The 112,361-nt window shown below is 69.8% G+C and carries 112 protein-coding genes, 3 tRNA genes and 3 pseudogenes (1 of these 118 running past the window's edge); 49 read left to right on the forward strand and 69 right to left on the reverse strand.

Annotated features, from left to right (window positions below):
• From QSK30_RS06570 to QSK30_RS36770, 3 genes are all read right to left on the reverse strand, one after another.
• The coding region (locus tag QSK30_RS06570) for a hypothetical protein (RefSeq protein ID WP_285500428.1) at positions 1-299 on the reverse strand (299 nt) is incomplete at its 3' end.
• Positions 299-661, reverse strand: a complete 363-nt coding sequence (locus QSK30_RS06575; protein WP_285500430.1) for a WhiB family transcriptional regulator — start codon at positions 659-661, stop codon at positions 299-301. The genes QSK30_RS06575 and QSK30_RS06570, both read right to left, overlap by 1 nt.
• Positions 661-873 carry a helix-turn-helix domain-containing protein gene (locus QSK30_RS36770; RefSeq protein ID WP_352231548.1) on the reverse strand — a complete coding sequence of 71 codons (213 nt, stop codon included), beginning with the start codon at positions 871-873 and terminating at the stop codon, positions 661-663. Before QSK30_RS36770 ends, QSK30_RS06575 begins: the two co-directional genes overlap by 1 nt.
• 561 nt (positions 874-1,434) lie before the next feature.
• On the opposite strand from QSK30_RS36770, the gene QSK30_RS36775 reads away from it, so the two are divergent.
• The 7 genes and pseudogenes from QSK30_RS36775 (at position 1,435) to QSK30_RS06595 (ending at position 4,713) form a co-directional block, all read left to right on the forward strand.
• A complete protein-coding gene (locus QSK30_RS36775) occupies positions 1,435-1,839 on the forward strand; it encodes an Imm1 family immunity protein (protein WP_352231553.1) in 405 nt (134 codons plus the stop codon).
• A 51-nt stretch (positions 1,840-1,890) separates the two neighbouring features.
• Positions 1,891-2,088, forward strand: coding sequence for a hypothetical protein (locus QSK30_RS06580; RefSeq protein WP_285500432.1), 198 nt, complete (start codon positions 1,891-1,893; stop codon positions 2,086-2,088).
• Positions 2,089-2,120: 32 nt separating this feature from the next.
• The gene (locus tag QSK30_RS36780; RefSeq protein ID WP_352231549.1) at positions 2,121-2,471 is read left to right on the forward strand and encodes a recombinase family protein; all 351 of its coding nucleotides are present in this window, start codon (positions 2,121-2,123) and stop codon (positions 2,469-2,471) included.
• A gap of 259 nt (positions 2,472-2,730) precedes the next feature.
• A pseudogene (locus QSK30_RS36785) lies at positions 2,731-2,907 on the forward strand (helix-turn-helix domain-containing protein); the annotation flags it as partial.
• A gap of 51 nt (positions 2,908-2,958) precedes the next feature.
• Positions 2,959-3,531 carry a Scr1 family TA system antitoxin-like transcriptional regulator gene (locus QSK30_RS06585; protein WP_285500434.1) on the forward strand — a complete coding sequence of 191 codons (573 nt, stop codon included), beginning with the start codon at positions 2,959-2,961 and terminating at the stop codon, positions 3,529-3,531.
• 480 nt (positions 3,532-4,011) lie between these two features.
• On the forward strand, positions 4,012-4,263 hold the full coding sequence (locus QSK30_RS06590) for a hypothetical protein (RefSeq protein WP_285500435.1): 252 nt from the start codon (positions 4,012-4,014) through the stop codon (positions 4,261-4,263).
• Positions 4,264-4,299: 36 nt separating this feature from the next.
• Positions 4,300-4,713: a hypothetical protein gene (locus tag QSK30_RS06595; protein ID WP_285500437.1), complete on the forward strand. Its 414-nt coding sequence runs from the start codon at positions 4,300-4,302 to the stop codon at positions 4,711-4,713.
• Here QSK30_RS06595 and QSK30_RS06600 read toward each other — a convergent pair.
• The 6 genes and pseudogenes from QSK30_RS06600 to folC all read right to left on the reverse strand — a co-directional run bounded on the left by QSK30_RS06600 (position 4,710) and on the right by folC (position 10,034).
• Positions 4,710-5,318, reverse strand: a complete 609-nt coding sequence (locus QSK30_RS06600; protein WP_285500439.1) for a 2'-5' RNA ligase family protein — start codon at positions 5,316-5,318, stop codon at positions 4,710-4,712. The genes QSK30_RS06595 and QSK30_RS06600 overlap by 4 nt on opposite strands.
• A 14-nt stretch (positions 5,319-5,332) precedes the next feature.
• Positions 5,333-6,805, reverse strand: coding sequence for a helix-turn-helix domain-containing protein (locus QSK30_RS06605; protein WP_285500441.1), 1,473 nt, complete (start codon positions 6,803-6,805; stop codon positions 5,333-5,335).
• A gap of 223 nt (positions 6,806-7,028) precedes the next feature.
• A pseudogene (locus QSK30_RS06610) lies at positions 7,029-7,778 on the reverse strand (alkaline phosphatase D family protein); the annotation flags it as partial.
• 64 nt (positions 7,779-7,842) lie between these two features.
• Positions 7,843-8,238, reverse strand: a complete 396-nt coding sequence (locus QSK30_RS06615; RefSeq protein WP_285500443.1) for a PaaI family thioesterase — start codon at positions 8,236-8,238, stop codon at positions 7,843-7,845.
• Between the two features lie 63 nt (positions 8,239-8,301).
• On the reverse strand, positions 8,302-8,673 hold the full coding sequence (locus tag QSK30_RS06620; protein WP_285500445.1) for a DUF4233 domain-containing protein: 372 nt from the start codon (positions 8,671-8,673) through the stop codon (positions 8,302-8,304).
• Positions 8,670-10,034, reverse strand: a complete 1,365-nt coding sequence (folC, locus tag QSK30_RS06625; protein ID WP_285500446.1) for a bifunctional tetrahydrofolate synthase/dihydrofolate synthase — start codon at positions 10,032-10,034, stop codon at positions 8,670-8,672. Before folC ends, QSK30_RS06620 begins: the two co-directional genes overlap by 4 nt.
• A gap of 427 nt (positions 10,035-10,461) precedes the next feature.
• Here folC and QSK30_RS06630 point away from each other — a divergent pair, with 427 nt between their 5' ends.
• Complete coding sequence (locus QSK30_RS06630; protein WP_285500448.1) at positions 10,462-11,445, forward strand: hypothetical protein; 984 nt, start codon at positions 10,462-10,464, stop codon at positions 11,443-11,445.
• Here the strand turns inward: QSK30_RS06630 and QSK30_RS06635 are convergent.
• Positions 11,442-12,812, reverse strand: a complete 1,371-nt coding sequence (locus QSK30_RS06635; protein WP_285500449.1) for a hypothetical protein — start codon at positions 12,810-12,812, stop codon at positions 11,442-11,444. The two genes, QSK30_RS06630 and QSK30_RS06635, sit on opposite strands and share 4 nt — an antisense overlap.
• Positions 12,809-12,991 carry a hypothetical protein gene (locus QSK30_RS06640; RefSeq protein ID WP_285500451.1) on the reverse strand — a complete coding sequence of 61 codons (183 nt, stop codon included), beginning with the start codon at positions 12,989-12,991 and terminating at the stop codon, positions 12,809-12,811. Before QSK30_RS06640 ends, QSK30_RS06635 begins: the two co-directional genes overlap by 4 nt.
• A 65-nt stretch (positions 12,992-13,056) precedes the next feature.
• Between QSK30_RS06640 and QSK30_RS06645 the strand changes: the two genes are divergently transcribed.
• The gene (locus QSK30_RS06645; protein WP_285500453.1) at positions 13,057-15,381 is read left to right on the forward strand and encodes an FdhF/YdeP family oxidoreductase; all 2,325 of its coding nucleotides are present in this window, start codon (positions 13,057-13,059) and stop codon (positions 15,379-15,381) included.
• A 583-nt stretch (positions 15,382-15,964) separates the two neighbouring features.
• Here QSK30_RS06645 and QSK30_RS06650 read toward each other — a convergent pair.
• Positions 15,965-16,144 (reverse strand): hypothetical protein, encoded by a 180-nt coding sequence (locus QSK30_RS06650; RefSeq protein ID WP_285500455.1) that lies wholly within the window; start codon positions 16,142-16,144, stop codon positions 15,965-15,967.
• 38 nt (positions 16,145-16,182) lie between these two features.
• Positions 16,183-16,758 carry a helix-turn-helix domain-containing protein gene (locus QSK30_RS06655; protein WP_285500457.1) on the reverse strand — a complete coding sequence of 192 codons (576 nt, stop codon included), beginning with the start codon at positions 16,756-16,758 and terminating at the stop codon, positions 16,183-16,185.
• A 150-nt stretch (positions 16,759-16,908) separates the two neighbouring features.
• On the opposite strand from QSK30_RS06655, the gene QSK30_RS06660 reads away from it, so the two are divergent.
• Positions 16,909-17,157 (forward strand): mycoredoxin, encoded by a 249-nt coding sequence (locus tag QSK30_RS06660; RefSeq protein WP_285500459.1) that lies wholly within the window; start codon positions 16,909-16,911, stop codon positions 17,155-17,157.
• A gap of 105 nt (positions 17,158-17,262) precedes the next feature.
• On the opposite strand, the gene QSK30_RS06665 is transcribed toward QSK30_RS06660, so the two are convergent.
• From QSK30_RS06665 to QSK30_RS06675, 3 genes are all read right to left on the reverse strand, one after another.
• The gene (locus QSK30_RS06665) at positions 17,263-17,562 is read right to left on the reverse strand and encodes an SCO4225 family membrane protein (protein WP_285500461.1); all 300 of its coding nucleotides are present in this window, start codon (positions 17,560-17,562) and stop codon (positions 17,263-17,265) included.
• A gap of 176 nt (positions 17,563-17,738) precedes the next feature.
• Positions 17,739-19,262 (reverse strand): phytoene desaturase family protein, encoded by a 1,524-nt coding sequence (locus tag QSK30_RS06670; RefSeq protein WP_285500463.1) that lies wholly within the window; start codon positions 19,260-19,262, stop codon positions 17,739-17,741.
• Between the two features lie 21 nt (positions 19,263-19,283).
• Positions 19,284-19,871 carry a TetR/AcrR family transcriptional regulator gene (locus tag QSK30_RS06675; RefSeq protein ID WP_285500465.1) on the reverse strand — a complete coding sequence of 196 codons (588 nt, stop codon included), beginning with the start codon at positions 19,869-19,871 and terminating at the stop codon, positions 19,284-19,286.
• 45 nt (positions 19,872-19,916) lie between these two features.
• Here QSK30_RS06675 and QSK30_RS06680 point away from each other — a divergent pair, with 45 nt between their 5' ends.
• Positions 19,917-20,693, forward strand: a complete 777-nt coding sequence (locus tag QSK30_RS06680) for a class I SAM-dependent methyltransferase (RefSeq protein WP_285500467.1) — start codon at positions 19,917-19,919, stop codon at positions 20,691-20,693.
• On the opposite strand, the gene QSK30_RS06685 is transcribed toward QSK30_RS06680, so the two are convergent.
• Positions 20,690-21,475, reverse strand: a complete 786-nt coding sequence (locus QSK30_RS06685; protein WP_285500469.1) for an SDR family NAD(P)-dependent oxidoreductase — start codon at positions 21,473-21,475, stop codon at positions 20,690-20,692. The genes QSK30_RS06680 and QSK30_RS06685 overlap by 4 nt on opposite strands.
• Before the next feature lie 127 nt (positions 21,476-21,602).
• On the opposite strand from QSK30_RS06685, the gene QSK30_RS06690 reads away from it, so the two are divergent.
• The 4 genes from QSK30_RS06690 (at position 21,603) to QSK30_RS06705 (ending at position 26,121) form a co-directional block, all read left to right on the forward strand.
• Positions 21,603-22,949: an alpha-lytic protease prodomain-containing protein gene (locus QSK30_RS06690; protein ID WP_285500471.1), complete on the forward strand. Its 1,347-nt coding sequence runs from the start codon at positions 21,603-21,605 to the stop codon at positions 22,947-22,949.
• Positions 22,950-23,036: 87 nt separating this feature from the next.
• Positions 23,037-23,858, forward strand: a complete 822-nt coding sequence (gene fdhD, locus QSK30_RS06695; protein ID WP_285500472.1) for a formate dehydrogenase accessory sulfurtransferase FdhD — start codon at positions 23,037-23,039, stop codon at positions 23,856-23,858.
• Entirely contained in the window at positions 23,855-25,030 is a 1,176-nt protein-coding gene (locus QSK30_RS06700) for a CaiB/BaiF CoA transferase family protein (protein ID WP_285500473.1), read from the forward strand. Before fdhD ends, QSK30_RS06700 begins: the two co-directional genes overlap by 4 nt.
• 200 nt (positions 25,031-25,230) lie before the next feature.
• Positions 25,231-26,121, forward strand: a complete 891-nt coding sequence (locus QSK30_RS06705; protein WP_285500475.1) for an alpha/beta hydrolase — start codon at positions 25,231-25,233, stop codon at positions 26,119-26,121.
• Positions 26,122-26,134: 13 nt separating this feature from the next.
• Here the strand turns inward: QSK30_RS06705 and QSK30_RS06710 are convergent, their stop codons facing one another.
• Positions 26,135-26,347 carry a hypothetical protein gene (locus QSK30_RS06710; protein WP_285500476.1) on the reverse strand — a complete coding sequence of 71 codons (213 nt, stop codon included), beginning with the start codon at positions 26,345-26,347 and terminating at the stop codon, positions 26,135-26,137.
• Between the two features lie 135 nt (positions 26,348-26,482).
• On the opposite strand from QSK30_RS06710, the gene QSK30_RS06715 reads away from it, so the two are divergent.
• Genes QSK30_RS06715 through QSK30_RS06730 form a run of 4 tightly spaced genes read left to right on the forward strand, consistent with a single transcriptional unit; the run spans position 26,483 to position 28,004 of the window.
• Entirely contained in the window at positions 26,483-27,337 is an 855-nt protein-coding gene (locus QSK30_RS06715; RefSeq protein WP_285500477.1) for a helix-turn-helix domain-containing protein, read from the forward strand.
• A 13-nt stretch (positions 27,338-27,350) separates the two neighbouring features.
• Positions 27,351-27,554: a DUF397 domain-containing protein gene (locus tag QSK30_RS06720; RefSeq protein WP_285500478.1), complete on the forward strand. Its 204-nt coding sequence runs from the start codon at positions 27,351-27,353 to the stop codon at positions 27,552-27,554.
• A 21-nt stretch (positions 27,555-27,575) separates the two neighbouring features.
• Positions 27,576-27,779, forward strand: a complete 204-nt coding sequence (locus QSK30_RS06725) for a DUF397 domain-containing protein (RefSeq protein WP_285500479.1) — start codon at positions 27,576-27,578, stop codon at positions 27,777-27,779.
• A 21-nt stretch (positions 27,780-27,800) separates the two neighbouring features.
• Positions 27,801-28,004 carry a DUF397 domain-containing protein gene (locus QSK30_RS06730; protein ID WP_285500481.1) on the forward strand — a complete coding sequence of 68 codons (204 nt, stop codon included), beginning with the start codon at positions 27,801-27,803 and terminating at the stop codon, positions 28,002-28,004.
• An 86-nt stretch (positions 28,005-28,090) separates the two neighbouring features.
• On the opposite strand, the gene clpX is transcribed toward QSK30_RS06730, so the two are convergent.
• The 5 genes from clpX to QSK30_RS06755 all read right to left on the reverse strand — a co-directional run bounded on the left by clpX (position 28,091) and on the right by QSK30_RS06755 (position 33,636).
• Complete coding sequence (gene clpX, locus QSK30_RS06735; protein ID WP_285500482.1) at positions 28,091-29,383, reverse strand: ATP-dependent Clp protease ATP-binding subunit ClpX; 1,293 nt, start codon at positions 29,381-29,383, stop codon at positions 28,091-28,093.
• A gap of 322 nt (positions 29,384-29,705) precedes the next feature.
• Entirely contained in the window at positions 29,706-30,335 is a 630-nt protein-coding gene (locus QSK30_RS06740; RefSeq protein WP_285500484.1) for an ATP-dependent Clp protease proteolytic subunit, read from the reverse strand.
• Between the two features lie 31 nt (positions 30,336-30,366).
• Entirely contained in the window at positions 30,367-30,975 is a 609-nt protein-coding gene (locus QSK30_RS06745) for an ATP-dependent Clp protease proteolytic subunit (protein WP_285500486.1), read from the reverse strand.
• 129 nt (positions 30,976-31,104) lie between these two features.
• Complete coding sequence (tig, locus tag QSK30_RS06750) at positions 31,105-32,478, reverse strand: trigger factor (RefSeq protein ID WP_285500487.1); 1,374 nt, start codon at positions 32,476-32,478, stop codon at positions 31,105-31,107.
• An 84-nt stretch (positions 32,479-32,562) separates the two neighbouring features.
• Positions 32,563-33,636 (reverse strand): LLM class flavin-dependent oxidoreductase, encoded by a 1,074-nt coding sequence (locus QSK30_RS06755; protein ID WP_352231550.1) that lies wholly within the window; start codon positions 33,634-33,636, stop codon positions 32,563-32,565.
• 53 nt (positions 33,637-33,689) lie between these two features.
• Between QSK30_RS06755 and QSK30_RS06760 the strand changes: the two genes are divergently transcribed.
• Both QSK30_RS06760 and QSK30_RS06765 read left to right on the forward strand, forming a co-directional pair.
• On the forward strand, positions 33,690-34,076 hold the full coding sequence (locus QSK30_RS06760) for an SCO5389 family protein (protein WP_285500489.1): 387 nt from the start codon (positions 33,690-33,692) through the stop codon (positions 34,074-34,076).
• Positions 34,077-34,189: 113 nt separating this feature from the next.
• Positions 34,190-34,744, forward strand: a complete 555-nt coding sequence (locus QSK30_RS06765) for a hypothetical protein (RefSeq protein WP_285500491.1) — start codon at positions 34,190-34,192, stop codon at positions 34,742-34,744.
• A gap of 302 nt (positions 34,745-35,046) precedes the next feature.
• Here the strand turns inward: QSK30_RS06765 and QSK30_RS06770 are convergent.
• A tRNA-Pro gene (locus QSK30_RS06770) sits at positions 35,047-35,120 on the reverse strand.
• 57 nt (positions 35,121-35,177) lie between these two features.
• Between QSK30_RS06770 and QSK30_RS06775 the strand changes: the two genes are divergently transcribed.
• Together QSK30_RS06775 and QSK30_RS06780 are read left to right on the forward strand one after the other, a co-directional pair.
• Positions 35,178-35,248: transfer RNA gene (locus QSK30_RS06775), tRNA-Gly, on the forward strand.
• Between the two features lie 199 nt (positions 35,249-35,447).
• The gene (locus QSK30_RS06780; RefSeq protein WP_285500493.1) at positions 35,448-35,876 is read left to right on the forward strand and encodes an NUDIX hydrolase; all 429 of its coding nucleotides are present in this window, start codon (positions 35,448-35,450) and stop codon (positions 35,874-35,876) included.
• 438 nt (positions 35,877-36,314) lie between these two features.
• Here QSK30_RS06780 and QSK30_RS06785 read toward each other — a convergent pair whose 3' ends face one another.
• Entirely contained in the window at positions 36,315-36,830 is a 516-nt protein-coding gene (locus tag QSK30_RS06785; protein ID WP_285500494.1) for a GNAT family N-acetyltransferase, read from the reverse strand.
• A 109-nt stretch (positions 36,831-36,939) separates the two neighbouring features.
• On the opposite strand from QSK30_RS06785, the gene QSK30_RS06790 reads away from it, so the two are divergent.
• The gene (locus QSK30_RS06790) at positions 36,940-38,142 is read left to right on the forward strand and encodes a GNAT family N-acetyltransferase (RefSeq protein ID WP_285500495.1); all 1,203 of its coding nucleotides are present in this window, start codon (positions 36,940-36,942) and stop codon (positions 38,140-38,142) included.
• Positions 38,143-38,208: 66 nt separating this feature from the next.
• Positions 38,209-38,979, forward strand: coding sequence for a hypothetical protein (locus tag QSK30_RS06795; RefSeq protein WP_285500496.1), 771 nt, complete (start codon positions 38,209-38,211; stop codon positions 38,977-38,979).
• A 448-nt stretch (positions 38,980-39,427) separates the two neighbouring features.
• On the opposite strand, the gene QSK30_RS06800 is transcribed toward QSK30_RS06795, so the two are convergent.
• Together QSK30_RS06800 and QSK30_RS06805 are read right to left on the reverse strand one after the other, a co-directional pair.
• Positions 39,428-40,237, reverse strand: coding sequence for an Fpg/Nei family DNA glycosylase (locus QSK30_RS06800; protein WP_285500499.1), 810 nt, complete (start codon positions 40,235-40,237; stop codon positions 39,428-39,430).
• Complete coding sequence (locus QSK30_RS06805; RefSeq protein WP_285500502.1) at positions 40,230-40,703, reverse strand: ribose-5-phosphate isomerase; 474 nt, start codon at positions 40,701-40,703, stop codon at positions 40,230-40,232. Before QSK30_RS06805 ends, QSK30_RS06800 begins: the two co-directional genes overlap by 8 nt.
• Positions 40,704-40,792: 89 nt before the next feature.
• Here QSK30_RS06805 and QSK30_RS06810 point away from each other — a divergent pair, with 89 nt between their 5' ends.
• Positions 40,793-41,593 (forward strand): MBL fold metallo-hydrolase, encoded by an 801-nt coding sequence (locus QSK30_RS06810; protein ID WP_285500503.1) that lies wholly within the window; start codon positions 40,793-40,795, stop codon positions 41,591-41,593.
• Between the two features lie 253 nt (positions 41,594-41,846).
• Here the strand turns inward: QSK30_RS06810 and QSK30_RS06815 are convergent, their stop codons facing one another.
• Together QSK30_RS06815 and QSK30_RS06820 are read right to left on the reverse strand one after the other, a co-directional pair.
• A complete protein-coding gene (locus tag QSK30_RS06815) occupies positions 41,847-43,274 on the reverse strand; it encodes an aldehyde dehydrogenase family protein (protein WP_285500505.1) in 1,428 nt (475 codons plus the stop codon).
• 143 nt (positions 43,275-43,417) lie between these two features.
• On the reverse strand, positions 43,418-44,056 hold the full coding sequence (locus QSK30_RS06820) for a mycothiol-dependent nitroreductase Rv2466c family protein (RefSeq protein WP_285500506.1): 639 nt from the start codon (positions 44,054-44,056) through the stop codon (positions 43,418-43,420).
• Between the two features lie 196 nt (positions 44,057-44,252).
• Between QSK30_RS06820 and pepN the strand changes: the two genes are divergently transcribed.
• Positions 44,253-46,823 carry an aminopeptidase N gene (pepN, locus tag QSK30_RS06825; RefSeq protein WP_285500508.1) on the forward strand — a complete coding sequence of 857 codons (2,571 nt, stop codon included), beginning with the start codon at positions 44,253-44,255 and terminating at the stop codon, positions 46,821-46,823.
• Between the two features lie 256 nt (positions 46,824-47,079).
• On the opposite strand, the gene QSK30_RS06830 is transcribed toward pepN, so the two are convergent.
• The 3 genes from QSK30_RS06830 to QSK30_RS06840 all read right to left on the reverse strand — a co-directional run bounded on the left by QSK30_RS06830 (position 47,080) and on the right by QSK30_RS06840 (position 48,628).
• The gene (locus QSK30_RS06830) at positions 47,080-47,580 is read right to left on the reverse strand and encodes a DUF5130 family protein (RefSeq protein WP_502871800.1); all 501 of its coding nucleotides are present in this window, start codon (positions 47,578-47,580) and stop codon (positions 47,080-47,082) included.
• Positions 47,567-47,818: an aa3-type cytochrome oxidase subunit CtaJ gene (gene ctaJ / locus QSK30_RS06835; RefSeq protein WP_285500509.1), complete on the reverse strand. Its 252-nt coding sequence runs from the start codon at positions 47,816-47,818 to the stop codon at positions 47,567-47,569. The genes QSK30_RS06830 and ctaJ overlap by 14 nt, the downstream gene beginning before the upstream one ends.
• Positions 47,819-48,148: 330 nt before the next feature.
• Complete coding sequence (locus QSK30_RS06840; protein ID WP_285500511.1) at positions 48,149-48,628, reverse strand: hypothetical protein; 480 nt, start codon at positions 48,626-48,628, stop codon at positions 48,149-48,151.
• A 400-nt stretch (positions 48,629-49,028) separates the two neighbouring features.
• Between QSK30_RS06840 and QSK30_RS06845 the strand changes: the two genes are divergently transcribed.
• The gene (locus tag QSK30_RS06845) at positions 49,029-49,430 is read left to right on the forward strand and encodes a hypothetical protein (RefSeq protein ID WP_502871803.1); all 402 of its coding nucleotides are present in this window, start codon (positions 49,029-49,031) and stop codon (positions 49,428-49,430) included.
• 10 nt (positions 49,431-49,440) lie between these two features.
• Here the strand turns inward: QSK30_RS06845 and QSK30_RS06850 are convergent, their stop codons facing one another.
• Positions 49,441-50,115, reverse strand: coding sequence for an HNH endonuclease (locus tag QSK30_RS06850; RefSeq protein ID WP_502871801.1), 675 nt, complete (start codon positions 50,113-50,115; stop codon positions 49,441-49,443).
• A gap of 164 nt (positions 50,116-50,279) precedes the next feature.
• Here QSK30_RS06850 and QSK30_RS06855 point away from each other — a divergent pair, with 164 nt between their 5' ends.
• The 3 genes from QSK30_RS06855 to QSK30_RS06865 all read left to right on the forward strand — a co-directional run bounded on the left by QSK30_RS06855 (position 50,280) and on the right by QSK30_RS06865 (position 53,313).
• A complete protein-coding gene (locus tag QSK30_RS06855) occupies positions 50,280-51,254 on the forward strand; it encodes a mechanosensitive ion channel family protein (RefSeq protein WP_285500514.1) in 975 nt (324 codons plus the stop codon).
• A 24-nt stretch (positions 51,255-51,278) separates the two neighbouring features.
• Complete coding sequence (locus QSK30_RS06860; RefSeq protein ID WP_285500515.1) at positions 51,279-51,662, forward strand: globin; 384 nt, start codon at positions 51,279-51,281, stop codon at positions 51,660-51,662.
• Positions 51,663-51,735: 73 nt separating this feature from the next.
• A complete protein-coding gene (locus QSK30_RS06865; protein ID WP_285500516.1) occupies positions 51,736-53,313 on the forward strand; it encodes a glycoside hydrolase family 13 protein in 1,578 nt (525 codons plus the stop codon).
• 6 nt (positions 53,314-53,319) lie between these two features.
• On the opposite strand, the gene QSK30_RS06870 is transcribed toward QSK30_RS06865, so the two are convergent.
• From QSK30_RS06870 to QSK30_RS06910, 9 genes are all read right to left on the reverse strand, one after another.
• Positions 53,320-53,955, reverse strand: coding sequence for a DUF8010 domain-containing protein (locus QSK30_RS06870; protein ID WP_285500517.1), 636 nt, complete (start codon positions 53,953-53,955; stop codon positions 53,320-53,322).
• The gene (locus tag QSK30_RS06875; protein ID WP_285500795.1) at positions 53,948-54,379 is read right to left on the reverse strand and encodes an acyl-CoA thioesterase; all 432 of its coding nucleotides are present in this window, start codon (positions 54,377-54,379) and stop codon (positions 53,948-53,950) included. The genes QSK30_RS06870 and QSK30_RS06875 overlap by 8 nt, the downstream gene beginning before the upstream one ends.
• A gap of 40 nt (positions 54,380-54,419) precedes the next feature.
• On the reverse strand, positions 54,420-54,761 hold the full coding sequence (locus tag QSK30_RS06880) for a hypothetical protein (RefSeq protein ID WP_285500519.1): 342 nt from the start codon (positions 54,759-54,761) through the stop codon (positions 54,420-54,422).
• A 141-nt stretch (positions 54,762-54,902) separates the two neighbouring features.
• A complete protein-coding gene (locus QSK30_RS06885) occupies positions 54,903-59,879 on the reverse strand; it encodes an NAD-glutamate dehydrogenase (RefSeq protein WP_285500520.1) in 4,977 nt (1,658 codons plus the stop codon).
• Between the two features lie 265 nt (positions 59,880-60,144).
• Entirely contained in the window at positions 60,145-66,573 is a 6,429-nt protein-coding gene (locus QSK30_RS06890) for a hypothetical protein (protein WP_285500522.1), read from the reverse strand.
• 13 nt (positions 66,574-66,586) lie between these two features.
• Positions 66,587-68,263 carry an energy-dependent translational throttle protein EttA gene (gene ettA / locus QSK30_RS06895; protein WP_285500524.1) on the reverse strand — a complete coding sequence of 559 codons (1,677 nt, stop codon included), beginning with the start codon at positions 68,261-68,263 and terminating at the stop codon, positions 66,587-66,589.
• Between the two features lie 94 nt (positions 68,264-68,357).
• Complete coding sequence (locus QSK30_RS06900) at positions 68,358-68,615, reverse strand: DUF7218 family protein (RefSeq protein ID WP_285500526.1); 258 nt, start codon at positions 68,613-68,615, stop codon at positions 68,358-68,360.
• A gap of 62 nt (positions 68,616-68,677) precedes the next feature.
• Entirely contained in the window at positions 68,678-69,076 is a 399-nt protein-coding gene (locus QSK30_RS06905) for a single-stranded DNA-binding protein (protein WP_285500528.1), read from the reverse strand.
• Between the two features lie 285 nt (positions 69,077-69,361).
• On the reverse strand, positions 69,362-71,374 hold the full coding sequence (locus tag QSK30_RS06910) for a bifunctional copper resistance protein CopD/cytochrome c oxidase assembly protein (RefSeq protein ID WP_285500530.1): 2,013 nt from the start codon (positions 71,372-71,374) through the stop codon (positions 69,362-69,364).
• A 69-nt stretch (positions 71,375-71,443) separates the two neighbouring features.
• Between QSK30_RS06910 and QSK30_RS06915 the strand changes: the two genes are divergently transcribed.
• The 5 genes from QSK30_RS06915 to QSK30_RS06935 all read left to right on the forward strand — a co-directional run bounded on the left by QSK30_RS06915 (position 71,444) and on the right by QSK30_RS06935 (position 73,961).
• The gene (locus tag QSK30_RS06915; RefSeq protein ID WP_285500531.1) at positions 71,444-72,007 is read left to right on the forward strand and encodes a DUF3558 family protein; all 564 of its coding nucleotides are present in this window, start codon (positions 71,444-71,446) and stop codon (positions 72,005-72,007) included.
• A gap of 138 nt (positions 72,008-72,145) precedes the next feature.
• A tRNA-Arg gene (locus QSK30_RS06920) sits at positions 72,146-72,218 on the forward strand.
• Positions 72,219-72,582: 364 nt separating this feature from the next.
• Complete coding sequence (locus QSK30_RS06925) at positions 72,583-72,753, forward strand: hypothetical protein (RefSeq protein ID WP_285500532.1); 171 nt, start codon at positions 72,583-72,585, stop codon at positions 72,751-72,753.
• An 83-nt stretch (positions 72,754-72,836) separates the two neighbouring features.
• A complete protein-coding gene (locus QSK30_RS06930) occupies positions 72,837-73,151 on the forward strand; it encodes a type II toxin-antitoxin system death-on-curing family toxin (RefSeq protein WP_285500533.1) in 315 nt (104 codons plus the stop codon).
• A gap of 222 nt (positions 73,152-73,373) precedes the next feature.
• A complete protein-coding gene (locus QSK30_RS06935; protein ID WP_285500534.1) occupies positions 73,374-73,961 on the forward strand; it encodes a helix-turn-helix domain-containing protein in 588 nt (195 codons plus the stop codon).
• Here QSK30_RS06935 and QSK30_RS06940 read toward each other — a convergent pair.
• The 3 genes from QSK30_RS06940 to QSK30_RS06950 form a co-directional block, all read right to left on the reverse strand.
• Positions 73,914-74,567 carry a class I SAM-dependent methyltransferase gene (locus QSK30_RS06940; protein WP_285500535.1) on the reverse strand — a complete coding sequence of 218 codons (654 nt, stop codon included), beginning with the start codon at positions 74,565-74,567 and terminating at the stop codon, positions 73,914-73,916. The genes QSK30_RS06935 and QSK30_RS06940 overlap by 48 nt on opposite strands.
• Before the next feature lie 116 nt (positions 74,568-74,683).
• Entirely contained in the window at positions 74,684-75,364 is a 681-nt protein-coding gene (locus tag QSK30_RS06945; protein ID WP_285500536.1) for a class I SAM-dependent methyltransferase, read from the reverse strand.
• A complete protein-coding gene (locus tag QSK30_RS06950; RefSeq protein ID WP_285500537.1) occupies positions 75,361-75,639 on the reverse strand; it encodes an SRPBCC family protein in 279 nt (92 codons plus the stop codon). Before QSK30_RS06950 ends, QSK30_RS06945 begins: the two co-directional genes overlap by 4 nt.
• Positions 75,640-75,651: 12 nt before the next feature.
• Here QSK30_RS06950 and QSK30_RS06955 point away from each other — a divergent pair, with 12 nt between their 5' ends.
• Positions 75,652-75,993 (forward strand): BTAD domain-containing putative transcriptional regulator, encoded by a 342-nt coding sequence (locus QSK30_RS06955; RefSeq protein WP_285500539.1) that lies wholly within the window; start codon positions 75,652-75,654, stop codon positions 75,991-75,993.
• A gap of 73 nt (positions 75,994-76,066) precedes the next feature.
• On the opposite strand, the pseudogene QSK30_RS06960 reads toward QSK30_RS06955, so the two are convergent.
• The 4 genes and pseudogenes from QSK30_RS06960 to QSK30_RS06975 form a co-directional block, all read right to left on the reverse strand.
• Positions 76,067-76,662: pseudogene (locus QSK30_RS06960) on the reverse strand (beta-ketoacyl-[acyl-carrier-protein] synthase family protein); the annotation flags it as partial.
• 30 nt (positions 76,663-76,692) lie between these two features.
• Entirely contained in the window at positions 76,693-77,937 is a 1,245-nt protein-coding gene (locus tag QSK30_RS06965; RefSeq protein WP_285500541.1) for an MFS transporter, read from the reverse strand.
• Between the two features lie 183 nt (positions 77,938-78,120).
• The gene (locus QSK30_RS06970) at positions 78,121-78,477 is read right to left on the reverse strand and encodes an aminotransferase class I/II-fold pyridoxal phosphate-dependent enzyme (protein WP_285500542.1); all 357 of its coding nucleotides are present in this window, start codon (positions 78,475-78,477) and stop codon (positions 78,121-78,123) included.
• A gap of 48 nt (positions 78,478-78,525) precedes the next feature.
• Entirely contained in the window at positions 78,526-79,707 is a 1,182-nt protein-coding gene (locus QSK30_RS06975; RefSeq protein WP_285500544.1) for a glucose-1-phosphate thymidylyltransferase, read from the reverse strand.
• A 165-nt stretch (positions 79,708-79,872) separates the two neighbouring features.
• On the opposite strand from QSK30_RS06975, the gene rfbH reads away from it, so the two are divergent.
• The 8 genes from rfbH (at position 79,873) to QSK30_RS07015 (ending at position 88,148) form a co-directional block, all read left to right on the forward strand.
• Positions 79,873-81,006, forward strand: coding sequence for a lipopolysaccharide biosynthesis protein RfbH (gene rfbH / locus QSK30_RS06980; protein WP_285500546.1), 1,134 nt, complete (start codon positions 79,873-79,875; stop codon positions 81,004-81,006).
• Positions 80,913-81,173 (forward strand): DegT/DnrJ/EryC1/StrS family aminotransferase, encoded by a 261-nt coding sequence (locus tag QSK30_RS06985; RefSeq protein ID WP_285500548.1) that lies wholly within the window; start codon positions 80,913-80,915, stop codon positions 81,171-81,173. Before rfbH ends, QSK30_RS06985 begins: the two co-directional genes overlap by 94 nt.
• 35 nt (positions 81,174-81,208) lie before the next feature.
• Complete coding sequence (locus tag QSK30_RS06990; protein WP_285500550.1) at positions 81,209-82,438, forward strand: ketosynthase chain-length factor; 1,230 nt, start codon at positions 81,209-81,211, stop codon at positions 82,436-82,438.
• Between the two features lie 72 nt (positions 82,439-82,510).
• A complete protein-coding gene (locus tag QSK30_RS06995) occupies positions 82,511-83,836 on the forward strand; it encodes a cation:proton antiporter (protein ID WP_285500551.1) in 1,326 nt (441 codons plus the stop codon).
• Between the two features lie 278 nt (positions 83,837-84,114).
• Positions 84,115-84,306, forward strand: coding sequence for a hypothetical protein (locus tag QSK30_RS07000; protein ID WP_285500552.1), 192 nt, complete (start codon positions 84,115-84,117; stop codon positions 84,304-84,306).
• A gap of 60 nt (positions 84,307-84,366) precedes the next feature.
• Positions 84,367-84,900 (forward strand): DUF6879 family protein, encoded by a 534-nt coding sequence (locus QSK30_RS07005; protein ID WP_285500553.1) that lies wholly within the window; start codon positions 84,367-84,369, stop codon positions 84,898-84,900.
• 30 nt (positions 84,901-84,930) lie between these two features.
• Positions 84,931-85,767, forward strand: a complete 837-nt coding sequence (locus QSK30_RS07010; RefSeq protein WP_285500555.1) for a phytanoyl-CoA dioxygenase family protein — start codon at positions 84,931-84,933, stop codon at positions 85,765-85,767.
• Positions 85,764-88,148 carry an ATP-binding protein gene (locus QSK30_RS07015; RefSeq protein ID WP_285500556.1) on the forward strand — a complete coding sequence of 795 codons (2,385 nt, stop codon included), beginning with the start codon at positions 85,764-85,766 and terminating at the stop codon, positions 88,146-88,148. The genes QSK30_RS07010 and QSK30_RS07015 overlap by 4 nt, the downstream gene beginning before the upstream one ends.
• Here QSK30_RS07015 and QSK30_RS07020 read toward each other — a convergent pair.
• The 4 genes from QSK30_RS07020 to QSK30_RS07035 are packed head-to-tail and all read right to left on the reverse strand — an operon-like array spanning position 88,121 to position 93,451.
• Positions 88,121-89,344, reverse strand: a complete 1,224-nt coding sequence (locus QSK30_RS07020) for a CHAT domain-containing protein (RefSeq protein ID WP_285500557.1) — start codon at positions 89,342-89,344, stop codon at positions 88,121-88,123. The genes QSK30_RS07015 and QSK30_RS07020 overlap by 28 nt on opposite strands.
• Positions 89,338-91,182 (reverse strand): hypothetical protein, encoded by a 1,845-nt coding sequence (locus QSK30_RS07025; RefSeq protein WP_285500559.1) that lies wholly within the window; start codon positions 91,180-91,182, stop codon positions 89,338-89,340. The genes QSK30_RS07020 and QSK30_RS07025 overlap by 7 nt, the downstream gene beginning before the upstream one ends.
• Positions 91,179-92,201, reverse strand: a complete 1,023-nt coding sequence (locus tag QSK30_RS07030) for a hypothetical protein (protein ID WP_285500561.1) — start codon at positions 92,199-92,201, stop codon at positions 91,179-91,181. Before QSK30_RS07030 ends, QSK30_RS07025 begins: the two co-directional genes overlap by 4 nt.
• On the reverse strand, positions 92,198-93,451 hold the full coding sequence (locus tag QSK30_RS07035) for a hypothetical protein (RefSeq protein ID WP_285500562.1): 1,254 nt from the start codon (positions 93,449-93,451) through the stop codon (positions 92,198-92,200). The genes QSK30_RS07030 and QSK30_RS07035 overlap by 4 nt, the downstream gene beginning before the upstream one ends.
• 119 nt (positions 93,452-93,570) lie before the next feature.
• Here QSK30_RS07035 and QSK30_RS07040 point away from each other — a divergent pair, with 119 nt between their 5' ends.
• Positions 93,571-94,665, forward strand: coding sequence for a PA2928 family protein (locus QSK30_RS07040; RefSeq protein ID WP_285500563.1), 1,095 nt, complete (start codon positions 93,571-93,573; stop codon positions 94,663-94,665).
• 30 nt (positions 94,666-94,695) lie between these two features.
• A complete protein-coding gene (locus tag QSK30_RS07045) occupies positions 94,696-95,475 on the forward strand; it encodes a hypothetical protein (RefSeq protein WP_285500564.1) in 780 nt (259 codons plus the stop codon).
• 42 nt (positions 95,476-95,517) lie between these two features.
• Here the strand turns inward: QSK30_RS07045 and QSK30_RS07050 are convergent, their stop codons facing one another.
• The gene (locus QSK30_RS07050) at positions 95,518-96,720 is read right to left on the reverse strand and encodes a ParA family protein (protein WP_285500565.1); all 1,203 of its coding nucleotides are present in this window, start codon (positions 96,718-96,720) and stop codon (positions 95,518-95,520) included.
• Positions 96,717-97,292: a hypothetical protein gene (locus tag QSK30_RS07055; RefSeq protein WP_285500567.1), complete on the reverse strand. Its 576-nt coding sequence runs from the start codon at positions 97,290-97,292 to the stop codon at positions 96,717-96,719. The genes QSK30_RS07050 and QSK30_RS07055 overlap by 4 nt, the downstream gene beginning before the upstream one ends.
• A gap of 170 nt (positions 97,293-97,462) precedes the next feature.
• Here QSK30_RS07055 and QSK30_RS07060 point away from each other — a divergent pair, with 170 nt between their 5' ends.
• Positions 97,463-98,578: a DUF371 domain-containing protein gene (locus tag QSK30_RS07060; protein WP_285500569.1), complete on the forward strand. Its 1,116-nt coding sequence runs from the start codon at positions 97,463-97,465 to the stop codon at positions 98,576-98,578.
• Here the strand turns inward: QSK30_RS07060 and kamB are convergent.
• The 4 genes from kamB to QSK30_RS07080 all read right to left on the reverse strand — a co-directional run bounded on the left by kamB (position 98,562) and on the right by QSK30_RS07080 (position 102,127).
• The gene (kamB, locus tag QSK30_RS07065; RefSeq protein WP_285500571.1) at positions 98,562-99,218 is read right to left on the reverse strand and encodes a 16S rRNA (adenine(1408)-N(1))-methyltransferase KamB; all 657 of its coding nucleotides are present in this window, start codon (positions 99,216-99,218) and stop codon (positions 98,562-98,564) included. The two genes, QSK30_RS07060 and kamB, sit on opposite strands and share 17 nt — an antisense overlap.
• A gap of 219 nt (positions 99,219-99,437) precedes the next feature.
• Positions 99,438-100,319, reverse strand: a complete 882-nt coding sequence (locus tag QSK30_RS07070; protein WP_285500572.1) for a hypothetical protein — start codon at positions 100,317-100,319, stop codon at positions 99,438-99,440.
• A 346-nt stretch (positions 100,320-100,665) separates the two neighbouring features.
• On the reverse strand, positions 100,666-101,166 hold the full coding sequence (locus QSK30_RS36790) for an STAS domain-containing protein (protein WP_352231551.1): 501 nt from the start codon (positions 101,164-101,166) through the stop codon (positions 100,666-100,668).
• A gap of 760 nt (positions 101,167-101,926) precedes the next feature.
• A complete protein-coding gene (locus QSK30_RS07080) occupies positions 101,927-102,127 on the reverse strand; it encodes a hypothetical protein (protein WP_285500574.1) in 201 nt (66 codons plus the stop codon).
• 154 nt (positions 102,128-102,281) lie between these two features.
• Between QSK30_RS07080 and QSK30_RS07085 the strand changes: the two genes are divergently transcribed.
• Positions 102,282-102,920, forward strand: coding sequence for a Pr6Pr family membrane protein (locus QSK30_RS07085; protein ID WP_285500576.1), 639 nt, complete (start codon positions 102,282-102,284; stop codon positions 102,918-102,920).
• Here QSK30_RS07085 and QSK30_RS07090 read toward each other — a convergent pair.
• The 10 genes from QSK30_RS07090 to QSK30_RS07135 form a co-directional block, all read right to left on the reverse strand.
• On the reverse strand, positions 102,913-103,386 hold the full coding sequence (locus QSK30_RS07090) for a PPOX class F420-dependent oxidoreductase (RefSeq protein WP_285500578.1): 474 nt from the start codon (positions 103,384-103,386) through the stop codon (positions 102,913-102,915). The genes QSK30_RS07085 and QSK30_RS07090 overlap by 8 nt on opposite strands.
• Complete coding sequence (locus QSK30_RS07095) at positions 103,386-104,336, reverse strand: acyl-CoA desaturase (protein WP_285500580.1); 951 nt, start codon at positions 104,334-104,336, stop codon at positions 103,386-103,388. Before QSK30_RS07095 ends, QSK30_RS07090 begins: the two co-directional genes overlap by 1 nt.
• A gap of 203 nt (positions 104,337-104,539) precedes the next feature.
• Positions 104,540-105,325, reverse strand: coding sequence for a S1 family peptidase (locus QSK30_RS07100; protein WP_285500582.1), 786 nt, complete (start codon positions 105,323-105,325; stop codon positions 104,540-104,542).
• 121 nt (positions 105,326-105,446) lie between these two features.
• A complete protein-coding gene (locus tag QSK30_RS07105; RefSeq protein WP_285500583.1) occupies positions 105,447-106,433 on the reverse strand; it encodes an SMP-30/gluconolactonase/LRE family protein in 987 nt (328 codons plus the stop codon).
• 13 nt (positions 106,434-106,446) lie between these two features.
• Entirely contained in the window at positions 106,447-107,085 is a 639-nt protein-coding gene (locus QSK30_RS07110) for a histidine phosphatase family protein (protein ID WP_285500584.1), read from the reverse strand.
• Positions 107,082-108,134 carry a phosphotransferase family protein gene (locus QSK30_RS07115; protein WP_285500585.1) on the reverse strand — a complete coding sequence of 351 codons (1,053 nt, stop codon included), beginning with the start codon at positions 108,132-108,134 and terminating at the stop codon, positions 107,082-107,084. Before QSK30_RS07115 ends, QSK30_RS07110 begins: the two co-directional genes overlap by 4 nt.
• Complete coding sequence (locus QSK30_RS07120) at positions 108,131-108,880, reverse strand: SDR family oxidoreductase (RefSeq protein WP_285500586.1); 750 nt, start codon at positions 108,878-108,880, stop codon at positions 108,131-108,133. The genes QSK30_RS07115 and QSK30_RS07120 overlap by 4 nt, the downstream gene beginning before the upstream one ends.
• Positions 108,877-109,707, reverse strand: a complete 831-nt coding sequence (locus QSK30_RS07125; protein WP_285500587.1) for an SDR family NAD(P)-dependent oxidoreductase — start codon at positions 109,705-109,707, stop codon at positions 108,877-108,879. Before QSK30_RS07125 ends, QSK30_RS07120 begins: the two co-directional genes overlap by 4 nt.
• The gene (locus tag QSK30_RS07130; RefSeq protein ID WP_285500588.1) at positions 109,704-110,903 is read right to left on the reverse strand and encodes an acyl-CoA dehydrogenase family protein; all 1,200 of its coding nucleotides are present in this window, start codon (positions 110,901-110,903) and stop codon (positions 109,704-109,706) included. The genes QSK30_RS07125 and QSK30_RS07130 overlap by 4 nt, the downstream gene beginning before the upstream one ends.
• Positions 110,904-111,423: 520 nt before the next feature.
• A protein-coding gene (locus QSK30_RS07135; protein WP_285500589.1) for a S8 family peptidase crosses the window boundary here: on the reverse strand, positions 111,424-112,361 show its 3' portion. It continues 265 nt past the right edge of the window; 938 of the gene's 1,203 nt are visible here — the last part of the coding sequence; the start codon falls outside the window, past its right edge; it ends in the stop codon at positions 111,424-111,426.

The raw sequence follows: 112,361 nt of genomic DNA on the forward strand, positions 1-112,361 counted from the left end.
TCCACTGTGGTCACCGTCAGAGCCCGGGTGAGCGCGTAGGAGACGATCAACGCCGGCAGGCCCAGCACGGCGACCACGGCCCACCCGCTCACCGAGGGCCGGGTGAGCACCAACCACTGAACGCCCACGATCACTGCGGCGGTGAGCACCACCCGCCCGGCCAACGACACCAACCGCGCACCCGAGCGCGCCGAGTCCGCCGCCGCCCTCGCGCGGCGCGCGCTCGCACGCCACACCCACGCCGAGACCACCAGCACACCCACACCGGCCACCACCTGGACAGCGGTCAACTGCGGCATCACGCCCGACCACCACCCTCGGTGCCACGACGCGCGCGACGCTCACACCACACCGGATGCAAAGCCCGCACATCCTCAGCCGGCAGAGCACCCCACACCCCCAAGGTCTGCGCGCCCGAGGTACGCAGCTCGACCTCAAGACACTCCCGCCGCACCGGACACGACCCACAGATCACGGCCGCCGTCCCCCGGTCGGTCATCTCCCGCCCGGACCACTCCGGCTCCAGGCCCGACCGGTAGAGGGACATGCACGCCCCGTCCCGAGTGACCACCTCGAACAACACCCCGTCCGGCACCAGCTCGACCCCGTCGAGACCAACCGCCAGACCCTCATAGAAACCATCGGGATTCACCGCGCCCATCACGCCTCACCCCGCACGACCAGCGCACCGGCGTCCAAAGCCAGATGCGCCACCACATGCGCCGGAACCAACACCCGACGCCCCCGCCGAACCACCGGCAACACACCCAGCCGAATAGCACGACACACACGCGAACTATCGACACCGAGAAGCCACGCAACCTCAGCGATGGACAGCAGACAACGCGAATTGCTGAAAGCTTTATTCTTCATGAATATTTGATCCTGACCCTAGGCTGCGACTCACGGGCTGCGAACCGCTGCCTCAAGTAAGACCAAGACACGACGATGTCTCCATATCGACCAGGAATGCCCTCATTCCACCCCGGAATAAGCCCAGGTAAACGCCCCGCGGTGACTGATCAATATTCTGAGAACGAATATTTTGAGGCGAATATTCGCCCCTGGAATAATGATCTATAGAGCGGGCCTCTCGTGTTCCGCCACGGCCTGACCGCAGGCGCTAACTACTGCTCAGTACGCGGTAACCCATGCCCGCTCTGAAACGCGGCCGGACCACTTAACTAGCACCTCAAAGTGGCTCTGACCTGGCATTATTCAGGACCGGAATGAAACATTCCAAACTCGCATAGACGTCGACCACCCGCGCCATGACAGTGGTGCTGTCCCTCTCAGCAACCCACCGGGTCCAGCTTCAAGGCAGGTAGGCCCCTTACGATGACCCCGTACCGCGAGTCTCCCGAGCGTCCAGTTCTCACAGCACTACTGACTGGCGGAGTAGCCCGCGACGGCATAGCCCGCGTTGCGTGCGGGATGCCGGAGTCCACAAGGCTGATAGATGAAATCTTGACTCTTGACCACGTGGACTCCGAAACCACTCTCTCCGTAGGGGACGTGGAGTTTCACCAAACCAAAGACGGTCCGTTCCCTAACCATCAATTTCGCATTAGTGTTCGTCCACAGGCGGACTGCGCAGCCCTCAACTACATGGACGACTGCGACCCTGTAATGCCAATCGCGAACTCTCACAGTCCGACAGGGCATCTCTTTGGCGTCGACCTTGTATTCAACGGTCTGAGCGGATTGATGTTCCCGCGCTCCGCTGTCATTCCAATGACCAATGCACGCAGCGCCCTATTGGAATGGCTACGCACGCGCAAACGCCCCAACTGCATTGACTGGCGCCCGTACGACATTCACCTGCTACGCCCCGACTAGCACACGGAGACGTTCCGTACACGATTTAGTCTTGCGACCGGATGGGCCACGATGGGCAAGAAGAAGACAGCGAAAACAGTGGCGCTGACGGTGGAACTGACAACCACCGAGTTGGCTGCATTGAGCGTAGCTACCGTGCTGGTGACGTCTGCTGCTGAACAACCGATGGTCAATAGCGCTGACCGGGCACTTCGCAAGGTCCGCGCGGCTGCAAGACAACACCCGGACCTGCCGCCGGTTACGAAGTAGGCCCTACCCGCTACCAAACTTGGAGTCTGGTCATGCCCTATCCATTGGTGTACGGCTACGTCCGGAGCATTGCTGACGATTCCGAATTCGTCCACTCTTGCCGCGATCGACTGGCGGTCTGGTGTGTCCGAGAGGGCTGGAACCTCGGAGCTGTCTTCACCGATGTCGGTTCGCCATTGGACGTTGAGAACCGGGTGGGGTTTCGTGGCCTGCTCGACGCAGCGGCAATGCCGGCGGCTAGTGCCGTAGTGCTCTTGGACGAGGGGCACCTGTCATCCCGGGCGGACGTGGTTGACGACTTGAAGCGACAGCTTCGACGTACCGGCGTAGCCGTACGTGTCCAGAACGCTCGGGATGAGAGTTTGGACGGGGACAACGCATGAGCACCGAACCGACTACGGGAAAGCACCGGGGCGGGCGGGAGCGACCTGTGTGGGTAGCGGAATTGGTGGCGCGTCAAGTCCAAGACTGCCAGCCCCTACGGCTCAATTGGCGACCGGACGATCTAGACAGAAGCGGGATGGTGGTGGCCGCTCACCACGACGATACGCCCACCGGGGAACTACCCCGAATCACCCCCGACATGCTGCGCAAGACAGGGACCTGAGCGGTTGTGACGGCACGCTGTTGAGAAATGGAACGATGAGAGATCCAAGAGCAGTCCTTTTGGGCGCTGAACTTCGCCGTGTTCGAATCGCGAACAGTTTTTCTATCAGGCGGACTTGCGAGGTCACCCACGTTGACCCTGCGATGTTGTCGCGATGGGAATGCGGGGAACGGATGCCCAGTTCCGAGCATGTCGCTCGCCTCTTGATGGGATACAGAGCCGACAAGATAACGTACAACCAAATAATAGGGTATTCGCGCAATGTGAATGACAGGCTTTGGACGGCAAAGACCGACATTGAGCGCGAACAGCAGAATGCGGCCATGGGCGTGTTCGAGTGCGTGGCATCACAGATATCGATCATGGCGCCGATCTCGATTCCCTGCCTACTGCGCACTTCCGACTATTCCAATGCCGCAGACGGACCAGTTTTCAATAGATGGCCGCTCAAGAGTTCGGGTATGGACACAGACACCAAATTGTTTGTCGTGCTTGGGCAGGCGGTTATTCATCAGCAAGTGGGAAACTTGGCTGTGATGATCGAACAACTACGACGACTTGTCGCATTGTCCGAGCTTCCATCCGTCGACATTCGGATCATTCCTTTTACCTCGGGTTGGTATGCAGGAATGGAAGGCGCATTTGAGCTGGTTGAGTCGAGTCGGTTTGAGGCCGTGCTGATGGAGACCCGGACTTCGCTTTCATGGACTCACGACCGTGACGCTGTCGACATGGCACGAGAAGATTTCGACAACGCCAAGGCGATAGCGTTCAACGCCGCGACGTCTCGCAAGATTATCACTGAAGCCGTTGCCCACCTCGAAAGGCAAGGATGAACAAGGGCATTGGTTGGAGGAAGACAGACGTGAATCGAGCCCACGGCACCGACGCTGCCCTGACTCGACTATCGACGATGATCTCCGCAATGAAGCGGCACGTGGCTATGACCAACGTCCCAGACGTTCAACTTGCCACCGTAAATGCGAGCAACACAGATGCGATCAACGTCGTACTGACTCTGCCGACGGCCGTACTGTGGAAAACCTGCCTAGACATCTTGTCTTGGCGAGCGAGTCTGATTTCCCTACGGTTGTCTGTTCGCCCTTCTACAGCGAACAGCGTCGCGCGGCTACGCCTTGAGGGCCGATTGCCGGATGGCACAGCAGTAGTGTTGGAGAGTTATCCTCGCGAAAGCGAGATGATCGGTCTTCCCGCCGAACTCACCGGTAGATCAGCCCTCGACTGGCTTCTACACAATTCGCGAAGCGCCCTGTCTCACTAATTGGTATTCAGAGAAGAATCGGATATGTCAAGAAATGGCACTAGATGACTTTAAAGCAAAAATCAACAGCTTGACCCTGGCAATGCTCCCCGAGGCGCTTGCCGTCGCGCGACGCGAAATGAGCGAAGCAGTCAACCAGCTCCGCATAGAAGCCGAATCAAGCAATGACATCGGATTCATGCAAGCAGTATCGACAGCTTATGAGGCAATCCAAAGTATCGATGCCGCGATGAGGGCCGCAGGACACGCATCTGAGGAAATCTCAGCCTACTTGAACCGAGTCTAGATCGCGACGTTGACCCGGACAGAAGAAGCGAACCCCATGAATCAACCCGTTCCCGCTGCGTCCGACCAGATGTTCAACCTCACCACTCAGGTCGCCGATCGCATTCGTGAACACATTGCCGCTCATCCGACATTGGCCACCCCAACCTATGTCTCCATACATTCCACCGAACGGCGTGCCTGGGCAGCTCTGGTGCTGCCAGGCACGACAGGTGCTGAAGTGTGCGCCAACGTACTGGCTTGGGTCTCGACTCTGCGTGAGCCGTACGCCCGCGTCACAGCCTCCGGAGCACACGGCTGCCCACAGGCAGATGTCATGACCTACCTCGACCATGAGACCATTGTCTGCATCATCGGCGACGTATGGCGCCCGTCATCTGGCCAGACCATCAAGCGTAACTTGAATGGCACACAGGCCATGAAATGGATTCGGCTACAGGCAGCGAGTTAACGTCCAATGGAGACACTCGACAGTTCAACCCACTCGTAGCGTTTTCTGTCGCGGTTCAAGTTGATCAGGGATACCCGGTCGACACTCATTGTGACACTCAGGGGCGGGAACCCTGCCAGAGCGGAAGCCAGCGATTCACTTGACCATTCTGCGTTTGAATAGGCAAGGGTCACGTGAGGTTGAAATTTCTCCTCCCTTTCGGGTACGTTCGCATGTCCCCAAACTTCCGCGATAGCTTCGCGAAGGACCAATCGAACTTCGTTTAATGGTTCGGTTGGCGCAACGTGCATCTGTACCGTTTCCGGATCGATGTGCGCCGGACCGATTCGCACGGAAAACGGCTCCAGCAAGGCTAGGCGATGCCGGGATGCCACAGCAATCAGGTTGGCATCTTCAATGGAAACCTCGTCGGCAAAACCAAGGCCCTGCACCGTCAGATGCAACCCGGCAATACCCACCTGATCCAGTTGCCTAAAGTTATCAAGTAGTGGCGCGTAGTGGCGAACAAGACTTGAAGCACCCGCATTGCCTTCAAATGTGATGTGCCACGTGTAGAACGATCTGCCAACTGCCCAACCGGGGCGCCACCACCAATGATCCCGCATATCCGGAACGCTATTCACATGTCCTCCGAAGATCGCGCTTCAAGCGCCTCTATTCGTGATGACGTCTTAAACTCGCGAATCGCTTCTCCGAGCTCAACAACCCGCTTGTCTTTACCGATGGGCAAGGCGATAGCGAGTTCGGCTATCTCCGAAACTCGCCGGAGAAGCGGCCTCACCCGATTGTCCGGGTCCGTAAGCAGGATCGGTTTCAGCGCTTCTCGCGCACCGTCAAGCTCGCCGAGTGTCAGATGTGCTTTGACAACTTGGCACCGTGCCATTCGCTCAGAGCCAAGGTTGCGAGTGGCTGGCTCGGCACGTTCGAATAGCCGGACCGCTTCGATCGCTTGCGCTAGGGCTGGTTGCGCATTGCCCGTAGCAAGGTGAACGTCCGACCAAAAGCCCGCAGCCCGCGCTACAGAGCAGGTGAAGGGTCCGCCGAGGAAATCACTTCCAACCGCGAAGCTCTCTGCATTCCTTTGGGCAGTTGTCAGCGCACTGGTAGAAGACTCCACATTGCCGGTTCGGGCGATATCGAGCGCAAGTGCGCTTGACAAGAAAAGTTTCGAAGTTCCAGTTTGAGCATATTGAAGGCCATCTTGAGCATTCTTCGCTGCTTGCTCAAAGTCGCCATCCCAGAACGAGACTGTGTGTTGGCACGCGCGTACCCACGCTTTGAGCTCGTCAAGTTCGGCGTTGTCTGCGCACGCCCACGCTGCCCGTAAGTGGCTCTTGGCGGCATGAGCGGCGCCAATGTCCGTTGATATCCACCCGAGTAGTGAAAGACACCAACCAGCCGCCGCGTAGAGCTCAGCCATCCGCGATGGCCTTCTACATGTCGGAATCAGATCGAATATCCGGTTACGCAAAAGTCGAATCCGATTGAACAGAGGAGGAGTGGGCACCCGAAGATAGTTTCGCGAAGCCCACTGAATCTCTTCAACCATCTGCTCAATGGTCAGGTCGCCTATCGCGCCGGACTCCGTCCACGATAGCAGGCGAGCAGATTCGTTTGCGGCTTCCACGATCGCGTCCTCCACGATCTCGTCAGCTTGAGCCCTCATTCGATGGCCCGGCAGGGCAAACCACAGCTTGTTAGCTGGAAGGTGCAACGCTGCTGCGTAAGCAGTCAGAAACTCGATATTTTGCTCCGCCTTGCCGTTCTCTAATCTACTTACGTGACCTTGAGTGATATTAAGCCACCGCGCCAGCACCTCTTGACTTAGCGGCTTTCCGAACATCCTCAAATAGTGTGGATGGTTTCGATAAGCTTTGAAGACTTTTCCAATATGCCAGCTATCGAACGCGGCCGAAAATTCATCGGTCTCGAAGAAGCCGCTTTTGACATCGGCGGGCCTTAGCTGTTGGTCGCGCCGCTCCCTGTGGCAGCGTCCGCACATGCGCGCGCTGTTATCTGTGGCGAGGGGTGATCCACACCCGGTGCAGCGGCGGCCGGGCGCGGTCGAGCCTGCTTTCCCGACATCGCTCATAGGCCAGTCCTAACCGGTTGTCACAGCTTGCCGCGCGTGTGACCAGCGTACATTCGCCTAGCGTAGTCGTGCCATCGCTTACAACAACTGGCGCAGAGGTGATCACTATCGCCACCCGTCGCAACCAGGTGCAGCGCCAGCAGCGCAGCGGGTACTACGCAGCGTTGCGCCCCACCGCTCGGCTTTTGGCTGTTCGGGTGCGGTATAGTGTTGTTGGCTGACACACTTGGTGGTCGTCCCACTGGACGATGGAGGGGACGCGGGCCGCGAAGGCGCGCACGTTGTCGTCGAGCAGGTTGTAGGCGAACTGGCCGCGGTACTCGGCCAGGGTCTCGGCGACCTTGGACTTCTCCGGGGTGACGATGTTCCGCCAGACGCGGCCGTCGGGGAGGGTGACGCTGGCCTGCAGCGGGCCGTCGGAGTAGACGGTGTCGCCGCTGTGCAGGAAGAAGTCGGGGCGGCGGGCGGCCATCGCGGCGTAGGCGGTCATGCCGCCGGTGTCCGGGTTGATGCCCCAACCCTGGCCCGCGACGTCACCCGACCAGGTGAACCGCACGTCCGCCCGGCCCACCGGGGCGGTGCGGAACGAGCCGACCAGGGGCTCGCTGGCGGTGCGGCCGTCGAGGTCCTCGGCGCGCACCCGGTAGTGGACCTCCTGGCCGGGGGCGAGCCCGGTCAGCCGGAGCCGCCCGGTGCCGTCGGTGTCCGGGGTCAGCACGGGGCCGCGCAGGCAGCGGGCGTGCCGGAAGGACGGGTCCCGCGACACCTCCACCAGCATGCGGGAGGGCCGGTCGGCCCGGGTCCACACGATCGCGCCGTCACTGGTGACGTCGCCGGTCTGCACCCCGTGGGTCAGCACCGGCCGGGCCTTGGGCGTCGCGTAGGCGACACCGGGCAGCACGATCCCGGCGGCGACGGCACCGGCGCCGATCCCCCCGGCGCGCAGCAGGGTCCTGCGGTTCAGTTCGGTCATGGCCTGGTTTGTAATCCGCGGTCACAGCGCTCGGACCAACCGCAGTTGACCAGCGGATGACGCTTCAGCTCAGCACGCTCTGGGTCTGGGTGGTCCGCGCGACCCGCTTGCCCGCGGCGTCCCAAAGGTCCGTCTCGACGACGATCGTCGTGCGCCCGACGTGCAAGGGCGTGGACACGGCTTCGACCCGCCCTTCGCGTACCGCGCGGAACAGGTTGGTCTTGGTCTCGATGGTGGAGGTCCCGGTGGCGCCTTCGGGGAGGTTGAGGAAAGCGCAAACGGCACCCGCGCTGTCAGCCAGCGTGATCAGCGCACCGCCGTGCAAGACACCCCCGACGGTGCAACGGCTCTTGTCCCAGTCCATCACCGCGCGCACCTCTTCGGGCGCTGCGCTGGTGATCACGACGCCACAGGTCTCAGCGAACGGCATGGAGGCGGTCAACTGCTCGACAGTCAGCATGCCGTCCAGCCTCGCAGGGCGGGTTCAAGAACCACAGCGCGAGCAAACACCGGCCCGCATCGGTTACCCCTGCTGCTGGCTGCGCAGCGTCCCCTCGGCCATCCGCTTGAGCACGTCGTTGCGGGCCCAGAGCATCCACGCCCAGCCCAGCCCGAACAGCACGCCCACGATCCCCAGCGCCGGGAAGACGAAGAAGCCCGCGAGCATCACCACCTGCAGCCCCACCGCAGCGCCGATTCCCCACGGCTTGCCCACGACTCCGCACGCCAGGACCAGCAGGAGGGCCATCAGCCCGACCAGCCAGCCCTGCCAGGTGCCGACCCCGTCGCCGAGCTTGGCGACGACCAGCAGGGCGAGCAGGACGACGATGGCCTCCAGGACCAGCATCGCCGACATCACCCCGCGGAAGCCCTTCATCGGGTCCGGGGCGCTCACGCGGGCTCCTTGCCGAACAGCGTGCGGACCTCGCCCGCGGTGACGACCGAGCCGGTGGCGATGACGCCGCCGCCCGCCACCGGTTCGTCGGGGTTGTCGGTCTCCTCGGCGAGCTGGATGGCGGCTTCGAGGGCGTCGTCCAGGCGCGGGTACACCGAGACGCGGTCGTCGCCGAAGATGTCGGTGGCGATGTCGGCGAGGTGGTCGGGGTCCATCGCGCGCGGGGAGGAGTTGGTGGTGACCACCAGGTCCGAGAGCACCGGTTCGAGCGCGGACAGGATGCCCTTGGCGTCCTTGTCCGCCATGACCGCGACGACGCCGATCAGCCGGCGGAAGCCGAACTCCTCGTCGATGGCCTTGGCGAGGGCGACGGCGCCGTGCGGGTTGTGCGTGGCGTCGGCGAACACGCTCGGGGCCATCCGGACCCGCTCCAGGCGGCCGGGCGAGACGACGGAGGCGAAGGCCTGGCGGATGGCGCCGACGTCGAGCTGCCGGTCCGGCCCGGCACCGAAGAACGCCTCGACGGCGGCCAGCGCCAGGGCGGCGTTGTCGGCCTGGTGGGCGCCGTGCAGGGGCAGGAAGACCTCGTCGTAGACGCCGCCGAGGCCCTGGATCTTGAGCACCTGGCCGCCGATGGCCACCTCGCGCGAGAGCACGCCGAACTCCTGGCCCTGCCTGGCCACGGTCGCGTCGACCTCGGTGGCCCGCTCGATCAGCACCCGGGCGATCTCGGGGGTCTGCTCGGCCAGCAGCGCGATGGCGCCGGGCTTGATGATCCCGGCCTTCTCCCGGGCGATGCCGAGCACGTCGGACCCCAGGTACTCGACGTGGTCGAGGGCGATCGGGGTGAGCACGGCGATCCGGCCGTCGGCGACGTTGGTCGCGTCCCAGGCGCCGCCGAGGCCGGTCTCGACCACGGCGACGTCGACCGGGGCGTCGGCGAAGGCGGCGTAGGCCATCGCGGTGAGCACCTCGAACTTGCTCATCCGCACGTCCGAGCGGGAGTCGACGATGGTCAGGTAGGGCTCGACGTCGCGGTAGACCTCGATGTAGCGCTCGGGGTCGATCGGCGCGTTGTCCAGGCTGATCCGCTCGGTCACGACCTGCAGGTGCGGGCTGGTGTAGCGGCCGGTGCGCAGGCCGACCCGGGTGAACAGGGCGTCGACCATGCGCGTGGTGGAGGTCTTGCCGTTGGTGCCCGCCAGGTGCACGACGGGGTAAGCCCGCTGCGGCGACCCGAGCAGGTCCACCAGCGCGGCGACCCGGTCCAGCGTCGGCTCGATCTTGGTCTCCGGCCACCGGGTGTCCAGCTCGGACTCGACCTGCCGCAACTCGTCCAGGACCGCTGGCTCCACACTCACGGTTCGAGTCTAGGGACGCGGCCCGCACCGGGCCGAGCCGGGCGCGGGCTGCGCCGTCCGGACCAGCGCGTTCACCCCTTCGGGTGGAGAACTCTGCGCGCGAGCCGTCATTCTTTCGTCGGAATGGCAGCGGGGCGCGATTAGCCCGATCGAGCACTTCTGGTCACCTGGACGGACGCAGGCGCACGCGGAGTGTGTTCAAGCTCGCCCGAATGTACCTACTTGCGCCGATCGGGTGACATAGCGCGACGGGTTCCGTGGCCGCCGACCGTTGGTCTGGCTTCGAGTGCCGCTCACCGCAGCACGAACGGTCACGGTGATCGGGTTGTTAACACCGACCCCGGCCGCATCGATGACCTGTGCACCAGGCAGTCGACACCTCAACCAGGACCGGTCCAGCCGGACCTGGATCGCCCTTGGGGGGCCGGTGGACCAACGAGAGTACGGCGATCACGCGGCGTTACACGACGCCGAGTGGCGCAGCCGCGTGCAGGAGTCTGCGCGGGCCGACGTGAAGGCGATGCTGCGCGCCACCAGGCGCAGGCGGGTCGAGCGCTGGCTCGTGGCGTCCATGGTGCTCGTGGCGATAGTCGCTGTCCTGATGCTCTTGGCCGGGGTCGGTGTCTTCGACCGGGTGTTCGCCGAGTCCAAGGGCGGCACGGCGGTCGGCGAGTCCGGCAACGCCGAGTCGGTGCTGCCCGCGGTCGACGCGAACCGCCCGTTCGCGCGCACCCCGGCGGCGGACTGGGCCGACGGCGAGGCGGGCATCCAGGCGCCGCCGCCCATGCGGGTCGGCGAGTTCAGCGCCGAGGAGGTCGCCACCACCACCGCTCGGGTGCGCGAGGCGCTGATCGCCAGCAGGCTCGACCCGGCGCTGCTCACCGGGCACGACCCCAACCGCTACCTGGGCCTGCTCGCCAAGGACGCCGCGGGCCAGTTGGCGCCGCTGTTCGGCACCGGCCGCGAGCCGCAGGCCCAGGCGCTGGTCAGCCTGATCGACGGTGACAGCAAGCTGCTCCCGGCCACGCCCAAGGTCAGCGGCTCGATGAAGGTCGAGGCAGGCGGTCCGGGCGAGCTGGTCGTGCGCACGAACTACCTGTTCGCGTACGCGTTCGCGGGCGACCCGGACTCGCCGCCCAAGGACCCGATGAAGATCGTGGTGCTCGTCCGGGCGGACGTGGAGTACATCTTGCGCCAAGGGTCCCGGTGGACGGCCGGTAGCCAGGGCCTCTGGTACGGCGACGACGTGGACGGTTTCGGGTACTCGATCGCCTGCGACGCGTACAAGAGGGGCTACCTGGCCCCCGCGTACCGCGACCGTGGCGCAACCCACGTCCCGCCCAAGCAGGACCGCACCGCGTACTTCGACGCCACCGCGGCCATTCCCGCCGAAAGTGGCTGTCCTGCCTAAGAGGCCGGCTTGACCACCGCTTGGACGTGGTCGAACCCCAACTGGCCCTTGAGTTCGCCGGACAGGAACGCGCGCTCCGGTACCGCTACCGTGTCACCGCTCGTCGGTTCGTAGACCAAGACAACGCCGTCTTGGTGGCCCACCACGAGGACATAGTGTCGCGGGACTGGGCCGCCAACCAGCAGGGCCACGGGGTCACCACGGTCAACGGCGGTGACGATCTCGCGGAGGGTCGTCGAGATCGCGCGCCGGTCGGTGTCGTCAGCGAGGCTCCAGGTGTAGGAAGTGCCCGTATAACGCGTCAAGTAGGCCGCCATCCCCTTCGGGGAGGTCCCTATCGCCTGCGGGTAGACGACATTCGTCTCGTTGTGCACGCGGGCGCGCTCGGCGGTGAAGTTCGCGATGAAGTCGCCGGTTGTAAGAGCGAGCGCATAGAGCGGGTCGTGCTCAGCGCGAGCAACGACAAGAGACGTCGTACCGCACGTGGTGTCCTCGTACTGGCGGACGTCGACGCCCAGCCTGCGTTGCGCGGCTGCCGCGCCGCGGTCGATCAGGGAGAGGTGTTCGTCGAGCCAGTCGGTGCTCTTACCGCGAATGGCTTGGGCGAACTCACTCAGCGCTGCCAGGTCATGCCCCGCCGCCAGCGCTTTGAACAGCCACGCGCGCTCGAAGTCGGTAGTGGCGAGGCGGTCGAAGTGTTCACGGTCAACGGGGCCGAGGTTCGCGTAAGCGGAACCTGCGCGCCGGAGTTGGCGACGGGTCAGGACACCGTCGTCGTAGCCGTCGGCGAGCACCCCGACGCGTTGCTCAGCGAGCGTGATCGCGTCATACGGCGGGAGCCCGCTCGCCCCAGCCCTGGCCCGACCGCCGAGGTCGGTGAACCGGATGGCGGCGCGGTCGGCCGCGGCCAGGCTCTCGGTATAGACCTCGACACAGCCGGAGATCAGGCCTCCGACAATCCTGGTCAGCTTTACCGCGCCGACTGGGTCTGGGATCGGTAGACCAAAGGCGTGCGTTGCGTCGTACGAAGCGTCTTGCAGGCTCTTACGGAGTTCGGCGTGCCTGCGTTGGAGGTCGCGGATGGTGGTCGCCAACTCGGTCAGCGCGTCCGCAGCACCCGTGAATACCTGCGGCGTTCGCGCTAGCGGCCCGTCAGTGACGGATCCAACAGGCGGGAGGTCTGCGATAGCGCTAGCGGACACGCGGTAAGCAGCAGCGAGTGCCATCAACCGGTCTGGATCACCTGGCGGCGGGGTGGCGATCGCGGCGACGACCTCGGCCACGGCGTCGACGAGCCGCAACGGGTTCAGCAGGCTGAGTTGCTCTCGGAGTCGGTGCACGACGGCGGTGACCTGGCGTTCACTCATCGCGATTCCTGTTCCAGGCTAGCCGCGTAGACATCCAGCTCACGCAGCCAAGAAGTGCGCATGTCGTCGTGCGCTTGCCCGGCGAACGGCAGGCCGCACGCCGCGTCCGACTGCCCGGTCGCGGCCGCCAACACGGCCCGGACCTCACGCAGCGCGTCCGCCACCTCGTCCTGGCGCAACCCCTCGCCCCCTGCCTGTGGACAACTTTTTGCAGCCTGCTCGCCGGAGGACGACTATTGGTCCCATGGTCAGCAAACCACCCGAGCGCGACGTCGTCGAAGCCGAGCTGGACGTGACCGCGCCCAAGCACTGGGCCGCGGGCATACCCGGGGTCGCGGTGTCGCTCAAGCGCGGCGTCGAGCAGATGGGGGCGGCGCGCACGGCGGGCACGCTGCGCCTGCTCAACCAGCGCGAGGGGTTCGACTGCCCGGGCTGCGCGTGGCCGGAGCCGCAGGGGCACCGCAAGCTGGCCGAGTTCTGCGAGAACGGCGCCAAGGCGGTGGCCGAGGAGGCGACCAGGCGGCGGGTGGGGCCGGAGTTCTTCGCCGAGCACCCGATCGCCGAGCTGGCCGAGCGCACCGACTACTGGCTCGGCCAGCAGGGCCGGATCACCGAGCCGGTGGTGCTGCGCCCGGGCGCGACGCACTACGAGCCGGTGTCCTGGGCGGCGGCGTTCGAGCTGATCGCCGATCAGCTGCGCGCGCTGTCCACCCCGGACGAGGCGGTGTTCTACACCTCTGGGCGCACCAGCAACGAGGCCGCGTTCCTCTACCAGCTGATGGTCCGCTCGTTCGGCACGTCGAACCTGCCCGACTGCTCGAACATGTGCCACGAGTCCTCCGGCGCCGCGCTGGCCGAGACGACCGGGATCGGCAAGGGCTCGGTCACGCTGGCCGACATCACCGAGGCCGACCTGATCGTGGTGGTCGGGCAGAACCCGGGCACCAACCACCCGCGGATGCTCAGCGCGCTGGAGGAGGCCAAGGGGGCCGGGGCCAAGATCGTCGCGGTCAACCCGCTGCCGGAGGCGGGGCTGCTGCGGTTCAAGAACCCGCAGAACGTGCGCGGTGTGCTGGGCAAGGGCACGCAGCTGGCCGACGAGTTCCTGCAGATCCGGCTCGGCGGCGACCAGGCGCTGTTCCAGGCGATCGGGCACCTGCTGCTGCGCTGGGAGGCCGAGCGGCCGGGCACCGTGGTCGACCGCGACTTCGTGGACACGAGCACCGAGGGCTTCGAGGACTACGCCGAGCACGTGCGCGACCTCGACTGGTCGGCCGTCGACACCGCGACCGGGTTGTCCCGCGCCGAGATCGAGCAGGTCGCCCGGATGTTCGCCGAGTCGGAGCGCACCATCGTGTGCTGGGCGATGGGGCTGACGCAGCACCGCCACTCGGTGCCGACCATCCGTGAGATCGCCAACGTGGTGCTGCTGCGCGGGATGATCGGCAAGCCGGGGGCGGGGCTCTGCCCGGTGCGCGGCCACTCGAACGTCCAGGGCGACCGCACGATGGGCATCTGGGAGAAGATGCCGGAGAAGTTCTTGTCCGCGTTGGAGTCCGAGTTCGGCGTCACCGTCCCGCGCAAGCACGGGCACGACACCGTGGCCGCGATCCGCGCTATGCGCGACGGTCAGGCGAAGGTCTTCCTGGCCGTGGGCGGCAACTTCGTCTCCGCCGCACCGGACACCGAGGTCACCGAGGCCGCGCTGCGCTCGTGCGACCTGACGGTGCACGTGTCGACCAAGTTGAACCGCTCGCACGTGGTGCACGGCCGCACCGCACTGATCTTGCCGACGCGCGGCCGCACGGAACGCGACCTGCAAGAGGGCGGCGAGCAGTTCGTCACGGTCGAGGACTCGATGTCGGTGGTCCACCGATCGCGCGGCAGGCTCCAACCAGCGTCCGAGCACCTGTTGTCCGAGGTCGGCATCATCTGCGGTCTCGCACTCGCGCTGTTCGGCCCGGACCACCCGGTCCCCTGGGCGGACTTCGCGGGCGACTACGACCTGATCCGCGACCGCATCTCGCGCGTCGTCCCCGGCTGCGCCGACTACAACGAGAAGGTCCGCCGGCCCGACGGCTTCGTCCTGCCGCACGCTCCCCGCGACGCCCGCGAGTTCACCGGCACCCGTCACGACCGAGCAGTCTTCACCGCCAACGAGCTGACTGTCCTGAAGGTGCCGCCAGGACGGCTGCTGCTGCAGACCCTCCGCAGCCACGACCAGTACAACACCACCATCTACGGCCTGGACGACCGCTACCGGGGCATCAAGAACGCCCGCCGCGTCGTAATGCTGAACGCCGACGACATCACCGAGCTGGGCCTGGCCGACGGCCAACTCGTGGACCTCGTCAGCGAGTGGCCCGACGCAACATCCGGCACCACCGAAGAGCGCCGCGCCCCCAGCTTCCGCGTCGTCCCATACCCCACCCCACGCGGCTGCGCCGCCGCCTACTTCCCCGAGGCCAACACCCTGGTCCCCCTCAACTCCACCGCCGACGAGTCGAACACCCCCACCTCGAAGTCCATCGTCATCCGCGTGGAGGCACACGTTCACACCACCGAGTGAGCCCAGACGACACCGCAGGGGTTGAGGGCAAAACAGGGGATCCCTGACCGGTCCGAACCCGGTCGACCGGGCCGAGATCGGCTCCAAGATCCCTGTGCTCGACAACCGCACTGGGCCGCCTGTGGTGGCGTCTTGGGACCGATCTCAACGATCAACGGGCGCTGCCCACCTTCGTCGAGGCGATCCGTCTCGATTCGCACCGAGTCGGACACGGCGGTTCCGGCCGAACGAGCCCACGCGGACAATGCCTCCGACCTGCGCGAACTACGACGATGGCTGATTGAGCGGGAGTCATGGTCCGCCCGGGCGCAAGACCCTGCACCACCACCCGACTCGGCCGCCACCGATGTGTGGTGGAGCGCATCCCGGCCTGCCTCACCGGCCACTACCGCCGCGTCGGCGCCCGCCGACCGCCAAGTGCGCGGTGAACTCGTCCTCGTTTCAGCCCACCGACGCCGCAGACCGGGAACGCCGCGGCCACCTCGGCTTCCGCGCCCTCGCCGCGACCCGCGCCTGATCAAAGAAGCACACGAGATCAGCCCCGACGAGGGCCCGCGATCCCGCTTGTCCCCCGACGTTTCCGTCAGGCCAGTCGGTGGGCTCGCCTGGTGGGTTCGCGGTCTGGCAACGGTTCCCGGCTCACCGCGGGCTCGGTCGGTGCCACGGAGCGCTTGGCCAGCCGGGACAGGCGCCAGCGGGTGGCGGTTTGCTGGTCGTCGAGATGGCGGTGCTGCGCCACCTGGAAGGCCTGGTCGGGGTGCATGGTCTCCTCCGTGTGTCCACAACAGACAGATGGGGCGGTCAGGGGATCTCCGTGGTGCCCGGCACGACGTAGTTGCTGAGGGTGAACCGGACGGGCCGCGAGCCGCTCGGGCGCTTCGCGGCGTCGTAGGCGCGGTCTCGGTAGCGTTCGAACAGCGCGCGGATCTCGGCGGCCAGGTCGGCGGACTCGGTAGCGGTGAGGTAGCTGAGGAGAACCGTGATTCCGGTGGCCTGCTGCCACTCCGGCGGTTCGTGCCGCTGCTGACGCACCTGCTCCACCAGCCGCGCGGACTCGTTGGAGATGAAGGCCTCGGTTGCCGCCTCGGCTGCCAGTTGGCTCTCGCCCTCGAGTTCTTCCGGGTTGAGCGTCGTGCGCTTCACCTTGCGCCGCCACGGTTTTTCCCGACCCGGGACGTCCACCGGCTCCACGTAGCCGTACTTGGCCAGCATGTTCAGGTGGTAGGAGCAACTGGCCACGCTCTCCCCGATCGCCGCCGCGCACTGGGTGGCCGTGGCGGTCTCGGTGAAGAGCAGCAACTCCAGAAGTTGCCACCGCACGGGGTGGGCCAGCGCGCGCAGCGCCTTGGGGTCGGTGATCGGCGCCGGGTCGGTCATGTATATCAAGGTATCTTGCTCAAGACATCTTTAGCAAGACTTCTTGATATAGTCGGTGTGACGCGCACCTCACCTCGGGCGGGGCATGCGCGGACCGATCCGGGCGTTGAGCCCAGTGACCAGGCAACCCCGACGCCCAGGAGCCCAGCGATGTCCGCCCCCACCACGCTGACCATGTACTCCACCACCTGGTGCGGGTACTGCCGCAGGCTCAAGACCCTCCTCGACGCCGAGGGCATCGAGTACGTCGAGGTCGACATCGAGGAGACCCCCGGCGCCGCCGACTTCGTGATGAGCGTCAACGGCGGCAACCAGACGGTCCCGACGCTGCACTTCCCGGACGGGTCCGCGCTCACCAACCCGTCGGTCGCCCAGGTCAAGGCGCAGCTGAGCAACTAGCTGCCGCACCAGGAGCCGGAGCTGCCACCAAGGGCGCTCCGGCTCTTCGGCTTTCAGACACCCGACCGCGAGCTGACGGGGGCACGCGCCCGGCCGGGGCCGCGGTCAGGGACGGAGCCTGCGACCCCGGAACATCAGCCACAGCACCCAGGCTTGCAGGAGCGCGGCGCCCACGAGCACGACGCTGGCGACGACGCCGTTCCAGGGCAACGGGAACTGCGGCAACAGGATGATCACCAGGGACGCGGGCAACGTCACGACGACGGCCGCGACCGACGCGAACGACCCGTCGGCGGAACTGTCCCGCGTCGCCAGCACCACCGCGACCACGGCGAACACCACCACCACGGTGCCGATGTAACCGAGCACCACCTTGCGCGCCACGCGCTGATTGCTCCAGGCCACCGCCAGAGGATCACATGCCCGCGCCCCGCCTGCCCAATGACCCATCCCCCGGGCCTGCACGCGCCCCCGACTGCTGTGGGACAGCACCATGTGTCGGAGCACAACGGCGCCGGGCCAATCCTCACCGGCCGCGGGTCAAGGCTCCTCGTGGGGAATGTGGCCGAGCAGCAGGGCGCCTACCCGGTCCGGCCGAGCAGGGCCATGGCCGCGTTGTGGCCGCCGATCCCGCTCACCCCGCCACCTCGCCGGGCGCCCGCGCCGCAGACCAACACCGTCGAGACGTCGGTCTCCACGCCCCAGCCGCCGCCATCGGCGTAGGGCCAGGAAAGATCCGCGTGGAAGATGTTGCCGCCGGGCATCCTCAGTTCCGACTCCAAGTCCACCGGCGTTCGCGCCTCTACGCGCGGGGTGCCGAACGTGTCGCGCGCGAGGCACTCCTCCAACGGGTCCAGCAGGTACCGGTTCATGCCCGACAGGTAGCGCTCGACCACGTCCGCGCGCACCGCGTCGTTGTCCGCGAACAGCGAACCAGGCATGTGCAGGCCGAAGAGAGTCAGCGTGTGCGCCTCTGCACCATCCACAATGGACCTGTCAGTCAAGGTGTGGCAGTACGTCTCCCCCGGCAACCGCGCCGGGATCGAGCCCGCGGCGGTCAGGCGGTAGGCCGCTTCCAGCGCGGAGTACGACTCGTCCAGGTGGAAGGTGCCCGCGAAGGCCAGGGAGGCGGGGACGCCCGACCGCAGGCGTGGTAGCCGGTCCAACAAGATATTGATCTTGAACTGGGCGCCGACCGGTGGCACGGCGGGCCTGCCGCGCAGTCGATCGAGCTCCGCGGGCGCCACGCCGGCCAACACATGGGCAGCGTCGACGACCACCTCGGTGTCGCGGTGCGCGTACCGGACCTGGGCGGACTCATCATCGGCGTCGATCGCCAGCACGTCGGCGCCGGTCAGGATGGTGGCTCCCGCCGACCGCGCGACGCGCTCGAGTTCCCTGGTCACGCAGCCCATACCGCCTACCGGAACACGCCACTCGCCGGTACCGTTACCGATCAGGTGGTACAGGAAACAGCGATTTGCCAAGAGATCCGCAGACTCCAGTGATGTGTGCGTGCCGATCAGCCCGTCAGTCGCCACGACCCCGCGCACGGTGTCGTCGGTGAACGTCTGCAGAAGCGTTCGGCCAAGAGGCTGTTCGAAGACGTCTTGCCAGACATGTTCACCGACCGCGCGTACCACGACCTCGCGAATCTGCTCTCGGGTAGGAAGAGGCTCCAGCAGCGTCGGCGCCAATGCAGCTGCCATGCGCGAGAGGTCTGCGTAGAACCGGTTCCAGCGCTCGTACTCAGCGTCAGATCCCGTAAGAGCGCGGAAGGAGTCAGCGGTAGCCGCTCCGGGCGTGCGCTCTACCAGCAGGCCGGTGTGCACGCCGTCGCGCTCGATCGGCGTGTAAGAGGACACCGCACGCGAACGCAGCTGAATGCGAAGACCCAAGTCGGAGACGATGCGGTCCGGCAGCAGACTCACCAGGTAGGAGTACCGGGACAAACGCACACCCGGGAACGGGCTAGCGCTAACCGCGGCCCCACCAACATGTCCTAGCCGTTCCAGGACGAGCACCGACCGACCCGCACGCGCCAGGTAAGCAGCGGCGACGAGCGCGTTGTGACCGCCGCCGACCACGACCACGTCGTATCTCATCGCTCCGACCCTAACGGACCGCTAAGAGACCCCCGCAAGGATGGCGGCGACGATCTTGTGCACGGAGGCGAAGTCCGGCGGAGTGCCCTCTCGGTCCGAGAACGGGAGGTGCGCCGCCCCGATCAGCGTCGGCGCGAGCGTGTCGACATCGGCATCCGCCGCGATGCGCCCCAGGTCCCGCTCCGCCGTGAGGTAGGCGGCGATCATCTGAGCCGCCTCCGTGAGGACCGGGAGCCCACCCGCGGGCCGCGCCTGACGCAGCCGACGGCGCAGCTCGTCCCGGAAGGTGACCAGACCGACGATCGCCACCGCGACCGACTGGAACAGGGACAGCAGCGCGTCCGTGAGGTTGCCCGCCACGGTGCCCGTTCCAGCGGATTCGCACAGGGCAGCGGATTGACCATCGATGCGGGCGGCGCGATCCAGTACGAGCTCGGTGAGGAACCCGTCGAAATCGGGGAAGTACCTGTGCAGGACACCTTTCGCGCAGCCCGCCTCGGTGGTCACCGCACGGCTGGTCAGCGCGTTCGGCCCGGCGCGGAGCAGGACGCGCTCAGCGGCGTCGAACAGCTGCCCGCGCGCGTCACGAAGTTGGACCCCGGTCGGCACCGCGCCTCCATCGACGAGTGGGCACGCGCCCACTAGAGTGGGCACATGCCCACTCTACCGTCGGAGCAGCCGTCGCACCGCCGGCGCGGGATGGCCGAGTCGTTCGGGTCGAACCCGGAACGCTACGACCGGACCCGCCCGAGCTACCCCGACGAGCTGGTGGTGGCGGTCGTCGCCCGGGGTCGCGACATCCTCGACGTCGGCTGCGGCACCGGCATCGCCGCCCGGCAGTTCCAGGCCGCGAGCGCCCAGGTGCTCGGCGTGGACGTCGACCCGAGGATGGCCGAGTTCGCGCGCCGCACCGGGGTGGAGGTCGAGGTGTCGGCGTTCGAGGCGTGGGACCCGGCGGGCCGGACGTTCGACGTGGTCACCGCCGGGCAGACCTGGCACTGGGTGGGCCCGGTCGCGGGCGCCGCCCAGGCAGCGCGGGTGTTGCGCCCCGGCGGGCTGCTCGCCTTGTTCTGGAACGTTTTCCAGCCGGCGCCGGAGGTGGGCGAGGCGTTCGCGGAGGTGCACCGACGGGTCGCCCCCGACTCGCCGCTCAACCCGTGGACGGTCAGCGACGGGTACTCACGACTGCTGACCGCGGCGACCGACGGGATAAGCCAGGCAGGCGCGTTCAGCAGTCCCGAGCAGTGGCAGTTCGACTGGGAGCGGACCTACACCCGCGACGAGTGGCTGGACCAGATGGCCACCAGCGGCGGCGCGGGCGAGCTGCCGCTGGCAGACCTGCAAGCTGCCACCGGATCCGTCATCGACGGATTCGGTGGCAGCTTCACCATGGGCTATCGCACCCAGGCGATCACCGCGACCCGCGACTAGTGCAGATAAGAGGCGCCGTTCAGGTCCAGAACCGCGCCTGAGGCCCACAACGCCTCCCGGGACGCCAGGTAGATCACCGCCGAGGCGATCTCCGACGGCTCGGCCACCCGGTCGAACGGGCTCTGCGACCGGATCACCTGTCCCTGCGCGCCGGACAGCCGCCCGGACACCCGGTCGGTCTCCACGAACCCCGGCGCCACCGACGTGACCGCGATCCTGTGCGGCGCCAGCGCGACCGCGAGTGACTGCCCGAGCGAGTGCAGCCCCGCCTTGCTCGCGCCGTACGCGGGGTGTTCGGGCTCCCCGCGAAGAGCGCCGCGGGAACCTACGTTGACCACGCGACCACCGGTGCCCTGCGAGATCATCTGCGCTGCCACCTGATGGGTGAGGTTGGCTGCCCCCAACAGGTTCACCGCGAGCACGTCGCGCCACGCCGTTACCCAATCCGGGTACGCCGTGCCCACGGGCGGGTGCGCGGGCGTCAGCACAGCCGCGTTGTTGACCAGTACGTCGATCCCGCCCAGCGAGGCCACGACCGAGGCCACCAACGGCGGGATGGCGGCCGGGTCCGCCAGATCGGCACGCACGGTGACGTGCCCGTCCCCGGGTAGACCAACCCTCACCTGATCAGCGCGTTCCGGACTCGATGAGTAGTGCACCGCGACGCGGTCGCCGAGGGCCGCGAAGGCGTGCGCGATCGCGGCGCCGATACCGCCGGACGCGCCGGTCACCAGGACACGGCGGGTCGGCGGGGTGCCGCCGGGAGCGGGGATGTCATTCATGTTGCCACCTTCCCAGTAGTGCGGGAAAAGGGAGATATGACCTTATTGGTATGTACCAATACGGGCTATCAGCCTCCTACCGTCGGGGTTCCTACCCTGCACAACTCGCCCTCGTTTGGAGAGCGTGATGAATCGGAAGCTCACCGCTGCCGCCCTGGCAGCACTCACGGCGGGCGGTCTCGTGACCGCGATCGCCCTGACCCCCGCCGCGACAGCCGGGCAGTCCACCCCGGCCGCCGCCGCGGACACGGCCAACGCCGACATGCTGGCCGCGCTCGGCCGCGACCTCAAGCTCAGCCCCGACCAGGCCCGGCAGCGCCTGGACCGCGAGCACAAGGCCGCCCGCACCGAGAGCGCCCTGCGCGGCACCCTCGGCAACACCTTCGGCGGCGCCTGGCTGGACCAGGGCGCGAACACCCTGACCGTCGCGCTCACCGACCCGGCCAAGGCCGACCAGGTCCGCGCGCTCGGCGCCGTGCCGAAGACGGTGGGCCGCAGCCAGGCCCAGCTCGACGCCCTCAAGGGCAAGCTGGACAGCACCTCGGTCAAGGCGCCCAAGTCGGTCCCCGGCTGGTACGTCGACGTCAACACCAACGCGGTCGTGGTGCTGACCAAGCCGGGCAAGCAGGACGCGGCCAAGGCATGGGCCGCCGCCAGTGGTGTCGACGCGAGCGCCGTTCGGTACGAGAACTCGTCCGAGGAGCCCCGGCCGCTCATCGATGTCATCGGTGGCAACGCCTACAACTTCGGCGGCGGCAGCCGGTGCTCGATCGGCTTCTCGGTCAACGGCGGGTTCGTGACCGCGGGCCACTGCGGCACCACCGGCACCCAGACCTCCAACCCCAGCGGTTCGGTCGGCGGCTCGAGCTTCCCGGGCAACGACTACGGCTGGGTCCGCGTCGCGGCGGGCAACACCCCGCGCGCGCTGGTCAACCGCTACCCCGGCACCGTCCCGGTCGCCGGCTCCACCGAGGCCGCCGTCGGCGCGTCGGTCTGCCGCTCGGGCTCCACGACCGGGTGGCACTGCGGCACGATCCAGCAGAAGAACGCCTCCGTCACCTACCAGGAGGGCACCGTGTCCGGACTGACCCGGACCAACGCGTGCGCCGAGCCCGGTGACTCCGGTGGCTCGTGGCTCGCGGGCGACCAGGCCCAGGGCGTCACCTCCGGCGGTTCGGGCAACTGCACCTCCGGCGGCACGTTCTACTTCCAGCCGGTCAACGAGATCCTGCAGGCGTTCGGCCTGCAGCTGCTGACCTCGGGCACCACCCCGCCCACCAGCACCACCCGCCCGACCAACCCGACGACCACCACCACGGGCAACCCGGGTAACACCACCTGGGCGGCGAACACCAACTACGCCACCGGCGCGACCGTGACGTACGCGGGTGTCAGCTACCGCTGCCTGCAGGGGCACTACTCCCTCACCGGCTGGGAGCCGCCGAACGTTCCGTCGCTCTGGCAACGGAGCTAGGAACCGGCAGTTCCCCCAGGGGGCCGCTCTCGACGGACGCAGGCGTCGAGGGCGGCCCCCGTCCTTTTGCCCGCCTAGGCTGGGGGCATGGGACGGGTGACAGTGCGCAGGCCGGTGGTCAGGCTCGGCCCCGGCGGACGGCGGTCGCGGCTCGACTCGCTGGCCGCCGAGGAGCCGCTGGAGCTGCGCGTCGGCGGGAAGGCCCTGGCGGTGACCATGCGGACGCCGGGCCACGACGTCGAGCTGGCGCACGGGTTCTTGCTCACCGAGGGTGTGATCGGCGCACGGTCCGATGTGGCCGTCGCGCGCTACTGCGACGGCGTGGACGATTCTGGGCAGAACACGTACAACGTGCTCGACGTCGCGCTCGCCGATGGTGTTCCCCCGCCGGAAACCGGTGTTGAGCGGAACTTCTACACAACGTCCTCTTGCGGCGTTTGCGGGAAAGCGGCGTTGGACGCGGTGAAGCTGAAGACACGCTTCTCGCCCGCAGGAGACCCTGTCCGCGTTTCGTCGGCAGTGCTATCTGGCTTGCCAGATGTCTTACGGGAGAAGCAAAAAGTCTTCGCCAGCACAGGTGGTCTGCACGGCGCGGGGTTGTTCACCGCCGACGGCGCTGAACTTGTTGTGCGAGAAGATGTTGGTAGGCACAACGCGGTAGACAAGGTGCTCGGGTGGGCGCTCTTGCAAGACCGGGTGCCGTTGCGCGGGATGGTGCTCTTGGTGTCCGGTAGGGCGTCGTTCGAGTTGGTGCAGAAGGCCGCGATGGCAGGCGTACCGGTCCTCGCGGCGGTGTCGGCGCCGTCGTCGCTGGCGGTGTCGTTGGCGGACGAGCAAGGGATGACCCTGGTGGGTTTCCTGCGCGGCGACAGCATGAACCTCTACACGGGCGACGGACGGGTCGAGTGAGACCACTCGAAGGTGTGGTCGTGCTGAGCCTCGAACAGGCCGTCGCCGTGCCGTACGCGACCCGGCTGCTGGCCGACCTCGGTGCGCGGGTGATCAAAGTGGAGCGACCGGGGGCCGGGGACTTCGCCCGCGCCTACGACTCCTCGTGCGGCGAGGTGTCGAGCTACTTCGCGTGGACCAACGTCGGCAAGGAATCGCTGGCGGTCGATCTCAAGGCGCCCGAGGGCGCTGCCGTGATCGCGGCGCTGGTGGCCCGGGCGGATGTCGTGATGTGCAACCTCTCCCCCGGCGCGGCTCGCCGGTTGCGGCTGGACCCGGAGAGCCTGCGGGCCGCGCACCCGAAGTTGATCGCGGCCGAGCTGTCGTCGTACGGCGAGGGCGGCCCGTACAGCGACCGCAAGGCGTTCGACGCGTTGGTGCAGTCCGAGACGGGTCTGATCGCGGCGACAGGTGATGGTGAAGTCGTCGCCCGCGCTGGGATCTCCGTGGCGGACATCGCCGCCGGCGTGCAGCTGCACGCGGCGGTCTTGGCGGCGTTGGTGCGGCGCGGCCGGACGGGCGAAGGCGCGACGCTGCGGCTGACGTTGATGGAGGCGCTGGCCGAGTGGATGCACCAGCCCGCCCTGTACGCGTTCGGCACCGGTCAGGCGCCTGAGCGGCACGGTTCGCACCACCCCACAATCGCGCCGTACGGGGTCTTCACCTGTGCTGACGGCACGGTGCACCTCGCGGTGCAGAACGACGGCCAGTGGCGGCGGCTCTGTGCGGTGCTCGACCCGGCCCTGGCCGAGGACCCGCGGTTCGACACGGTGTCCGGTCGGGTCGACCACCGGGCCGAGCTGCACGCCCGGCTGCAGCCACGGCTCGACGCCCGGACGACGGACTTCCTGGTGGCCGCGCTCGACGCCGCCGACGTCCCGGTGGCCAGGACCCGGTCGGTCGCCGAACTGCGCGACCACCCGCAGTTGACCTCGCGGGGCCGCTGGGCCGAGGTGGCGGTGCCGGGCGGTTCGGTGCCGATGCTGCGCCCACCGGTCGACGCGGACGCCTGGACCTGGGACCCGGCGGCCGTACCAGCGCTCGGCGCGCACACCGAGGCCGTCCTGGACTGGCTGGGCTACCCGGCCGCCGCGATCGCCGATCTCCGGTCCCGAGGGGTCGTCGGCGCCTGAGCACGGGCGCGACCGGAGTGACTCCCGCCACGACGCGTGGGCTGGTTGGGGGAACTTCCCCTGGTTGTGGCCACGTTCAGTCACTGAACCGAGAAACGTATCGCGGTCTTCTCACGATGGGGTGGTCAGGGGGCGGCATCCGCCGCAACGCGAGCGTGCCTTGGTACGTCTTGTGGGTAGTCGGGGAGCGTGGAGGGGTCATGGCGGGTGCCGCGCGGATGCGGGTGACCAGGCGGTCGTTGATGATCGCCGGGGCCGCGGGGGCCGCCACCGCCGGGATCGCCCTGGGGGCGGCCAGCGGTCGCCTGCCGGTGCTCCAGACGTTGGCGCAGGTCTTCGACCCCGCGCCGGAGCCGGTGGTGCGCACCGAGCGGGTGCGGTCGGCGGCGCGCGGCGCGGACGTGGACCTGGTGACCATCCTGCCCAGCGAGCTGCCCGCGAAGAACCTGCCGGTGTGCCTCTTCCTGCACGGACTGCGCGGCGACGCCCGGCGGGCGGCGCCGACCGGGCTGGCGAAGTCGTTGGCCAGGGAGGTCGAGGCCGGGACGCTGCCACCGTTCGCGTTCGTCGCGATCGATGGCGGCGACAACTACTGGCACGAGAACCACGTCGGCGACAACCCGATGGCGATGCTGCTCGACGAGGTGCCCAAGTGGCTCCGCGAGCGCGGGCTCGGCGACGCCAACGGCACGCCGTTCGCCTGCGCGGGGGTGTCGATGGGCGGGTTCGGCGCGCTGCTCTACGCCCGCCGCAGGCAGGAGTTGAACCGCCCGGTCAGCGCGGTGGCGGCCATCTCGCCGGGGCTGCTGATGTCGTGGCGCGAGATGAGCAGCAGGCGGGCGTTCAAGAACAACCACGAGTGGGCCTCGCTGGACCCGCTGCGCAACGTGGACAAGCTCGGGCGCACCCCGGTCGGCATCTGGTGCGGGACCGAGGACCACTTCATCGAGGGTGCCCGCAAGTTCATCCGGCTGGCCACGCCCGAGGTCGCCTTCACCGGGCCCGGCGGGCACGGGGATGGTTTCTACCGGGGCGTGGTGCCGGACGTGCTGCGGTTCGTCGGCAGGCACGCGCCGCTGACGCGCGCCTGACGCCGCCTCTCCGTCAGTCCTCGTAGGGCTGCTCTCGCACAGATGCGAGCGCTTTCGTGGTCACCTCGATCAGGTTCTCCAGCCCCTCCTCGGTGGTGACGATCTGAATGTCGCCACCGTCGGGGCCGAGCGCGAACTCGATCTCACCTCCGATGACCGAATATTCAATCTGACAGTCTTTGCCCAGGTTGAACCACGTGCTGACCTTGAACCCGGTTACGGACATGTGCGGCCGCCTTCCAACGGTCGGTGTGCGAACGGTTACCCGATGTCGCTATGGTGTGGGCGATCGCCTCGCCCGGCTGACCCGCTCAGCATAGGATGCGATTAACCAAGTTAACGGCACCCGATGGAGTGAATCGTGGCAATCGGACAGCGACGCACCGCAGACCGGATCCAGGTCGGCGCGACCCTCAAGCGCATGCGCCTGGAGGCCGATATCAGCCGAGAGGAGGCGGCGGAGAAGCTGGACTGCACGATCACCACGATCTCGAACATCGAGCAGGGCCGGACCCGGGTCAGCCAGGGCAACCTCACGCTCCTGCTGGAGCTGTACCGCTCCCCCGACGACCAGGTGGCCGACCTGCTCGCGGTGAACCGCCAGGCGCACCGAGCGGTGGCCCGGATCTCGGGAGGCATGGACATCCAGCCCCACCAGCGCCGCGCAGGAGACCTGATCCGAGCCGCACGCCAGATGCGCTTCTACAGCCCAGAGGTGTTCCACGGAATCCTGCAGGCAGAGAGCTACGCCCGGGCGATCATGGCCCCAAGCGGGCATGTCACTCCGCTCGTGGAGACCAGATTGCGATACCGGCTCAGCTTGGCGGATGTCCTCACGCGAGAGACGGAGTCACCGCTTCAACTGTGGGCTGTAGTTGGTGAAGCCACGCTGCGGAAGAACATCGGTGGTCCGGTGGTGATGCGTCAGCAACTCCGCCACGTGGCTGAACTCTGCCGAACGAGGGAGAACGTCACCGTCCAGGTACTACCGCTCGGGGCCCGTGAGCATGAGCTGATCGGCGCCACGGTCACCATCTACAACTTCGACCGAACGATCCACGAGATCGCCAGCGTGGATACGACACTCGGCGACCTGTTCTTCGAGCGAGATTCAACAGTCACCGAGGCGATCAACAAGTTCGATGACGTCCGGTTGAAGGCTCTGGACCCGCTCACGAGCGTTGATATGATGGAAGACCTCAGTGGCGATCAGTGAATCGGGTGACACGATGGCCTTGCGGCCCCACACGTGGACGAAATTCTCCTCCAACGGCAGCTCCTGCGTCGAGGTCATGCTGACCAGCAGCGAAGTCCTGGTGCGGAACTCCAACCACCCGGACTCAGGCACCGTCGCCTTCACCTTCGCCGAGTGGCAGGCCCACACCGAAGGCCAGAAGCTCGGCGTCTTCGACCTCCCCGCAGGCACCCTGTAGCCAACCGGATCGGGTGACACGATGGCCTTGCGGCCTCACGTTTGGACGAAGTACTCGGACAACGGGAGCAACTGCGTCGAGGTCATGCTGGCCAGCAGCGAAGTCCTCGTCCGCAACTCCAACCACCCGAAGTCCGGCACCGTGGCCTTCACCCTCGCTGAATGGCGGGCGCACACCGAAGGCCACAGGCTGGGAGCATTCGACCTGCCCGCAGGCACGCTCTAGTCGACCGGATCGGGTGACACGATGACCTTGCGGCCCAACACATGGACGAAGTACTCCTCCAACGGGAACAACTGCGTCGAGGTCATGCTGACCGACGGCGAAGTCCTCGTGCGCAACTCCAATCGGCCCGAGGCGGGTTCCGTGGCCTTCACCTTCGCGGAGTGGCGGGCCCACACCGAGGGCCAGAAGCTCGGGGTCTTCGACCTGCCAGCGGGCACGCTCTAACCCCCCGCACCAACGGAAAAGGCCGTGCGTTGCCGCACGGCCTTGGTTCCGTCTTGCCGCCCGCCCACTACCTCAGGCGGGATACCTCAGGCGGACTTCTCCCGGCGCTCGCGGCGCGAGGGCTGCCGGGACACGATCGTCGGGTTCACGTTCTCCCGGACCGTCTGCTCGGTGATGACCACCTTCGCCACGTCGGTGCGGCTCGGGATGTCGTACATGACCGACTGGAGCACTTCCTCCATGATCGCCCGCAGGCCGCGCGCACCGGTGCCGCGCAGGATCGCCTGGTCGGCGACCGCCTCCAGCGCCGTCTCGGTGAACTCCAGCTCCACGCCGTCCATCTCGAAGAGCCGCTGGTACTGCTTGACCAGCGCGTTGCGCGGCTCGGTGAGGATCTGGACCAGGGAGACCTTGTCCAGGTTCGTCACGCTCGCCAGCACCGGCAGCCGGCCGATGAACTCCGGGATCAGCCCGAACTTGATCAGGTCCTCGGGCATCGTGTCGGAGAAGAAGTCGGCCGCGTCGATGTCGGCCTTCGAGCGGATCTCGGCGCCGAAGCCCAGGCCGCGCTTGCCGACCCGGTCCTGGATGATCCGCTCCAGGCCCGCGAACGCGCCCGCCACGATGAACAGCACGTTCGTGGTGTCGATCTGGATGAACTCCTGGTGCGGGTGCTTGCGACCGCCCTGCGGCGGCACGCTCGCGGTGGTGCCCTCCAGGATCTTCAGCAGCGCCTGCTGCACACCCTCGCCCGACACATCGCGGGTGATCGACGGGTTTTCACTCTTTCGAGCGATCTTGTCGACCTCGTCGATGTAGATGATGCCCGTCTCAGCGCGCTTGACGTCGTAGTCCGCGGCCTGGATGAGCTTGAGCAGGATGTTCTCGACGTCCTCGCCGACGTAGCCCGCCTCGGTGAGCGCGGTGGCGTCGGCGATGGCGAACGGGACGTTGAGCAGCTTGGCCAACGTTTGCGCCAGGTAGGTCTTGCCGCAGCCCGTCGGGCCCAGCATCAGGATGTTCGACTTCGCGAGCTCGACAGTCTCTTCACGAGACTCACGGCCCTCCGGCCGGGCGCGGTCACCGGCCTGGATGCGCTTGTAGTGGTTGTAGACGGCAACGGCCAACGAGCGCTTGGCATCGTCCTGGCCGATGACGTACTGGTCGAGGAACTCGTGGATCTCGGCGGGCTTGGGCAGCTCGTCGAGCTTCACGTCACCGGCCTCGGCGAGCTCTTCCTCGATGATCTCGTTGCAGAGGTCGATGCACTCATCACAGATGTACACGCCTGGGCCGGCGATGAGCTTCTTCACCTGCTTCTGGCTCTTCCCGCAGAAAGAACACTTGAGCAGGTCTCCGCCGTCACCGATACGTGCCATGACCGCTGACCTCTGTCCCCTCCGGCGCACCTGGGGGAAGTGCGCCTGGCTGAATGTCCGGACCGCGTCCGCCCCGGTCACACCGCGGATCGCTCCGCTGCGTGGCCGGCCCGGTCGCGACCGTTGCCTCCGACGGTACCCGTCCACCCCCGCTCTGCGGGAGAACCTGGTACCCGACGCGGCCGAATCGGGTCGTTGGACCTCATCGCACACCGTAGGCCGATCCGGGCCGGTGTGTCGGCCCTTTTCGACCGCTCGTCCGCGTCGGGCGCAGGAAACTACGACGACTCGTGCTGCCTTGCCCGGCCGTGCTGGGCCTCGCTCAGGCCTTGGCCGAGAGCTTGCGGTAGGGCAGCACCTCGTCGATGATGCCGTACTCCTTGGCCTCGGCGGCGGTGAGGATCTTGTCCCGCTCGATGTCGAGCCGGACCTGGGCCTCGTCCTTGCCGGTGTGCCGGGCCAGCGTGGTCTCCAGCGCGCGGCGCACCCGCTGGATCTCGGCGGCCTGGATCTCCAGGTCGGAGATTTGGCCGTAGACGCCCTCGGTGGAGGGCTGGTGGATGAGCACGCGCACGTTCGGCAGCGCGAAGCGCTTGCCCGGGGTGCCCGCGGCCAGCAGCACGGCGGCCGCGGAGGCGGCCTGGCCCAGGCAGAAGGTCTGGATGTCCGGGCGGACGTACTGCATGGTGTCGTAGATGGCCATCAGCGAGGTGAACGAGCCACCCGGAGAGTTGATGTACATCGTGATGTCGCGGTCGGGGTCGGTCGACTCCAGGTAGATCAGCTGCGCCATGACGTCGTTGGCCGAGGCGTCGTCGATCTGCACGCCGACGAAGATGACCCGCTCTTCGAACAGCTTGTTGTACGGGTTGGACTCCTTGACCCCGTAGCTCGTGCGCTCCACGAAGGACGGCAGCACGTACCGGGACTGCGGGAGGTGAAGTTCACTCACGGGAAGCTCCTGTTTTCTGCGGCCGTGCTCGTCAGTTCGGGTTGGGCGCCTGGACGGCCCGGCTGACCACGTGGTCGACGAAGCCGTACTCCTTGGCCTCCTCGGCGGTGAACCAGCGGTCGCGGTCGGCGTCGGCGGTGACCTTCTCGACGGTCTGGCCGGTCTGCTCGGCGGTGATGACCGCCATCTCCAGCTTCCACTTCGCGTAGACCTGCGCGCGGATGGCGATGTCGGAGGCGGTGCCGCCGACACCGGCGGAGGGCTGGTGCATCATCACGCGGGTGTGCGGGAGCACGTAGCGCTTGCCCGGGGTGCCCGAGGAGAGCAGGAACTGGCCCATCGAGGCGGCCAGACCCATGCCCCAGGTGGCCACGTCGGGGTCGATGAGCTGCATGGTGTCGTAGATCGCCATGCCCGCGGTGACCGAGCCGCCGGGGGAGTTGATGTAGAACGTGATGTCCCGCTCGGGGTCCTCGGCAGCGAGCAGCAGCAGCTGCGCGGTGATCCGGTTGGCGATGTCGTCGTCGACCTCGGAGCCGAGGAAGACGATGCGCTCACGGAGCAGCCGCTCGTACACCGAGTCGTTCAGGTTGAGCCCCGCGGTGGCGGACCGCATGTGGGGCGAGAGGTGCTGCGTCACGTCTGCCTGCCTTCTCCCAAAAAAGTCTCTGGCCTGGGTGGTGCTTGGATCTCTCGACCGACATTAACGAAGGCGGGCGGCGCCGACTTCCCGACACCGCCCACTTTCGCTCAGAGCGTCAAACAGCGCTCAGTCGGCCGCCACCGTCTCCTCGGCGGGTGCCTGCTCGGCGGCGGGCTCCTCGACCGAGCCGAACAGCTCGGAGAGGTCGACCTTGTTGCCGGAGGCGTCGGTGACCACGGCCTGGCGCACGACCGAGGCCAGCGCCTTGCCGCGGCGGACGTCGGCGAAGATCGCGCCGAGCTGACCGGACTGCTGGGCCCGCTGGACGTACTCGTCCGGGCTCACGCCGAAGCGCTGGGCCTGGTAGATGATCCGCTCGGTGAGCTCGTTGTCGTCGACCGAGACCTGCTCGGCCTCGGCGATCGAGTCGAGGATGAGCTGGGTGCGCACGGACTTCTCCGCGTCGGCCAGCACCTCGGCGTCGAACTCCTCGCGGGTCTTCTCCTGCGTGGCCAGGAACTCGTTGAGCTTGTCCTGGTCGTGGTCGAAGGAGTGCACGGCGTCGTGCTGGCGGGACTCGACCTCGGCCTCGACGACCTTGTCCGGCAGCGGGACCTCGACGGTCTCGAGCAGCGCGTCGAGGACCTTGTCGCGGGCCTGCACGCCCTGCTGCATCTTCTTCACCCGGGTGAGGCGCTCGCGCAGGTCGCCCTTGAGCTCGTCGATGGTGTCGAACTCGCTGGCGAGCTGGGCGAAGTCGTCGTCGGCGGCGGGCAGCTCGCGGACCTTGACCGTCTGCACGGTGACCGCGACATCGGCCTCCTTGCCCGCGAACTCGCCCGCGACCAGGGTCGTCTTGAAGGTCTTGGTCTCACCGGCGGACGCGCCGACGAGGGCGTCGTCGATGCCCTCGATCAGCTCGCCGGAGCCGACCTCGTAGGACAGGCCGGAGGTCTTGGCCTCCTCGACGTCCTGGCCGTCGACGGTGGCCGAGAGGTCGATGGAGACGAAGTCGCCGGTCTCGACCGGGCGGTCGGCGCCGGTCAGCGTGCCGAAGCGGGCGCGCAGCTCGTCGAGCTGCTCGTCGACCTCGGCGTCGGCCAGCTCGAGGTCGTCGACGGTGACGGAGAACTCGCCGTACGCGGGGATCGTGATCTCGGGCCGGACGTCCACCTCGGCGGTGAAGGCCAAGTGGTCGCCGTCCTCGAGCTTGGTGACCTCGATGTCGGGCTGGCCCAGGGCCTTGACCTCGGCGGCGTTGACCGCCTCGAGGTACTTCGCCGGGATCGCCTCGTTGACGACCTCGTCGAGGATCGGCGCGCGGCCGATGCGCGACTCGATGACCCGGGCCGGGGCCTTGCCCGGACGGAAGCCTGGGATGCGGACCTGGCTCGCGAGCTTGCGGTATGCGCGGTCGAAGTTCGGCTTGAGCTCGTCGAACGGCACCTCGACGTTGATCCGTACCCGCGTCGGGCTCAGCTGCTCGACGGTGCTCTTCAACGTGATCTCCTCGTGCGACTGACTGGAACTGCTTAGGGGTACCTCCCGCCCGCGCGGCGCGGCGGCCGGGATCGACCCCCGAGTCTAGGCGAGCTTGCCCAGGTCGGACCCCGGCGGGGTGCCCAGGCACGCCACGGCCCGCAGCGCGTGCGCAGTCGTGCCGGTGGCCTCGACCATCGCGATGAGGTGACCGACCCCCGAGCGCTCGGCGCTCTGGGCCAGACGGCGGGCGCAGTAGTCGGGATCGCCTACCGGGTGCAGGTCGCACAAGAGGCGTGCGTAGGCCACGGGATCGCGGGTGGGAGGTTGCCTGCCGTCTACGGGAACGTGCGCTCTTAGACCGTCACGCAGCCAACCGGGGGCGGCTTGCATGACCTCTTGGACTGCCTGTTCCCGGGAGTCCGCGACGTGCACGACGACTGTGGAGATGTGATCCGCATGCTCCGGTCCACCGTGTCGGCGGTAGTGGTTCACGAAGGCGCGTTTCTCGTCGTCGGACATGTGCATGCCTAGGAGCATCGGTAGGTGTTCTCGGGCGGCTAGCTCTACCGAGCGGAGCGAGGTGCAGGCGACGTGGACCGTGGGGGGCTCTTCGGGGGTGGGGACGAGCGGGACTTCGCGAAAAGGGAACCGGTCGGTGCCACGGACCGTGGGGCTGGCGAGGGCTTCCCGCAAGACAGCGAGTGTTTCGGGGAAACCGTGCTCGTAGCGGTCGACGGAAGAGCCGAAGACTTCAAGATCGACCCACGGGCCACCGCGGCCTACGCCTAGGCGAAACCGTCCCCGGCTGAGCACTGCGAGCAGTCGCGCGCGCTCGGCGAGAGCTACCGGGTGGGTAGTGCTCAGGACGCTCACTGCGGTCCCTACGGCGATGCGGGCGGTTGCGCCTAGGAGGTACCCGGCCAGAGCGGTGGCGTCGGGACAAGTGCCGTACGGCATGAAGTGGTGCTCGGCGATCCAGAGGTCTCTTAGGCCACTTCGCTCCGCAGCATGGGCGATGTCGACGGCTCGTCTTAGGGCTGTCTGGTCGTCTTGGCCGGGGAAGCGGGGTGCGAGGAGGAAAACTCCGATGTTCACCTCTGGGGCAGTACTGACCGCACGCGGTAAGGGCAAGAGGTTGGGCTGAACCGGTGGCGTGTGCCCCGCGCTCTTGTCCACCGTTCAAGTGGCGGGGTACGCAGTAAGAGAAGGCCCCCTATCTGGAGGTGCGGATGTCTCTCGATGTTCCCGCAGACCTGTTGGCACGAGCGGAGGCAGGACCGGTAGACGACGCGGCATTCGTCGACTGCGTGCGCGCGTCGCTCCCCTACGCCTGGGAGGTGATCTCCGGCGTCGCCACGTCGGTCGACGCCACCGGCTTCGCCGACAACGAGATCCCCCCACCCAGCGAGACCGAACGGGGCCAACTGCTCCGCGCCCTCGCCTCCGACTCCATCCGCGGCGGCCTGGAGCGCCACTTCGGGGTGAAGCTCGCCTTCCAGAACTGCCACCGAGTCGCCGCCTTCACCCCGGCGGCGGTGGACAGCGACCGCTACCGCGCCTTCATCTCGCCGCGCGGCCAACTGCTCAACCAGTCCCCAGAACTCCGGGACTGCTGAGGCCCGGCAGGGAGCGCGGCACTCCAGCCGGGAAGCGACCTCCCGCCCCCGCGCTCCCTGCCACCCCACTCCAGGTGTCCCCGCGACAGACTTCCCGGGCGCACAAGACAAGCATGGGCGGCACCGGCACACTGGGCGATCTGTTCCGCATGACAACGCCAACCGACCACGTGCCGGTCGAGAACCTGGCGATGCAGCAGCCGGCACCACCAGCCAACCGCGGGCTGAAGATCGCGCTCGCCGCCGCCGGAGTCGTCATCGCCTGCTTAGCCACCGCCCTCGGGGTCGTGGTGTCCAACAGCGACAATCCGCCACCCCAGGCGAGCGCACCGCCCGGCCCGCAGAGGTTCACGTTGCGCGGAACCTTCGAGCTCCACGCGGGCAGCAGTATGACCAGGGGGTCGGGGAACACCTGTGCGGGCACGGGCGGGTACTCCGACATCGCTTCAGGCACGTCCGTGACCGTCTACGACGGCAGCGGCACGGTCCTCGGCGTCGACTACCTCGGGACGCCTCTGGCGGTGGGCTCGATCTGCACGTTCCAGTTCGGCGTGGCCGTCACAGCGGGCCACGACTACTACCAGGTCGAGGTGAGCCACCGCGGCAAGATCACCGTCACCGAGGCCGACGCGAAGGCCGGAAAAGTAAGCGCAACACTGGGCAACTAGCCCACCACACCAGCTCAACCACGACCCGCACAGCAGGCCCCCCACCCTGCGGCCACCCGCAACGCGACCACCAAAGCCGCCAGCAAGCCCGCCCGGCTCGCCCGGCCCTCCGATGCGATCGCCGAAGGCGTGCGCGAGCCCACTTCGCTATCGACGCGATCGGCGAAGCCGTGAGCGAGCCCCAAGTAACCACGCCGGAACCGCAGCCGAACGCACCGTGGGGGTCTGGGGGCTCGGCCCCCAGGACAAAGGACGGGCGACCCGGTCCACGAACTCCGTGGACACGGGTCGCCCATCGCCCGTCGGGCTGACAGGATTTGAACCTGCGACCCTCCGCTCCCAAAGCGGATGCGCTACCAAGCTGCGCCACAGCCCGGGGTGGTGCGGGATCAGCCTAGCGTGACCCGCTAGGCTGTTTAACGCTCGGCCCTCCGCGGGCGTAGCTCAATGGTAGAGCCCTAGTCTTCCAAACTAGCTACGCGGGTTCGATTCCCGTCGCCCGCTCGGATCAACGGCCAGTCCCTCGGGACTGGCCGTTTCCTTAGGTCACAAGGCCTTCTGGCCGTCGGACGTCCGGCCTTCAGGTCTTAACACCGAACGACGTGTCCTGCACCACAGCCAGCTGGGTGATTTACCGGCTCCGGCGCCAAGAACGGATCAAAGGCCATGGTGCGGGTGGCCGCTGGTTCGGTAGGCAGGACACATGTCGCAATACGGCTATTCAGACACCGCCACGGCTTCTCGGGCGTCGGTGGGTGTGGGTGTCCTGGTCCTCGACGACGCCGGCCTGCTGCTCCTGCGCCACGACGGCCAACGTGACCGCTGCCACCGACTGCCGGGCGGCCCGCAACCCACCGGGGACACGCTGTCCGAGTCCGCCGTGCGGGCGGTGGAGGAGCAGACCGGGGTCCGGGTGGAGATCACCGGGCTGATCGGGGTGTACAGCGACGACTCGCAACCCTGGAGCACCGAGTTGGCGGTCTGCTTCCGCGGCAGGCCGGTCGGCGGCAGGCTGCGGACCGACCGGGCCCGGTGGGTCGAGCCCGAGCGGCCCGCCGAGCTGGCGCTGCCCGCCGGGTCCCGGGCGGTGGTCGAGCACTGCGTGGACGAGTCCGAGCCCTATTTCACCTGATCCCGCGTGGCCGGGGTGGGGCGAGCGGCGACTCAGCGTGACGACGAGCCGATCTCACCTCAGCCCCGGGCGCCGGGGGAGTGGACCAACGGGTAGTTGATGACAGCGCGTGCGCGCGAACTCGGTCCTCGATAGGGCGACACCGACGCCCACGTACCCCATACCCGCGCCCGGACAGGGCACCTCGAGACGACAGGACGCGGACGCCGGGAATCCAAGTCCGGCGCGGCTACCTGCCGCCGAGCGCCCGACCGACCGGCTCGCTTACGTGCTGGTGCAGCCAAACGGCGAGGCACGCTGGCGCCGGGGAGTGCACACAGCCGATCGGGCGGGTGGATCCAGTCAGTGACAACATGGCGGCAAAGCCCCCGTGCGACGCCGGTGGAGGCAACACCAGGCTCTGCGGGACGACGAACGCAGCGTGGCCGGCCGGGCGTGTCAGCTCGGGTTCGGGGGTCTGCGGGCGTACTCCACCTCCAGCACCGGTCGGCCGTCCCCGTAGTCGCGCTCCCGGATCAGGCCGGTCTCGACGAAACCCGCGCTGGTGTAGAACCGCCGCGCGCGGTTGGCGCCGGTGAGGGTCCAGAGCCGCAACCTCCGGTAGCCGGCCGAGCCCTCCCAAACACCGTCGAGCAGGGTCTGGGCCACGCCGCTGCCCCAGGAGCCCGGGTGGGTGTAGAGGGCCCTCAGCTCGCCGTCGTGCGGGTTGTCCGGGTGGGTGCCGTGGCGGGCGAAGGCGACGACGCGATCGGTCCGCAGCGCCACCAGGACGGTGTCGCCGCGCAGATTCGCCAGTCGGGCGGGCCAACCGGTCCGGCGCCGCTCCACGAGCACGCGGAACAGGTCGCCCTCGAAGAGGTCTTGGTAGGCGGCGCGCCAGGCTTCGGCGTGGACTCGGCCGATCTCGGACGCGTCGGCCGGAGTGGCTTCGCGGACCAGGACCGGTGCGCCCACCCTCACCGGACACCCGCCCGAAAGGTGATGGGTAACCCCATCGGGTAACTCTAACGGGTCACGCAATTGCCTGGCGCAATCCCCTGAACCCGCGTAGACACCTGGTGTCGTGGACACCTACACCTTGCGCGCGATCACCGAGACCGACCTGCCGGGCAGCGCCGCGCTGATGGCACAAGCGTTCCTACTCGACCACCGGGCTGAGGAGTTCCAGGCCATGCTGGGGCCGATCCTCGGCAGCGGTCCGGCGACCGGCGCCTTCGACGGCGACCAGATCGTCGGCTGCCTGTTCGTGCTGAACCGCACCGTCTGCCTGCCGGGTACCGGGCTGGTCCCGTTCGGCGGGGTCAGCAGCGTCGCGGTGGCCCCGGACCACCGCAGGCGCGGACTGCTCACGCGCATCATGCGGGCGACGCTCACCGAGTCGAGCCCGGCCATCAGCGGGCTGTGGGCCTCCGAGGCGCCCATCTACGGCCGGTTCGGCTTCGGCCAGGCGACCGAGACCCAGGACGCCACGATCAGGTCGAAGGCGCCGTTCCGAGCCGGGATCGACCTCGGCACCGACCGGGTGCGGGAGCTCTCGCGCGAGCGGGCGTGGCCGCTGGTGCACGAGATCTACGACCAGTACGCCGCCACCCGCGTGGGGATGCTCGGGCGCGAGGAAGTGAACTGGGAATACCACTACCACGACTCCGTCGCGGCCCGCCGCGACGCTTCGGCCTACCGGTTCGTGATCCATCCCGAGGGCTATGCGGCGTTCCGCGTGCGCGGTGTGTGGGAGGACAACGGGCCCGCGGGCAAGGTCTCGGTGCACGAGTTCGTCGCGCTGACCCCGCAGGCGCACGCCGCGCTGTGGCGGTACCTGCTCGACCTGGACCACGCCGCGGAGCTCACCGCGAACCTGGCGACCGACGACCTGCTGCCGTTGATCTTGTTCGACCCGCGGGCCACCGTGCGCAAGACCCTGCACGCCCTGCACATCCGCCTCACCGACGTGGCCCGCGCGCTGCCGATGCGGGGGTACTCGGCGCCGGTTGACGTCGTGATCGACGTCGCCGACGAGTTCTGCCCATGGAACGCGGGAAAGCTGCGGTTCACCGTGTCGGCGGGGGTGGCGACCGTCGAGCGGACCACGGCGGCGGCGGACCTGTCGACCAGTTCGACCGAGCTGGGCGCAGCCTTCCTGGGCGGCACGCGGCTCACCGCGCTGGCCGCGGCCGGGCGGGTCCAGGAGCACACCGCCGGGGCGGTGGCGGCGCTGTCGGCGGCGTTCCTCGCCGAGCGGGAACCGGTCTGCCAGGAAATCTTCTGACAGCGGGCCGGGAACCCCAGCGGTAGCGTCCTTCGTTGTCCGTGTCAGCCGGACTGAGGAGGCCGCATGGACGGCACGCTGGTATTCCTGGTCATCCTGGTCGCCGTGGTGGCGATCGGCGTCCTGGTCGCGCGCAACCGGACCAGCGCGCGGGCCCAACAGCTCGACGACGCCAAGGCCGAGGCCCGGCGCTGGGTGGAACGGCTGGGCGGGCAGGTGATGAGCCTGACCGGCACGGACGAGGCGTCCCGCCAGGCCCTGGCCGACGCCGCCGAGCGCTACACGGCGGCCGGGTCGCAGATGGACCAGGCGCTGACCGCCGAGCAGTGCAGGCTGGTCACCCGCACCGCGATGGAGGGGCTCTACTACGTGCGCGCCGCACGAACGGCGATGGGTCTGGACCCTGGACCGGAGCTACCGGTCGACGCCGAGCAGGAGCGGGCCGGACGGGTCGAGCAGGACCGGCGGGTGCGGGTCGAGGGGCACGAGTACGAGGCCTCGCCCGAACCCGGGCGCAGCACGCCGCACTACTACCCGGGCGGGCGCGTGGCCGGGCGACCGGTGCCGCGGGGGTGGTACAGCGAGCCGTGGTGGAAGCCGGCGCTGGTGGCGGGCGCCTGGGGGCTGGGGACGGTGCTGCTGTTCGACGCGATGTTCTCGGGGATGGCGGGGATCCCGGACGCCTCGGCCTGGGAGTCGGGGTATGACGCGGGGCAGGCGGACGCGATGTCGGATGGGGGCGGGGACTGGGGTGGCGACTCTGGGGCGGACTGGGGTGGCGACTCTGGGTGGGGTGACTCGGGTGGCGGGTTCGATGGTGGGTTTGACGGGTTCTGATCGGGGTTGAGGGCTGGGGCTTCGGGCGGGTGCCGTCTAGGTTCGCTTGAAGCGGGTGCCGTCGGGGTTTGCTTTGGTGGGGGTGCTCGATTGGGTGGAGTGGCTTTGCTTGGGGCCCCTAAGAAAAGAGGCGCCGGGGTGAAGCGGGTGGGGAAGGGATCACCCACGCCGGGACCAGGCTAGCGCCTCTTTTCTCCCCAAACAAAGCCACTCCACCCAATCGAGCAGACTGCTGATGAGTGCGGCTTCGGGGGTGGGCGGGTCTGGTGCACCCCGGATTTCTGGTGGGTTCCAGCGGTGTTGGCTTGGTGCACCACGGTAGTTGGTGAGGCTCGCTTGGCGCGGAATGGCTGCCTGGCGGGATTCCGGCGAGGCTGGGAGGGTCGCTCGGTTCGGCCCGGCTGGGCTAGCAGTGCGCTGGCGGTTCGTTCGGTGAACCTGCTGCTGGTCAAGCAGGTTGGCAGGTTGGGCACCAGTAGTTGTTGCGTGCGGCCAAGACCTCGCCCATTACCGGTGTGCCGCAGACGAGGCAGGGTTGGCCGGTGCGGCGGTAGACGTAGACCTCTCCCCCGTGGCGGTCTTGGCGTGGGGCACGGCCGGTTGCCTCTGGGAGGTGTTCGTCGCGGACTGTGTCTATTCGTCCTCTTCGGACACCCAGGCGCATGAGGGTGGCCAGGTCTGGCCACATCTCCTTCCACACCGTGTGGTCCAGGGAGCGGCCGGGGATCAGGGGGTGGATTCCGTGGCGGAACAACAACTCTGCCCGGTAGATGTTGCCGATGCCTGCTACCACCGACTGGTCCATCAGCAGTACCGCGATCGAGGTGCGGGACTTGGCGATCTTGGTCCACGCCTTGTCCGGGTCCGCGTCGCGCCGTAGTGGGTCTGGGCCGAGACGGGCGTGGATTGCGGCTACCTCGTCTGGAGTCAGTACCTCGCAGGCGGTTGGGCCGCGTAGGTCTGTCCACTGTGTACTACTGACCAGGCGCATGCGGATCTGGCCGACGGGGGCCGGGGCCGGTGGGGTGCCGTCGGTGAACTTGCCGTAGAGGCCCAGGTGTATGTGCACCGTGTGGCCGTTTACGTAGTTGTGGAACAGGTGTTTGCCGTGCGCTTCCGCCTTCGCCAGGACCTGACCGTCCACAAGGGAGGCACCGCTGGCGAACCTGCCCTGGGGGCTGGTCACCGCCAGCGGTTGGCCCGCGTAGGTGCGTTGGTGGGAGCGGGCTAGTCGGTGGAGGGTGTGGCCCTCAGGCATTCGGCAGTGCGGGCGGTTCGCCGGTGCGCTCGAACTCCGTCAGCAGGTTGATGCGGCGGATGTGGCGCTCGTCGCCGGAGAACGGGGTGGTCAGGAAGGCCTCGACGATCTCGGTAGCCTCCTGCGTCGTGTGCATGCGGGCGCCGACACCGATGACCTGGGCGTCGTTGTGCTGGCGGCACAGCTGGGCGATCTCGGTGCTCCAGGCCAGCGCGGCACGGCAGCCCTTGACCTTGTTGGCCGCGATCTGCTCGCCGTTGCCCGAGCCGCCGATGACCACGCCCAGGCTGCCCGGGTCGGCCACCACGCGGCGGGCGGTCTCGACGCAGAAGGGGGGGTAGTCGTCCAGGGCGTCGTAGGCATGCGGTCCCACGTCCACGACCTCGTGCCCGGCGGCGGCGAGGTGGTCGACGAGGTGGGACTTCAGCTCGAAGCCCGCGTGGTCAGAACCCAGGTAAACGCGCACCGCACCAGTGTCCCATCCGGGCGTTCGGGGGGCGCGGGCGGGCGAACCACGAACGGCGGACCGCCCGGCGCAGGGTGTAGAACCGGGCGATGACGTGGATCGAACTGGAGGACGGGGTGTACGCCCGGCGCTACGCCGAACTCGACCAGACGCTGGGGCTGGTGGTCGGGGAGCGGCGGTGCGTCGTGGTCGACACCGGCACGGACGAGGTACACGGGGCCGAGTGGGCGGCGGCTGTGCGGGAGGTCACCGATCTACCGTGGACGGTGGTGATCACGCACGCGCACTGGGACCACTTCCTCGGGACCACCGCGTTCGAGGGCGCGCCGGTGTGGGCGCACCCGGGTTGCCGTACGGAAATGGTTGCGCACGGGCGCTACCAGGCCGAGAAGTGGGCGCAGACCTACCGCGAACAAGGAAAGGACGAACTCGCCGAGCGGTTGCTGGCCGCGCGGCTCGTGCTGCCAGACCACGAAGTGACCGATCCAGTGACCCTTGACCTGGGCGACCGGGTGGTCACCCTCGTGCACCCCGGGCGGGGGCACACCGACAACGACGTCCTGGTGCACGTGCCCGACGCGGCCGTCGTGTTCGCGGGTGACACCGTCGAGCAAGGGGCGCCACCCTCGATCGGGCGGGACGGGTACCCGCTCGAATGGCCAACGGCGCTCGACGCGCTGTTGGAACTGGGGCCGCGCACGGTTGTCCCAGGGCATGGGGAGCCTGTCGACGCGGGATTCGTCCGGGCGCAGCGGGCGGAGTTGGCCACCGTGGCCAGCCTCTTCGACGGCGTGCGCAGTGGTGAACTGACCGTCGAAGAGGCGTTGCGGCACTCCCCCTACCCCGAGGACGCCACCCGCCCCGCCCTGGAACACGGGCAGGTGGGGTAGACGATCGAAGAGCCCGATCCGCAGCCCCTCGTTCGGCGGCTTACCGCTGAGGAGTTGGTCGAGCGGCACAAGAAGCTGCCGCGCGTCGACCACGACCGCATGCGGCGTGAGAACGACGAAGACTTCGGCGGCGAAGACCGCGTCGGTGCCGACGACCGCTGAATGGGAGCCTTGTGTTCAACCCGGGGCTGCTCGCGGCAGTGGTTGAGCTGTGCGGGGCGGGTCCGTGACGGCCCCGCCCGCCCCGGTTGCCTCAGCGCTGGATGGACTTGACCTCGGTGAACTCCTCCAGGCCGAACCGGCCCAGTTCGCGGCCGTTGCCGGACTGCTTGTAGCCGCCGAAGGGGGCTACCGGGTTGAACGCGCCGCCGTTGACGTCGACCTGGCCGGTGCGCAAGCGCTTGGCGACGGCGAGGGCTCGGTCGGTGTCGGCGCTGAAGACCGCGCCCGCGAGTCCGTACACAGTGGAGTTGGCGATCGCGACCGCCTCGTCCTCGTCGGCGTACGGGAGGATCGACAGGACCGGGCCGAAGATCTCCTCCTGGGCGATGCGCATGTCCGAGCGCACGTTCGCGAAGACCGTCGGCGGAACGTAAGCGCCGCGCTCGGGGAGGTTGTCCCTTTTGCCGCCGTAGGCCAAGTCCGCGCCCTCGTCGATGCCGACCTGGATGTAGTCGAGCACGCGGTCGCGCTGGGCGGCCGAGGACATCGGGCCGATGCGGGTGGACTCGTCGAGGGGGTCGCCGACGGTGTACTTCGCGGCCGCGGCGGCGGCGAGTTCGACGGCCTGGTCGTGCAGGGCGGCCGGGACCAGCATGCGGGTCCACGCGGTGCAGGTCTGGCCGCCGTTGATGTAGGTGTTGGCCAGGCCGATCTTGACCGCGCGGGCGAGGTCGGCGTCGTCGAGGACCACGTTGGCGGACTTGCCACCCAGCTCCAGGGCGACCCGCTTCACCGTCTCCGCCGCGACCGCGGAGACGCGCTTGCCCGCGGCGGTGGAACCGGTGAAGGAGACCATGTCCACCCCGCGGTGGGCCGCGATGGCCTCGCCGACGACCGGGCCGGTGCCGTGCACCAGGTTGACCACGCCGTCCGGGATGCCCGCGGCGGCGAGGATCTCCAGGAACAGGTTGGCGTTGAGCGGGGCGACCTCGCTCGGCTTGAGCACCACCGTGTTGCCCGCCGCCAGCGCGGGGGCGACCTTGGCGACGATCTGGTGCAGCGGGTAGTTCCACGGCGTGATCGCGCCGACGACGCCGACCGGCTCGCGCAGCACCAGCGAGTTCCCGACCTCCTCGGCGAAGGAGTAGCCGCCCTCGACCAGGTCGGCGATGCCCGCGGACGTGGCGGCGGGCAGGGTCGCCTGGACCTTGGTGGCGAACCCGATCGGCGAGCCCATCTCGGCGGTGATCGTCGCGGCGATCTCGGCGCGCCGGGCGGTCAGGCCCTCGGACACCCGGCGGACGGCGGCGGCGCGCTCGGCGGGCGGCACCGCGGCCCAGGCCGGGAACGCCTCGGCGGCGGCGGCGACCGCGGTGTCCACATCGGCCGGTGTGCCCGCCGGGACGGTGGCGATGACCTGCTCGGTGGCCGGGTTGACCACCTCGATCCGGTCGCCCGCCTGCTCGATCAGCCTGCCGCCGATGACGTGGCCGGTGCGGGTGGTGACGGGGGCAGCCATGAGTCCTCCAAGCCGGTTGTGACACCTGAACGCAAATCCGAGGGTCAGAGTGTCACATCGGTGGGCCGGACGGCACGGCCGGAAGGCACGCCCGCGGCGCGCCCGGGTGACCGGGCGCGCCGGGGGTGATCACCGGGCCGTGGTCAGTCGAACTTCAGCTCACCGGTGCGGCTGCGCTTGAGCTCGAAGAACTTCGGGTACGAGGCCAGCAGGCGGGCGCCGTCGAAGACCTTGAGCGCGTCGTCGCCGCGCGGGACCTCGGTGAGCACCGGGCCGAAGAAGGCCACCCCGTCGATGTGGATGGTCGGCGTGCCGACCTCGTCGCCCACCGGGTCCATGCCCTCGTGGTGGGACTTGCGCAGCGCCTCGTCGTACTCGGTGCTGGAAGCCGCGTCGGCCAGCTCGGCGGGCAGGCCCACGTCCTCCAGCGCCGCCTTGATCGCCTCGGTGTAGTCCTTGGTGCCCTCGTTGTGGATCCGGGTGCCCAGGGCTGTGTAGAGGTCGCGCAGGACCTCCTCGCCGTGCGCCTGCGCCGCGGCGATGGCCACCCGCACCGGGCCCCAGCCGCGCTGGAGCAGGTCGGCGTAGTTCTCCGGGAGGTCGGTCCGCTTCTCGTTGAGCACCGAAAGGCTCATCACGCGGAAGCGCAGGTCGAGGTCGCGGTGCTGCTCGACCTCGAGGATCCAGCGCGAGGTGATCCAGGCGAACGGGCAGATCGGGTCGAAGTAGAAGTCGACCTTGGTCCTGGTCCCGGGCTCGGGGGTGTCCCGCACAGCAGTCATCAAACGTCTCCAGGTGTCGCGAACAGCGCATGCCGAGGACGGCCACCCGCCCCCGTGCCCGGTGCAACACACCCGCACTGGGAAAGCTTCCCGAGCGGGCTCGGCCACCACGGACGGGTGGGGCGTGATTGGATGCGATTGTCAGTTCCGTGCTTCCCCGCCCCAGTCCGTCCGACGAGTTCGCCGAGGTGTCGTAGTGGCCGCGCCAAACCTGACCCGAGACCAAGCCCAACAGCGCGCGGCGCTGCTGGAGGTGGAGTCCTACGCCATCGAGCTGGACCTCACCGACGGGCTCGGCCAGCCGGGTGAGTCGACCTTCGCCTCCCGCTCGACGGTGCGCTTCACCAGCCGCGAGGCCGGGGTGGCCACCTTCATCGACCTGATCGCGGGCGAGGTCGTCTCCGCCGAGCTCAACGGCACCCCGATCGAGGTCTCCGGCTACACCGCCGAGACCGGTCTCGCGCTGCCGGAACTGGCCGTGGACAACACCCTCACCGTCGTGGCCACCTGCGACTACACCAACACCGGCGAGGGCCTGCACCGCTTCGTCGACCCGGTCGACAAGGGCGTCTACCTCTACACCCAGTTCGAGACCGCCGACGCCAAGCGGATGTTCGCCTGCTTCGACCAGCCCGACCTGAAGGCGACCTACGAGGTCTCGGTGATCGCCCCGCGCTCGTGGAAGGTGATCTCCAACGGCGCGTCGACCTCGGTCGCCGACGTCGAGGGCGGCGTGGAAGGCGCGGTGCGGCACGAGTTCGAGACCACCAAGCGGATCTCCACCTACCTGGTGGCGCTCGTCGCGGGCCCGTACGCGCAGTGGCGCGCGGAGTTCACCGACTCGCACGGCACCATCCCGCTGGGGATCTACTGCCGCGCCTCGCTGGCCGAGCACATGGACGCCGAGCGGCTCTTCACCGAGACCAAGCAGGGTTTCGCGTTCTTCCACGACAACTTCGGCGTCGGCTACCCGTTCGGCAAGTACGACCAGTGCTTCGTGCCGGAGTTCAACGCGGGCGCGATGGAGAACGCGGGCTGCGTGACCTTCCTGGAGGACTACGTCTTCCGCAGCCGGGTCACCCGCTACGCCTACGAGCGCCGGTGCGAGACCGTGCTGCACGAGATGGCGCACATGTGGTTCGGCGACCTGGTCACCATGCGCTGGTGGGACGACCTGTGGCTCAACGAGTCGTTCGCCACCTGGGCCAGCGTGCTCGCCCAGGCCAGCGCCACCGAGTACGAGCACGCCTGGACCAGCTTCGCCAACATCGAGAAGTCCTGGGCCTACCGCCAGGACCAGCTGCCCTCCACGCACCCGGTCGCCGCCGACATCCCGGACGTGCAGGCGGTCGAGGTCAACTTCGACGGCATCACCTACGCCAAGGGCGCCAGCGTCCTCAAGCAGCTGGTCGCCTACGTCGGCCTGGACAACTTCCTCTCCGGGCTGCGGGTCTACTTCGACAAGCACGCCTGGGGCAACGCCACCCTCGCCGACCTGCTCGGCGCGCTGGAGGAGGCCTCCGGGCGCGACCTGTCCTGGTGGAGCGCGCAGTGGCTGGAGACCACCGGCCTGAACTCGCTGCGCGCCCGCTTCGAGGTCGACGGCGAGGGCCGGTTCACCGAGTTCGCCGTGCTGCAGGGCGGGGCCAAGCCGGGCAAGGGCGAGCTGCGCACGCACCGGGTCGCGATCGGGGTGTACGACGACGTCGAGGGCAAGCTCGTCCGCACGCACCGGGTGGAGATCGACGTCGACGGCGAGCGCACCGACGTGCCGCAGCTGGTCGGCGTCGGCCGGGGCAAGCTGGTGCTGGTCAACGACGACGACCTGACCTACTGCACGATGCGGCTCGACCCGGGCTCGCTGACCACGCTGATCGACCGGATCGGCGACATCACCGAACCACTGCCGCGCACGCTGTGCTGGTCGGCCGCCTGGGAGATGACCCGCGAGGCCGAGCTCAAGGCCCGCGACTTCGTCGCCCTGGTCTGCCACGGCCTCGCGGCCGAGACCGAGGTCGGCGTCGTGCAGCGGCTGCTGCTGCAGGCGCAGACCGCGCTGGGCTCCTACGCCGACCCGGCTTGGGCGCGCGAGACCGGCTGGCGGCAGTACACCGACCGGATCTTGGAGCTGGTGCGGGCCGCGGAGGCCGGTTCGGACCACCAGCTGGCGTTGGTGAACTCGCTCGCGGGTGCGGTGCTGGACGCGGAGAAGCTGGCGGTGCTGCGGGGCTGGTTCGACGGCAGCGCCCCGCTTGCGGGCCTGCAGGTCGACACCGACCTGCGCTGGCGCCTGCTGCACGCCCTGGTCGCCCACGGCGCGGCCGACGAGGCCGAGATCGACGCGGAGCTCAAGCGCGACTCCACGGCCGCCGGGCACCGGCAGGCCGAGCGCAGCCGTTCCCTGCGACCGACCCCCGAGGCCAAGGCCGAGGCCTGGCGCCGCGCGATCCACGACGACAACCTGCCCAACGCCATCAACGAGTCCATCATCGGCGGCTTCTCGCACCCGGCCCAGCGCGACCTGCTTGCGCCGTATGCCGCGTCCTACTTCGCGGACGTCGCACCGGTATGGGCCCGACGGTCCAGCGAGCGGGCGCAATCGGTGGCACTGGGCCTCTTCCCGGCCTGGGCGGTGACGCGGAGCACGGTGGACGCCGCGGACAAGTGGCTGGCAGGCGAGCACCCACCCGCCCTGCGGCGGTTGGTGTCGGAGGGGCGTGCGGGGATCGTGCGGGCACTGGCGGCCCGGGAGTTCGACGGGTCCTGATCTCGTGGGACGGCGACGGCCCGGTCCATTGTGGACCGGGCCGTTTCTGTTGCGGCTCTGGTGGTGTTGGTCTGCGAGGTGCCGGGGTCTGACCAGCGAGGTGGCCCGGGGCCCTGGCCTGTGGTTGGCGCGGCGGGCCTAGTGGGCTCCGGCCAGGCGGCGCGCACGCATTGGGTCTAGCGAGTCCCGGCGGGGGTTGGGACTGGTGGGCTCCAGCGGTGTCCGGTGAGCGGAGACCGCTGGAGCGCCGTCAGCGTCAGCGCTTGGGGGCGTGGCCCGCCTGGTCGGCCAGCATGCGCAGGGCGCTCACCAGGCCGCCGATCAGGTCGCCCTCCTTGAAGGACGCGACCATGCTCATGATCGCCAGGTTGCAGCCCCGGTCGGGCAGGCGGCGCGCCGCCTCGTTGCCCGTGACGATCTCCACCCGGCGCTGGCCGGGGGACACCGCGATCAGGACGGCGTCGGCGGAGCCGGGGATGTCGGTGTGCAGGTCCTCGGCGCGTTCGCGGGTGTCCGCGCCCAGGTCGCCCAGGTAGACCGTGAAGCCGATGCCCGTGGCGCGGGAGGAGAGGGTCAGCGCCTCGTCCAGCCGGGTCAGGGCGACGGTGTTGAACGGGAGGCCGGGCTCGGGGCGGTGGTACTCCTTGGCCACCGAGATGCGACCGCTGGCGGTGCGCACGGCGCCGTAGCCGTGTTCCGGGTCCTCGACGAGATTGTCTGTGTCGGCGTCGTGCCGAACGAGTTCACCAGCCACCACGGGCTCCTCCCTTGGCGGTGCGCGGGCGCGCGGTGTCCGCGTGGTCCGCGTGCGGGGTGTGCTCGGCACCCAGGCCTGCCGGGTTGGCCGTCCACCAGACCGGCTCGTACCCCCACTCCTGGCCGGGGCGGTAGCGCGGGGCCTTGGCGAACTTGTCCCGCAGGGTCAGCAGGGCGATCACGCCGTAGAGGGCAAGCGGGATCGCCGCGAAGACGAGAAGGGTCTCGGCGAGCGTCACAGGCGATACGGTAGCCGACAAGGCCCTGACCGGCCGCGAGGCCTCCTGTGGGTGTGGACACCGCACGGGAGCGAGCCCGCGGCGCCGCGCCCGTGATCGCGCCGGGTGAGCGGTTGGTGCTCTTTTGGTAAGGCTGATCGGCCGACTGACGTCGTGACTGGTAGCTCTTTGGGCCTATCGGCAAGGGGCGAACGGCCTCAACTGAGCACGCCGGGGCCCGGAGAGCGGGTTGACGTCTTGTCCGTTACGCATCTGGGTCATAGCTTTCACCTGTACGGCCCTTGCGAAGTCAACCTTCCGCTCTTTTGATGCGCAACTGCCCTCAGGAGGCTACTCCATGTACACCATCGCTTCCCTCGACGTGGCCATGATCATCACCCAAATGGATGACGACACGCAACTGGGTAGCCGGGCGGATCTGGCGACCCGGGGCACTCGGGTCACCAGGGGAACGCGGGTGACCGCAGGCGGCCGGGGCACTCGGGTCACCAGGGGGACCCGGGTGACCAACACCGAGCGTGGCACAAGGGTTACTCGCGGCACCAGGGTGACGTCGCTGGGCCACATCACGGACGTGCAACGGGGCGAGCGGCCGGTGAACGGGACCCGGGTCACGCGCGGGACCCGGGTGACGGCGCTGGAGAACGGCACCCGGGTGACCAGGGGAACGCGGGTGACCCGAGGGACCCGCGTGACCGCCATGGAGTGCGGCACGCGGGTGACCAGGGGTACCCGGGTCACGGCGCTGGCGGGCGAGGGCAAGTGGTTGTTGGAGAACGGGACGCGGGTGACCAGGGGGACGCGAGTCACCCGCGGCACCCGGGTCACGGCACTGGAGAACGGCACTCGCGTGACTCGTGGGACCCGGGTAACTCGCGGAACCAGGGTCACCGCGCTGGAGTGCGGCACCCGCGTAACCAGGGGAACTCGGGTCACTGCGCTGGAGTGCGGCACGCGAGTGACCCGCGGGACTCGCGTCACGGCGCTGGAGAACGGCACTCGCGTGACCCGTGGGACTCGCGTCACGCGCGGAACTCGCGTGACCGCATTGGAGTGCGGCACCCGTGTGACTGTGTTGGAGAACGGAACTCGCGTGACCAGGGGAACTCGCGTCACGCGCGGCACCCGTGTCACCGCCCTTGAGAACGGCACCCGCGGAACTCGCGTGACCCGCGGGACCCGTGTGACCGCGTTGAAGAACGGCACCCGCGTGACCCGCGGGACTCGCGTCACGCGCGGGACCCGTGTGACCGCCCTTGAGTGTGGCACCCGTGTAACTCGCGGGACTCGAGTCACCGCTCTGGAGAACGGGACTCGGGTGACCAGGGGAACGCGTGTCACCCGCGGAACTCGCGTGACCGCGCTGGAATGCGGCACCCGCGTAACCAGGGGAACCCGCGTCACTCGGGGTACCCGCGTGACCGCGCTGGAATGCGGCACTCGCGTGACCCGTGGCACCCGCGTCACCGCTGAGGAGCGCGGTACTCGCGTCACCCGCGGTACCCGGGTCACCTCGCAGGAGCGGGGCACTCGCGTCACCCGTGGCACCCGCGTCACGCTGCGGGAACGCGGCACCCGGGTCACCTCGGGCACTCGCGTCACCACCGCTTAGTCCTCCCGGTTCAGGCCGCCGGCTCGCCCAGGTAGGGCAGCCACAGCGGATCAGCGTCGACCACCCCGGCCAGCAGCCGCCAGTGCGGGCCCCGTGGCGCCGTCGGAACGACGCGCAGCCGCCAGCCCAGTTCGGCGAGCATCTTGTCCGCTTTGCGGTGGTTGCACTTCGCGCAGCACGCCACGCAGTTCTGCCAGGTGTGCTGCCCCCCGCGACTGCGGGGAATCACATGATCTATGGTCTCCGCTCGACCACCGCAGTACGCGCAGCGGTAGCGGTCGCGGTGCATCAGACCTGCCCGGGTCAGCGGGACCCGGCCGCGGTAGGGCACGCGGACGTAGCTGCTGAGCCGGATCACCGAGGGGATCACCACACTCGAGGTCGCCGAGTGCACGACCATGCCCGCCGGGTCACCGTGCACGACCTCGGCCTTCCCGCACACCACGAGCACGACGGCCCGGCGCAGCGAGAGCGCCGTGAGCGGCTCGAAAGTGGTGTTGAGCAGGAGAACCCGGCGCCTGCCCCAGGTGGTCACCGGGGGGATGAGCGGGGGTGGCGCGGGCACGCCGACGAAGCTCGGGGCGTCTCGGGCGGGCGCGGGAGCGGGGCCCGGATCCGGGCACAGCGCTGGCCGCGGCACGTGCCCAGTGGGCGCGCCGAAGCGGGTCGGTTGTCGCTCTGGCACTCGACCACCTCCACCGGTGCTGCCTAAGTCGACCACAAACCAGGCCCGGTGCGCACGTGTGTTATCCGACGTGTCCCGGATCACCCGGGAAAATCCCGGTGAACGGCTCCGCCGGGCGCACCCGTTTCGCCCCGTTCGACCGGGGCCGGCTATCGTCGGCGCCGATGAATTCCACGCTCCCCTTCAACATGGAACCGCCCAAGTGCATCACCGAGGACGGCACCTGGTGCGCCGAGGTGTGGCGGCTGACCGGCAACGAGTGGCTGGCGGCCTCGGCGGGCTGGCTGGTGGCCAAACCGCTGAAGATCCTGCTGATCTTCGCCATCGCCTTCGCCATCCGGTTCGCGCTGCGCCGGGTGATCGACCGGCTCACCTCCGGCAACGGCAAGACCCCGGCGCTGCTGCGACCGCTCAAGGAGCGCGCCCCACAGGCGCTGGGCTCGCTGGTGTCCGAGCGGCGCCAGCAGCGGGCCAAGACCATCGGCTCGGTGCTCAAGTCGGTGATCACGTTCCTGGTCTACGGCCTGGCCTTCATCCTCGCCTTGGGCGAGCTGGGGGTGCAGCTGGGCCCGATCATCGCCTCGGCGGGCATCGTCGGGGTGGCGCTGGGCTTCGGCGCGCAGAACCTGGTGAAGGACTTCCTGTCCGGCATCTTCATGATGCTGGAGGACCAGTACGGGGTGGGTGACGTCGTCGACGTCGGCCCGGCCAGCGGCACGATCGAGGCGGTGGGGCTGCGGGTCACCACGCTGCGTGATGTCAACGGGACCGTCTGGTACGTGCGCAACGGCGAGATCCTGCGCGTGGGCAACTCCAGCCAGGGCTTCGCGGTCGCCGTGGTGGACCTGCCGGTGGGCTACGGCGCCGACGTGGACGCCGTGATCGACGTGCTCGGCCGGGTCGCCACCCAGGTCACCGGCGAGGAGCCGTTCTCCTCCGACGTGATCGAGCCGCCGGAGATCCTGGGCGTGGAGAAGGTCACCCCGGAGAGCATCACCATCCGGATGACGGTGAAGGTGCGCCCGGGCAGGCAGTGGGCGGTCCAGCGGGCGCTGCGCGCGCGGGCCATGGGGGCCATGGAGGAAGAGGGCGTGCAGCCGCCGATGGGCCGGATGTTCCCCCCGTCACCGCCCGCCTAGCCACCCGTGCGTAAGGATGGTGGGGTGGGCAATCCCGAGAACTTCTATGACGCGGTCGGCGGCGAGGAGACCTTCCGCAAGATCGTCGCGCGGTTCTACGCCGAGGTGGCGCGCGACGAGGTGCTGCTGCCGCTCTACCCGGAGGCCGACCTCGGTCCCGCCGAGGAGCGGCTGCGGCTGTTCCTGATGCAGTACTGGGGCGGTCCGCACACCTACTCCGACCAGCGCGGACACCCCCGGCTGCGGATGCGCCACCAGCCGTTCACGATCGGGCCCCTCGAGCGGGACGCCTGGCTGCGGTGCATGCGGGTGGCCGTCGACGAGGTCGGGCTGGCCGAGGCGCACCGGGCCCAGCTCTGGCAGTACCTGGAGATGGCCGCGAACAGCATGCTCAACAGCTGGACCTGACGGGTTCAAGATCACAGATCACCCGATCGGACTTCGGGGAGTCCGGCCACGGCCAATGGCAGGATGAACAATCGTGCGACGAACCACCGAGCCCGACCCGGCAGCGCTGTGGTGGCAGGGCGCGGTGTTCTACCAGGTGTACGTCCGCTCGTTCGCGGACTCCGACGGCGACGGCGTCGGCGACCTGGAGGGCATCCGCTCCCGACTGGGGTACCTCGAGCTGCTGGGCGTCGACGCGCTGTGGCTGACCCCGTTCTTCCGCTCCCCGATGGCCGACCACGGCTACGACGTGGCCGACCCGCGCGCGGTCGACCCGCTCTTCGGCGACCTCGCCGCCTTCGACCGGCTGGTGGCCGACGCGCACGCGCACGGCATCAAGGTCACCGTCGACGTGGTGCCCAACCACAGCAGCGACCAGCACCCCTGGTTCCAGGAGGCGCTGGCCGCTCCCCCGGGCAGTCGGGAGCGCGCCCGCTACTTCTTCCGCGACGGACGCGGCCCGGACGGCGCGCAGCCGCCGAACAACTGGACCAGCGTGTTCGGCGGGCCCGCGTGGACCAGGGCGCGGGACGGGCAGTGGTACCTGCACCTGTTCACCCCGCGGCAGCCCGACCTGAACTGGGACAACTCCGAGGTGCGCGCCGACCTGGTCGGCACCCTTCGGTTCTGGCTCGACCGTGGCGTCGACGGCTTCCGGATCGACGTCGCGCACGGCATGGCCAAGCCCGCCGGGCTGCCGGACATGCCCGCGTACCTGATCGGGATCACCGGGGCGCAGGCGCACCCGGCGGAGGACCCGCGGTTCGACAACGAGGACGTGCACGAGGTGCACCGGCTGATCCGCAAGGTCGCCGACGAGTACCCGGGCAGCATGGCCGTCGGCGAGATCTGGGTCGAGAGCGACGAGCGGTTCGCCCGGTACGTGCGGCCCGACGAGCTGCACCTGGGGTTCAACTTCAACCTGGTGGCGGCGGACTTCGACGCCGACGCCGTGCGGCGGGCCATCGACCACTCGCTGACCGCGGCGGGCCAGTCACCGCCGACGTGGACGCTGTCCAACCACGACGTCTCCCGACACGTGACCCGTTACGGCGGGGGCGACCTGGGAGTGCGGCGGGCGCGGGCGATGGCGTTGGTGCAGTTGGCGTTACCCGGGGTGGCGTACCTGTACAACGGCGAAGAACTAGGGCTGCCGGACGTAGCACTACCGGACTGGGCGCTACAAGACCCGTTGTGGGAGCGGTCGGGGCACACCGACCGCGGCCGTGATGGGGCACGGGTACCGCTGCCGTGGGAAGGGTCAGAGCCACCGTTCGCCTTTACCGAGGGCGATAAGACTTGGCTGCCGATGCCCCCGGAGTGGGCAGGACTGACGGTCGAGGCTCAGCTGGAAGACCCAGACTCGATGTTGTCGCTCTATCGGCAGGCGCTGGAACTGCGCAAGACGCACGCGGCGTTCAGCGGCGGCGAGCTGGAGTGGTACGGCGCCCCGCCGGGGTGCTTCGCGTTCCGCCGCAAGGGCGGCGGGCTTATCTGCGCGCTCAACACCTCTGGCGCACCGGTGCCGCTCCCGCCGGGAGAGATCCTGCTGTCCTCAGCGCCGGTATCGGACACGGAGCTCCCCCCGGAAACCAGCGTCTGGCTGGTGTGACCGCTCTTAGACCAAGAGCGGCAAGAGGGCGTGGCGGCGGCGCACGACGGCGCCGTAGCGGGCGTCGAGGCGCATCCAGGAGTCGGTGGCCGTCACGCGGATGACCTCGTCCGCGCCGTTGTCGGCCAGGAAACCCATTCCGGACAAGGCGAACAGGCAGCGCAGGGGGACCTTGATCTCCAGGCCGTCGCCGGTGACCGTCAGCACTGCCTGGTCGAGCAGCGACGCGGGCGGGGTGCCCTGAGGGCCCACGTTGTCCTTCGCGACCGCCAGGCCCTTGTCCGCCAGCTCCGACACCATCGCGGCGGGCAGCATGTCGACCAGCTGCCAGTGCTTGGTCGGCGGCAGCGCGGAACGCCACAGCATGTCGCGGGACGGGCCGGGGTCGAGGTGGTCGCCGCGGACCACGGCCAGCGCGGCCAGCAGCTCGTTGCCTGAGACTGTCATGTCCGACGGGTCGACCACGCCGCGCGCGGTGCGGGTGGCCAGGACGTCGAACGGGGTGGCCACCCAGGCGTCGACCAGGCCGCCCTCGCGGCCGCGCAGGCGCACGACGGCCTGCTGGTCGAGCCGGACCGCCCTGGCGACGAACGCGCCCAGGTCCGCACGCTCGGACGGATCGTCGAAATGCAGGTCAGGCACCGTTTCCCCCACTGTGGAACGCGGCCAGGAAGTCGCGTTCGGTGTCCGTGATCCGCCTCGGCTTCGCCCCGACCAGATCGTACGGGGCGAGCGTGGTCGAGGCGGTGACCCCGATCGGGTCGGCCTCGGTCGGGCCGGTGTGCACCTGGTAGTCGAGCACGAAGTACGCCGCCCGGATCTCCCGCACCGACATGGCGACCCGCAGGCCGCTGCCGTTGGCGAACAGCGGCGCCCGGTAGTCCACCGTCAGCCGCGCCACGACCACGCCGCGGGCGAGGTCGTCGGCGCCGCGCAGGGCGGCCTCCCGGAAGAGCAGGTCGACCCGGGCCTCTTCGAGCAGGGTCACCGTGTTGGCGTGGTTGACATGGCCGTAGAGGTCCATGTCCGACCAGCGCGGACGCACCTCGGTGACGAACACACCCAACGAATGTCCCTCCCACGTGCCGATCCCGGTGCGCATGACCCTATCCCTGGGTCAGCCGCGGACCCGGCGCAGGGCGTGGAGCGGATCGGCGGTGACCGCGGTGACCAGCGACCGCAGCGCGCCGCGGCGCGGGTCGGCGGGTCTGCCGTGGGTGCCACTGGATCTCCACCCAGCTGTCGGTGAGCCGCACACCGGTCTTGCGGCAGGAGCGGGCGGCGGTTCCAGTGCCCGAGAGCAGGTCGAGCCCGGCCTCGCCCAGCGCGCGCACGACGTCAAGGGACTCGTCCTCGGTGAAGCCACCGCGCTGGGAGTCGGCGCTGTTGAGCTTGACCGAGGCCCAGTCGGAGTACTCGGCCGGGTCCGGATCGCGCGGGAGAGCCACGTTGCGCGGCTCCCTCAGCGCCGGTTGGGCAGGGTCGCCCCACAGGACAAGGTCAACGGCTCCGCGAGCAGTCCCATCAGCCTGGCCTTCCTACCGCCGGTGATTACTTGTCAGTAGCTCACCGGCGGTAGGAAGGGTGGCCTAGCGGACCATGCTGCGGATCTGGCGCGCGGCCACCGACAGCGTGGCCAGGTCGAGCCTGCCCGCGGCGTGGATCTCCTCCAGCGCCGCGCGCGAGCGGCCCAGCCGGGAGGCGTTGGTGCGCTCCCAGGCCTCGATCTTGGCGTCGGCGGGCTCACCGGGATCGCCCTGCCGCAGCACGTCGAGCGTGATCGCCCGCAGCGACCCGTACAGGTCGTCGCGCAGCGCCAGCCGGGCCAGCGCGTGCCAGCGGTTGCCCCGCTCCAGCGCGCTGATCGAGGTCAGCATGGCGTCGATGTTGAGGTGGTCGGAGAGCGCGTAGTACAGCTCCGCGGTCTCCACCGCGCTGCGCTCGGTCTCCACCCCGGCGTCCTGCTCGGCCAGCTCGGCGACCTCGGTGATGTCCAGCAGCCCGAAGGCGTCCAGCAGCCCCGAGATCCGCTTGGCCAGCGCGGCGGGCACCCCGGCGGCGACCATCCGCTCGGCGTCGGCGGCGGCCTCCTCGCGGGCCTGACCGCGCAGCAGGTCACCGACCGAGGGCGCCAGCCCGGTGAGCACGTCGTGGAAGCGGCTGATCTCCGCGCCCACCGCCAGCGGCTGCGGCCGGTTCGACAGCAGCCACCGCGACGCCCGGTCGAGCAGTCGCCGGGTCTCGAGCACCATGGCGTCGGCGACCTCGGTGGGCACCACGTTGTCCAGCGCGTCGATCTCGGCCCACAGCGACGGCAGGTCGTAGATCCGGGTGACCACCGCGAACGCGCGCACCGCGTCGGTCGCGCTGGCACTGGTCTCCTCGGCCAGCCGGAACGCGTACGAGACGCCACCGCCGTCGACCACCTCGTTGACCAGCAGCGTGGTGGTGATCTGCCGGTGCAGCGGGTGGGCGTGGATGTCCGGGCCGTACCGCTCGCGCAGCTGGGTCGGGAAGTACTCCGGCAGCCTGCGGGCGAACACGTCCTGCTCGGGCAGCTCGCTGGCGAGCACGTCCTCCTTGAGCGCCAGCTTGACGTGCGCGAGCAGGGTGGCCAGCTCCGGCGAGGTGAGCCCCTCGCCCGCCTTGTCCATGGCCTTGAACTGCTCGCGGGAGGGCAGCGCCTCCAGCCTGCGGTCGAACCCGTCGCCCTGCTCGAGCGCGTCGATCAGCCGGGCGTGCACCGACAGCATCGGCGCGGCGTGCGCCCGGCTGACGCCGAGCACCGCGTTCTGCCGGTAGTTGTCGGCCAGCACCAGCTCGCCGACCTCGTCGGTCATCTCGGCCAGCAGCGAGTCGCGCTCCTCGCGGTGCAGGCCACCCTCGCGGACCAGGTGGTCCAGCAGGATCTTGATGTTGACCTCGTGGTCGGAGCAGTCCACCCCGGCGCTGTTGTCCAGCGCGTCGGTGTTGATCTTGCCGCCGGCCTGCGCGAACTCGATCCGGCCGCGCTGGGTGAGCCCCAGGTTGCCGCCCTCGCCGACGACCTTGACCCGCAGCGCCGAGCCGTCGACCCGCAGCGCGTCGTTGGCCTTGTCGCCGACGTCGGCGTGCGACTCGGTGCTCGCCTTGACGTAGGTGCCGATGCCGCCGTTCCAGAGCAGGTCGACCTCCGCCAGCAGGATCGACTTCATCAGCTCCTGCGGCGAGAGCTTGCCGACGTCCGCGGGCAGGCCCAGCGCCGCCGCGACCTGCGGGCTGATCGGGATCGCCTTGAGGGTGCGCGGGAAGACGCCGCCGCCCTCGCTGATCAGCGAGCGGTCGTAGTCGTCCCAGGACGAGCGCGGCAGCTCGAAGAGCCGCTTGCGCTCGTTGAAGCCGACCGCCGGGTTGGGGTTCGGGTCGATGAACACGTGCCGGTGGTCGAAGGCGGCCACCAGGCGGATGTGCTCGGAGAGCAGCATGCCGTTGCCGAACACGTCACCGGACATGTCGCCGACGCCGACCACGGTGAACGCCTCGGTCTGGGTGTCCAGACCGAGCTCGCGGAAGTGCCGCTTCACGCTCTCCCACGCGCCCTTGGCGGTGATGCCCATGGCCTTGTGGTCGTAGCCGACCGAGCCGCCGCTGGCGAACGCGTCGCCCAGCCAGAAGCCGCGGCTCATCGCGACCTCGTTGGCGATGTCGGAGAAGGTGGCGGTGCCCTTGTCCGCGGCGACCACCAGGTAGGTGTCGTCGGGGTCGTAGCGGACCACGCCCCTGGCGGGCACGACCTGCCCGGCCTGCAGGTTGTCGGTGAGGTCGAGCAGGCCGGAGATGAACATCCGGTAGCAGGCGATGCCCTCGGCCAGGAACGCCTCGCGGTCCAGGCTCGGGTCGCCGGTGGGCGCGGCCGGGCGCTTGACCACGAACCCGCCCTTGGCGCCGACCGGGACGATCACCGCGTTCTTGACCGCCTGCGCCTTGACCAGACCCAGGACCTCGGTGCGGAAGTCCTCCCTGCGGTCCGACCAGCGCAGACCGCCGCGGGCGACCGAGCCGAAGCGCAGGTGCACGCCCTCGACCCGGGGGGAGTAGACGAAGATCTCGAACCGCGGCCGCGGCTCGGGCAGCTCCGGCACCGCGCGCGGCTCCAGCTTCACCGCCAGGTACGGCCGGGGCGCGCCGTCGGCGTCGCGGACGTAGTAGTTCGTGCGCAGCGTCGCCCGGATGACGGTGAGCAGGCTGCGCAGGATCCGGTCCTCGTCGAGGCTGGTGACCCCGTCGATCAACTCGGTGATCTCGGCCGCCTGCGCGGTGGCGTGGCCGCCGCGGGCCTGCTCGGAGAGCGTGGGGTCGAAGCAGTTCTCGAAGAACCGGACCAGCGCGGTGGCGACCGGGGTGTGCGCCAGGACTGCGTCCTCGATGTACTCCTGCGAGTACGGCGTGCCCGCCTGGCGCAGGTAGCGCGAGTAGGCGCGCAGGATCGCGGCCTGGCGCCAGGTGAGGCACCCGCGCAGGACCAGGGCGTTGAACCGGTCCGGCTCGGCCTCACCGCGCCAGATCGCGGCGAACGCGTCCTGGAAGTCGACCTTGATCCGGTCGAGCTGCTCGGCCGTGCGGCCCTCGAGCACCGCGGGCTCGATGCGCAGCCCGAAGTCGTAGATCCACCAGCGGGTGCCGTCCTCGCGGCGCAGCTCGTACGGGCGCTCGTCGACGACCTCGACGCCCATGTTCTGCAGCACCGGCAGCACCTGCGAGAGCGTGACACCGCCGCCGGTCAGGTAGAGCTTGAAGCGGCGGTCACCCGGCGCGGCGTCCTTGGGGACGTAGAAGGACATCCCCAGGTCGTCGTCCGAGGACAGGCTCTGCAACCGGCGCAGGTCGGCGAGCGCCTCGGTGGCGGTGAAGTCCTCCTTGTAGGCCTCCGGGAACACGCTGGCGAAGCGCTGCCCCTGCTCGGTGGCCGACTCCACCCCGGTGCCCGACCCCGCGTCGAGCTGCCCCCGCTGCTCGGCGAAGACGGCCTCGACCATCCGGTCTTCCCAGCTGCGCACGGCCTCGGTGAGCCGCTCCTGGATGCGCTGCACGTCCGGGTCGACGTGCCTGCCCGGGTCGGTGTGCACGATGAAGTACACCTGCGCCAGCGGGGTCTCCCCCACCCGCGTGCTGAACTCCAGGTTCGTGCCGCCGAGCTCGTCGAGCAGCACCTCCTGCATGGCGATGCGGGAGGTGGTCGTGTAGCGGTCGCGCGGGATGAACACCAGGCAGGAGAAGAACCGCGCGTACGGGTCGCGGCGCAGGAACAGGCGCAGCCTGCGCCGGTCGGCCAGGGCCAGCACGCCGGTGGCGGTGGCGTAGAGCGACTCGGCGCTGGTGGAGAACAGCTCGGTGCGCGGCCAGTTCTGGATGACCTCCAGCATCCGCTGCCCGGAGTAGGACTCCATCGGGAAGCCGGCCTGGTGGATCACCTCGCGCACCCGGCGGGCCACGACCGGGATGTCGAGCACGTCCTCGTGCAGCGCGTTCGTGGTGAACACGCCGAGGAAGCGGTGCTCGCCGGAGACCTCGCCGTCGGGGCCGAAGGTCTTCACGCCGACGTAGTACGGGTAGGTCGAGCGGTGCACCGTGGACGGGGCACTGGCCTCGGTGAGCACTAACAGGCTCGGCGCGAGCGCGTGCGCCAGCGCGTCCGGGCCCGCGGTGAGGCTGCGCGCGGCCAGGCTGTCCTGGCGCAGCACCCCCAGGCCACTGGCCAGCACGGCGCGCAGGGCGGGCTCGCCGTCCTCGCCGCTGGGGACCAGCTCGTTCTTGCGGTAGCCCAGGAACGTGAAGTGGCCCTCGGCCAGCCAGCGCAGCAGGGCGGCGCCGTCGTGCACCTGCGCCGCGTCCAGCGGTGGCGGGTTCTCCTCCAGCTCGCGGGCCAGCGAGGTGGCGGTGGTCATCATCTTGTCGGTGTCCTCGACGACCTCGCGGACGTCGTTGAGCACGCTGAGCAGGCCGGTCTCGATCTCCCGGGCGCGGTCGGCGTCGGTGAGCAGGTCGACCTCGATGTACATCCACGACTCGGCGAAGGCGTCCGCGGGCGGCGCGTCCGGGTCGCAGGTCGGCAGGGCCTCCTTGAGGTCGCCGGTCAGGTCGCGGCGCACCACGACGATCGGGTGCACCACCCGCTGCACCTGCACCCCGCGGCGCACCAGCTCGGCGCTGACGGACTCGACGAGGTAGGGCATGTCGTCGGTGACGATCTGCACGACCGAGCCGTCGGCGCGCCAGCCGTCGGTGGCCGCGGTGGGGTTGAGCATCCGGACCGCGGGGCGGCCCTTCACCCGCCGCTCGGCGAGCTGCAGGTGCGAGCGGACGGCGCCGACGAGGTCCACCGGCTGGTCGTCGAGGACCTCCTCCGGCGGGACGTAGCGGAAGTACAGGCGCAGCAGGTCCGCGATGTCGGGCGCCTGCTGCGCGGCCCGCTCGATGAGGTCGTCTCTGGTCTGTTCCGGGCTGGTGTTGACCGGCCGTCCGGCCGACTCCGAGCCGTCGACGCTGACGGCTCCGTCGGTGCGGGACGAATATCCAGTCGAGGTCATTGTGTCCTTGGCTCCACGCTTGGCGGCACGCCGCTGTGCCGCATGCACCCCACACACTAGTGCCGTCCGGGCCCCGGCCCGCAGGTCGGGATCGAGCGGCCCAGCGGGTGAAATGCTGTTTTCCAGTACGGGAACTACCTGTTCCGCCTACCGTGGCACGTCGGTCACCTGCGCGTGTCCTGATGTCGAAAATCCACCTGAGACCGTGCCGCACCCGTTGCGCCGTCGGCAGCCGCTTTCCGCCCTCGTCCGCCTTTGTTCGCCGCTATCCGCCGCTGTCGATGTCCGCGGGCGCCCATTCGGACGAACGGTGCCTGCCGCGGATGCCACTGGGCGGGGTGGGCAACCCGGAGAGATCGGTCCGGCGCGCCTCCCCCGGGGCGGGCTCGGCGGCGCGCGCGTCGGTCGTCCAGCGATCGGACAACCGGTCGGCGGGCTGCCAGTCGTCGGTGTCCCCGGTGGGGAAGGACCGCCACGTCCCGGTGGCCTGGCCCACGGGTTGCCCACCTCGCGCGTCGGTGGATCTTGCGTCGGTGTCTCTTGCGTCGGTGTTCGAGTCGGCGGAGTGCCTGCGTTGGGCGCGGGAGGTGGTGGAGCCCGGCCAGTTCGGCTGCGGATCCCGCTCGTCCGCCGATGCGCCGCGCGGGTCTGGCCACTCGGTGTGCGGATCTTGGGCGTGCGCCGAGCTTTGCCAGGGGGCGGAGTCCGCGCCTGGGTGATCCCGGTCGGCCTCGCCCGGCCAGGGCTCGGCGGGCGGTTCGGGGGCGCGCCTGCGGCCGGTACCGGGGGCGCGGTGGTGACCACTGCTCGACGGGTCGTCGGCGTGCGCGGGCGGGACTGCGGCGTGTGCGGACGGCGACTGGCGGTGCGCGCCGTCGGCGAGTGCGGGAGTGGACGGGGGGTCGGCGGGCAGGAGGTCGAGAGTCGAGGGGTTGGCAGGCGACGGGTTGGCAGGCGAGGGGTCGGCTGCGGGCCAGTGCTCGCTGAGCTGCCGCAACTCCGGCGAGCGGAGCAGGTCGGCCAGCTTCACAGGTTCAGTGAGGTCGTCGACGTCCTCGTCGTCGCCGGTGGACGTGTCGGGGGTGGGGGCCGGTGGCCAGCCCTCGTCGGACCAGCGGGCGGCGTCGGACTCGGCGTCACCGGTGGGCCCACCGTCGGGCTGGGTCGCCTGGAACGCGACCAGCGCCTCGGCGAGCAGCTCGGCGAGACCGCTGGAGTGGGTCCGGTCCCGCCTGCTGCTGGGCGGCCGCCGCCTGCGGGTGGGCAGGGTCTGGCGATCCGCCGCTGGATCGCGGGCGGGATCGTCCCGCTGGTCCGGATCGTCTCCCTGGTCCGGATCGTCACGGTGGGCTGGATCGTCACGGTGGTCAGCCGGACTCGCGTCCCCGGCTGTGGACGTGACCGGGGTCGGTGTGGGCTCGGGGTCGGGCGGCGCGGACAGCCGCGCGGAGTCGGGTTCGGCCGGGGTGGTGGCGGCGAGGGCGGACGCGCGCGGCAGGCCGCGCAACCGGGCCGCGAAATCGATGGCCCGGCGGTCGGCGATGTCAGCCGCCCGGGCTGCCTCCGGGGTGGGCTTGGCGACAGTGCCCGCGTTGGCGGTGTTGGAGTTTTCCCTTGTGCCAGAGGGTTTCTGTTGCGTCGCGACCGGGTCAGCGGACTCCGGCCTGGCGCGACGACCAGTGGAAGAAGGCTCCGCGGTGGACTGCGGGTCTGGGTGGGTGGGCTCGGGTTGGACGCGACGAGCGGGCGCGTCTGCTGTCCTGGGTGCGCCGGGTGCCGCGGCTGTCTTGGGTGCGTCGAGTGCTGCGGCGGTCGGCAGCGCGGTGGATTCGGGTGCGTCGGGCTTGGCTCGACGACCGCCCGCGGCGGTGTGAGTGGTCGGCGGGGGGTCGACCTCGGGGGTGCCCGGGGCGCCGGGAGTGGGGATCTCGGACGGGTCCGGGGGTTCGGGGATCTCCGGAGTCGGGGGCTCCGGGGTCTCAGGGCTCACCGTGCGGCCGGGGGGCTGGGGGATGTCCGGCCCGACGGGCGGCTCGGGGATCGTGGCGCGGGCCTGGCTCGCGGGGGTGCTGGAAGCGGTGGACTCCTGGGCGGGAGTGTCAGCGGTTGACGTCGGGGCACCTAGGCGGGGCGCGTCCAAAGGACCGGACAGGTGCGGCCCGGGCTCTGCGCGCCGGGCGATGACGGCGGAAGGGGTGAGGGGGGCGGTGGGGCCCTCGTCCCAGGGGAAGCTGTCGAACACCCCCATCGACGGGGGCAGCATCGGGGGCGCGGGCAGATCGGTGCCGACCAATGCGTTGGGGTCGAAGTAGTACTCGTCGTCGTCCGGGGCGCGACGCCTGCCGCCCGATCCCTCAGCGCTGACACCGAAGCGGCTCAGGACGGACTGGGCATCGGCGGTGCCCTCGGAGTCCTTCGGGGACACCGAACCCGGATCATCCACAGTGGACTCACCGGCCGCCTTGGCTCGGCGGGCAGCCCGGCGACCGTGCGCGGTGGCGGCGTCGATCTCCTGCGCGCCAATGCCTCCAGGGGTGGCAGCCGTGGACGTGGCGGCGGGGATGTGCCCGACATCGCCATGTCGCGGAGTCGTGCCGGGGGTGTCAGAGGTGTCGCTACGCCGGGGCGTGCCAGCAGCGGTGTCGGGGACCGCACTACGCCCCGCGGGGACGGACGTATCGGCGGTATCGCTACGCCGCACCGTGGTGGCGGGGGTGTCGGCAGCGTCGCTACTCCGCGCCGTGCCAGCGGCTGTATCGGCGATGTCGCTGCCCCATGGTGTAGTGGCAGGGGTGCCGAGGGGATCGCCGCGTCGCGCGGTGGCAGCGCTATCGCTGCGGCGCGGTGAGGTGGCCGGCCGGTCGACAGCAGCGCTACGACGCGGCGTGCCGGCAGAGGCGTCGGTGGTGCCACTGCCCCACTGCGTGGTGGCAGGAGTATCCGCGGTGTCGCTACGGCGTGGGGTGGTTGGCAGGTCTGCCGCGGCATTGCGCTGCGGCGTTCCTGCGGAGGGATCGGTGGTGTCGCTGCGCCACTGCGTCGTGGCAGGGGTGTCGAGGAGGTCGCTGCGGCGGGCCGGGGTATCGCTGGGGCTTGGCGTGGTGGCCGTGGCCGGTGGGTGGTGGGCACCGGAGGCGGTGCCGGTGTTGGGGGTCGGTTGGTCAGAGGTGTCCGGGGTGTTCGCCGGTGGTTCGGCGGCGTGGCTTCGGCGCACGCCGCCGGAGAAGTGGTGGACAGCGGCATCGCCGGCGGGTGAGCCCTGCCGAGGAATGGCGGTAGACCGGCGTGGGCGGCGGCGCTGTTCGTCCGACATCGGTGGCTGGTTGGTGTTGTCGGAGGTGAACTCCGCGTTCGCTCGGGCCCGCAGCTCGGACAGCAGGGCTTCGGCGGTGCCCTCGGTGGCCGAGTCGGCGCTCAGCCGTGCCTGTATCCCGGACGGCCTGGCGGTCTCCCGCGCGCGCCGCCCCGGCGGGTCGGCGATCGCCCAGGGACTGTCTTCGACCGGCGAGTCGACGGCGGTGTCCGCGGCCGCCTCGGCGGAGCGGGGTGGCCGGTGCGCCGTGGACGAATCACCGACGGGTTCGGACCGGTCGCGGCTCGACGACCACGATGGGGCCCTCGTGGAGTCGGCGGGCGCAGAACCGGCGAGCGCTGAGTCAGCGAGCGTGGAGTCGGCGGGCGCGGAACCGGCGGGCGTGGAGTCGGCAGGTGTGAAATTGGCGGGCTTGGAGTCGGCAGGCGCGTGCTCTGCCGACGGGTTGGCCGCTGGGCCGTGGCTCGGCGACCGGGATGAAGTTGTCGCGGGGTGTGTGGGTGTCTGCTCGGCGGGCGACTCGGCTATTGGTTCCGCGGCGGCGTGGCTCGGCGACCAAGGTGCGCGGGTGGTTGAGTCCGTGGGGGGCCCCACGTTCGACGAGTCCTTTGTCGACAGTGACGGGTCCGTGGTGTCGAACCGCCTTCTTGGCGATGGCCGCGAGTCCGAGGTGGCAGGGGTGAGCCGGTCGGGACCCTGGGCGGACGGCGAGCCAGCGGCTGCTGTCTGCTGGCGCAGGGCCTCGCGGGCCGCGAGGACGCCGGGGCTCGCGGCGCGTTTGCCGGGCAGGATCGGCAGGGTTGGTGAGTCCTCGGCATCCGCCGGGTCCGCTCCGGTGAACCTCCGGGCGGCGCCCGCCTTGGCCTGGGCGGCGCGCCGGAGGTTGTCGGCGCGGCGCGGGACCACCGGGGCCGGGGCCGTGACGTCGAGGGTGGTCAACGCGTTGCGGGCGGCGAGGAGCAGCGGCTCGATGCCCTCATCAGGGCCGTCGGGGGTACCCGGCCGGGCGGCGACACCGGTGCGGATGGTCAGTTCCTGGCCGTGGTCGTCGATGAGCCAGTGCGCCTCTTCGGCGGTCTCGCGGATGGCGGTGGCCAGTTGTTCGGCCTCGTCGAGGGTGGTCTCGGGCAACAGCACCGCGAACTCGCCGCGGTCGGAGCGGAGGAGTTCGGCCGTGCCGGGGGCCAGGTCTCGGACGTGCGTGGCCAGCGCGTTCAGCGTGACCTCGCCGCCGACCGGCACCGGCGCCTCGATCGGCTCCACCGGGTCGGCCACACCCACCGGACTGATCCGCACCAACACGGCCGCGAACAACGCCGCGGACAGGTCGGTCACCTCGTCCGCGCGACCGGTGTCGGCTCGACCGGCTCCGGGGCGGCCGAACTCACCGCGGCTGGAAGCACTGCGGCTGACGTCGTCGAGGCCGGCGTCAGTGCGGCTGAAGTCAGAGCGGCTGGAAGCACTGCGGCTGGAGTCAGTACGGCTGGACTCAGTGCCACCGGGCTGCTCGTGTCCGGACTCGCCACGGCTGGAGACGGTGTGGGCGATGGCGTCCTCGCCTGCGGCGTCGGGTGGTGCCACGGTGTCTTCGGAGCCGGTGGGATCTGCCTCGCGGCGCCGTGACCCGGTCGGGCGGGGGTCCCCGCCCTCGGGGAAACCACCCTCCTGGTGAGGGGTCGCCGGGAGGGTGGGGGTGCGGTCGACAGCGGCACGATCCAGAGCGGCACGGCCGGGATCCGTGCGAGCTGGGCGATCGCGGCCGGGTTCGGAGTTGTCGCCGTCAGGCCCGGTGTGGGCGCCTTCCGCGCGGCCGGTGTGGGCGCGGGGTGCGTCCGCGCGGCTCGGGCCGGTGCGGTCGGTCTGGGACATGGGTTCGGTGTCGGCGTCGGCGAGGATGGCGGCAGCTCGGTCCGCCTGCCGCGCGGCGGGGTGTTTCGACGTCGACTGCCGAAGGGCCGCCTGCTTGGCGGCCGCCTGGCGAGCAGCCGCTTGCTTGGCCGCTGCTTGGTATGCGGCTGCTTGATTTGTCGCCGCTTGATTTGTCGCCGCTTGACTTGTCGCCGCTTGACTTGTCGCCGCTTGACTTGTGGCTTGATGTGCGGCCGGCTGATGAGTGGCCGGTTGACTTGCCGCTGCCAGTTTCGCCGCCGCGAGTTTGGCCGCGGCCTGTTTGAGCGCGGCCTGTTGCAGCGCTGACTGCCTGACCGTGGCTTGGCCCGGCCCGGACTTGCCCTGTCGGGTTCCCTGCTGCGCAGGCACCGCGACCGCCGCGGGGCGGACTGTGTTGCGTAGCAAGGAAATCACGTTCTCCGCGTCGTGGACCGCGCCTACCTCGGCGGTCAGCGCGGACCGGGCCGCCTCGCCCGCGCGGAGGTAGCGGTATTCCGCGGCTCGCGCGGATCGCAGGGCGTGCAGGGCCTCGGTGGCGTGGGACGCCTCCTCCTCCGCGTGCGCCAGGAACGTCCACGCGTCGGCCTGCAGTGAGTCGAGGCCGTGGCGTTCCGCGCTGCGCACCACGTCGGTTAGCAGGGCCCGGCCGTGCTCGGCACGACCCGAGGGCAGCAGGACGCGGGTGGCCAGGGCGAGTCGCATCCGGCCCAGGGCCATCGCCGAGGTCGCCCGCACGGGTTCCAACAGGGCCGTGGCGGCCACCCGGGACGCCTCGTCGACGTCACCGTCGTCGAGCAGCGCGCAGACCAGTTCGAGCACGAGTCGCGACCGGACCAGGCCGCCCTCGGTGCCCGTGTCGGCGACGCGGTTGAGCAGGGAGAGCCCCTCCCGCGCGGACTCGGTGGCGGCCTCGGTGTCGCCGTGCCTGCGGTGGTAGGACGACGCGCGCACGGCGAGCAGGGACCGTTCCAGCCTGCGCTCGTCCAGACCCAGGTCCTCATCGGCGGCGAGCAGCCGGTCGGCCTCGCCGAGTGCGTCCTCCAGGTCGTCGCGACCGCCGACGTGCGCGGCGCAAGCGACGAACTGCCCTAGTGCCGCCGCCCGGACCGCTGGCCGGGCGGTCTTCGTCTGCAAGACCGGTCGGAGGAACTCGCACCCGACCAACGGCTCGCCGAGCACCCGGGCGCACGCCGCGAGCGCCACCCGGACGGCGGCGGCCTGGTCGACCTGGCCGCCGCTGGTGACCGCGCGCAGCGCGGCCACCCCCGGCTCGACCGCCTCGGCGTGCCTGCCGAGCCGGACGAGCGCGGTGCCCAGCAGCACGTGCGCGCGCGTGGCGACCGCGGGCGTGGCGGCGCCGGAGCCGAGCGAGCGCGCGGCGAACTGGACAGCCAGTTCGGGTGCGCTCGACCGCAGGCGATCGGCGACGTCGACGAGTGCTTCGCACTCCGACGAGCCCGTGCCCGCGGGTAACTCGTTCCAGGCCGCCACGCCGCTCTCCCGTCTAGTCCCGGGTGAGCTTGCGGTAGGTCACCCGGTGCGGGCGCGCGGCATCGGCGCCGAGCCGCTCGACCTTGTTCTTCTCGTACCCCTCGAAGTTGCCCTCGAACCAGAACCACTTGCCCGGGTCCTCGTCCGTGCCCTCCCAGGCCAGGATGTGCGTGCAGGTGCGGTCGAGGAACCACCGGTCGTGGGAGATGACCACGGCGCAGCCCGGGAACTGCTCCAGCGCGTTCTCCAGCGAGCCCAGGGTCTCCACGTCCAGGTCGTTCGTGGGCTCGTCGAGCAGGATCAGGTTCCCGCCCTGCTTGAGGGTGAGCGCCAGGTTCAGCCGGTTGCGCTCGCCACCGGAGAGCACGCCCGCGGGCTTCTGCTGGTCGGGCCCCTTGAAGCCGAAGGCGCTGACGTAGGCGCGCGAGGGCATCTCGACCTGGCCGACCTGGATGTAGTCCAGGCCGCCGGACACCGTCTCGAAGACGGTCTTCTTCGGGTCGATGTTGGCCCGCGCCTGGTCGACGTAGGACAGCAGGACCGTCTCGCCGATCTTGACCGAGCCCGCGTCCGGCTTCTCCAGGCCCACGATGGTCTTGAACAGCGTGGTCTTGCCGACGCCGTTGGGCCCGATCACGCCGATGATGCCGTTGCGCGGCAGGTCGAAGGTCAGCCCGTCGATCAGCAGCCGGTCGCCGAAGCCCTTGCGCAGCTTGGCGACGTCGACCACGACGCTGCCCAGCCGGGGACCCGGCGGGATCTGGATCTCCTCGAAGTCGAGCTTGCGCGTCTTCTCCGCCTCGGCCGCCATCTCCTCGTAGCGGTCGAGCCGGGAGCGGGACTTGGTCTGCCGCGCCTTGGCGTTGGAGCGCACCCAGGCGAGCTCGTCCTTGAGCCGCTTCTGCAGCTTCTGGTCCTTCTTGCCCTGGACGGCCAGCCGCTCGGCCTTCTTCTCCAGGTAGGTGGAGTAGTTGCCCTCGTAGGGGTAGGTGCGGCCGCGGTCGATCTCCAGGATCCACTCGGCCAGGTTGTCGAGGAAGTACCGGTCGTGGGTGACCGCCAGGACGGCGCCCGGGTACTGGGAGAGGTGCTGCTCCAACCAGAGCACGCTCTCGGCGTCGAGGTGGTTGGTGGGCTCGTCGAGCAGCAGCAGGTCGGGCTTGGACAGCAGCAACTTGCACAGCGCGACCCGGCGGCGCTCACCACCGGAGAGCACGGTGACGTCGGCGTCCGGCGGCGGGCAGCGCAGCGCGTCCATCGCCTGCTCGAGCTGGGAGTCGAGGTCCCAGGCGTCGGCGTGGTCGAGCTCCTCCTGGAGCCTGCCCATCTCCTCCATCAGCTCATCGGAGTAGTCGGTGGCCATCAGCTCGGCGATCTCGTTGAACCGGTCGAGCTTGCCCTTGACCTCGCCGACCGCCTCCTGGACGTTGCCCAGGACGGTCTTCTCCTCGTTCAGCGGCGGCTCCTGCTGCAGGATGCCGACGGTGTAGCCCGGCGAGAGGAACGCCTCGCCGTTGTTCGGCTGGTCGAGTCCCGCCATGATCTTGAGAACGCTCGACTTGCCCGCGCCGTTCGGTCCGACCACACCGATCTTGGCGCCGGGCAGAAACTGGATGGTGACGTCATCAAGGATGACCTTGTCCCCGTGCGCCTTGCGCACCTTCTTCATGGTGTAGATGAACTCGGCCATGCTCGCGATCGTAGAGTGGTGGGTCGGCGCCCATGAGCGCGACCGGGGGGTGCGCGCGGCGGAGCGGGCCGGTACCGCCGAACGGGTTGCCCCGTCAGTGCTCGCGCAGGGCCTTGACCAGTTCGTCCTTGGACATGCTCGACCGGCCGTCGATGTCGAGCTCGGCGGCGCGGCCCCGCAGGTCCTCGACGGTCCAGTCGTCGTAGGAGCCCGCGTGCCCGCCCCGGGCACCGACCTTGTCGCGCCCCTGGGCCGCCGCGGCGTTGGCGATCCGGGCGGCCTTCTCCTTGGAGTCGCCCTGCTCGCGCAGCGCCCGGTAGAGCTCCTCGTCCTTGATGCTGGGGTTCGGCATGGTGGTCCTCCGTCCTGGGTGTGGACGGGAAATGCCCTTGGCGCGCGCACGGCAAACCCCGCTCAGGCCGCGACCGGCAGGAGGGTGGCCTGCTCCCGGGGCTTGTCCCAGATCCACTCCAGCTCGCCCGCGCAGAAGTTGAGGTCGGGCCCGACGGCGCGGGCGTCGAGCTCGACGCTGAGCCGGTGCTGGTTCTCGCTCTCGTACTCGCGGTGGTAGAGGCGGCCGACCACGATGACCCGGTCGCCGCGCTTGAGCGTCTTGGCGACGTGCTCGCCGAGATCGCGCCAGCAGGTGACCGAGACGAACATCGACTCGCCGTCGACCCAGGTCTGGTTGTCCGGCTGGAACCTCCGCTCCACCGCGCGCAGGCGGAACCGGGTGGACGACCCGGTCGAGTAGCGCCTGCGGGTGGGCTCCCCGATCAGGGTGCCGATCAGGGTCACCACGGTCTCGAACATCTTGCTCCACCTCTCGTCTGGGCACCTGGCGTGCCGGTAGTCCCAGGTTGACCGGGTGGCGAGGGGTTGGCGAGGGGCGCTGGAAATCGGTGGATGGCTGGGCTGATTGTGGATAAGTCGAAGGCTTTCCGGGGGAAGAAGGTCGCGCGCCAGACGAGATCCGGCGGACAGGTGCCTGCGGCAGGCAGGTTGGCCGGTGGGCCGTAGGCTGCGCTGCCCGCGGCAGGCAGGTGGGCCGCGGGCGGCGGAACCCAGCGAGTCAGCGCGCGAGCGGGTACGAGGCGCTCAGGACGGGTTCTTGCCGTCGGCCATCTGCTTGAGCATGGCGTTGTAGGCGTCCAGGTCGTCGGCGGCGCCCTCGTCCACGCGCCGGTCGGAGCGGCGGGCCTCGCGGTCGTCGGCCTTGGACCACTGGACCAGCAGGGCGATCAGCACGACCAGCAGCGGGATCTCCCCCGACGCCCACGCGATGCCGCCGCCGAGGCGCTGGTCGGCGAGCAGGTCTGTGTTCCACGGCAGTGCCAGGCCCTGGTAGAAGCGCTCGCCGATGACCGTCTGGGTGCCCATCAGGATCACGCCGAAGAAGGCGTGGAAGGGCATCGAGGCGAACACCAACCCGAGGCGGCCGAGGTGCGGCAGTTTGCGCGGGGCGGGGTCGACGCCGATGACCGGCCAGTAGAACAGGTAGCCCACGAGCAGGAAGTGCGCGTTCATGGCCAGGTGCGCCCAGTGCTCTTCGAGCGCGGAGTCGAAGAGCCCGGTCAGGTAGAGGCCGTAGAACGACCCCACGAACAGCACGAGCGCCACCACCGGGTTCGTGAGGAACCGCGAGACCGGGGAGTGCACGAACGCCAGCAGCCACTCACGCGGCCCGGGCGGGGAGTCCTTCCCCGCGGGAGGGAGCACGCGCATCGCGAGCGTCACCGGGGCGCCGAGCACGAGCAGCACGGGCGCGAGCATGGAGAGCATCATGTGCGTCTCCATGTGCACGCTGAACATCGCGGGCGCGTAGCGGCCGAAGCCCGACGACGTGGCGAACAGGACCACGAAGCAGCCCGCCAGCCAGGCGATCAGCCGCCCGACCGGCCAGGTGATCCCACGCGAGCGCAGGCGCAGGTAGCCGCGCAGGTAGAGCACGGCGAGAACGATCGCCGCCGTCCCGAAGACCAGGTCGAACCGCCAGCCGAAGAGCAACCGGGCGACGGTGGGCTCGTCGGTGAGCGGGTAGCCCAACGCGAGCTCTACGCGTCCGGGTTCGACGTAGGCGCCCTCCGGGGGTGGGGTGCGGGCCAGCGCGGCGGCCACGCCGATGGTGAGGAGCATGATCAGCACCTCGACGGCGGCCAGCTTGACCAGCGCGGCCCGCGAGCCGTTCTCGACCAGGAACTTGACCCCGCGCTCCCGCTGGAAGTAGCCGAAGACACCCAAGATCACCAGGGCGATCGTCTTGACCAGGACGAGTGCGCCGTACCAGGTGTCGAAGAGGTCGCCGAGGGGCAGGCGGACCCAGGCGTTCACCACGCCGGAGACGGCCATGACGATCCAGCACACCAGCGCGACGCGGGAGAAGCGCGTGGCCGCGATGCCCAGGTTCTCGGCCCGCCTGCGCCCGTGCGCGAGCAGGGCGACCAGTCCCCCGACCCACAGTGCGGCGGCGAGCAGGTGGAAGAGCAGGCTGTTGGTGGCCACGTCGTGCGAGCCGCCGCTGGAGGAGTGACCGGTGACCGCGACCGGCACGATGCCCGCCACCGCCACGGCGAACAGCACGGCCGTCCAACCCCAGGTGAGGACGATCCGCGAGCCCACCAGCACGACCAAGGCGAGACCCGCAGTGACCAGCCACGCCTGTGACTGCGACAGGGTGCCCACGAGGGTGAGCAGGACGTCGGTGCGCAAGACCTCGGTGATAGGTCTACCGACGGCGTCGGCGGCGGTGAACGGCGCTGATGCCAACGCGCCGACGAACCACAGCGCGGCGCCCCAGCCCGCCGTCCGCATGGCCGCGTAGCCACCGACGTCGAGCACACCCGACCGCTGCGGCGGCACGAGGAACGCGGCGAACAAGAGTGAGCCGACCGTCACTACCGCGCCGATCTCGGTAGCTACCCGCACAACCGTCAACGCGTGCTCAGTGAAGGCGTCCGGGGTGGGCAGGCCTTGGATCGTGTACCGATCGCTCCCGGAGGCCGCGGCGACCAAGACCGCGCCGATCAACGCGGCCAGCGCGCCGCCCACGAAGAGCAGCGGGCCTATCCCCGCGCGCCTGACCGGATTGTCGGTAGAGCTGTCGAGAGCCACACGACGAGGGTAATCGCCGCGCGGGGCGGGCTGGAGTCGCCATGTTTCCCAGAGCGCTACCGTGGACCGGTGAGGCGGGGACTCGTCGTGATGGCCGGTGTGGTGCTGGCGGCCGCGTGCGGGGCGCCGACGGCCGGTCAACCGGTGCCCGCCGCCGGGTTCGGCCCGGTGTCCACGGCCCAGTCGTCCACCGCCCAGTCCTCCACCGCCGTGCAGTCCCAGCGGTCCGTCGACGGGGTGGACCTCTGCGCGCTGCTGAGCAAACCAGACCTGGACGCGGCGGGCGGCTTGGTCGGTACGCCCGCCCACCGGTCCAGCGCCTTCCCGGACTCCTGCGGCTACCCCCTCGGCCAGGGTGCGTCGGGCGATCTCGTGCTGGTGGCCCTCTACAAACCCCTCGACCAGGTCCGGCGCGACCAGCCGGAGGGGCACGAAGAGGACACGCTCGGTAACAAGACGTGGCTGCACTGCGCGGTGGCGGACGGCTATCGAACCTGCACCGCCGCCGTCGCGGTGCGCGACGACAGATCGCTGGTCGTGGCGATCACCAGGAGAGATACCTCGGAGGACAAGGTATTGCGCCTCCTGCAACCCCTCGCCGAGCGCGCCGTGGAGAGACTTCCGCGCGCATAGCGCAACCGCCCCTCCCCCGAACGGACGCACCAGAGCGTCGTTCGTCACCCGATCAGTTCTTGGCGGAAACGGTGAGGCCGCCTTTGACGATCAGTCCGGTGTAACGGACTACTGTGCGGCCTCGGCCGCATGGCCCGCGCCCCTGTAGCTCAGCGGATAGAGCAGGAGCCTTCTAAGCTCTTGGTCGCAGGTTCGAGTCCTGCCAGGGGCACTCACGCGAACACCGATCCCCTGGAGCGTCGAGGCAAGCCCATCTGTGCACCATCATCTTGGGACCTCACCCGCTCGGCCCGTTGAGGTCACGGCCGGGCGGCCTGCCCCGGAGGCAGCGCGGCGGGCAACTGCTCGGCCAAGACGAAGATCCACAGCAGTGCTGGCAGTCCTCTGGATCTCGACCACCAGGTCACTCAAAGTGAGAACACGAAACTCCCTGTGCCCGGCCAACCGGGCGACTGCCGGACTCGACACCGGAGCGGCGATCGCGCCGACAGCGACAAGGGAAGACTAGCCGGGTCGACTCGGCTAGTCTGATGTCACGAGCGGCAGCGAGTAGTGACGATCCAGGAGGTGGGCAGGTGACCACGATCATCGAAGAGCAGGTCTTCGAAGTGGAGAAGGCCGCCCACGCCCTACTCCCCGCTCGGGATTTCACCCGGCCCGGCCCGCACCCGATGTCGCTGGCCGAGGCGAATTCGAAGATCCAAGAAGAGTACAGCGAAGCGCTGGACCTCCTCGGCAGACTCTAGAGGACCGGACGTAAGGTATCTCCGTGTCATCGTGGAGGTACCTCACGTCCGACGAGGTCTTGGAAATCTCGCGCCCGCATGGCGTGAGCGAAGTCGTCAACTTGGACAAACTCGACGCGTGCACGGGTGCACCGTCACAGAGCTTTGCTGGCGTCGATCTATACCCCACGATAATGGACAAGGCTACGGCCATCGCTTATGCGATCGCAAAGATCTATCACCCGTTCCTGGATGGCAACAAGCGAGCGGCAGCCGCATCCGTGCTGGCCATGTGCTATGTGAATGGATACTCCCCCAAGGTGACCCAGTTCGAATTGGTCGCGGTAATTCTACTCGTTGCCGAAGGGCAAATTTCCAGGGATGATCTATCAGGCTTTATACGCGGAAAACTGCTTTAAACGGATGCGCGGCACAGTCGCCATCTCCTAGTGCCCGGGTAGAACGTGGCGGCGCGCGCGGTTCGCGCTGGGGTCTGGCAGCATTGCGGTGTGGAGGTTGGGGAGGCGCCGCGGTTCGCCGTTGGGGTTGGGTACGCGGTGTATCAGGGGCCGGTTGCGGACAGTGCTGTGCACCGGCATGCCGCCTTTCAGATCGCCATCGCCGTGCGTGGTGCGGTGGGGATGGTGGACGACGCCGGCACGCTGCATCGCGCGGTGGCGCTGGTTGTGCCGCCGATGGCGCGGCATCGGCTGTTGGCGACCGCGGGGCTGCGCACCTTCTTCGTCGAGCCGCACTGTGCCTTCGCCGACCAGCTGCGGGAACGCTGTGGCGCCGGGGTGACCGTAGCTGCGGACTTGGGCGGTTTGGACGAGGACGACGTCCGGCGCGCCACCGCTCGTCCGTCCAGTGAACTTGATCCCCGGCTGCTCGCGGCGATGGACACCCGGGTTGACCAGCGGGTCTCGATGCCCGCCCTGGCCGCCGGGGTGGGTCTCTCGCCGCAGCGGTTGCGGGCGCTTGCCCGGGAGCAGTTGGGCATGCCGCTGGGGCGGTGGCAGGTCTGGCAGCGGCTGGGCCGGGCGGCCGCGGCGCTGCGCGCGGGTGAGTCGTTGGCGGGTGCGGCGATCGCGGGCGGGTTCGCTGACCAGGCGCACTTCACCCGGCAGCTGCGCGAGATGATGGGGCTCACACCGTCGGCCGTGCTGCCCGCGCTTCGGTCGTCACCCGCGGCGCGCGACGTAGATCGAGATCGTGCCGGTGATCGTTGACACCACGTCCGCCTCGCGCACGTCGTGCAAGCCCGCTTCGGCCATCAGGTGCGGGAGGACGCCCTCGGCGTTGGGCTGGGTGTCCTCTTTGCCGTCCGCGAGCTGCACGACGCGGTAGCCCAGCCGGCTCAGGCAGGTGCGTTGGAGCCCGTAGTCGGCGATGACGAGCCTGCCGCCGGGCCGCAGCACCGCGGCCATCGACGCGATGATCGCCCGCTTCATCCCGATCGGACACTGGTGCAGCACGAGGCTGGACACCACCGCGGTCGCCGATCCCGCACCGAGCAGCTCCACCAGCGCGTCGCCCATGCCGACCCGCCACTCCAGGGTCGGGGCGTCCGCGCCCGCCTTGCCGCGCGCCAGGTCCAGCACCTCGGGATCGGGGTCCACGCCGATGATCCGCGCCTCCGGCTCGGCGCGGTTGAGCAGCAGGGCCAGTGAGCCGGTACCGCAGCCCACGTCGACGATCACATCGTCGGGTCGGGCGGCCACGTGCATCGCGAGCAGGGCGCGCCACAGGCGTTCGCGCATCAGGGAGGCCACCGGGTCGTAGAAGCGCGTGGAGGCGAAGCGGCCCAGCGCGGGGGTGAAGGTTCGTTCGGTCATGCGGGCAGTCTCGGCCGCGCCGGGTCGCGCGGTCTTGAACGAATCGCTCGCGCGGACCCGTGGCTCCACACTGGACAGTTCCGGGGAACGCCGGGGCAGGCGTTCCCCGGAACGGGTCACACCACGGTGATCTCGAACAGGCCGACCGAGCCCTGCGCCCACAGGCGGTAGCGCGGGAAGCGCTTCGCCAGCTCGGCGTCGAGCTGCTCGAAGGAGTCGTCGGCGTTGTTCATCACGCCGTCGCCGTTGAGCGACTCCAGTGCCTTCGGGGCCAGCTTGCCGTGCTGGACCCCGTGCGAGAGCACCGTGCTGCCGAAGATCCGGCCGCCCGGCTCGACGTAGGGCAGCACCGTGTCGAACACGACGGCCTTGTGCGCCATCCCACCGGGCATGCAGTGCAGCAGGAAGTTCAGCCCGACCGAGCCGAACCGGGCCGCCCCCAGGTCGAGGGGCTTGAGCACGTCGCGCTGGTAGGCCTGCGGCCGGTAGCGGGCCAGCCGGGCGCCGGTGCGGCGCAGCGCGTCCGCGTTGAGGTCGAGCAGCACCAGGGCCGGGTCACCGCCGGGGAACCTGGCCTTGTCCAGGAAGAACCCGGTGCCGGGGCCCAGGTCCAGGTGCCGGGCGTCGACGTTGCGGTCGTAGAGCCGTCGCATGTGGACGTTCGGGCAGTGCCAGACGCGGGAGCACACGAACCCGAGCACCCACAGGTCGTAGGCGGCCAGGATCGGGCGCTTGCTGTACACGGCCGCGCCCGCGAGGACCTCGTCGGCGTTGGGCTCTAGGGCGTTCCCGGTCACGGGGCCAGCTCCTCGGCGTAGGCCTTGGTCAGGCGCAGGTTGCCCATGCTGTTGGCGCTGAGCACCTTGCGCAGGTAGCGGCGGGCGCCCTGCACCGTGGTGCCCTCGCCGAGCAGGGACATGCCCTCGGGGCGGATGGTGCAGGTGTGCCGGGCGCCGAGCACGATCCCCTCGGGGGTCTCGGTGAACCGCCAGTGGCCGGTGTGCGCGGTCATCGTGGCGGGCGGCTTGATCTGCTTGTAGACGATCTTGTTGCCGGGCAGGCAGATCCGCACCGAGCGGGTGGTGTGCTCGGACCCGCGCGCGCGGCGGAACTGCTGCGCGCCGGACTGGACCTCTGGCGCGGTCCGGCCCTGGTGGACCTGCCGTCGGGCACCGTTCTCGCGCCCTACCTCGCGCTCGCGCACTCCTACGACGAGTGGCTGCACGAGCAGCTGATCGTGGCGCTGAACGCGGACTGCAGGCGCGCGGACGCCTTGGAGACCTACCAGAAGTTGCACCGCACACTCGACGACGAACTGGGGATCGCACCGTCGGAACCGCTGCTCCGGCTCCAGTTCGACCTCCTGGTCGGCACCGCCCCCCCCCCCCGACCGGTGGCCGCCGTGCTGCCCGTCGCGGGTTCCTGAGCGGACTGGGCAGGCGGCGGGGACTCCCCCGCCGCCTGCCCGCGTTCATCCACATCAGACTATCCACAGAGGATCAAGGCTTGGTCAGCACGATCGCGCTCTGGAAGCCGCCGAACCCGCTCGCCACGCTCAGCACCGACCGGGTCGGCTGCTCGCGGGCGGTCACCGGCACGTAGTCCAGGTCGAGTTCGGGGTCCGGCTCGGTCAGGTTCGCCGTCGGCGGGATCACCGAGTGCTCGACGGCCAGCGCGCAGGCGGCCACCTCCAGCGCACGGATCGCGCCCAGCGAGTTCCCGATCATCGACTTGATCGAGCTGATCGGCACCCGGTAGGCGTGCTGCCCCAGGCTGCGCTTGTACGCGGCGGTCTCGTGCAGGTCGTTCTGCTTGGTCGCCGAGCCGTGCGCGTTGACGTAGTCCAGGTCGGCGGGCGCGAGCCGGGCCATGTCCAGCGCCGAGGTGATCGCGTCGGCCAGTTCGGCGCCGTCGGGGCACAGGCCGGTCATCGAGTAGACGTTGCTGCGCGAGGCGTACCCGGAGATCTCGGCGTAGACGTGCGCGCCCGCCGCCGCGCGTGCTCGTACTCCTCCAGCACCAGCATCGCCGAGCCCTCGGCGAGCGCGAAACCGTTGCGCGTGCAGTCGAACGGCCGCGAGGCGGTCCCCGGGTCGGACCAGGGGCCCACCCGGGGACGCGACCATCAGCCGGTCGGTGACGCCGAGGTCTCCGGGACGTACTCGTACCGCGCCAACTGCCGCGCGCCCACGGCCACCAGGCCGATGCCCGCCACGCACGCCAACCCGCCGGTCCAGACGGCGCGCCGGATCCCGAACAGGCTGCCGAACAGGCCGGCCCGCAGGTCACCCAGCTGCGGGCCGGCCGAGCCTACGAGCACCTCGATGCCCGCCAGCCGCCCACGCAGCCGGTCCGGCACGATGTGGTTCCACATCGTGCCGCGGAAGAGGTCGGCGACGAAGTTCGCGCCCCCGCCGAGCGCGAGCAGCACCAGGGTCAGCCACCACCACGGGCTCAGCCCGACCGCGACCATGGTGGCGCCCCAGGCCGCCGCGGCGAGCAGGACCGCCCGACCGTGCCGGTGCACCCGCTCGGCCCAGCCGCTGGTCGCCGCGGCCACCAGGCCGCCGACCGCGGTGGCGGAGAACATCAGCCCGAGCGACCAGGGCGCACCCAGGTCGGCGGCGAGGAAGGCGAACAGCGCGAACGGCAGCGCGAGCGCGGTCGCCACCAGGTCCACCGCGTAGCTGCCGACGAGCACCGGCTTGCCCATCGCGTAGCGGACCCCCTCGGCGAGCGAGCGCAGCGAGGCGGGCGCGGCGTGCTCGCCGACCGGCTGCGGGCGCACACCGGCGATGAGCAGGACCGACACCGCGAACGTGCCGACGTCGATCAGGTAGGCCGTCGGCAGCCCGAGCAGCGAGATCAGCACCCCGGCGATCGCGGTGCCCACGATCGCGGAGAGGTTGGAGCGCAACGAGTTGAGCGCCATCGCCGCGGTCATCTGCTCGGCGGGCACCAGCCGCCGGACCATGGCGATCATCGCCGGGCCCTGCAGGCCCTGCAGCGCCGAGGCGGCGGCGACCGCCACGTAGAGCGGCCACAGCGGCGGTTCCTCGAGCAGCGAGTTCACCAGCAGCCCGGCCGAGAGCAGCCCGAGGGCGAGCTCGGTGAGCAGGGTCATCAGCCGCCGGTCGAGCGCGTCGGCGAGCGCGCCGCCGTAGAGCCCGAAGACCACCATCGGCACCAGCTCGACCGTGCCCATCAGGCCGACGGCCAGCGGCGATCCGGTGATCAGCATGATCTGCACCGGGATCGCGAGCAGGGTGAGCACGGTGCCGAAGGAGGTCACGAACCCGGAGTACCAGAGCAGCCGGAAGTCCCGGTTGGTCCGCACCGGCGTCGTGTCAGGCAGGAGCCCTCGCGGCATTCGGGTCCTCCGGCTCGAGGTTCGGTCTGGCTGAGCCGAGACCCTACCGCCCCGGGCGGGCGCTCAGCCGGTCAACCGGGCGGCCGCCGCCGCGATCCGCTCGTCGGTGGCGGTGAGCGCGAGCCGCACGTACCGGTCCCCGGCCGCGCCGTAGATGCTGCCCGGTGCCACCAGGATGCCGAGTCAGGCCAGGTCGCGCGCGGTGTCCCAGCACGGCCGTCCCTCGGTGGCCCACAGGAACAGCGAGCCCGCGGAGCCCGGCACCTGGGACCCGTGGCACAGCAACGCCTCCAGCAACCGGGTGCGGCGATCGGCGTAGCGCTGCCGTTGCGCGAGCACGTGCAGGTCGTCGTAGAGCGCGACCGTCATCGCCGCGGCGATCGGCGCGGGCACGATCAACCCGGCGTGCCTTCGCACCTCGAGCAGCCGCCGGACCAGGGTCGCGTCGCCGGCGACGAAGCCCGCCCGGTACCCGGCCATGTTGGAGCGCTTGGACAGCGAGTGCACCGCGAGCACGCTCGCGTGGTCGGGCCCGCTCACGTCCGGGTGCAGGATCGACGTCGGTTCCGCGGTCTAGCCGTGCTCGAGTCAGCACTCGTCGTTGACCACGACGCAACCGTTTACGCGGCCCCAGTCGAGGTGCTCGCCCAGTTCGGCCGCGGTCAGCACGCGGCCGTCCGGGTTCGCCGGGGAGTTCAGCTGGAGGCGCGAACTGTCCCCGACCAGCAACCGGTGCGCGGGCAGGGTCGAGCGGTCGGCGCCGATACCGGAACAGTCCACTTCGGACCCACGGCCGACCAGCGACCCGGTGAGCCGGACCGGGCCGCGGATCTCCGTGCCCGCCATCAGGATCGAGTCCGCCACGTCCGCGTCGGTCACCACGCAGTTCTCGCTCACCGCCACCGACGGCCCGATGGTGCTGTCGCGGACAACACTGCCAGCGCGGATGAGCGCGGGCGCCTGGATGGTGGACCGGATCACCGTGGCACCCGCCTCGACCACGACCGGGCCGCGCAGGTCGCTCTCGACGTCGACGTCGCCGCGCACCGCGGGCGGCAGGTCGGCCAGCAGCAACCGGTTGCACTCCAACAGGTCCTCGACCGTGCCGGTGTCCTTCCAGATCCCGGTGAACCGGCTGGCCACGACCGCCTCGCCGTCCTCGATCAGCCGGGCGATCGCGTCGGTGATCTCCAGCTCGCCGCGCGCGCTGGGCACGATCCGCCCGGCGGCGCCGACGATCGCGGCGGTGAAGAAGTACACCCCGACGATGGCCAGGTCGCTCGGCGGGTTCTCGGCCTTCTCCACCACCGAGAGCACGGTGTCGTCGGGGCCCAGCTCGACCACGCCGTAGCAGTCGGGCCTGCTGACCTTGGCCACCAGCAGCCGCGCCGCCGGTCGCCGCGCGCGGAACTCGTCGGCGACCGCGGCCACGTCGCCGACGAGGATGTTGTCGCCGAGGTACATCACGAAGTCCTCGCCCGCCAGGAAGTCCGCCGCGATCAGCACGCAGTGCGCCAGCCCGGCGGGCCGGTCCTGGTGCAGGTAGGTCACCCGCAGGCCGAGCCGCGAACCGTCGCCGATGGCCGCCTCGATCTGCGCCGCGTGCTCGCCCACGACGATGCCGACCTCGGTCACCCCCAGGGCGCGGATGTCGGCCAGGCAGTGCTCCAGCACCGGCCTGCCCGCCACCGGGATCAGCTGTTTGGGCAGGCAGTAGGTCAGCGGGCGCAACCGGCTGCCGACTCCGCCTGCCAGCACAAGGGCTTTCATGGGAGGGCTCCTCGGGTCTGGGCTCGGGGTCCCCGGATCCTCGGGCCGCGGGGTCGAGGGCGGTTGGAGCGGCCGCGCTGGACCTGGGCTCGAACCGGCCGTCGCACCGTCTTGGGGTGCGATCCCGACTGCGGTGCGGGAACGGGAGCGGAGAAGGGGCACGGCATGAGCGAGTTGGGCAAGCAGATCCTCGACCAGGTCCGCAGCTACCACCGGGAGCAGAGCGGGGCGGACCGGTTCGTCCCGGGCAGCACGCCGCTCAACCCGGCGGGCGCGGTGCTCGACGAGGAGGACCGGGTCGCCATGGTCGGGGCGGCGCTGGACCTGCGGATCACCTCCGGGGCGATCACCACGAAGTTCGAGCGGCTCTTCGGCCGCGCGCTGGGGATCCGCAAGGCGCACCTGACGAACTCCGGCTCCTCGGCGAACCTGCTGGCGCTCTCGGCGCTGACCTCGCCGCGGCTGGGCGAGCGCGCGCTGCGGCCGGGCGACGAGGTGATCACCACCGCGGCGGGCTTCCCGACCACGGTGAACCCGATCCTGCAGAACCAGCTCACCCCGGTGTTCATCGACTCCCAGCTGGGCACCTACAACCCCACCCCGGAGCAGGTGGCCGAGGCGATCGGCCCGCGCACCAAGGCGATCATGCTCGCGCACGCGCTCGGCAACCCGTTCGCCGCCACGGAGATCGCCGCGCTGGCCGAGGAGCACGACCTGTTCCTGATCGAGGACAACTGCGACGCGCTCGGTTCCACCTACCGGGGCAAGAAGACCGGCTCGTTCGGCGACCTGGCCACGGTGAGCTTCTACCCCGCGCACCACATCACCACGGGCGAGGGCGGCTGCGTGCTGACCGACAACCTGGTGCTCTCGCGGGTGGTGGAGTCGTTGCGCGACTGGGGCCGCGACTGCTGGTGCCTGCCGGGCGAGGACGACACCTGCCACAAGCGCTTCACCTACCAGCTGGGCACGCTGCCGCTGGGCTACGACCACAAGTACACCTACTCCCACGTCGGCTACAACCTCAAGTCGACCGACGTGCAGGCCGCGCTCGGGCTCACCCAGCTGGCGAAGCTGCCCGCGTTCAGCGCGGCGCGGCGGCGCAACTGGCGGCAGCTGCGCGACGCCCTGGCCGACGTGCCCACCTGCTGCTGCCCAGCGCGACCCCGGGGAGCGACCCGAGCTGGTTCGGCTTCGCGATCACCGTGCTGGCGGACGCGCCGTTCAGTAGGCTCGAACTGGTCCGGTTCCTGGAATCGCGGCGGATCGGCACGCGGCAGTTCTTCGCGGGCAACGTGACCAGGCACCCGGCGTACCAAGACCGTCCACACCGGACTGTCGGCTCGCTGGTGAACTGCGACACCATCACCGAGCGGACGTTCTGGGTGGGCGTGCACCCCCGGCTCACCGAGGAGATGGTCGCCTACCTGGCCGAGACGATCTGGGAGTTCGTCAAGAGCCGGTGAGAACCCCTGCGGACCAACAGAGAGAGGACGGCCCAGTGCCGGGTGCGGACGAGTGGGGCCCCGTGGTGGTCACCGGGATCGGTGCGCTGTCACCGAACGGGTGGGGCGTGGAGGAGTACTGGGCGGCGACGCTGGCCGGGCGCAGCGGGCTGGCCCCGGTGAGCAGGTTCGACACCGCGGGCTACCGGGCGCACGTGGCGGGCGAGGTGAACTTCGAGCCCGGGGACCACCTGCCGAGCAGGCTGCTGCCGCAGACCGACCACATGACGCGGATGGCGCTGATCGCCGCGGCGGAGGCGCTGGCCGACGCCGCGGTGAGCCCGGCCGAGCTGCCCACCTTCTCCGCCGGTGTGATCACCGCGGCCTCGGCGGGCGGTTTCGAGTTCGGCCAGCGCGAGCTGGAGGCGTTGTGGAGCAAGGGCAGCGCCTACGTGAGCGCCTACCAGTCGTTCGCGTGGTTCTACCCGGTCAACACCGGGCAGATCTCGATCCGGCACGACATGCGCGGACCGGGCTCGACCCTGGTGGCCGAGCAGGCGGGCGGGCTCGACGTGCTGGCCAAGGCGCGCCGCAACGTCCGCACCGGCACGCCGCTGATGCTCGCGGGCGGCGTCGACGGCTCGCTGTGCCCGTGGTCCTGGCTGTGCCTCACGCGCAGCGGCACGATGAGCCCGGAGCGGGACCCGGCTCGCGCGTTCCTGCCGTTCGACACCGCGGCCACGGGCGGCGTGCCCGGCGAGGGCGGCGCCCTGCTGGTGCTGGAAGACCCGGCGCACGCCCGTGAACGCGGTGCCGAGCACCGGTACGGCACGCTCGCGGGCCACGCCTCCACCTTCGACCCCCGCCCGGGTTCGGGCCGCCCGTCCGGCCTGCGCCGGGCGATCGAGCTGGCGCTGGCGGACGCGTGCGTGACGACGGCGGACATCGACGTCGTCTTCGCCGACGCGAGCGGCGTGCCCGCCCGTGACGCGGAGGAGGTGGCGGTGCTCAGCGCGCTGTTCGGCCCCCGCGGGGTCCCGGTGACCGCGCCGAAGACGATGACCGGGCGGCTGCTGGCGGGCGGTGCGCCGCTCGACGTCGCCGCCGCGCTGCTCTCGCTGCGCGACTCGGTGATCCCACCGACTGTCCATGTTGGACAGTCAGCTTTCGCCGACGAGCTGGACCTGGTGCTGGACCAGCCACGCGAGGCCCGGTTGCACACCGCCCTGGTGCTCGCCCGCGGGCACGGCGGGTTCAACAGCGCCCTGGTGGTCACCGCGGCCTGACCGCGGGCACCCCCGATCAGCACGGTCCACTCAGGACATCGAGGCTTGTCGACCCGCCCAGGAGGGAATTCCATGCCCGCACTCGGAGAGCTCACCAAGTTCCTGCTCGCGGTGGCCGTGATCGTCGGCGTCTGCCACGCGCTGGGCGCGCTGTGCGCGCGGCTGCGGCAGCCACCCGTGGTCGGCGAACTGGCCGGGGCGCTGCTGCTCGGCCCCGCCCTCCTCGGCGCTGTGGCGCCGGGCCTGCACCACGGTCTGTTCACCCCCGCGGTGCTCAGCGCGGTGAACCTGGCGGGCCAGCTGGGGCTGGTGGTGTTCATGTTCCTGCTGGGCACCGAGATGCGGTTCGACCGCCTGCGCGGCGTCGGCGCCACGGTGGGCGCGGTCGTCGTGGGCTCGGTCGCGGTGCCGTTCGCGGCCGGGTTCGGCTTCGCCGCGCTGGTGACCCGCTGGTTCGCCCCCTCGGGCACCCCGGCGGCGTTCTACCTGGTGTTCTTCGGCCTGGCGATCTCGATCACCGCGCTGCCCGTGCTGGCCCGCATCCTCACCGACCACAACGTGGAGACCTCGCAGACCGGCACGCTGGCGCTCACCGTCGCGGCCGTCGGGGACGGTTTGGCGTGGGCGGTGCTGACCGTGATCCTCACGGTGGCGGGCGCCCACGGCACGGGCGAGCTGCTGGTGCGCGCGGCACTGGCCGTCGGGCTGTTGCTGCTCGCGTTCGCCGTGGTCGGCCCCGCGCTGCGGGCGCTGCTGCGCCGCTTCGAGACCCGCGACACCGACGACCGCGCGGTGATGGCGCTGTTGGTCACCGGAGCGACCGCCTTCGCAGGCGCCACGGACGCGATCGGCCTGCACCCGATCGTCGGCGCGCTGCTGTTCGGCGGCGTCGTCCCCCGCGGGTACCCGGTGGTCGGCCGGGCGACCAAGCGGCTCAACGACTTCGCCGTGGTGATCCTGCTCCCGCTGTTCTTCACCAGCGTCGGCCTGAAGGTCAGCTTCGCGGCATTCGGCGACGCGACCGGCTGGCTGCTGCTGGCGGGCGGCATCATCGTGGCCACCCTGTCGAAGTTCATCGGCGCGGCGGGCGGCGCCGCCCTGGCGGGCACGGGCCGCCGCCAATCCCTGCGCCTGGGCGCACTGATGAACTGCCGCGGCATCACCGAGCTGGTCGTCGCGAACGTCGGGCTCCAACAGGGTCTGATCAACACCCTCGGCTACACGGTCATCGTGCTGATCGCGATCGTCACCACGGCCGCCACCGGACCGCTGGCCCGCCTACGCGCCGCCGACCCCGACCTGGCGCCCGCACCGCCCGACTCGTCGGAGACCAACGGCACCCCGATACGCCACTTGGCGATTCCCTCGACGAGCGAACGCCATCAGGACAGCATTTGACCAGCACGGACAGCAATTGTCCTCTTCACCGAACACTAGGCCGTTGAGCCCGCTCGCCGACCACCCGGACGAGCTATACATTTCGCCCGAACGGACGGATACCCGCATGGTGCGCGCGCGGCACTGCCAGTATGATCACCAATGCGACCGCGCAGCGCGGGCACCGGCAGGCAAAAAATCGACAAGTGGGCTACGGCAAGCGAGTGGCCTCGGTTGTCAACTCGTACGGCTGTGGATAACCTCAAAGGAGTCCAATTCGATCACCGTGGAGGAATATTGTGAAACTCCGGCTGATTGGCGGCTCAGGGTGCGGAAACGGCCCGTGTCCGGCCGTCTACGAGACCGAGAACGACACCATTGTCATCCAGGGGTTCCACGTCGACCCCGCGACGTCGGGATTGCTGCTCCCACCGGGTGAAAGCGCCGTCGAAGTCCCCCGCTACATCCTGGACGGCACCTTCGGGCGGTGATCCCACTACCGACCCCACCGACGAATTTCGCGGTGAAAGGAAACTCCCATCATTCTGAACATGGATCAGTTCGGCCGACTCTTCGTGGAGTTCTCGAAGTCCGCGACCCGAATTGAGACACTTCCCGGTTACGCCGTGGCCGAGGAGCGCGAGTACTTCGACCACTACCTGGCAGGCAAGCCCCTGCCGCCCGAGCGCAATGAGGCGTGGGTGGCGAACATCAGGGCGTGCGTCGCCGACGGCAAGTACCTGGGCCGCGTACACATCATCGACCACACCCTCTCGCCGTACCTCCAATTCGAAATTGACTGGTACTACGCCGTCAACGGCGCGGCGGGCGAGGACATCCGGTTCATATACCGCGAGGACGTGCCCGAGGTGGTCCACACGGACACCTGGCTCTTCGACGACCACACGGTCGTGGACCTGAGCTACGACACCGATGGCCGACTGCTCTACATCAACCAGAACGACGATCCGGTACGACGTGAACAAGCCAGGGCCGCCTGGCGGGAGTTCCACGCCAGGTCGTTCCCGCTGTCCGAACTCCTGGCCGGGATTCGCAGCAACGAGCTCACGGTTCCGTGCGCCTGATCGTCCCGCGGATCCCGCCGGAGGCGAGGCATGACCGCTGGAGAACAGACGCGGACGCACACGAACTTCGTGATCAACGACCAAGCGCGCGGCTACCCCACCCGTTCGGTGACAGCTGAGGCCACCGGCGAGGAGCTCGACCACCTCGTGCGGCACGGCTACCTGGTGCGCAGGGCCCTGGTACCCGCCGATCTCGCGGCCGCCCTGGGACAGGCCGTGCATGGCCTGGCGAAGTCCGAAGAGGGCAAGCAGGGCGCCGAGTGGGTGCGGGACAAGAGTATCTACATCCGCCGCCTACTCGACAAGGACGCGCTCTTCCACCAGTTGCTACGTCTTGAGCCCGCGCTCTCGATCGCGCGAACGGTGCTCGGGCCCCAGGTATGGGTCGACCTAGAGGCTCGAATGCACTACCCGGGCAGCGCGGGAGTCTCCGTGCCCTGGCACAACCACCTCCCGGTCATCCCGGACCCGATTCCGGCCTTCTTCAGCTACCCCCACCAGATCCATTGCCTGGTGTACCTGGACCGCGTGTCCGAGTCCGAGGGCGCGCTCTGCCTGTTGCCGGGCTCGCACACGCGGACCGACCTGCGGATCCCGCTGGGCGACCAGAGCGACCGCCCGGGTCAGGTGCGGCTGTTGTTCGAACCTGGCGACGCGGTGCTCATCCACGGGAACCTCTGGCACCGGACCATTCCCTCGACCGCGGCGGCGGGCCACCGACGGCTGCTCCTGCTCGGCTACGTACCGTCCTGGATCAGCGACGACGTCGGCGCCCAAGGTGTCACCCCGGGCGAACCGCTCACGGTCGCGCTGGCGCGGACCGCGGACGCGGAGGTCCGAGAGCTCCTCGGCGAGTTCCACTGGTGAGCGGCGACCTGCCGGACCAGCCTGGTGGCGACTACACCCAGTCGCAGCTGTCCGGCGGCGCCGGTGAGGTCGTGCAGGCGCGCGACGTCACCGGGGGCATCCATTTCCACTACGGCAGCGGGAACCGCAGCGCACTGCCGCTCCAGCTACCGCGCGGGGTCGGGGCGTTCGTCAACCGGCTGTCGGACCTGAGCGCTCTCGACGGACTCCTCATCGGCGGCGAGACACTCGTGGTGTGCCTGATCGCCGGAACCGCCGGCGTCGGGAAGACCTCGCTGGCGTTGCACTGGGCGCACCGGGTCCGCGACCACTTCCCCGACGGGCAGCTCTACATCGACCTCAAGGGGTACGACCCGGGGCCGCCGGTGACACCGGACCAAGCACTGGAGCGGTTCCTGCACGCGCTCGGTGTTCCCGCCGCCGCGGTGCCCGACGACACCGAGGGCAAGTCCAGCCGCTATCGATCAGCCCTGGCCGACAGGCGCATGCTGGTCATCCTTGACAACGCGGGAACGACGGCGCAGGTTCGCCCGCTGATCCCGGGGTCCGGCCGGAGCATGGCCGTGGTGACCAGCCGCAGTCACCTGCCGGGGCTGGCGATCCGCCACGGAGCCTGGCGCCGGACGTTGGAGACCCTCACCGAGGCCGAAGCCATCCGCTTGCTCACCGAGACCACCCGGGCCTACCGCGGCGGCGACGATCCGGCCGAGGTCGCCGAGCTGGCCCGCCTGTGCGCGAACCTGCCGCTCGCGCTCCGGCTCGCGGCCGAGCGCGCGGCGAGCCGCCCCGGCATGCCACTGAGCAGGCTCATCACGGACCTGCGGGACGAGTCAGAACTGTGGAACACGCTCTCGACCGAGGACCCCGACGAAGCCCACGCGGTCCACACCGTGTTCGCCTGGTCCTACCGGGCACTGCCGAGAGAGGCAGCGCGAATCTTCTGCCTGCTCGGACTTCACCCCGGGGGCGAGTTCAGCGAGGGCGCCGCCGAGGCCCTGGCAGGGGGTAACCCCCGCCAGGTCCGCACCGCACTCGACGTCCTCGCGGGCGCGTGCCTGGTGGAACACAGCGGGTTCGCTCGATACCGGTTCCACGACCTGCTCCGCGCGTACGCGGTCGATCGGGCGCAGTTCGAGATTCCCCAGGACGAACAACTCGCCGCGGTCGAGCGTGTCTGTGACTGGTACCTGCGGGCGGCCTACAACTGCGCGCGTGCGATCGCCCACGACATCACCCTGTTCTCCGCACTGGAGCCCACTTCGGCGCGACCGGCACCCCAGTTCGCTGAGCCCGCCCAGGCCGCGCAGTGGTACGAACAGGAGAGGTTCAACCTCGAGGCGGCTGTGCGCGCGGCGGCCGGGACGCGGTTGTTGGCGACGGCGTGGCGCCTCGCCGCCGTGCTGGAACGGATCTACTCCACCTACAACCACTTCAACGACTGGCGGTCGACGTCCCTGATCGGCCTGGAGTGCGCCCGCGAGCTGGGTCTTCGGGCGAATGCGGCCGTGATGCACGAGAGTCTCGGGCGGCTGAACCGGATGACGATGCGGCTGGACGAGGCAGTCACCCACCACGAGGAAGCCATCGCCGACTACCGCGCGCTCGGCGACGTCCCCAGTGTGGTGAAGGGGCTCAACGGCCTCGGCTGGGTCCACCTGTTCCAGCACCGGCTCGAGGACGCCCGCACGGCGCTGGTCGAGGGGATGTCGCTGGCGCGAGGTCTGAACGACGAGCACTGGCTCGCCACCGTGCTCTACAGCCTGGGGTACACCTGCGCGCAGATGCGGCGGTTGAGTGAGGCCGAGGAACACCTCAGCGAGTCGTTGGACCTGTTCCGCGTCCACGACGACCGGCTCTACGAGTCGATGGTGCTCACGGCCCTGAGCTACCTGGCCCGGGTGCGGGCCGACGGAGACACCGCGCTGGCCCTCGCCGCGGCGGCCGTCGACATCAGTCGTGAGATGGCGAACCGGCTGTGGGAGGCCACCGCGCTGGTCTACCTGGGCAACGCCCAGCGTGCCGTGGGGGACGCCGAGACCGCACTGGTCTCCTACCAGGCGGCCGCGGTGATCTGCCGGCAGAACGGCGACCGTGGCCGCGAGGCGATGGCCCTGACGGGAGCTGGCCAAGCCTACGGCGAGCTCGGACGCGGGAGCGACGCCATCGACTTCTACCGCCGAGCGCTGGCAACTCATCGGCAGCTGGGCGACCGCTGGAAGCTGGCCAGGAACCTCACCCGGCTCGCCCACGAGCTGTCCGGTCTCGGCGATCGAGCAGGCGCCGAGCGGTGTGGACAGGAGGCACTGGACATCCTGGTCGCGTTCACCGATGAGAAGTCCTTGACCCTGCGGGCTCAGCTGACCCGCGGCTCGACGGAGTGAGTCGGGCCGTGCGGTGCCCAAGTCGTGGCGAAGGCGGCCCAGATGAGCGGGGTGTGGGCCGGGTCGGCGGTCTGTTCCCAGCGGGTGGCCTGGTCTTGTTGCCAGGCACCCAGGGCGCCGATCGGGGTCGCCGACCGCTGGGCCCGGTGGATGGCGGTGATGGCCGGCGCCAGGGTCGAGGTGCTCGGCGGCGTGCGGGCCAGGTGGGCCAGGCCCGCGTCCGTGGGGAGGGTCCAGCGGGTGGCGACGACGTACTCCGCGCCGGTGTGGACGAGGGCGGTGGTGAGTCCGGTGGGCTCGGCGAAGCGGAGGTCTCCGCCGCTCTCGCAGGCGATCAGGGCGGCGCGGTTCGGGGTGCGCCACGGGCTCGGCGGCCCGGGGCGGTGGCCCAACACGATGTCAGCGGCGGTCAGGGGGCGGTGGGCGCCGATGGGCGCGGCCCGGCCCGTGGTGTCGGCCCGGCAGGAGAGGTGGAGGCGGGCGTCGAGACCGTGGGCGCCGGTTGTCACGTGGCCTACGTAGAGGAAGCGGGACGCGTCGACGAGGGCGGTGGCGAGGTAGTCGCGGTCTTGGTCCTCGCGACGGGACCCGTGGATGTCGAGCAGGTGCGTTAGCGGCTCCTCGGGTAAGAGGGCTATCGAGCCGAGCACTGACCCCAGGGCGGAATTGTCGTCGAAACCGGGTACGCGGGGATCCAGTACCGCCACTACCTGACCGTCGGGCGTGAACGGGGACACCCGGCGGTCAGGGGCGTTGCGGACGGTGGCAGGAGGCAGCACAGAGACATCGGCGTGGTGGATGACTCGCTCGCCTTCGTCCACGCGAAGAGCCTCCCAAGGAACCTGGGCGGTCGACGGCGAGGGCTGGATGCGCAGGTGCGGGCGCACGCCCTGGGTGAGCAGCTCGTTCAGCTCGGCCGCAAGCCTGGCCGGTAGCAGCGCTCGGGCGAGGCGTTCGGCAAGTGCGGTCTCGCGAGGGTGGTCAAGCAATGGTCCGTGCGTTATCGAGCGGACGAGCGCTTGGTGCGAAGACTCTCCCGGTAGCGGCGACGGAAGTGCGTGCGCCAACTCGTCCAGCGCGTCCTGCACAAGAGCGCGCGGCAGGATAAGAACGCGGGGTTGGTCAAGAGCGTGTTCCCAACGCCACGACACATAGAGGTCGCCCGCGTCGACGAACTTGAGCTGGACGGTCACCATGAGGCCACCGCCCACCTCGCGCGAATGGGGAATCCGTAGCGCTGTTCGGCCAAGTCGATCCACGCATCCAACGGCTCGGGACTCGCAGGGTCCAAGCGAACCCTCGGCGGCAGGGCGAAACCCGTGGCCGGGAACGCTGGATCGGCGCTCACGCCGCCGACGAACGAAGCGGCGAAAGGGAGGTGTTCGTCCTCGGCAGGGAAGGACTCCGCGGTTGGAAAGGACTCCGCCGGTGGGAAGGACTCGGCTGGTGGGAAAGGCAACGACAGCAGCTCGTCACGCGCGAGGGTCGATGTCTCTTCCGCCTGGAGGGAAACGGTTCCGGCGATGTGATCGATGTACGCCGCCGCCAGGGCCACGTCCTCGACGGCGGCCATGGCGGTGAACGCCGCGCGGGTGGCCGGTGCCGCCGCCAGGGCAACCCAGCGCTCGCGCAGCGGGCCATGGGCGAACCGGTATCGCACCGCCTCGGCGGCAAGTGCGGCGGGCAACGCGATGTCGAGCGCGCGCCGCGCCAACTCCTGGCGTTCGCTGCCGGTCACGGTGGATGCCCACCGCACGAGAGCTTCGGCGCGCCACCAAGCGACGCCTAGCACCACGTGACCCAAACCTGCCTGTTCTGCCACGTGCATCGCTGCTGCGTATCGCTCGTCCGCGCGGGCGAACTCGCCAAGAGCCTCCAACGCACCCCCTTGCACCTGATACACCGCGACCAACGCAGTCGGGGATGCTTGGTCGCCTAAGAGATCGAGCACGCGGGTCAGCAGAGGTAGTGCTGCCGAGGGCCTCTCACGGCTGACCTCCAGTGCGGCCCGCCCGAGTAGGCATACCGTCAACTGCTTGCCCTGGAGAATCGGTTCCGCTTGTGCGTAAAGTGCTTCCGCGCGGTGGTTGTCCGAATCCAGGTAGGCGAGACGGGCGAGGCTGAGCAGCGCCGTGGCCATGCCCGCCGTATCGCCGGTCGCGTCGGCGAGGTCGCGGGCAAGGCCGAGGTGCTCGGCACTCTCCACTGGGTCACCGGTCGAACCGGCGATCTCGGCGAGGATGTTGTGCACGGACGCCGCCAAGTGCGGCGCCGAGGCGTAAGCGAGTTCGAGGGCGACCTGTGCTTCCACGGCGGCCTCCCCGAACTGTCCGGCAGATGTCAGTACCGACGCGCGCACGCTGTGCAGCACAACCGGTTCAGCACCCGCGGCCGCCGCGTCGTCCAGGTCGGCAAGTGCGTCAGTGAACCGCGTCGACTGCTGATGGTGCTGCGCCCGCGCGACAAGAGCATTGGCCAGCACGGTAGAACTACCGAACCGATCGCTGGCCTCTTCGACCGAGAGGATTGCCTCGGTATCCCCCACCGCCTCGGCGATCTGGCGCAGGTTCGCGTACACGTGTGGGAGCAACTCAGGCATGTGGACCGCGGCCAACTCGGCGACTAACCGAGCTTCCGCGTCCGCCTCGGCAAGCCTGCCAGTCATCATGAACAGACCCGTCTGCGCGTTGCGCAGCAGAGCCTCTTCGCGCGGGGCAGCGACGGCCAATCCCTCGTCAATATCGCGCTGAGACTCCTCTGCTCGACCGAGACGGGCCAACATGTCCGCACGAGTCGCAAGTACGTTGCACAGCAAGGGGGTATCGTTGACCAGTTCGATCGCCTCAGTCAACAGATAAAGCGCGCGGTAAGAGTCACCACCCAGGTCCACAGCGCCGGACAGGTTCACCAGCACGGAAGCGCGGTCGTTGCCCACGCTTTCGCGGTAGGCAGCCTCCAACGCACGAACAGCGCCCGCGAAGTCACCCTCTTGCAACAAGAGCACGCCGCGGTTGTTGAGGTCCTTCCAGGTCACCGCGAACCGGCCAGCCGCTCGGTGAGCGTCGAGGTCGCAGCACCCACGCGGGCTTGTGCGTGCGCGATGATCGCAGCACGTCGGGCAGGGGTATCGGGATCAGAGGAGACAAGCGGATCAGCGAAGTCGGGCGCGTAGACGGTTAGCACGCGACGTGCGGGCGGCAAGAGCAAGACGGTAGGGGGAACCGAGGCGCTACCGACGAACCTGCCAAGGTCGTCCGTACCGTCCAACGGAACATCGAACTGCCCCAACCGCGCCGACAAGCGAGGCCAGGTCGACAAACCAGGGGCCGGTACGACCGCGACGTCCAAGAAGGTGCCACCTTGCCGCCGCGCGACGGTCCACTCCGCAAGGGCTCCCGCGTCGACCACACCCGCGGGCACAAGAGCCCAATCGACCGCATTTGATCCACTTAGGACTATCACTCCATCCCCGCGGGCACCAATCCCTGCCGCAAGAGCGAACTGCGACTGACGGGGCGCTACCGCTTCAGGTAGCACTACCCCGTAGTCCTCCGCGAGTTCAGCGACGGTCACCATCAGTGCGAGCACCGCAGGATCAGCCGACTCGCTCGATGACAGCGATGACAGCGATGACAGCGCCCGCGCGACCGCGTCCGGATCGTCCAGCACGTGCTCGACCTCGGCCAGCGCGACCGCGCGCTCGGCCGACAGCACAGCCGGGTCAAGAGCGGGCACACCCGCGACCGCAGAGGCAGGCCACCATGCTTCCGCCCAGCTCAGGTAGGCCGCGACCCGCCCAACCCAGTCGTCGGCGGATGGTTCGACCTCGGTGGCACCGCCCAGGATCCCGGCGGCTGCCTCCGGCCCGTAGACCTCCCAGAGCCACTCCGCGGCCAGGGCCAGGTCGTGGATCCGAGCAGCGGGCCCGCTGTCGACAAGGACGTCCCACGCCAACAACGCGCCCCGCGCCTCCAGCACCGCGGTGTGCTCAGGGTGTGCGGGCCACTCACCGACGACGATCTCGGACGCGCCACGTTCCACTCGCGTGCTCATGGCGAGCCCTCGGACGACTGCCGTTCCAGGGCAGAACGCAACCGGTCGCGCTGGTCAAGGATCACCGAACGCAGTACCCCGTCGAGCAAGTCCCACAGACCGTCAGCGCTAACGGTGTCGCGCCGCAACTCCCGACCGTGCAAACGCACCCACAACCGCCGCAGGTAGGCCTTTCGCACGCCGTAGACATCCGCGCGAACCTCTTGCGGCGCCGCCGACGGCATCCGCAAGACTCGGTGCACGTACGCCTCTCGTTCCCAGCGCGAGCGCAACCGCGCGGCAGCACCCGGACTGGCTGGCGCGCCATCAAGTCCCGCTATCGCCTCCCGCCCGAGCACCATCACGACCCGGCCAGGCTCCTCACCGAGCTGCCACGGGCGCGCGGACCGCGTGATCTCCCGACGCACGAGACCCGGCACCGCACCCAACTCCGTACGCGAAGCGCTGCTAAGAGCCGCGAACAAGCGCTCCACAATAGATCGGTCGAACGGCTTGGGTAGCGACTGCTTGGCGGCTGTGTCGCCCAAAGCAGGACGCGCGGGCTGCACCCGGTCCGTCAGACCGTGATCCATAGCCGTACCTGGGCGGTCCAGCTCAACGGCGCCCGCGGTACCCGCCAGGTCGGCTACCAGAGCGTCGAACAGGTCCGGGTCAGGATCAGGGCAGGTGGCCAGGAAGTCAGCAGGCTGGACGGCCGCCGGGGTGGGCCTCGCCTGCGGTGGGTCGGCCCAGGCGGCGTCGAGAAGCCTGCTCAGCTCTCCCGCGTGCCCCGGATCGGCCACGAAGTCGCGCAGCTGCGCCACTGTGGGCCCGTCCTGGCCGTGCACCTCGGCGAGCACACCCGCCGCGACCTCGGCCCGGTCCGGCCCGGGGTCGCCGTGCTCGGTGGCCAGCTCGTAGCAGCGCTGGAAGTAGAGGTCCTGGGGGTTGCCGTCGGTGATCCCGGCGCGGCGGCGCTCCTTCTTCAGCACCAGGAACCAGGCCGCGGTGGCGGCCAGCACCGGCCCGGCCGCGGTGATCCGGTCGCGCAGCGCGTCGACGTGGTCGATGCGCACGGCGGCGGCGGCGAACCCCGGGTTGAGCACCGGGCGCAGCACCAGCGGGTCGAGGATCAGCTTGACCGTGCGGGCCAGCGGCCTGCCCGAGGCGTTGCTCAGCGGCGCCACGGCGTCCCCCAGCACCGACCACGCCTGCGCGATCAGCAGTCCCCTCGGCAGCGCTGCCTCGGCTTGGGCGTGGACGGTGCTCACCCGGCCGAGCCTAGCCGTCCGCGCTGGTGAGCGAGGTGCGCGGAGCAAAGCTGTGATCGGTAGGCGGCACCCGTCGGCGAAGCTTGTCCCATGCCAGACAAGACCTCGGAGGGAGCGACATGAGCCACCTACCGCAGTCGTACACGCCGGTAGCGCCGTACGAGACACCACGCCGCGCACGTCGGACCTTCCGCGTGCCGCCCGGATTCCTGCTGCTCATCCCGCTCGTGCTCTTCGCGTTCCTGTTCTTCGGGGTGTCCTACCTGGTCACCCCGGAGCCCGACGTCGAGGTGCACCCCGAGGTCGGCGCCGTCTCGCTCGACGGCCGCGAGGTCCTGCTGGTGCCCTACGACCGGCACGGCGCCCGCGGCATGTTCCAGCTGATGGCCAAGGACATGTTCCAGGTGCGCGTCGCCGCCGCGGACGCGGTCACCGGGGAGGTGCTCTGGGACAAGCAGCTCTCCGACGAGTTGATCTGGGAGGCAGACGTACTGGCTGCCGGGACGCGGTACGCCTACCTGGCCACCGACGACGGTCTTATCGTCCTCGACCTACGGGACGGATCCATCGTCGCCCGAGGTGACGGAGTGGCCGGGTTGGGCGGGTCGTTCGTCGCCAAGCCCGCGGCCTACGGGTACGACCCCGAGGGGCGCCGGGTGCTGGCCATGAACGCCGACGGCGCCGTGCTGGAGATCCCGCTGGACTCCACCACCGCCACCCCCGTCGACGAGGCCACCACCGCGAAGTGGGCGAAGAGCCTGTCGGTCACCCGCTCGAAGTCCACCCCCAGCGCGACGGCGACCAAGGCCGAACTGAGCCCGGGTGCACGGGTGGAGCTGCGGGAACGTCCTTCCGGGTCGCTCTTGGTGCTGGTGGGCGAGAACGGCCAGGAGACCCCGTTGGGCACCACGGTGTTCCACGGCGCGCACGTGGTGGTGAACGGCAAGGCAGCCGCCGGAGCGTCCTCCGGATACGTCCTAGTGGAACATTCGCGGTCCGTGAACGACAAAGAGGACGTGCTGAGCGCGATCTCCCTGGACTCCGGCGCCGTGGTCGGCTCCCTGACCACCGACTCGGCGCCCGAACGCGCGGTGACGCTGCCCAGCGGCGCGACGGTCGTCGCCACCCACGGCCAGGTCGTCGTGGTGGCCGCCGATGGCAAGATCACCGCGCTGCCCGTCGGGTCCACCGACTTCTTCGGTTCCCCCTCCTAAGACACCCCATCATCCCGAAAGGACACGATCATGAAGATGATCGCCTGGATCGTCCTGGTCATCGGCCTCGGCCTCACCGCCATGTACGTCAAGACCGGCCTGGCCGCCGAGCACGAGCTGGCCTGGCTCAACGGCTGGATGGCGGGCCCGATCCTGCTGCTGTTCGTCGCCCCCACCCTCTTCTCGGTCGCCAACAAGCTCGGCGGCGGCCTGGCCGCCCTGCGCGGCGCGGTCCCCCGCCAGTTCGCAGGCGCGCCGATCGGGATGGGCACCGTCGTCGGCGTCTCCCGGACCGGCCTGAGCGTCAACGACCAGCCGCAGCTGGACATCGTCCTGGACGTGGACACCCCCGACGGCCGCTCGTTCCGGGCCACCGCCCGCCAGCTCGTCGACATGACCGAGCTCGCCGCGGTGCGGCCGGGCGCGCTGCTGCCGGTCCGCTACCTGCCCGACGGCCAGGTCACGCTGGCCATCGACGCCGCCCAGCACGAGCTGCAGGCCGCGCTCGACCAGATCCAGCTGGCCAAGGGCCTGGTCACGCCCAAGCAGCTGCACATCGCGCAGAACGGCCTCGACGCCCAGGCGGTCGTGCTGGCGATGGCCCCGACCGGCGAGGTCCGCGGCGACCGGTCGGTCGTCCGGCTGACCCTGCGGATCACCCGGCCGGACCGGTCGATGTTCGACCTGGTGCAGGAGAAGGCGCTGCCGCCGAGCTCGATCCCGCAGCTGCAGCCCGGCTCGGCGGTCCGGGTGAAGTACCTGCCGCACGACGAGTCCGAGGTCACGATCCTGACGTCCCTGGTCCCGTGACCGCGCGGTGGGCGCCCGCACCCGACCGGGGTGCGGGCGCTCTCACCTGCCCCTGGGCCGCGGCCGGTCGGGGTGGGTGACCAGGCTGTCGAGGTCGAGGTCTTCGACGTCCTCGTAGCGGTCCAGCCGCGCCCGCAGCTGGACGACGCGCTGCTCTAGGGTGCTGATCTCGGCGGAGATCTGGAGTCGCGGCACGAGCACCTCGAAGCCCACGCCCAGGATCGCCAGCACAGCGCTGATCACCAGGAGCAGGTAGAACGACAGTGAGAGAGAGGCGGCGGAGAGGGATAGCCACCCGACTGTCACCAGCGGTAGCAGTGTCAACGCCAGACCGACTTGTCGCCACCGGTCCAGCACCCGCCGCCTGCGGCTCACCAGGCTCTCGGTGACCGCGACCTCGGAGCGCAGCTTGGCCGCGGTCACCTTGATCGGCTCGCGCAGCAGCTCCACCCGGGTGTCCGCCCACCGGTCCAGGTCGTCCGCGATCTCCTCACCGATCACCGTGCCCAGCACCCGCATGATCGCCACGGTGTGCTCGTTGCCGTACTCCAGGTCCAACGCGAGCGACCGGCGGGCGTAGGCGCGGACCACAGCCGCGTCCCAGGGGATCGGCGGGGCGTAGCGGGCGATCTCCAGGAACTCGCCGAACGACTTCGCGAACTCGGGGAGCATCTTGTTCAGCACGATCCACGTGCGCGCGTACGCCAGCCCCTCCCCCATCAGGACCTTCAGCCGTTCCACCCCCGCCGCCGACATCGGGTCGTACTCGCTCACGATCAGCACCCGGTCGGAAACCCGTGGGTCTACCGCGACGCGCGCGTACTCATCAGCACCCGCTTGTGCGTCGAGCAGGACCAGGTCGTACTCCGACCGCGCATCCGTTAGCACCTGCCGCAAGCGGTAGGCGTAATCGGCTACCGGGACGTCCTCGGTGTTCTTACCTACGAAGGTCGCGGGCAGCAGGTCCACGTTCTCGGACAGGGGCACGACGTCCACAGGTAGACCCGAACCCCGGACGGGCAGGGCGTCGGCGTCGAACAGGCCCTCTGGTTCGACCGCCGCCGTGTCGGCGAAAGCCACTACCTGGGTCAGGTAGAGCAAGGTGAGCCCGTTGGTCGCGGCGTCGGTGTCGACGATGAGGACGCGCCTGCCCAGCGAGCCGACGAAGGTGGCCAGGCTCGCGGTGAGCATGGTCTTGCCGGATCCGCCCTTCGCGCTGGCGAGGCAGATGACCCTGGCCCTCACTGGTGCTGTCCTTTCCCGCTGTCGGGGAGTCCGGGTACCGATCCCGGTGGTCGGCTGGTCTTGAGCCAGGCGTGCGAGGCGGCCCGGGTCTGCTCGATCTCCGCCTGGGCGGCGCGCTCGGCGAAGCCGGGCAGCTGGGCCAGCGCCTCGAAGATCTGCGCCATGGCGTCGCGCCCGGGTTTCGGCCCGAGGCGGGCGATCTCGATCAGGGCCTGCAACCGGATGAGCAGGTTGTTGGTCCGGCTGTGCTCCTGGAGCAGGTAGGTGGTCTGCTCGGCCAGGTAGTCGGACTTCCCGCAGGGATCCGACATGTACACCATGTAGACCGCGCGGAAGTTCATCGCGATGGTGTCGTTGGCCTGGGTGATCCGGAAGAACGCCTCCCGCATCTGCGCGGAGTGCGACCGCTCGAACTCGCCGGTGGCCTGCTCCATGACGTCGAGTCGCGCCCGGGTCTTCTTGTCGAAGTCGCCGAGGGTCATCGAGTAGGCGTCGTTGACGTCCCGGTACACGTGCCGAACGGACCCGTCGCAGCACTTGTGCTTGGTGACCTTGCTGCGGCCGAAACGCATACGCCCTCGGTTCGTCGGGTGATCACGTGCTGCTTACCGACATCGGCGACAAGCCCCGCGCGTTACCGCTATCGGGTCAATCTTGCCTGCTCCCCCCCGGGGACAGTTGGGGACGGGTAAGCGCGGACGGGCCACTATGCTCGCCTGCGACATCAGCGCGAGGAGGGCGAGTGGCGACCGAGCTGCTGCGGTTGCGCTGCCGGGGGCACCGCGACATCCGCGCGACGCACGCCAAGACGCTGGAGTTCTCCGCAGACGACGCGATCACCGGTCGGGCCACCTGCGTGATCGGCGTCGACACCGCTGTCGTCGGTGCGCCGCCGGTCGGGCTCGCCGGGTGGTTGCGGATCACGGTCACCGCCGGGGGCGTGTCGGCGACGGTGCGCGCGCTGGCCAACTCCCGGTGGCGGCCCGGCGGTTCGGGCGTGGTCCGGCGCAGCGGCCTGCGGTTGCCGAACACCCTGGCCACCGACGCCGACCTGGCGGCGGCCGACCTGCCGCGCGAGCTGGTGGCGGCTATGGCCGACCCGGACGCGGCGGTCGAGGTGCTGATCACCCGCGACGACCGCGACGAGGACCGACTGATCCGCTACCGAGCAGGCCAGGACCACGACGACCGGCTCGCCGCCGAGTGCGCCGCGGCCGACGTCGTGCTGGCGGAGGACTCGGCGGCCCGCGCGATCGCCACCGCGCACGGCGCGGTCCTGGGGAGCCGAGAGGACCTGACGGGCCGGGTGCTCACGGTGTCCACTGTGGATGGGACGAGCTCGGCGGTACGCGCACTGCTGGCCACTCGGCCCGCGGTCGAGGCCCTAAACCTGCCGTCGGAGCTGGCGGTCGCGGCAGCGGCACCGCACGCCGCGCCCCTCTTGATCGCGACAGGGCTACCGCGCAAGGACGTCCAACGGCTAGCCACCACGCACGCGGCGTCCCGTGTGGTCTTCGACTGCCCGGCAGGAGAACTGCCGCGCAGGCTAAGCGAACTTGCCCGAGCAGTAGGCACCTCCAGCGCAAGCGTGCTGCGCGTCGGGGACGAACGCCCAGTCTGGGGACCACTAACGGACATCGCGGAAACGGTTAGCTCCGGCGACGTACTCTGCGCTCTTGACCCGGTGCAGTCCTCAGCAGACTCTTCGGCACCAGAGGTCGCGCCGTCCGCGCTGCTGTCGGCGCTCCTCGCGCAAGAGGTCTCGGCGACAACTCTCGTGCGAGCGCTCGCGGAACAACCCGGGTGGTCACGCAAGCAGGCGTACGACTTCGTCCTCGGCCTCAGCCGGAAGGGTTGATCACGCCGGTCAGCGCGAGGACGTCGAGCTGGTCCCGCGAGGAGTTCAGCCGCCGCGTCCACGACGTCGCCAGCGCGGCGATCTCGTCGGCGCCGAGGTAGGCCGCCGCGTCCAGCCGCCAGCCCGCCGCGGCCAGCGCGGGTCCAAGGTCCTCGACGGCTGACTCGGGCGTCGGCTCCGGGTGCTCGCCGACCTCGGGGACCGGCGGGCGCCAGGCGTGCAGGTTGAGCGTGATCAGGAAGGCCGCGTCGGGCCCGCAGGCGGCGGCGAGTCCGGCGAGCATCGCCGGGTCCGAGCCGAGCACACCGCGCAACAGGCTGCCCCACGGCATCAGGACGTGCAGCTCGGTGATGCCGGTCAGCCCGGCGGGCAGCTGCTCGGCGGGGGCCCACAGGTAGATCAAGTTGGCCAGGCCGCCCTTCTTGGGGTTGGCCGAGGCCTTGGTCGCGGCCTTGCGCAGGTTGTCCTTGGCCGCGTCGAGCCCGATGACGAGCCGGTCGGGGTGGGCCCGGGCCAGGTGCAGCGGGTGCTTGCCGTCCCCGGTGCCGACGTCGAGGACCGCGCCCGCGTACTGGGCGCGCAGGTCCGCGAACTCGGTGGGGCCGAGGTCGACGACCTGCTTGCCGGTGATGCGCCGCATGCGGGCGAGGGTATCGAGCGCGGGCAGGGCCGAGCCCCGGTGGCCTCGTGGGCCACCGGGGCTCGGGTGACGATCACCGCCACCCGATCACGGGCAGGGGCGCTGGTGCGGATCGAACTCCGCCGTGCACCGGACTACTGGGTCACCAGAACCGCTGCGTCGCCGGACTGCGGCGCCACCGGAATCCGCTGCGGCACCGGAACCACGGCGCGGGTGGGACTACGGCCTGCCGCCGGGAAGCCCCGGCAGGCTCGGGAGTCCGCCAGGCAGGCTGGGGAGGCCACCGGCACCCGGGAGCGACGGCAGGCCCGGGAGGCCCGGCAGCGACGGGAGTCCACCCGGGACGGACGGCAGACCACCGGGCAGGCTCGGCAGACCACCCGGCAGCGAGGGCAGACCGGGGAGGCCACCGGGCAGTGACGGGAGACCACCCGGCAGGCTCGGCAGACCACCCGGCAGGGACGGCAGGCCAGGCAGCGACGGGAGTCCGCCCGGCAGCGACGGGAGTCCACCGGGCAGTGACGGGAGTCCAGGCAGCGACGGCAGACCGGGCAGGCCACCCGGCAGCGACGGCAGACCACCCGGGAGGGACGGCAGACCCGGGAGCCCACCCGGCAGGGACGGCAGACCGGGGAGGCCACCCGGGAGGCCGGGCAGGCCGGGGATCCCGGGGAGGCCCGGCAGGCCGGGCAGACCCGGGAGGCTGGGGAGGAGGCCGAGGCCGTTCAGGATGTTCTGGACGGCCTGGAGCAGGCTCAGGACCAGGACCGGGTCGATCGGCAGCGGGACCGGCAGGATCTTGTCGACCTCGCCCGCCTTGGCCGCGGCGGTGTCGACCAGGTCGGCGTTCCCGGTGGTGCGCACCTTGGCCAGGGCCGGGCGCAGCTTCTCGACGGCCGCGGCGATCGCGTTCTCGTCGTTGCTTGCCGCCGCCGCGTAGAGCTCGGTGTAGGCCGTGTAGAGGTCGGCGGTGTTGCTGGTGGTGGCCGACTCCGGAGCCGAGGGTTCGGGGGAGGTGGCGGACGCCAGGCCGGCACCGGCCAGGGAAAGCACACCCGCGGCCGCGACGGCGGCCGCGGCACGAACGAGGTGACGGTTCATCTGAGGTTTCCTCTCCGAGGTGGATCGACTACCTGCGTCTCAACGGCTACCAGCTCGCACGGACCGTGACCACACGGCGGCGTTCGGTCACCGCGGGCCGCTACCCGCTCCGGAGTCGGGGGCGCCTACCTGCCATGACCCCAACGACTGACGACGAGGCCGGCCGTCGAGAGTGCTCGTCACCGTGCCGGGCACAGGGCCGTCCGGGTGACCCCGGTCGAACAGCGACTCACTCGTTGGGGTCAATATCGGACGCTGAGCGCGAAATACACCCGACGGGAATACGCCGAAAAGACCGGCGGATCATTCGCCTGCCCGAATTGATCACCGCGGATTCCGCGGCCGGTCACCAACTGGAGCGGACCGGCGGTTCCAAGGCGGAGTTGAGGTCCCGGTAAACCGCGACCAGGTCACGCACGCCGGTCACCAACAACGTCTGCAACGCGGGCCCGAGAGGCGCGGCCACGCGCAAGAGCCTGCCGCGGTGCAGGCAGTGGTAGTGCGCTCGGACGATCAACGGAGCGGTGCCGACGCTCAAGTACGTCACCCGGCACAGGTCAACGACGACGAACCGCTTCACCGTCTCCTCGGAGCAGGCGTCCTCGACCTGTTCGCGCCACGGCCGTTCGGTGCTGATGTCGATCCGCCCGGCGGCGCTCACCACGACGGCGGAACGCGTGGTCCGGGTGCTGACCGCAAGAGGCTCGCGCGGGTTCAGCGGGGGCCTCCCTTGCGCACGCGACGGACGAGAACGAACACCGACGCGGCTCCCCCGCTCGAGTCGACGGACTATAACTCGATTGTTACCGCACTCCCGCACACCACGCGAGCGCGTGCGCAAGACCACAGCTCAAACGCGTCTCATTCAGTGAATTGCGCAGCGCTTTCCCGCTACTGGAACAAATCCCGACCAACCGGTCTGCCACTCGGGAACGACACCGGCAGCTCGCGCGAAGACCGCGGCGCACCACCCCACACCGCGAGCACGACCGAACCACAAGGCCGCGCGTGGCGGCGGAACGGGACGCGCGCCAGGTCGGCGACACCGGCGGCGCACTCGCGACAAACGCCGTCCGAGCCGGGCGCCAGCCCCGGTTCACGAACCAGCGAACAAACAACGCACAGCCACCAGGCCCAGTCGGGGCAGGGCCTGCGGCACCCGCTTCACCAGATTGATCAGTCGCCGTGCACCGCTAGGCCGACCACGCTCCTGTACCGCCGTGCGCCTCGGTCGGCCACGCTCCTGTCCAGGCCCCGGACAGCCGCCCTCGACCCATCCGGCGGAGCCACTGTCCGGCCAGTGGCCACACCTCCGGGTGCGCCACAGCGGCCCCCCGGCAACCGGGCGGAGCCGCACCGGCCGGTGACCGCACCGCCAGATCCGCCCCAGAACGAATGGATCAGCGCGATTGGGTCGGCGCCCTGGACCAGGGAACCCGCTGTGGGTTCGCGGGCCACCACCCGCCCAGTGCGGGGGCCGCTCAACCGCCACCCTTGATCCACCAGCGACCACCGTTGTCGCTGCCGGCCGCACCGAGCGCGCCCACAGCGGATCGGAGCGCCCGCACCCAAAGCCTCAGCCGAGCTTGGTGGCAGACCACCGCTCGCTAGTGGGCGGCTCGACCGCCGCCGCTCTCGGTCCACCCGCCGCCGTTGTCGGCGGCCGGTGGTCGCAGTGGGTGCACCCCGCGGCGGATCCGGGTGACCGGCGTCGAGTCGACCGCCGTCCCCTCCTCGGTCTCGGCCGAGGCGGGTGTGCTGGCGGGCGCGACGGCCAGCTTCGCCCACGCGAGGTCCCTCAGTTCCACCGACATACCCGTTCGATCGGCCGAATGGAGCACTGCGTTACCGAGCGCTAGCTAACTTCACTCAATAGGTGTAGTAACCCGCCGTCCGAAGGGGGACAGGTGATCACCAACAGTGCTGGGTTGCGGATTCTTGCCACCAGCCTAGGTTGGCGCCATGCGCAGGGTGGCGGGGCGGGTGTGGTTCGCGGTGACCGCGGTGGCGGTGCTCACCGGGCTGGTTGTGCAGGTCTTCGTCACCGCCGGGGCGACCACCGGCCTCTTCCCGACCACGGCCGGGCGGCTGGTCAACCTGTTCTGCTACTTCACGATCCAGTCCAACGTCATCGTGCTGGTCACCACCGCCCTGCTCGCGGCGAACCCCGCGCGCGGGTCCACCGCCTTCCGGGTGTTCCGGCTGGCGGGCCTGATCGGCATCGCGGTCACCGGGATCGTCTTCCACACCGTCCTCGCCGGCCTCAACGAGCTCGCGGGCGCCGCCAAGCTGGCCGACTTCCTGCTGCACACCGCCTCGCCGCTGCTGACCGTGCTGGGCTGGCTGCTCTTCGGCCCGCGCGGTGGCATCGACTGGCGGGTCATCGGCCTGGCGCTGATCTACCCCGCGCTCTGGCTGGTGTTCACCCTGGTCCGCGGCCCCATCGTGGACTACTACCCGTACCCGTTCATCGACGTCGACGCCCTCGGCTACCCGCGGGTGCTGCTCAACTGCCTCGTCGTGGCCCTGCTGTTTTTCGCGCTCGCCGCGGGCGCCAGGGCCCTCGACCGGGTACTGACCCGCCGGGTCGTCGTCAGCTAGTCGTCGGCTGGCCGAGCTCGGGCGGGAAACCACCCGTGGCGATCGGACCCCACCGGTCGATGGTCACCCGGATGAGGCACTTGCCCTGCCGGACCATGGCCGCGCGGTACTCGTCCCAGTCCGGGTGCTCGCCGGAGATCACCCGGAAGTACTCGACCAGCGGCTCGACCGCGGCAGGCAGTTCGAGCACCTCAGCAGTGCCCTCCACCTGCACGTACGGCCCGTTCCAGTCCTCGGAGAGCACACAGGCCGCGACCGCCGGGGTGCGCCGGGCGTTGCGCGACTTGGCCCGCTGCGGGTAGCTGGCGATGACCAGCCTGCCCTCGACGTCCACGCCGTAGGTGACCGGGGAGACCTGAGGCCCGCCATCCGATCGGGTGGTGATCAGCACGCACCGGGTGCGGGCGCGCAGGAACTCCAGCAGCTCGGCGCGCTCGGGCGTGCGCGCGGTGGCGGTGCGCGGCACTACTTGGCCATCAGCTTCGCCAGGCGCTGCGGGGTCGGCCAGCGCACCTCGCTCACCCAGCCGAACTTCTCGAAGATCCAGATCAGCCGAGCGGAGATGTCCAGCTGACCGCGCTGCACGCCGTGCCGGGCCGAGGTCGGGTCGGCGTGGTGCAGGTTGTGCCAGGCCTCGCCCATCGACAGGATCGCCAGCGGCCAGAAGTTGGTGGCCTTGTCCCGGGAGCGGAACGGGCGCTCGCCGACGATGTGGCAGATCGAGTTCACCGACCAGGTGACGTGGTGCAGGAACGACACCCGGACCAGACCGGCCCAGAAGAACGCGGTGACCGCGCCCCACCAGGACCAGGTGATCAGCCCGCCGAGCAGGGCCGGGGCCAGCAGGGTGATCGCGGTCCACAGGCCGAACTGCTTGTCCACCCGGCGGATGTCGGAGTCGGCGAGCATGTCCGGGGCGAACCGCTCGGCGTTGGTGAGCTGCCGGTCGAACACCCAGCCCATGTGCGCGTGCCAGAAACCGCGGACCAGGGCCACCGGCGAGGTGCCGAACGCCCACGGCGAGTGCGGGTCGCCGTCGCGGTCGGCGAAGGCGTGGTGGCGGCGGTGGTCGGCGACCCAGTGCAGGATCGGGCCCTGCAGGGCCATGCTGCCCACGATCGCCAGCCCGACGCGCACCGCGCGCTTGGCCTTGAACGCGCCGTGGGTGAAGTAGCGGTGAAAGCCGACGGTGACGCCGAGGCAGGTGAAGGTGTAGAAGAACGCGGCCAGTGCCACGTCCACCCAGCCCAGCCCCCAGCCCCAGGCGAACGGGACGGCGGCGATGAGCGCGGCGAACGGGATGAGGATGAACAGGTAGGTCGCGAAGTGCGGCAGGGTGGCGCGCGGGGCGCCGAACATCGGTTTCGGTCCTGCCTCGTCCACCGGCGATCCGCTGCCCTCGACGGTCGCGGTCATGGTTCCTCCAGCCTTGGCGGCGGCGCCCGCACCGGCACCGTCTCGGCGGTAAGCAAACCAGGCGCGCGAAGCCGACACCAAACATCTGTCGGGGGCTCGCGTGTCCGGTATGTGAAGACCTGCCCACCGCGCGCCCGGCTGAGGCGCACATCACAGCGGGACGGCCGCGGGTCCCCTGCACCCGCGGCCGTCCCGCCTCCCGGTCAAGCCAACGAGGCGATCGCGGTTTGGATGCTCTGGTAGTAGGTGGCGACCTCGGTGTAGATGCCCGGGTAGTTCGGCCGCGCGCAGCCGATGCCCCAGCTGACGATGCCGACCTGCTTGATCGCCCCGGTGCCGTCCAGTCCCAGCATCGGGCCGCCGGAGTCGCCCTGGCAGGTGTCGATGCCGCCCTGGCCGACCACACCGGCGCAGAGCATCGCGCCCGCGATGAACGGGTAGCCGCCCGCGGTGTAGCGGGCCGCGCAGGTCGCGTCGTCGACGTAGGGCACCTGGGAGTGCAGCAGGTAGCGCTGCTGCGGGCCGCCCTCCTTGGCCGCGCCCCAGCCCATGATCAGGAACGGTCCGCTGGTGACCGCGGCCGGTTGCAGCCGCACCAGCGGGAACGACACCGGGCGGGCGAGCTTGATCAGCGCCCAGTCGAAGCCGCGGGTGGAGCTGGTGTACTGCGCGGGCCGGTGGATGTAGGTCGAGCCCACCACCGTGGCCGACGGGTCGGCCAGGTCGACCACGCCGAAGGTCGCGGTGACCCGGGTGTCCGGGCCGGTCCCGCTGACGCAGTGCGCGGCGGTGAGCACGATGTTCGGGGTGACGAGCGAGCCGCCGCAGCCCATCGAGAGTCTGGCCAGCCACGGGTATGCGCCCTTGGGCGCCTGCACGCCGCCGACGACGCGGCCCGGGTCGTCGGCGTGCGCGGGGGTGAGCGCGGTGGTGAGGCTGGTGGCGACCAGGGCTAGGGCGAGAACAGCAGCACGGGCGAACTTGGGCATGCGGTCTCCCGGACAGTCACGGTGTGCGACCGGCTGGTAGCACAACCGGATCGTGCCCGGGGCGGCCGACGACGGCGCGGCGTGCCACCGCTGTGAGGGAACGGATAACCCCGTTCGTGGCTCAGGGCAGGTCGAAGTACGCGATCGCGCGTTCTTCCAGGCTGCCCAGGTACACCCGTCCGTGGTGCTCGCGCACGCCGGTGACCATGTGGAAGTCCGGCGCGGTGCCGTGGAGGTCGTGCACCACCGCACCGGTCGCGCTGTCGATCGCGCGCGCCCACACCACCCGCTTCTCCTTGGGCTGCAAGGGTTCCGGCACCCGCCACAGCAGCTTCCGGAGCACCGGCGGGGTGCGCAGCAGCAGATCGATCACCGGGTCGCGCGGGCTGGCCATCGCGATCCAGATCAGGCCGTCGGACCCGGTGGAGATGTTGTCCGGGAAGGCGGGCAGGTTGTCCACGAGCACATCGGACTGGCCCTGGCGCTCGCCGGTCAGCCAGACGCGGCGCAGCCGGTACTCCCACATGTCCGCCACGACGACCGCCGAGGCGTCCGGGGTGAGCGCGACGCCGTTGGCGAACTGCAGGTCGCGCAGCAGCGTGTGGACGGTGCCGTCGGGGTCCCGGCGCAGCAGCCTGCCGGTGCCGGTGTGCTCGAGCAGGTCGGCCTTCCAGAACTCCAGGTCGAAGCGGTCGCTGGAGTTGGAGAAGTAGACGGTGCCGTCGTCGGCGACCGCGGCGTTGTTGCAGACCCGCAGGTCCGGGCCCGCGGGCACGAGCACCTCGATGGCACCGTCGGCGCGGTCGACCAGCAGCAGGCCGCGGTCGGCGTCGCAGACCAGCAACCTGCCGTCGGGGTGGTGCTCGAGGCCGAGCGGTCGACCGCCGGTGTCGGCGATGGTGTCCAGGCGGCGGCCGTCGGCGGTCAGCCGGAGGATCCGACCGTCGTCGACGCCGGTGTAGATGTGGCCGTTGGCGTCGACGAGCACGTCCTCGGCGCCCTTGCCGTTGACCGCCCGCACGGTGAGCTCGGGGAGGGTGTTCCCCGCGGGCTTGCGGCCGGGGCGGGGCGCGCGCCAGACGACCGGCTCGATCTTCGGACGGGCCATGGCGCGACACCCCTCAGCGGTAGGTCAGCAGGTCCCGGTTCGGGCCCTCGAAGTGGCCGTGCTCGTTGAACGATACGAGCGTCGCACCGGATCGGCCGGTCACGACCTTGGTGATGGCGGCGTTGACCACCACCCGGTTGAGTGCCACCACGGCCGCGCCCGGCAGTCCGAGCAGCCGCGAGCACAACGCCGCGATGACACCGCCGGAGGTGAACACGACCGCGGTGCCCTCGGTCTCCGCCAGCGCCGCCCACGCGCCCGCCTCGAAGTCCGCGAACGAACCCGCCGCCGGGCCGCCGTTGACCCAACTGTGCAGCGCGGCGTCGAGGACGGCCTGGAACTCGCGCGGGGACGCGGGCCCGGTCGTCCGCGCGGCGGCCAGGTGGTGTTGGACGAGTCCTAAGTGGTCGTACTCGTTCCACCGCGGGTCGGTCTGGCACGGGAGGTCGACCCCAGCTGCCTCAAGCGCGATCCGCGCCGTATCCCTTTGTCTGGCAAGGGTTCCGGACCACGCCTGCGCCGGGTCCACCCCGCGCGAACGCAACTCCTCCCCCAGCACCTCGGCCTGGCGGTGACCGGTGGGCGAGAGCACGTCGTAGTCGGCGGCGCCGAAGGAGGCTTGGCCGTGGCGGATCAGGTAGACCACGCTCACCGGCCAGCCACCTCCCGGCAGCGCCACTCCAGGTAGCCGACGAACGCCCAGAAGTCCTTGAACGCCGCGTTGTGCGTCTGGCCGTGGTGGTAGCGGTAGTAGATCTGCTGCATGATCACCGCCAGCCGGAAGAGCCCGAACACCTCGTAGAACGCCCAGTTGTCGACCCGCAGGCCGGTCCGCTCGCGGTAGTGCTCGACCAGCTCGGCGCGGGTGAGCATGCCCGGCACGTGCGTCGGCTGCCTGCGGGCGCGCTGGAAGACCTCGTCGTCGTCGGCCTGGATCCAGTACGCGGCCGCGCCGCCGAGGTCCATCAGCGGGTCGCCGAGGGTGGCCATCTCCCAGTCGAGCACCCCGACCACGGCCAGCTCGTCGTCGAGGACGACGTTGTCGAACCGCCAGTCGTTGTGGATCACCACGGTGGCCACGTCGGCGGGCGCCCGCTCGACCAGCCAGGCGATCACGGCGGCGAAGTCGGGCACGTTGTCGGTGCGGGCGGCGGCGAACCGGCCGGACCAGCCGCGCACCTGCCTGCCCACGTAGCCCGCGCCCTTGCCCAGGTCGGCCAGCCCGGCCGCGACCGGGTCGACCCGGTGCAGGTCGACCAGCCGGTCGACCAGGGTGGTGGACAACGCCCGCGCCCGCGGCGGGCTCAGCTCGAACCCGGCGGGCAGGTCGCCGCGCAGGATCGTGCCGGGAACGCGCTCCATGACGTAGAAGTCGCTGCCCAGGACCGTGTGGTCGTCGCACAGACCCAGCACCGTCGGCACGTACGGGTACACCGGCTTGAGCTGCCGCTGCACCTTGAACTCACGGCGCATGTCGTGCGCCGAGGCGGCTTTGTGGCCGACCGGCGGACGACGCAAGATCAGCTCACGGTCCGGGTAGGACAGCAGGTAGGTCAGGTTCGAGGCACCACCGGGGAACTGGCGGACAGACGGCTCGCCGGTTACACCATCCACAGTGGACTTGACCCACACATCTACCGCAGTGGTGTCGAAGCTGTCCTCGGCGCGCACCGCGCGCGGCTCATCCCGGGGCGCGGTCATGACATCCTGGCCACAAGACCCAGCGGCAGGTTCCGCAGGGCGAACCCGATCACCGCCCACGGCCACGCGGGCACCGCGGCCGATCCGGGCTCGCGCTCGATCGCCTTCACCATCGACCGCACCCCCGGCACGGTGTCGACCAGCAGCGGCGTCCGCTTGACCTTGTCGTTCATCTCCGAGCGGATGTAGCCGGGGTAGATGGTGGTCACCTTGATCGGCGTCCGCAGCGTGTCCGCGCGGATGCCCTCGGCCAACGCGGCGACACCGGCTTTCGACGCCGCGTAGGTGGTCAGGTTCCTCGGGAGACCGCGCATGGCGCTCATCGAGGAGATCACCACCAGGTGCCCGGAGTCCTGATCGCGGAACGCTTCCACCGCCGCCTCGCACTGGGCGAGCGCGGCGATGAAGTTGGTCTCCGCGGTCTGCTTGTTGGCGTGGAAGTAGCCGGTGCCGATCGGCTGCCCCTTGCCGAGACCGGCGTTGACGATCACCCGGTCCAGGGTGCCCAGCTCGGCGCGGAACTCTTTGAACACGGCGAAGACGGCGTCGTGGTCGTTGACGTCCAGGGCTTTCACCGACACCGTGATGTCCGGGTGCGCGACGGTCAGCTCGGCGCGCAACTCCGCGAGCCGGTCGACGCGACGAGCGGCCAGCGCCAGGTTCCGACCCTTGGCCGCGAACTGCCGGGCCATCTCCTCGCCGAGACCGGAGCTGGCACCGGTGATCAGGATGTTCTCGCGCGTCACGACCCGCCCTCCTCGACACTGTCCCGGTCAGCACTGTCCTGCTGCTCGATGGCGGGCCGGAGCCGGTCCCAGAACTGGGCCACCTGGGCGCCGAACGCATCCGGGTCGAGCCGCTTGAGCCGTGCGGACTCACGGCCCTCTGGGTGGGTGAGGACCATGAACTGCTTGTCCGCCACCGCTTCGACCACCTGCCGCGCGACGTCGGCGGCGCTGATCCCCGACGACGCCATCAGCTTCTCGCTGACCGCGCCGACTGCCGGGTCCACCGTGCGCGACCGGTCGCCGAGGTTGGTCTGGAAGTAGCCCGGGCAGACCACGGTGGTGGTGATCCCGTCGGGCGCGAGCTCGTGGCGCAGCGTCTCGGACAGCGCGAGCACGGCGCCCTTGGTGACGTTGTAGGAGGCCATGCCCGGCAGGTTCATGATCGCCGCGAGCGAGGCGACGTTGACCAGGTGCCCGGAGTGCTGGGCCTTGAACAGCGGCACGAAGGTGTGGCAGCCGCGCACCACGCCCTTGACGTTGATCTCCCAGATCCAGTCCCAGTCGGCCATCGGGATCCGCTCGATCCGACCACCCGCGCCGACGCCCGCGTTGTTGACCAGGATGTCCAGCCCACCCCAGTGCTCCTCGCACCACGCCCGCGCCCGCTGCCACGAACTGTCATCGGTGACATCGAGGTGCAGGAACTCCGCGTTCAGCTCAGCAGCCACCCGCGCGCCGGTGGTCGCGTCGACGTCGGTGACCAGGACCTGGTGGTCGGCCGAGTACGCGGCGGCGATCGCCCGGCCGAGGCCCGAGCCCGCGCCGGTGACCAAGACCCGGCTCACGGCAGGTACTTCTTCAGCTCGATCCGGGACACCACACCCTGGTGGACCTCGTCGGGCCCGTCGGCCAGCCGCAGCGAGCGGGCACCCGCGTAGGCCGCGGCCAGCGGGAAGTCGTCGGTCATGCCCGCGCCGCCGTGCAGCTGGATGGCCATGTCGATCACCCCGAGGGCTGTGTTCGGCACCGCGACCTTGATCTGCGAGACCTCGGACAGGGCGCCCTTGAGCCCGTGCGTGTCCAGCTTCCAGGCGGTGCTGAGCACGAGCAGCCGGGCCTGCTCGATGGCGATCCGCGCGTTGGCGATCCGCTCCCGGTTCCCACCGAGGTCGGCCAGCGGCCTGCCGAACGCGACCCGCTCGGTGGCCCGGCGGCAGGCGAGCTCGAGGGCCTTCTCGGCCAGGCCGATCAACCGCATGCAGTGGTGGATCCGCCCCGGCCCGAGGCGGCCCTGGGCGATCTCGAACCCGCGACCGGGACCGGCGATGACGGCGTCGAGCGGCAGCCGGACGTCGGTGAAGCTGACCTCACCGTGACCGAAGGGCTCGTCGTGGCGACCGAACACGGGCAGCAGCCGCTCGACCTTGACGCCCGGGGTGTCCAGCGGGACCAGCACCATGGAGTGCCGGGCGTACTTGTGCGCGCCGGGGTCGGTCAGGCCCATGAAGATGGCGACCCGGCAGTTCGGGTGACCGATGCCGGTGGAGAACCACTTGGTGCCGTTGAGGACGACCTCGTCGCCCTCGACCAGCGCGGTCGCGGCCATGTTGGTGGCGTCGGAGGAGGCGACATCAGGCTCGGTCATGCAGAACGCCGACCGGATCTCCCCTTCGAGCAGCGGGGTGAGCCAGCGCTGCTTCTGGGCGTCACTCCCGTAGAGGTGCAACACCTCCATGTTGCCGGTGTCGGGCGCGTTGCAGTTGAAGACCTCCGGCGCGATCACCGACCGCCCCATCACCTCGGCCAGCGGCGCGTACTCCACGGTGGACAGTCCGGAGACACTGGGCAGGAAGAGGTTCCAGAGGCCCCGGGCCCGCGCCTTGGCCTTGAGCTCCTCGATGACCGGCAACACCACCCACGGGTTGTCGAGGGCGGCCAGCTCCCGGTGGTACCCGGGCTCGACGGGCTCGATCTCGGTGCGGACGAACTCACCGACCCGCTCGACGTAGTCGGCGGCCTGCTCGGAGTGCGCGAAGTCCACGGGACCCTCCGTTGCTGTTGAGCACTGGCCCCATAAGTTACCCCGGAGTAGCCGCGGGTGGCGAACGGGCGGGGCCAGTGGCTCGCGCCCGTATGGGTTGTGGTCCCCGTGTTTCCTGTGCTTCCTGCGTTTCCCTGACCCTGTGTTTCCCCTGAATCCCCTACGCCGATTGTGACTACGGGCGGGAGGTGGTTGTCAAGGCGGGAGAGATGCCTTGACAACCACCTCCCGCCCGTGTTTTGGCTGCGTATGGGATGCAGGGGGCGGAGTGGTCTGGGGGTGGGGTTCGGGGGCCGGGGCCGAAGTGGCCTGGGGGTGGGGGTCGGGGGCCGGGGCCGGTGCCGGAGGGCGGACTGACGGTGCGGCGGAGTTGGCGGAGCGGTATTCCCGGGATAGGGGTCCGTCGCGCTGGTCGTCGCCCGCGACCACGTCTGGAACAGCGGGCAGACCCGTTGTGCCGCAAGGCAATCGGCCCGCCCATGTCGACATGGGCGGGCCGAGAGACTGTGGGAAACCTTGCTCAGCCGACGTTGAGCAGCTTGTTCGCCGTGCCTGCGCTCGGGTTCTTGATCTTGCCCGAGCCTGCCGCCGACACCAGGCCTGCCGCGACCTCCGACGGGGAGGCGCTCGGGTGGGCCGAGAGGTACAGGGCCGCCGCGCCGGTCACGTGGGGGGTGGCCATTGAGGTGCCGCTGATCGTGTTCGTCTTGTCCGTGCCGCCGATCCACGACGACGTGATGTCCACGCCCGGTGCGTAGAGGTCGACGACCGAGCCGTAGCTGGAGAAGTTCGCCTGGTTGTCCGCGTCGTCCGAGGCCGCGACGGTGATCGCCTCGGTTACCCGGGCCGGGGAGTAGCCGCCGGCGTTGTCGCCGGAGTTGCCTGCCGCTACCGCGAAGGTCACGCCGGACTCGATGGCGCCGCGGACGGCCTGGTCGAGGGCGTCGTCGGCGCCGCCGCCCAGGCTCATGTTGGCCACCGACGGGCCGCTGTGGTTCTCCGCGACCCACTCGATGCCCGCGACCACGCCGTCGGTGGAGCCGCTGCCGTTGTCGTCGAGGACGCGGACCGGGACGATCTTGACGCCCTTGGCCACGCCGTACTCCGTGCCGCCGATGGTGCCCGCGACGTGTGTGCCGTGCCCGTTCCCGTCCTCCGGGTCGTCATCGTTGTCCACCGCGTCGAACCCGCCCGAGGCGCGGCCGCCGAAGGTCGAGTGCGCGGTGTTGACGCCGGTGTCGACCACGTACGCGGTCACGTCGGACGCCTCGGTCGGGTAGGTGTAGCTGTCGTCGAGCGGTAGGTCGTCCTGGTCGATCCGGTCGATGCCCCACGACGGCGGGTTCGGTTGCGTGCCGGTCGCGCGGAAGCGCTGGTTGGCCTGCACGTAGGCAACGGATCCATCGGCCGCGAGCGCGCGCGCCTCGTCGGCGGACATGGTCGCGGCGAAGCCGTTGA

Source organism: Actinokineospora sp. NBRC 105648 (assembly GCF_030269645.1).
Taxonomy (GTDB): domain Bacteria; phylum Actinomycetota; class Actinomycetes; order Mycobacteriales; family Pseudonocardiaceae; genus Actinokineospora.

Coding starts and splice junctions, on each gene's coding strand:
- QSK30_RS06575 (WP_285500430.1), bottom strand. CDS start 661: ATGGGCGCGGTGAATCCCGATGGTTTCTATGAGGGTCTGGCGGTTGGT.
- QSK30_RS36770 (WP_352231548.1), bottom strand. CDS start 873: ATGAAGAATAAAGCTTTCAGCAATTCGCGTTGTCTGCTGTCCATCGCT.
- QSK30_RS36775 (WP_352231553.1), top strand. CDS start 1,435: ATGCCGGAGTCCACAAGGCTGATAGATGAAATCTTGACTCTTGACCAC.
- QSK30_RS06580 (WP_285500432.1), top strand. CDS start 1,891: ATGGGCAAGAAGAAGACAGCGAAAACAGTGGCGCTGACGGTGGAACTG.
- QSK30_RS36780 (WP_352231549.1), top strand. CDS start 2,121: ATGCCCTATCCATTGGTGTACGGCTACGTCCGGAGCATTGCTGACGAT.
- QSK30_RS06590 (WP_285500435.1), top strand. CDS start 4,012: ATGGCACTAGATGACTTTAAAGCAAAAATCAACAGCTTGACCCTGGCA.
- QSK30_RS06595 (WP_285500437.1), top strand. CDS start 4,300: ATGAATCAACCCGTTCCCGCTGCGTCCGACCAGATGTTCAACCTCACC.
- QSK30_RS06600 (WP_285500439.1), bottom strand. CDS start 5,318: ATGCGGGATCATTGGTGGTGGCGCCCCGGTTGGGCAGTTGGCAGATCG.
- QSK30_RS06605 (WP_285500441.1), bottom strand. CDS start 6,805: ATGAGCGATGTCGGGAAAGCAGGCTCGACCGCGCCCGGCCGCCGCTGC.
- QSK30_RS06615 (WP_285500443.1), bottom strand. CDS start 8,238: ATGCTGACTGTCGAGCAGTTGACCGCCTCCATGCCGTTCGCTGAGACC.
- QSK30_RS06635 (WP_285500449.1), bottom strand. CDS start 12,812: ATGAGTGAACGCCAGGTCACCGCCGTCGTGCACCGACTCCGAGAGCAA.
- QSK30_RS06645 (WP_285500453.1), top strand. CDS start 13,057: ATGGTCAGCAAACCACCCGAGCGCGACGTCGTCGAAGCCGAGCTGGAC.
- QSK30_RS06650 (WP_285500455.1), bottom strand. CDS start 16,144: ATGCACCCCGACCAGGCCTTCCAGGTGGCGCAGCACCGCCATCTCGAC.
- QSK30_RS06655 (WP_285500457.1), bottom strand. CDS start 16,758: ATGACCGACCCGGCGCCGATCACCGACCCCAAGGCGCTGCGCGCGCTG.
- QSK30_RS06660 (WP_285500459.1), top strand. CDS start 16,909: ATGTCCGCCCCCACCACGCTGACCATGTACTCCACCACCTGGTGCGGG.
- QSK30_RS06670 (WP_285500463.1), bottom strand. CDS start 19,262: ATGAGATACGACGTGGTCGTGGTCGGCGGCGGTCACAACGCGCTCGTC.
- QSK30_RS06680 (WP_285500467.1), top strand. CDS start 19,917: ATGCCCACTCTACCGTCGGAGCAGCCGTCGCACCGCCGGCGCGGGATG.
- QSK30_RS06685 (WP_285500469.1), bottom strand. CDS start 21,475: ATGAATGACATCCCCGCTCCCGGCGGCACCCCGCCGACCCGCCGTGTC.
- QSK30_RS06690 (WP_285500471.1), top strand. CDS start 21,603: ATGAATCGGAAGCTCACCGCTGCCGCCCTGGCAGCACTCACGGCGGGC.
- fdhD (WP_285500472.1), top strand. CDS start 23,037: ATGGGACGGGTGACAGTGCGCAGGCCGGTGGTCAGGCTCGGCCCCGGC.
- QSK30_RS06705 (WP_285500475.1), top strand. CDS start 25,231: ATGGCGGGTGCCGCGCGGATGCGGGTGACCAGGCGGTCGTTGATGATC.
- QSK30_RS06710 (WP_285500476.1), bottom strand. CDS start 26,347: ATGTCCGTAACCGGGTTCAAGGTCAGCACGTGGTTCAACCTGGGCAAA.
- QSK30_RS06720 (WP_285500478.1), top strand. CDS start 27,351: ATGGCCTTGCGGCCCCACACGTGGACGAAATTCTCCTCCAACGGCAGC.
- QSK30_RS06725 (WP_285500479.1), top strand. CDS start 27,576: ATGGCCTTGCGGCCTCACGTTTGGACGAAGTACTCGGACAACGGGAGC.
- QSK30_RS06730 (WP_285500481.1), top strand. CDS start 27,801: ATGACCTTGCGGCCCAACACATGGACGAAGTACTCCTCCAACGGGAAC.
- clpX (WP_285500482.1), bottom strand. CDS start 29,383: ATGGCACGTATCGGTGACGGCGGAGACCTGCTCAAGTGTTCTTTCTGC.
- QSK30_RS06760 (WP_285500489.1), top strand. CDS start 33,690: ATGTCTCTCGATGTTCCCGCAGACCTGTTGGCACGAGCGGAGGCAGGA.
- QSK30_RS06765 (WP_285500491.1), top strand. CDS start 34,190: ATGGGCGGCACCGGCACACTGGGCGATCTGTTCCGCATGACAACGCCA.
- QSK30_RS06780 (WP_285500493.1), top strand. CDS start 35,448: ATGTCGCAATACGGCTATTCAGACACCGCCACGGCTTCTCGGGCGTCG.
- QSK30_RS06795 (WP_285500496.1), top strand. CDS start 38,209: ATGGACGGCACGCTGGTATTCCTGGTCATCCTGGTCGCCGTGGTGGCG.
- QSK30_RS06800 (WP_285500499.1), bottom strand. CDS start 40,237: ATGCCTGAGGGCCACACCCTCCACCGACTAGCCCGCTCCCACCAACGC.
- QSK30_RS06810 (WP_285500503.1), top strand. CDS start 40,793: ATGACGTGGATCGAACTGGAGGACGGGGTGTACGCCCGGCGCTACGCC.
- QSK30_RS06815 (WP_285500505.1), bottom strand. CDS start 43,274: ATGGCTGCCCCCGTCACCACCCGCACCGGCCACGTCATCGGCGGCAGG.
- QSK30_RS06820 (WP_285500506.1), bottom strand. CDS start 44,056: ATGACTGCTGTGCGGGACACCCCCGAGCCCGGGACCAGGACCAAGGTC.
- QSK30_RS06855 (WP_285500514.1), top strand. CDS start 50,280: ATGAATTCCACGCTCCCCTTCAACATGGAACCGCCCAAGTGCATCACC.
- QSK30_RS06885 (WP_285500520.1), bottom strand. CDS start 59,879: ATGACCTCGACTGGATATTCGTCCCGCACCGACGGAGCCGTCAGCGTC.
- ettA (WP_285500524.1), bottom strand. CDS start 68,263: ATGGCCGAGTTCATCTACACCATGAAGAAGGTGCGCAAGGCGCACGGG.
- QSK30_RS06900 (WP_285500526.1), bottom strand. CDS start 68,615: ATGCCGAACCCCAGCATCAAGGACGAGGAGCTCTACCGGGCGCTGCGC.
- QSK30_RS06905 (WP_285500528.1), bottom strand. CDS start 69,076: ATGTTCGAGACCGTGGTGACCCTGATCGGCACCCTGATCGGGGAGCCC.
- QSK30_RS06935 (WP_285500534.1), top strand. CDS start 73,374: ATGGTGGACGACGCCGGCACGCTGCATCGCGCGGTGGCGCTGGTTGTG.
- QSK30_RS06940 (WP_285500535.1), bottom strand. CDS start 74,567: ATGACCGAACGAACCTTCACCCCCGCGCTGGGCCGCTTCGCCTCCACG.
- QSK30_RS06965 (WP_285500541.1), bottom strand. CDS start 77,937: ATGCCGCGAGGGCTCCTGCCTGACACGACGCCGGTGCGGACCAACCGG.
- QSK30_RS06975 (WP_285500544.1), bottom strand. CDS start 79,707: ATGAAAGCCCTTGTGCTGGCAGGCGGAGTCGGCAGCCGGTTGCGCCCG.
- rfbH (WP_285500546.1), top strand. CDS start 79,873: ATGAGCGAGTTGGGCAAGCAGATCCTCGACCAGGTCCGCAGCTACCAC.
- QSK30_RS06995 (WP_285500551.1), top strand. CDS start 82,511: ATGCCCGCACTCGGAGAGCTCACCAAGTTCCTGCTCGCGGTGGCCGTG.
- QSK30_RS07005 (WP_285500553.1), top strand. CDS start 84,367: ATGGATCAGTTCGGCCGACTCTTCGTGGAGTTCTCGAAGTCCGCGACC.
- QSK30_RS07010 (WP_285500555.1), top strand. CDS start 84,931: ATGACCGCTGGAGAACAGACGCGGACGCACACGAACTTCGTGATCAAC.
- QSK30_RS07020 (WP_285500557.1), bottom strand. CDS start 89,344: ATGGTGACCGTCCAGCTCAAGTTCGTCGACGCGGGCGACCTCTATGTG.
- QSK30_RS07030 (WP_285500561.1), bottom strand. CDS start 92,201: ATGAGCACGCGAGTGGAACGTGGCGCGTCCGAGATCGTCGTCGGTGAG.
- QSK30_RS07040 (WP_285500563.1), top strand. CDS start 93,571: ATGAGCCACCTACCGCAGTCGTACACGCCGGTAGCGCCGTACGAGACA.
- QSK30_RS07045 (WP_285500564.1), top strand. CDS start 94,696: ATGAAGATGATCGCCTGGATCGTCCTGGTCATCGGCCTCGGCCTCACC.
- QSK30_RS07055 (WP_285500567.1), bottom strand. CDS start 97,292: ATGCGTTTCGGCCGCAGCAAGGTCACCAAGCACAAGTGCTGCGACGGG.
- kamB (WP_285500571.1), bottom strand. CDS start 99,218: ATGCGGCGCATCACCGGCAAGCAGGTCGTCGACCTCGGCCCCACCGAG.
- QSK30_RS07070 (WP_285500572.1), bottom strand. CDS start 100,319: ATGAACCGTCACCTCGTTCGTGCCGCGGCCGCCGTCGCGGCCGCGGGT.
- QSK30_RS07085 (WP_285500576.1), top strand. CDS start 102,282: ATGCGCAGGGTGGCGGGGCGGGTGTGGTTCGCGGTGACCGCGGTGGCG.
- QSK30_RS07095 (WP_285500580.1), bottom strand. CDS start 104,336: ATGACCGCGACCGTCGAGGGCAGCGGATCGCCGGTGGACGAGGCAGGA.
- QSK30_RS07100 (WP_285500582.1), bottom strand. CDS start 105,325: ATGCCCAAGTTCGCCCGTGCTGCTGTTCTCGCCCTAGCCCTGGTCGCC.
- QSK30_RS07105 (WP_285500583.1), bottom strand. CDS start 106,433: ATGGCCCGTCCGAAGATCGAGCCGGTCGTCTGGCGCGCGCCCCGCCCC.
- QSK30_RS07115 (WP_285500585.1), bottom strand. CDS start 108,134: ATGACCGCGCCCCGGGATGAGCCGCGCGCGGTGCGCGCCGAGGACAGC.